This window comes from Streptomyces sp. NPDC047515 (assembly GCF_040643055.1).
Lineage (GTDB): Bacteria > Actinomycetota > Actinomycetes > Streptomycetales > Streptomycetaceae > Streptomyces.
Genome location: NZ_JBEYTM010000007.1, coordinates 115,344 through 230,370, shown reverse-complemented (window position 1 = coordinate 230,370; position 115,027 = coordinate 115,344). Strand labels below are relative to the sequence as shown.

General features: G+C 71.0%; 101 protein-coding genes and 8 pseudogenes (2 of these 109 only partly in view). 77 read left to right on the top strand and 32 right to left on the bottom strand.

Annotation, left to right across the window (positions count from 1 at the left end; translation table 11 throughout):
• The 6 genes and pseudogenes from arc to prcA all read left to right on the top strand — a co-directional run.
• A protein-coding gene (gene arc / locus ABZ826_RS08845; protein ID WP_361444355.1) for a proteasome ATPase crosses the window boundary here: on the top strand, positions 1-1,398 show its 3' portion. Its footprint begins 369 nt before the window's first position; the window shows 1,398 of its 1,767 coding nt (coding positions 370-1,767); the start codon falls outside the window, past its left edge; its stop codon occupies positions 1,396-1,398.
• A 236-nt stretch (positions 1,399-1,634) separates the two neighbouring features.
• Positions 1,635-3,146 (top strand): depupylase/deamidase Dop, encoded by a 1,512-nt coding sequence (dop, locus tag ABZ826_RS08840; RefSeq protein ID WP_361444352.1) that lies wholly within the window; start codon positions 1,635-1,637, stop codon positions 3,144-3,146.
• Positions 3,147-3,266: 120 nt separating this feature from the next.
• Entirely contained in the window at positions 3,267-3,485 is a 219-nt protein-coding gene (locus ABZ826_RS08835; protein ID WP_108011740.1) for a ubiquitin-like protein Pup, read from the top strand.
• Positions 3,486-3,585: 100 nt separating this feature from the next.
• A pseudogene (locus ABZ826_RS08830) lies at positions 3,586-3,776 on the top strand (endonuclease domain-containing protein); the annotation flags it as partial.
• The gene (prcB, locus tag ABZ826_RS08825) at positions 3,728-4,573 is read left to right on the top strand and encodes a proteasome subunit beta (RefSeq protein WP_361444348.1); all 846 of its coding nucleotides are present in this window, start codon (positions 3,728-3,730) and stop codon (positions 4,571-4,573) included. The pseudogene ABZ826_RS08830 and the gene prcB, both read left to right, overlap by 49 nt.
• Before the next feature lie 58 nt (positions 4,574-4,631).
• Positions 4,632-5,474: a proteasome subunit alpha gene (prcA, locus tag ABZ826_RS08820; RefSeq protein ID WP_361444345.1), complete on the top strand. Its 843-nt coding sequence runs from the start codon at positions 4,632-4,634 to the stop codon at positions 5,472-5,474.
• A 53-nt stretch (positions 5,475-5,527) separates the two neighbouring features.
• On the opposite strand, the gene ABZ826_RS08815 is transcribed toward prcA, so the two are convergent.
• The gene (locus ABZ826_RS08815; protein WP_361444342.1) at positions 5,528-6,568 is read right to left on the bottom strand and encodes a LacI family DNA-binding transcriptional regulator; all 1,041 of its coding nucleotides are present in this window, start codon (positions 6,566-6,568) and stop codon (positions 5,528-5,530) included.
• Positions 6,569-6,700: 132 nt separating this feature from the next.
• On the opposite strand from ABZ826_RS08815, the gene ABZ826_RS08810 reads away from it, so the two are divergent.
• The 12 genes from ABZ826_RS08810 to ABZ826_RS08755 all read left to right on the top strand — a co-directional run bounded on the left by ABZ826_RS08810 (position 6,701) and on the right by ABZ826_RS08755 (position 18,952).
• Positions 6,701-7,960, top strand: a complete 1,260-nt coding sequence (locus ABZ826_RS08810; RefSeq protein WP_361444339.1) for an MFS transporter — start codon at positions 6,701-6,703, stop codon at positions 7,958-7,960.
• Positions 7,961-7,969: 9 nt separating this feature from the next.
• On the top strand, positions 7,970-9,331 hold the full coding sequence (pafA, locus tag ABZ826_RS08805; RefSeq protein WP_093894153.1) for a Pup--protein ligase: 1,362 nt from the start codon (positions 7,970-7,972) through the stop codon (positions 9,329-9,331).
• 127 nt (positions 9,332-9,458) lie between these two features.
• The gene (locus tag ABZ826_RS08800; protein ID WP_361444336.1) at positions 9,459-10,412 is read left to right on the top strand and encodes an FKBP-type peptidyl-prolyl cis-trans isomerase; all 954 of its coding nucleotides are present in this window, start codon (positions 9,459-9,461) and stop codon (positions 10,410-10,412) included.
• 43 nt (positions 10,413-10,455) lie between these two features.
• Entirely contained in the window at positions 10,456-10,830 is a 375-nt protein-coding gene (locus ABZ826_RS08795) for an FKBP-type peptidyl-prolyl cis-trans isomerase (protein WP_351079199.1), read from the top strand.
• Positions 10,831-10,943: 113 nt separating this feature from the next.
• Complete coding sequence (locus ABZ826_RS08790) at positions 10,944-11,897, top strand: WYL domain-containing protein (protein WP_361444333.1); 954 nt, start codon at positions 10,944-10,946, stop codon at positions 11,895-11,897.
• 12 nt (positions 11,898-11,909) lie between these two features.
• Positions 11,910-12,866, top strand: a complete 957-nt coding sequence (locus ABZ826_RS08785; RefSeq protein WP_351079204.1) for a WYL domain-containing protein — start codon at positions 11,910-11,912, stop codon at positions 12,864-12,866.
• Between the two features lie 19 nt (positions 12,867-12,885).
• Complete coding sequence (locus tag ABZ826_RS08780; RefSeq protein ID WP_361444330.1) at positions 12,886-13,155, top strand: hypothetical protein; 270 nt, start codon at positions 12,886-12,888, stop codon at positions 13,153-13,155.
• A gap of 62 nt (positions 13,156-13,217) precedes the next feature.
• Positions 13,218-13,415: a hypothetical protein gene (locus ABZ826_RS08775; RefSeq protein WP_361444327.1), complete on the top strand. Its 198-nt coding sequence runs from the start codon at positions 13,218-13,220 to the stop codon at positions 13,413-13,415.
• Between the two features lie 426 nt (positions 13,416-13,841).
• On the top strand, positions 13,842-14,132 hold the full coding sequence (gene tatA, locus ABZ826_RS08770; protein WP_361444324.1) for a Sec-independent protein translocase subunit TatA: 291 nt from the start codon (positions 13,842-13,844) through the stop codon (positions 14,130-14,132).
• 64 nt (positions 14,133-14,196) lie between these two features.
• Positions 14,197-15,147 (top strand): twin-arginine translocase subunit TatC, encoded by a 951-nt coding sequence (tatC, locus tag ABZ826_RS08765; RefSeq protein WP_361444321.1) that lies wholly within the window; start codon positions 14,197-14,199, stop codon positions 15,145-15,147.
• A gap of 17 nt (positions 15,148-15,164) precedes the next feature.
• Positions 15,165-16,073: a diacylglycerol kinase gene (locus ABZ826_RS08760; protein WP_361444318.1), complete on the top strand. Its 909-nt coding sequence runs from the start codon at positions 15,165-15,167 to the stop codon at positions 16,071-16,073.
• A 44-nt stretch (positions 16,074-16,117) separates the two neighbouring features.
• Entirely contained in the window at positions 16,118-18,952 is a 2,835-nt protein-coding gene (locus tag ABZ826_RS08755) for a DEAD/DEAH box helicase (RefSeq protein WP_361444315.1), read from the top strand.
• Positions 18,953-19,124: 172 nt separating this feature from the next.
• Here the strand turns inward: ABZ826_RS08755 and ABZ826_RS08750 are convergent, their stop codons facing one another.
• Together ABZ826_RS08750 and ABZ826_RS08745 are read right to left on the bottom strand one after the other, a co-directional pair.
• On the bottom strand, positions 19,125-20,225 hold the full coding sequence (locus ABZ826_RS08750) for an LLM class flavin-dependent oxidoreductase (RefSeq protein ID WP_361444312.1): 1,101 nt from the start codon (positions 20,223-20,225) through the stop codon (positions 19,125-19,127).
• Between the two features lie 231 nt (positions 20,226-20,456).
• A complete protein-coding gene (locus tag ABZ826_RS08745; protein WP_361444309.1) occupies positions 20,457-21,983 on the bottom strand; it encodes a helix-turn-helix domain-containing protein in 1,527 nt (508 codons plus the stop codon).
• 88 nt (positions 21,984-22,071) lie between these two features.
• Between ABZ826_RS08745 and ABZ826_RS08740 the strand changes: the two genes are divergently transcribed.
• From ABZ826_RS08740 to ABZ826_RS08720, 5 genes are all read left to right on the top strand, one after another.
• A complete protein-coding gene (locus tag ABZ826_RS08740; RefSeq protein ID WP_361444306.1) occupies positions 22,072-23,184 on the top strand; it encodes a DUF917 domain-containing protein in 1,113 nt (370 codons plus the stop codon).
• A complete protein-coding gene (locus ABZ826_RS08735; protein WP_361444303.1) occupies positions 23,181-24,521 on the top strand; it encodes a hydantoinase/oxoprolinase N-terminal domain-containing protein in 1,341 nt (446 codons plus the stop codon). The genes ABZ826_RS08740 and ABZ826_RS08735 overlap by 4 nt, the downstream gene beginning before the upstream one ends.
• 97 nt (positions 24,522-24,618) lie before the next feature.
• Positions 24,619-26,055, top strand: a complete 1,437-nt coding sequence (locus tag ABZ826_RS08730; RefSeq protein ID WP_361444300.1) for a cytosine permease — start codon at positions 24,619-24,621, stop codon at positions 26,053-26,055.
• A gap of 49 nt (positions 26,056-26,104) precedes the next feature.
• Positions 26,105-27,700, top strand: coding sequence for a hydantoinase/oxoprolinase family protein (locus ABZ826_RS08725; protein WP_361444297.1), 1,596 nt, complete (start codon positions 26,105-26,107; stop codon positions 27,698-27,700).
• Positions 27,693-28,766 carry a DUF917 domain-containing protein gene (locus ABZ826_RS08720; RefSeq protein ID WP_361444294.1) on the top strand — a complete coding sequence of 358 codons (1,074 nt, stop codon included), beginning with the start codon at positions 27,693-27,695 and terminating at the stop codon, positions 28,764-28,766. Before ABZ826_RS08725 ends, ABZ826_RS08720 begins: the two co-directional genes overlap by 8 nt.
• Positions 28,767-28,857: 91 nt before the next feature.
• Here ABZ826_RS08720 and ABZ826_RS08715 read toward each other — a convergent pair whose 3' ends face one another.
• The 6 genes and pseudogenes from ABZ826_RS08715 to ABZ826_RS08690 all read right to left on the bottom strand — a co-directional run bounded on the left by ABZ826_RS08715 (position 28,858) and on the right by ABZ826_RS08690 (position 34,034).
• Complete coding sequence (locus tag ABZ826_RS08715) at positions 28,858-29,301, bottom strand: SPW repeat protein (protein WP_361444291.1); 444 nt, start codon at positions 29,299-29,301, stop codon at positions 28,858-28,860.
• Positions 29,302-29,399: 98 nt separating this feature from the next.
• Positions 29,400-29,753 carry an ADP-ribosylglycohydrolase family protein gene (locus ABZ826_RS08710; RefSeq protein ID WP_361444403.1) on the bottom strand — a complete coding sequence of 118 codons (354 nt, stop codon included), beginning with the start codon at positions 29,751-29,753 and terminating at the stop codon, positions 29,400-29,402.
• Positions 29,750-31,345 carry a molybdopterin-dependent oxidoreductase gene (locus ABZ826_RS08705; RefSeq protein ID WP_361444400.1) on the bottom strand — a complete coding sequence of 532 codons (1,596 nt, stop codon included), beginning with the start codon at positions 31,343-31,345 and terminating at the stop codon, positions 29,750-29,752. The genes ABZ826_RS08710 and ABZ826_RS08705 overlap by 4 nt, the downstream gene beginning before the upstream one ends.
• A 212-nt stretch (positions 31,346-31,557) precedes the next feature.
• A pseudogene (locus ABZ826_RS08700) lies at positions 31,558-32,661 on the bottom strand (deoxyribodipyrimidine photo-lyase).
• A gap of 28 nt (positions 32,662-32,689) precedes the next feature.
• Positions 32,690-33,453 (bottom strand): annotated as a pseudogene (locus ABZ826_RS08695) (anti-sigma factor).
• Complete coding sequence (locus ABZ826_RS08690) at positions 33,450-34,034, bottom strand: sigma-70 family RNA polymerase sigma factor (protein ID WP_361444288.1); 585 nt, start codon at positions 34,032-34,034, stop codon at positions 33,450-33,452. The pseudogene ABZ826_RS08695 and the gene ABZ826_RS08690 overlap by 4 nt, the downstream one beginning before the upstream one ends.
• Positions 34,035-34,223: 189 nt before the next feature.
• Here ABZ826_RS08690 and ABZ826_RS08685 point away from each other — a divergent pair, with 189 nt between their 5' ends.
• The 3 genes from ABZ826_RS08685 (at position 34,224) to ABZ826_RS08675 (ending at position 36,890) form a co-directional block, all read left to right on the top strand.
• The gene (locus ABZ826_RS08685) at positions 34,224-34,886 is read left to right on the top strand and encodes a PadR family transcriptional regulator (protein ID WP_361444285.1); all 663 of its coding nucleotides are present in this window, start codon (positions 34,224-34,226) and stop codon (positions 34,884-34,886) included.
• Positions 34,887-35,100: 214 nt separating this feature from the next.
• Positions 35,101-36,114, top strand: a complete 1,014-nt coding sequence (locus ABZ826_RS08680) for an ATP-binding cassette domain-containing protein (protein WP_361444282.1) — start codon at positions 35,101-35,103, stop codon at positions 36,112-36,114.
• Positions 36,111-36,890, top strand: a complete 780-nt coding sequence (locus ABZ826_RS08675; protein WP_361444279.1) for an ABC transporter permease — start codon at positions 36,111-36,113, stop codon at positions 36,888-36,890. Before ABZ826_RS08680 ends, ABZ826_RS08675 begins: the two co-directional genes overlap by 4 nt.
• A 76-nt stretch (positions 36,891-36,966) precedes the next feature.
• Here the strand turns inward: ABZ826_RS08675 and ABZ826_RS08670 are convergent.
• Positions 36,967-37,368: pseudogene (locus tag ABZ826_RS08670) on the bottom strand (ABA4-like family protein); the annotation flags it as partial.
• Positions 37,365-37,931, bottom strand: a pseudogene (locus ABZ826_RS08665) (hypothetical protein); the annotation flags it as partial. The pseudogenes ABZ826_RS08670 and ABZ826_RS08665, both read right to left, overlap by 4 nt.
• Before the next feature lie 91 nt (positions 37,932-38,022).
• Between ABZ826_RS08665 and ABZ826_RS08660 the strand changes: the two are divergent.
• Positions 38,023-38,697, top strand: a complete 675-nt coding sequence (locus tag ABZ826_RS08660; RefSeq protein ID WP_361444276.1) for a MerR family transcriptional regulator — start codon at positions 38,023-38,025, stop codon at positions 38,695-38,697.
• A 63-nt stretch (positions 38,698-38,760) separates the two neighbouring features.
• Here ABZ826_RS08660 and ABZ826_RS08655 read toward each other — a convergent pair whose 3' ends face one another.
• Both ABZ826_RS08655 and ABZ826_RS08650 read right to left on the bottom strand, forming a co-directional pair.
• The gene (locus ABZ826_RS08655; protein ID WP_361444273.1) at positions 38,761-39,603 is read right to left on the bottom strand and encodes a siderophore-interacting protein; all 843 of its coding nucleotides are present in this window, start codon (positions 39,601-39,603) and stop codon (positions 38,761-38,763) included.
• A gap of 46 nt (positions 39,604-39,649) precedes the next feature.
• On the bottom strand, positions 39,650-40,558 hold the full coding sequence (locus ABZ826_RS08650) for a 5'-3' exonuclease (protein WP_361444397.1): 909 nt from the start codon (positions 40,556-40,558) through the stop codon (positions 39,650-39,652).
• 344 nt (positions 40,559-40,902) lie between these two features.
• Here ABZ826_RS08650 and ABZ826_RS08645 point away from each other — a divergent pair, with 344 nt between their 5' ends.
• From ABZ826_RS08645 to ABZ826_RS08630, 4 genes are all read left to right on the top strand, one after another.
• A complete protein-coding gene (locus tag ABZ826_RS08645; RefSeq protein WP_361444270.1) occupies positions 40,903-41,967 on the top strand; it encodes a glycine betaine/L-proline ABC transporter ATP-binding protein in 1,065 nt (354 codons plus the stop codon).
• Complete coding sequence (locus ABZ826_RS08640; RefSeq protein ID WP_361444267.1) at positions 41,960-44,593, top strand: ABC transporter permease/substrate binding protein; 2,634 nt, start codon at positions 41,960-41,962, stop codon at positions 44,591-44,593. Before ABZ826_RS08645 ends, ABZ826_RS08640 begins: the two co-directional genes overlap by 8 nt.
• Positions 44,594-44,742: 149 nt before the next feature.
• Complete coding sequence (locus tag ABZ826_RS08635) at positions 44,743-45,288, top strand: XRE family transcriptional regulator (RefSeq protein WP_361444264.1); 546 nt, start codon at positions 44,743-44,745, stop codon at positions 45,286-45,288.
• A 16-nt stretch (positions 45,289-45,304) separates the two neighbouring features.
• A complete protein-coding gene (locus ABZ826_RS08630) occupies positions 45,305-46,012 on the top strand; it encodes a helical backbone metal receptor (RefSeq protein WP_361444261.1) in 708 nt (235 codons plus the stop codon).
• Here the strand turns inward: ABZ826_RS08630 and ABZ826_RS08625 are convergent.
• The gene (locus ABZ826_RS08625) at positions 45,951-47,108 is read right to left on the bottom strand and encodes a TDT family transporter (RefSeq protein WP_361444258.1); all 1,158 of its coding nucleotides are present in this window, start codon (positions 47,106-47,108) and stop codon (positions 45,951-45,953) included. The two genes, ABZ826_RS08630 and ABZ826_RS08625, sit on opposite strands and share 62 nt — an antisense overlap.
• 70 nt (positions 47,109-47,178) lie before the next feature.
• Here ABZ826_RS08625 and ABZ826_RS08620 point away from each other — a divergent pair, with 70 nt between their 5' ends.
• Entirely contained in the window at positions 47,179-48,102 is a 924-nt protein-coding gene (locus ABZ826_RS08620; protein ID WP_361444255.1) for a LysR family transcriptional regulator, read from the top strand.
• A gap of 45 nt (positions 48,103-48,147) precedes the next feature.
• Here ABZ826_RS08620 and ABZ826_RS08615 read toward each other — a convergent pair whose 3' ends face one another.
• Both ABZ826_RS08615 and ABZ826_RS08610 read right to left on the bottom strand, forming a co-directional pair.
• Positions 48,148-48,900 carry a gamma-glutamyl-gamma-aminobutyrate hydrolase family protein gene (locus tag ABZ826_RS08615; RefSeq protein ID WP_361444252.1) on the bottom strand — a complete coding sequence of 251 codons (753 nt, stop codon included), beginning with the start codon at positions 48,898-48,900 and terminating at the stop codon, positions 48,148-48,150.
• A 137-nt stretch (positions 48,901-49,037) separates the two neighbouring features.
• Positions 49,038-49,775 carry an FCD domain-containing protein gene (locus tag ABZ826_RS08610; protein ID WP_361444249.1) on the bottom strand — a complete coding sequence of 246 codons (738 nt, stop codon included), beginning with the start codon at positions 49,773-49,775 and terminating at the stop codon, positions 49,038-49,040.
• Positions 49,776-49,842: 67 nt separating this feature from the next.
• Here ABZ826_RS08610 and ABZ826_RS08605 point away from each other — a divergent pair, with 67 nt between their 5' ends.
• Genes ABZ826_RS08605 through ABZ826_RS08595 form a run of 3 tightly spaced genes read left to right on the top strand, consistent with a single transcriptional unit; the run spans position 49,843 to position 53,396 of the window.
• Positions 49,843-51,210 carry a glutamine synthetase family protein gene (locus ABZ826_RS08605; RefSeq protein ID WP_361444246.1) on the top strand — a complete coding sequence of 456 codons (1,368 nt, stop codon included), beginning with the start codon at positions 49,843-49,845 and terminating at the stop codon, positions 51,208-51,210.
• A gap of 8 nt (positions 51,211-51,218) precedes the next feature.
• The gene (locus ABZ826_RS08600) at positions 51,219-52,598 is read left to right on the top strand and encodes an aldehyde dehydrogenase family protein (RefSeq protein WP_361444243.1); all 1,380 of its coding nucleotides are present in this window, start codon (positions 51,219-51,221) and stop codon (positions 52,596-52,598) included.
• A gap of 6 nt (positions 52,599-52,604) precedes the next feature.
• A complete protein-coding gene (locus tag ABZ826_RS08595; protein WP_361444240.1) occupies positions 52,605-53,396 on the top strand; it encodes a 3-oxoacyl-ACP reductase in 792 nt (263 codons plus the stop codon).
• A gap of 347 nt (positions 53,397-53,743) precedes the next feature.
• Here the strand turns inward: ABZ826_RS08595 and ABZ826_RS08590 are convergent, their stop codons facing one another.
• On the bottom strand, positions 53,744-54,946 hold the full coding sequence (locus ABZ826_RS08590) for an amino acid deaminase/aldolase (RefSeq protein ID WP_361444237.1): 1,203 nt from the start codon (positions 54,944-54,946) through the stop codon (positions 53,744-53,746).
• Positions 54,947-55,554: 608 nt separating this feature from the next.
• Here ABZ826_RS08590 and ABZ826_RS08585 point away from each other — a divergent pair.
• On the top strand, positions 55,555-56,463 hold the full coding sequence (locus ABZ826_RS08585) for a hypothetical protein (protein ID WP_361444394.1): 909 nt from the start codon (positions 55,555-55,557) through the stop codon (positions 56,461-56,463).
• The gene (gene mycP / locus ABZ826_RS08580; protein WP_361444234.1) at positions 56,460-57,653 is read left to right on the top strand and encodes a type VII secretion-associated serine protease mycosin; all 1,194 of its coding nucleotides are present in this window, start codon (positions 56,460-56,462) and stop codon (positions 57,651-57,653) included. Before ABZ826_RS08585 ends, mycP begins: the two co-directional genes overlap by 4 nt.
• A gap of 24 nt (positions 57,654-57,677) precedes the next feature.
• Here the strand turns inward: mycP and ABZ826_RS08575 are convergent, their stop codons facing one another.
• A complete protein-coding gene (locus ABZ826_RS08575) occupies positions 57,678-58,391 on the bottom strand; it encodes a serine hydrolase (protein WP_361444231.1) in 714 nt (237 codons plus the stop codon).
• Positions 58,392-58,674: 283 nt separating this feature from the next.
• Between ABZ826_RS08575 and ABZ826_RS08570 the strand changes: the two genes are divergently transcribed.
• Positions 58,675-59,403, top strand: coding sequence for an SseB family protein (locus ABZ826_RS08570; protein WP_361444228.1), 729 nt, complete (start codon positions 58,675-58,677; stop codon positions 59,401-59,403).
• Between the two features lie 432 nt (positions 59,404-59,835).
• Here the strand turns inward: ABZ826_RS08570 and ABZ826_RS08565 are convergent, their stop codons facing one another.
• Positions 59,836-60,198, bottom strand: coding sequence for a DUF1844 domain-containing protein (locus ABZ826_RS08565; protein ID WP_361444225.1), 363 nt, complete (start codon positions 60,196-60,198; stop codon positions 59,836-59,838).
• A gap of 344 nt (positions 60,199-60,542) precedes the next feature.
• On the opposite strand from ABZ826_RS08565, the gene infC reads away from it, so the two are divergent.
• From infC to ABZ826_RS08520, 9 genes are all read left to right on the top strand, one after another.
• The gene (gene infC, locus ABZ826_RS08560) at positions 60,543-61,238 is read left to right on the top strand and encodes a translation initiation factor IF-3 (RefSeq protein WP_361444222.1); all 696 of its coding nucleotides are present in this window, start codon (positions 60,543-60,545) and stop codon (positions 61,236-61,238) included.
• A gap of 121 nt (positions 61,239-61,359) precedes the next feature.
• Positions 61,360-61,554: a 50S ribosomal protein L35 gene (gene rpmI, locus ABZ826_RS08555; protein WP_114243588.1), complete on the top strand. Its 195-nt coding sequence runs from the start codon at positions 61,360-61,362 to the stop codon at positions 61,552-61,554.
• 108 nt (positions 61,555-61,662) lie between these two features.
• The gene (rplT, locus tag ABZ826_RS08550) at positions 61,663-62,046 is read left to right on the top strand and encodes a 50S ribosomal protein L20 (RefSeq protein WP_018103794.1); all 384 of its coding nucleotides are present in this window, start codon (positions 61,663-61,665) and stop codon (positions 62,044-62,046) included.
• Positions 62,047-62,189: 143 nt separating this feature from the next.
• Positions 62,190-63,023 (top strand): RNA methyltransferase, encoded by an 834-nt coding sequence (locus ABZ826_RS08545; RefSeq protein ID WP_361444219.1) that lies wholly within the window; start codon positions 62,190-62,192, stop codon positions 63,021-63,023.
• A gap of 327 nt (positions 63,024-63,350) precedes the next feature.
• A complete protein-coding gene (locus ABZ826_RS08540; protein WP_361444216.1) occupies positions 63,351-64,514 on the top strand; it encodes an ATP-binding protein in 1,164 nt (387 codons plus the stop codon).
• A 146-nt stretch (positions 64,515-64,660) separates the two neighbouring features.
• The gene (pheS, locus tag ABZ826_RS08535) at positions 64,661-65,788 is read left to right on the top strand and encodes a phenylalanine--tRNA ligase subunit alpha (protein WP_361444213.1); all 1,128 of its coding nucleotides are present in this window, start codon (positions 64,661-64,663) and stop codon (positions 65,786-65,788) included.
• On the top strand, positions 65,788-68,301 hold the full coding sequence (gene pheT, locus ABZ826_RS08530; protein ID WP_361444210.1) for a phenylalanine--tRNA ligase subunit beta: 2,514 nt from the start codon (positions 65,788-65,790) through the stop codon (positions 68,299-68,301). Before pheS ends, pheT begins: the two co-directional genes overlap by 1 nt.
• A gap of 349 nt (positions 68,302-68,650) precedes the next feature.
• The gene (locus ABZ826_RS08525) at positions 68,651-70,000 is read left to right on the top strand and encodes a transcriptional regulator (RefSeq protein WP_361444207.1); all 1,350 of its coding nucleotides are present in this window, start codon (positions 68,651-68,653) and stop codon (positions 69,998-70,000) included.
• A gap of 97 nt (positions 70,001-70,097) precedes the next feature.
• A complete protein-coding gene (locus ABZ826_RS08520; protein ID WP_361444204.1) occupies positions 70,098-70,628 on the top strand; it encodes an NUDIX domain-containing protein in 531 nt (176 codons plus the stop codon).
• A gap of 72 nt (positions 70,629-70,700) precedes the next feature.
• Here the strand turns inward: ABZ826_RS08520 and ABZ826_RS08515 are convergent, their stop codons facing one another.
• Complete coding sequence (locus ABZ826_RS08515; RefSeq protein ID WP_361444201.1) at positions 70,701-71,561, bottom strand: 3-hydroxybutyryl-CoA dehydrogenase; 861 nt, start codon at positions 71,559-71,561, stop codon at positions 70,701-70,703.
• Positions 71,562-71,759: 198 nt separating this feature from the next.
• Between ABZ826_RS08515 and ABZ826_RS08510 the strand changes: the two genes are divergently transcribed.
• The gene (locus ABZ826_RS08510) at positions 71,760-73,052 is read left to right on the top strand and encodes a family 10 glycosylhydrolase (protein WP_361444198.1); all 1,293 of its coding nucleotides are present in this window, start codon (positions 71,760-71,762) and stop codon (positions 73,050-73,052) included.
• A gap of 131 nt (positions 73,053-73,183) precedes the next feature.
• On the opposite strand, the gene ABZ826_RS08505 is transcribed toward ABZ826_RS08510, so the two are convergent.
• Together ABZ826_RS08505 and ABZ826_RS08500 are read right to left on the bottom strand one after the other, a co-directional pair.
• Positions 73,184-73,396, bottom strand: coding sequence for a DUF1918 domain-containing protein (locus ABZ826_RS08505; protein ID WP_361444195.1), 213 nt, complete (start codon positions 73,394-73,396; stop codon positions 73,184-73,186).
• 86 nt (positions 73,397-73,482) lie between these two features.
• Positions 73,483-74,436, bottom strand: coding sequence for a DMT family transporter (locus tag ABZ826_RS08500; protein ID WP_361444192.1), 954 nt, complete (start codon positions 74,434-74,436; stop codon positions 73,483-73,485).
• Here ABZ826_RS08500 and ABZ826_RS08495 point away from each other — a divergent pair.
• The 3 genes and pseudogenes from ABZ826_RS08495 to ABZ826_RS08485 form a co-directional block, all read left to right on the top strand.
• The gene (locus tag ABZ826_RS08495; RefSeq protein ID WP_361444189.1) at positions 74,435-75,892 is read left to right on the top strand and encodes a PLP-dependent aminotransferase family protein; all 1,458 of its coding nucleotides are present in this window, start codon (positions 74,435-74,437) and stop codon (positions 75,890-75,892) included. The two genes, ABZ826_RS08500 and ABZ826_RS08495, sit on opposite strands and share 2 nt — an antisense overlap.
• A gap of 187 nt (positions 75,893-76,079) precedes the next feature.
• Complete coding sequence (locus ABZ826_RS08490) at positions 76,080-76,655, top strand: histidine phosphatase family protein (protein WP_361444186.1); 576 nt, start codon at positions 76,080-76,082, stop codon at positions 76,653-76,655.
• Between the two features lie 155 nt (positions 76,656-76,810).
• Positions 76,811-77,178: pseudogene (locus ABZ826_RS08485) on the top strand (serine hydrolase domain-containing protein); the annotation flags it as partial.
• A 343-nt stretch (positions 77,179-77,521) separates the two neighbouring features.
• Here ABZ826_RS08485 and ABZ826_RS08480 read toward each other — a convergent pair.
• The 3 genes from ABZ826_RS08480 to ABZ826_RS08470 all read right to left on the bottom strand — a co-directional run bounded on the left by ABZ826_RS08480 (position 77,522) and on the right by ABZ826_RS08470 (position 79,520).
• On the bottom strand, positions 77,522-78,265 hold the full coding sequence (locus ABZ826_RS08480; protein ID WP_361444183.1) for a Clp protease N-terminal domain-containing protein: 744 nt from the start codon (positions 78,263-78,265) through the stop codon (positions 77,522-77,524).
• A 79-nt stretch (positions 78,266-78,344) separates the two neighbouring features.
• Complete coding sequence (locus tag ABZ826_RS08475) at positions 78,345-78,845, bottom strand: hypothetical protein (protein WP_361444180.1); 501 nt, start codon at positions 78,843-78,845, stop codon at positions 78,345-78,347.
• A 177-nt stretch (positions 78,846-79,022) separates the two neighbouring features.
• Complete coding sequence (locus tag ABZ826_RS08470; RefSeq protein ID WP_361444177.1) at positions 79,023-79,520, bottom strand: peptidylprolyl isomerase; 498 nt, start codon at positions 79,518-79,520, stop codon at positions 79,023-79,025.
• Positions 79,521-79,760: 240 nt separating this feature from the next.
• On the opposite strand from ABZ826_RS08470, the gene ABZ826_RS08465 reads away from it, so the two are divergent.
• From ABZ826_RS08465 to ABZ826_RS08440, 6 genes are all read left to right on the top strand, one after another.
• A complete protein-coding gene (locus tag ABZ826_RS08465; protein WP_361444391.1) occupies positions 79,761-81,548 on the top strand; it encodes a glycoside hydrolase family 15 protein in 1,788 nt (595 codons plus the stop codon).
• A 64-nt stretch (positions 81,549-81,612) separates the two neighbouring features.
• Positions 81,613-82,641 (top strand): N-acetyl-gamma-glutamyl-phosphate reductase, encoded by a 1,029-nt coding sequence (gene argC, locus ABZ826_RS08460; protein WP_361444174.1) that lies wholly within the window; start codon positions 81,613-81,615, stop codon positions 82,639-82,641.
• Positions 82,638-83,792: a bifunctional glutamate N-acetyltransferase/amino-acid acetyltransferase ArgJ gene (argJ, locus tag ABZ826_RS08455; RefSeq protein WP_361444171.1), complete on the top strand. Its 1,155-nt coding sequence runs from the start codon at positions 82,638-82,640 to the stop codon at positions 83,790-83,792. The genes argC and argJ overlap by 4 nt, the downstream gene beginning before the upstream one ends.
• A complete protein-coding gene (argB, locus tag ABZ826_RS08450) occupies positions 83,789-84,691 on the top strand; it encodes an acetylglutamate kinase (RefSeq protein ID WP_361444168.1) in 903 nt (300 codons plus the stop codon). Before argJ ends, argB begins: the two co-directional genes overlap by 4 nt.
• Positions 84,688-85,884, top strand: coding sequence for an acetylornithine transaminase (locus ABZ826_RS08445; RefSeq protein WP_361444165.1), 1,197 nt, complete (start codon positions 84,688-84,690; stop codon positions 85,882-85,884). Before argB ends, ABZ826_RS08445 begins: the two co-directional genes overlap by 4 nt.
• 10 nt (positions 85,885-85,894) lie before the next feature.
• The gene (locus ABZ826_RS08440) at positions 85,895-86,431 is read left to right on the top strand and encodes an arginine repressor (protein WP_093541137.1); all 537 of its coding nucleotides are present in this window, start codon (positions 85,895-85,897) and stop codon (positions 86,429-86,431) included.
• Between the two features lie 23 nt (positions 86,432-86,454).
• Here ABZ826_RS08440 and ABZ826_RS08435 read toward each other — a convergent pair.
• Both ABZ826_RS08435 and ABZ826_RS08430 read right to left on the bottom strand, forming a co-directional pair.
• Positions 86,455-86,919, bottom strand: a pseudogene (locus ABZ826_RS08435) (L,D-transpeptidase family protein); the annotation flags it as partial.
• Positions 86,920-87,021: 102 nt separating this feature from the next.
• The gene (locus tag ABZ826_RS08430; RefSeq protein WP_361444161.1) at positions 87,022-87,621 is read right to left on the bottom strand and encodes a pyridoxamine 5'-phosphate oxidase family protein; all 600 of its coding nucleotides are present in this window, start codon (positions 87,619-87,621) and stop codon (positions 87,022-87,024) included.
• Positions 87,622-87,852: 231 nt separating this feature from the next.
• Here ABZ826_RS08430 and ABZ826_RS08425 point away from each other — a divergent pair, with 231 nt between their 5' ends.
• The 3 genes from ABZ826_RS08425 to ABZ826_RS08415 all read left to right on the top strand — a co-directional run bounded on the left by ABZ826_RS08425 (position 87,853) and on the right by ABZ826_RS08415 (position 91,659).
• Positions 87,853-89,046, top strand: a complete 1,194-nt coding sequence (locus ABZ826_RS08425; protein WP_361444158.1) for an argininosuccinate synthase — start codon at positions 87,853-87,855, stop codon at positions 89,044-89,046.
• An 88-nt stretch (positions 89,047-89,134) separates the two neighbouring features.
• On the top strand, positions 89,135-90,574 hold the full coding sequence (gene argH, locus ABZ826_RS08420; protein ID WP_361444155.1) for an argininosuccinate lyase: 1,440 nt from the start codon (positions 89,135-89,137) through the stop codon (positions 90,572-90,574).
• A 113-nt stretch (positions 90,575-90,687) separates the two neighbouring features.
• On the top strand, positions 90,688-91,659 hold the full coding sequence (locus ABZ826_RS08415; protein ID WP_361444152.1) for an aldo/keto reductase: 972 nt from the start codon (positions 90,688-90,690) through the stop codon (positions 91,657-91,659).
• Between the two features lie 430 nt (positions 91,660-92,089).
• Here ABZ826_RS08415 and ABZ826_RS08410 read toward each other — a convergent pair whose 3' ends face one another.
• A complete protein-coding gene (locus ABZ826_RS08410) occupies positions 92,090-92,617 on the bottom strand; it encodes a hypothetical protein (protein ID WP_361444149.1) in 528 nt (175 codons plus the stop codon).
• A gap of 84 nt (positions 92,618-92,701) precedes the next feature.
• On the opposite strand from ABZ826_RS08410, the gene ABZ826_RS08405 reads away from it, so the two are divergent.
• Positions 92,702-93,253: a helix-turn-helix domain-containing protein gene (locus ABZ826_RS08405; RefSeq protein WP_361444146.1), complete on the top strand. Its 552-nt coding sequence runs from the start codon at positions 92,702-92,704 to the stop codon at positions 93,251-93,253.
• Complete coding sequence (locus ABZ826_RS08400; RefSeq protein ID WP_361444143.1) at positions 93,250-94,794, top strand: MFS transporter; 1,545 nt, start codon at positions 93,250-93,252, stop codon at positions 94,792-94,794. Before ABZ826_RS08405 ends, ABZ826_RS08400 begins: the two co-directional genes overlap by 4 nt.
• Before the next feature lie 93 nt (positions 94,795-94,887).
• Here the strand turns inward: ABZ826_RS08400 and ABZ826_RS08395 are convergent, their stop codons facing one another.
• Complete coding sequence (locus tag ABZ826_RS08395) at positions 94,888-95,559, bottom strand: lysophospholipid acyltransferase family protein (protein WP_361444140.1); 672 nt, start codon at positions 95,557-95,559, stop codon at positions 94,888-94,890.
• A gap of 231 nt (positions 95,560-95,790) precedes the next feature.
• Here ABZ826_RS08395 and ABZ826_RS08390 point away from each other — a divergent pair, with 231 nt between their 5' ends.
• From ABZ826_RS08390 to ABZ826_RS08380, 3 genes are all read left to right on the top strand, one after another.
• Positions 95,791-96,969 (top strand): glycerophosphodiester phosphodiesterase, encoded by a 1,179-nt coding sequence (locus tag ABZ826_RS08390; protein WP_361444137.1) that lies wholly within the window; start codon positions 95,791-95,793, stop codon positions 96,967-96,969.
• A 94-nt stretch (positions 96,970-97,063) separates the two neighbouring features.
• The gene (locus ABZ826_RS08385; RefSeq protein ID WP_361444134.1) at positions 97,064-97,624 is read left to right on the top strand and encodes a sigma-70 family RNA polymerase sigma factor; all 561 of its coding nucleotides are present in this window, start codon (positions 97,064-97,066) and stop codon (positions 97,622-97,624) included.
• Positions 97,625-97,660: 36 nt separating this feature from the next.
• Positions 97,661-98,164 carry a GNAT family N-acetyltransferase gene (locus ABZ826_RS08380; protein ID WP_361444131.1) on the top strand — a complete coding sequence of 168 codons (504 nt, stop codon included), beginning with the start codon at positions 97,661-97,663 and terminating at the stop codon, positions 98,162-98,164.
• 91 nt (positions 98,165-98,255) lie between these two features.
• Here ABZ826_RS08380 and ABZ826_RS08375 read toward each other — a convergent pair whose 3' ends face one another.
• Positions 98,256-98,693, bottom strand: a complete 438-nt coding sequence (locus ABZ826_RS08375; RefSeq protein WP_361444128.1) for a hypothetical protein — start codon at positions 98,691-98,693, stop codon at positions 98,256-98,258.
• Positions 98,694-98,695: 2 nt separating this feature from the next.
• Complete coding sequence (locus tag ABZ826_RS08370; protein ID WP_361444125.1) at positions 98,696-99,055, bottom strand: hypothetical protein; 360 nt, start codon at positions 99,053-99,055, stop codon at positions 98,696-98,698.
• Between the two features lie 146 nt (positions 99,056-99,201).
• Between ABZ826_RS08370 and ABZ826_RS08365 the strand changes: the two genes are divergently transcribed.
• The 9 genes from ABZ826_RS08365 (at position 99,202) to ABZ826_RS08325 (ending at position 111,195) form a co-directional block, all read left to right on the top strand.
• Positions 99,202-99,849 carry an HAD family hydrolase gene (locus ABZ826_RS08365; protein WP_361444122.1) on the top strand — a complete coding sequence of 216 codons (648 nt, stop codon included), beginning with the start codon at positions 99,202-99,204 and terminating at the stop codon, positions 99,847-99,849.
• A gap of 393 nt (positions 99,850-100,242) precedes the next feature.
• Positions 100,243-101,304, top strand: a complete 1,062-nt coding sequence (locus ABZ826_RS08360; protein ID WP_361444119.1) for an ATP-binding cassette domain-containing protein — start codon at positions 100,243-100,245, stop codon at positions 101,302-101,304.
• Positions 101,301-101,972 (top strand): methionine ABC transporter permease, encoded by a 672-nt coding sequence (locus ABZ826_RS08355; RefSeq protein ID WP_361444116.1) that lies wholly within the window; start codon positions 101,301-101,303, stop codon positions 101,970-101,972. Before ABZ826_RS08360 ends, ABZ826_RS08355 begins: the two co-directional genes overlap by 4 nt.
• Before the next feature lie 72 nt (positions 101,973-102,044).
• On the top strand, positions 102,045-102,908 hold the full coding sequence (locus tag ABZ826_RS08350) for a MetQ/NlpA family ABC transporter substrate-binding protein (RefSeq protein ID WP_361444113.1): 864 nt from the start codon (positions 102,045-102,047) through the stop codon (positions 102,906-102,908).
• A 101-nt stretch (positions 102,909-103,009) separates the two neighbouring features.
• Positions 103,010-103,687 carry a GNAT family N-acetyltransferase gene (locus ABZ826_RS08345; RefSeq protein WP_361444110.1) on the top strand — a complete coding sequence of 226 codons (678 nt, stop codon included), beginning with the start codon at positions 103,010-103,012 and terminating at the stop codon, positions 103,685-103,687.
• 109 nt (positions 103,688-103,796) lie between these two features.
• Positions 103,797-105,035 (top strand): precorrin-6y C5,15-methyltransferase (decarboxylating) subunit CbiE, encoded by a 1,239-nt coding sequence (cbiE, locus tag ABZ826_RS08340; RefSeq protein WP_361444107.1) that lies wholly within the window; start codon positions 103,797-103,799, stop codon positions 105,033-105,035.
• Between the two features lie 333 nt (positions 105,036-105,368).
• Positions 105,369-108,719 (top strand): nicotinate-nucleotide--dimethylbenzimidazole phosphoribosyltransferase, encoded by a 3,351-nt coding sequence (cobT, locus tag ABZ826_RS08335; protein ID WP_361444104.1) that lies wholly within the window; start codon positions 105,369-105,371, stop codon positions 108,717-108,719.
• A 234-nt stretch (positions 108,720-108,953) separates the two neighbouring features.
• The gene (gene cobA / locus ABZ826_RS08330; RefSeq protein ID WP_361444101.1) at positions 108,954-110,243 is read left to right on the top strand and encodes a uroporphyrinogen-III C-methyltransferase; all 1,290 of its coding nucleotides are present in this window, start codon (positions 108,954-108,956) and stop codon (positions 110,241-110,243) included.
• A gap of 55 nt (positions 110,244-110,298) precedes the next feature.
• On the top strand, positions 110,299-111,195 hold the full coding sequence (locus ABZ826_RS08325) for an RNA methyltransferase (protein ID WP_361444098.1): 897 nt from the start codon (positions 110,299-110,301) through the stop codon (positions 111,193-111,195).
• 158 nt (positions 111,196-111,353) lie between these two features.
• Here the strand turns inward: ABZ826_RS08325 and ABZ826_RS08320 are convergent.
• A pseudogene (locus tag ABZ826_RS08320) lies at positions 111,354-111,563 on the bottom strand (transposase); the annotation flags it as partial.
• Positions 111,564-111,756: 193 nt separating this feature from the next.
• Here ABZ826_RS08320 and ABZ826_RS08315 point away from each other — a divergent pair.
• The 3 genes in view from ABZ826_RS08315 to ABZ826_RS08305 are tightly spaced (each overlapping or abutting the next) and all read left to right on the top strand, a layout consistent with a single transcriptional unit that may run on beyond the window.
• A complete protein-coding gene (locus tag ABZ826_RS08315) occupies positions 111,757-113,295 on the top strand; it encodes a TIGR02677 family protein (RefSeq protein ID WP_361444095.1) in 1,539 nt (512 codons plus the stop codon).
• Positions 113,292-114,722, top strand: a complete 1,431-nt coding sequence (locus ABZ826_RS08310; protein WP_361444092.1) for a TIGR02678 family protein — start codon at positions 113,292-113,294, stop codon at positions 114,720-114,722. Before ABZ826_RS08315 ends, ABZ826_RS08310 begins: the two co-directional genes overlap by 4 nt.
• Positions 114,723-115,027 carry the 5' end (the start) of a TIGR02680 family protein gene (locus ABZ826_RS08305; RefSeq protein ID WP_361444089.1) on the top strand. Its footprint extends 3,787 nt past the window's final position, so the window shows 305 of its 4,092 coding nt (coding positions 1-305); its start codon is at positions 114,723-114,725; the stop codon falls past the right edge of the window.

Sequence of the window (115,027 nt, the reverse complement as noted above, 5' to 3'; positions counted from 1 at the left end):
AGCCCCAGTGTCGAGCTCGACGACCTCCGGCGCGGCCAGGAAGTCATGCTCAATGAAGCGCTCAATGTGGTCGACGCCATGGAATTCGAGCGGGCCGGGGACATCGTCACCCTCAAGGAAATCCTCGAGGACGGCGAGCGGGCCCTGGTCATCGGGCACACCGACGAGGAACGGGTGGTGCGGCTCGCAGAGCCGCTGCTGGACATCACCATCCGCCCCGGCGACGCCCTGCTGCTCGAACCCAGGTCCGGCTACGTCTACGAAGTGGTCCCCAAGAGCGAGGTCGAAGAGCTCGTCCTCGAAGAGGTACCGGACATCGACTACGACAAGATCGGCGGTCTGGGCGACCAGATCGAGCTGATCCGGGACGCGGTCGAGCTCCCCTACCTCCACCCCGATCTCTTCAAGGAACACGAACTGCGGCCGCCGAAGGGCATCCTGCTCTACGGCCCGCCCGGCTGCGGCAAGACGCTCATCGCCAAGGCGGTGGCCAACTCCCTTGCCAAGAAGGTCGCCGAGGTCACCGGTCAGCCGGCGGGCAAGAGCTACTTCCTCAACATCAAGGGCCCGGAACTCCTCAACAAGTACGTCGGCGAGACCGAGCGGCACATCCGCCTGGTCTTCCAGCGTGCCCGTGAGAAGGCGAGCGAGGGCACGCCCGTCATCGTCTTCTTCGACGAGATGGAGTCCCTCTTCCGCACCCGGGGATCCGGCGTCAGCTCGGACGTGGAGAACACCATCGTTCCCCAGCTGCTCGCCGAGATCGACGGTGTCGAGGGCCTGGAGAACGTGATCGTCATCGGCGCCTCCAACCGCGAGGACATGATCGACCCCGCGATCCTGCGCCCCGGCCGCCTCGATGTGAAGATCAAGATCGAGCGCCCCGACGCGGAGGCCGCGAAGGACATCTTCGGGAAGTACCTCACGCCCTCGCTGCCCCTGCACGCCGACGACCTCGCGGAGCACACCGGCTCCAAGGAGGCCGCCGCGCACGCCATGATCCAGTCCGTCGTCGAGCGGATGTACACCGAGTCCGAGGAGAACCGCTTCCTCGAGGTCACGTACGCCAACGGTGACAAGGAAGTCCTCTACTTCAAGGACTTCAACTCCGGCGCGATGATCCAGAACATCGTCGACCGGGCCAAGAAGATGGCCATCAAGGCCTTCCTCGACCAGGGCCAGAAGGGCCTTCGCGTCTCCCATCTCCTCCAGGCATGCGTGGACGAGTTCAAGGAGAACGAGGACCTGCCGAACACCACGAACCCGGACGACTGGGCCAGGATCTCCGGCAAGAAGGGCGAGCGGATCGTCTTCATCCGTACGCTCGTCACCGGAAAGCAGGGCGCGGACACCGGTCGCTCCATCGACACGGTGGCGAATACCGGGCAGTACCTGTAGAACGCCGACCGGCTGCGGATGCCCGGCCGGGCATCCGCAGCCGGTCGCTTTCCGGACAGCTCGCGCGACACCGCAGCAATGACGTAATTGATCTCCCCACCACCGCAGAGTCGCTCTAGGCTCTTGCGTACCGCCCGGTCGCGCAGTGCGGGGACGGGCACCGCACACGCACCGGACAAGCAGCGGTACTTGAGCGCCGCTCCCTCAAGGGAGCGCCGCCGGGCAAGGAGGGCCGCATGACCGTACGGCGAGTAATGGGCATCGAGACGGAGTACGGGATCTCCGTCCCCGGCCACCCCAACGCCAATGCCATGCTCACCTCGTCCCAGATCGTCAACGCCTACGCAGCGGCGATGCACCGGGCGCGCCGCGCCCGCTGGGACTTCGAGGAGGAGAACCCGCTGCGGGACGCGCGAGGTTTCGACCTCGCCCGCGAGACCGCGGACTCCAGCCAGCTCACCGACGAGGACATCGGCCTCGCCAATGTCATCCTCACCAATGGGGCCCGCCTCTACGTCGACCACGCGCACCCCGAGTACAGCTCCCCGGAGGTCACCAATCCGCGGGACGCGGTCCTCTGGGACAAGGCCGGCGAGCGGATCATGGCCGAAGCGGCCGACCGCGCCGCCCAGCTTCCCGGCGCCCAGCCGATCCATCTCTACAAGAACAACACCGACAACAAGGGCGCCTCGTACGGCACGCACGAGAACTACCTGATGAAGCGGGAGACCCCCTTCTCCGACATCGTGCGCCATCTGACCCCGTTCTTCGTCTCCCGCCAGGTGGTCACCGGAGCCGGACGCGTGGGAATCGGCCAGGACGGCCATGAGCACGGCTTTCAGATCAGTCAGCGCGCCGACTACTTCGAGGTCGAGGTCGGCCTGGAGACCACCCTCAAGCGCCCCATCATCAACACCCGTGACGAACCGCACTCCGACGCCGAGAAGTACCGCCGGCTCCATGTGATCATCGGCGACGCGAACCTCTCGGAGATCTCCACCTATCTCAAGCTCGGCACCACGGCCCTGGTCCTGTCCATGATCGAGGACGGTTTCATCAACGTCGATCTCGCGGTCGACCAGCCGGTGCGCACCCTGCACCACGTCTCCCACGACCCGACACTGAAGCACCTGATCACGCTGCGCAGCGGCCGTACCCTCACCGCGGTGCAGCTCCAGATGGAGTACTTCGAGCTGGGCCGTAAATACGTCGAGGAACGGTACGGGGCGGACGCCGACGAGCAGACCAAGGACGTCCTGATCCGCTGGGAGGACACCCTCAACCGGCTGGAGAACGATCCGATGAGCCTGTCCGGCGAGCTCGACTGGATCGCCAAGCGAGAGCTCATGGAGGGCTACCGCCGCCGGGACAGCCTGGACTGGGACGCCGCGCGTCTGCACCTGGTGGACCTCCAGTACGCCGACGTGAGGGCCGAGAAGGGCCTGTACAACCGTCTGGCGGCCCGCGGGAAGATGAAGCGCCTGCTGGACGCGGGCGACGTCGAGAAGGCCCGTACGGCCCCTCCGGAGGACACCAGGGCCTATTTCCGTGGCCGCTGCCTGGAGCAGTACGCCGACGACGTGGCCGCGGCCTCCTGGGACTCGGTCATCTTCGATCTGCCGGGCCATGACTCGCTGCAACGGGTGCCCACCCTGGAACCGCTCCGCGGCACCCGCAATCACGTCAAGGACCTCCTCGACCGTTGCCGCACGGCGGAAGAGCTGGTCCAGGTGTTGTCGGGCGGCTGAAACGGCCGTGATCGGGGAATCATCGGGATGACCCCCGGACGTCTGGACAAGTACCGGGCCAATGTCGGACCCCGTGGGTAGGGTCTGATCAAGTGCTTCGAACCGAGCGGGGTGAGCTAGATGGCGACCAAGGACACCGGCGGCGGACAGCAGAAGGCGACGCGCTCCACCGAGGAGGTCGAGGAGCAGGCGCAGGACGCGCAGGCGTCCGACGACCTCAAGGAGCGCCAGGAGAAGCTGAGCGACGATGTCGACTCGGTTCTGGACGAGATCGACGACGTACTCGAAGAGAACGCGGAGGACTTCGTGCGTTCCTTCGTTCAAAAGGGTGGACAGTAGTTCACGAATGTGATCGCGGGGGAGTGGAACGTGCGCGCGGTACGGGCGAGGTCGGCCCGTACCGCGCGGGCACACGCGGGGCCGCAGGCCGTGCGGAGCCGCCCCCGCAGTTCATGTGGATCGCCGCCACGGGACGGGTAGGGTCCGTGGCGTAACCGCATCGACTGCAATTCGGCCATCGGCACGTTGGGAGACGCTCCTGACACCTTGCGCAGGGCCGTCGCTTACCTGGAGGGAAACGCGTGGAAGCCAACACTCGTAGCACCGGGCGTCTACCAGCTGCCTTCCTGACGCCGGGATCCTCTTCGTTCATGGATTTCCTGTCCGGCCATTCTCCCGAGATGCTCCCGGGCAATCGCACCCTGCCGCCCCTGCAGGGGACCATCGAGGCGCCGCACGGGACGACCATCGTCGCGGCGACGTTCCCCGGCGGAGTGGTCCTCGCCGGTGACCGGCGAGCGACCATGGGCAATGTGATCGCGCAACGTGACATCGAGAAGGTCTTCCCGGCCGACGAGTATTCGGCGGTGGGCATCGCCGGCACGGCCGGACTGGCCGTGGAGATGGTCAAGCTCTTCCAGCTGGAGCTGGAGCACTTCGAGAAGGTCGAGGGCGCGCAGCTCTCCCTGGAGGGCAAGGCGAACCGGCTCTCCACGATGATCCGCAGCAATCTGGCGATGGCCATGCAGGGCCTCGCCGTCGTGCCGCTCTTCGCCGGTTTCGACGTCGACCGCGAGAAGGGCCGGATCTTCTCGTACGACGTCACCGGCGGCCGTTCCGAGGAGCTCGGATACGCGGCCACCGGCTCCGGGTCGGTGTTCGCCCGCGGATCGATGAAGAAGCTCTACCGCGGGGACCTGACGGAGCAGCAGGCGCTCACCCTGGTCGTGCAGGCGCTGTACGACGCCGCGGACGACGACTCGGCGACCGGCGGCCCCGATGTGGCCCGGCGGATCTACCCGATCGTCACGGTCATCACCGACGAAGGCTTCCGGAAGCTGGACGAGGTGGAATCCTCCCAGATCGCCCGCTCGATCCTGGAACACCGGATGGAACAGCCCGACGGCCCGCGCGCCGCGCTGCTCTGACCGCCGTTGTGCTGCTTCTTGGATGCTCCAGTCACTGACAGAAAGGGACGGATAACCGGTGTCGACGCCGTTCTATGTCTCACCTCAGCAGGCCATGGCCGACCGGGCGGAATACGCCCGGAAGGGCATCGCCCGTGGTCGCAGCCTGGTCGTGCTGCAGTACGCCGACGGCATTGTGTTCGTCGGCGAGAACCCGTCCCGCGCGCTGCACAAGTTCAGCGAGATCTATGACCGGATCGGTTTCGCCGCCGCCGGCAAGTACAACGAGTACGAGAATCTCCGCATCGGCGGTGTGCGCTACGCCGATCTGCGTGGATACACCTACGACCGTGACGATGTGACGGCCCGTGGGCTGGCCAACGTCTACGCGCAGACGCTGGGCACCATCTTCTCCAGCGCGGCCGAGAAGCCGTACGAGGTGGAGCTGGTGGTCGCCGAGGTGGGGGTCGAACCCGAGGGCGACCAGATCTACCGGCTGCCGCACGACGGCTCCATCGTCGACGAGCACGGCTCGGTCGCGGTCGGCGGGAACGCCGAGCAGATCAGCACCTTCCTGGACCAGCGGCACCGGGACGGGATGACGCTCGCCGAGGCGCTCAAGCTGGCGGTGCAGGCCCTGTCCCGCGATCCCAACGGCAGCGAGCGGGAGATCCCCGCGGAGCGGCTGGAGGTCGCGGTCCTGGACCGTACGAGGCCGCAGAAGCGCAAGTTCAAGCGGATCGTCGGACGCCAGCTGGCGCGGTTGCTGGAGGCGGACGGCGGCTCCGCACCGACGGACGCGCCCTCCGACGTCGAGGGCGGCGAGGGAGCCGAGTCCTCCGGGACGGAGTCCCCTGCGGGCACGACGGATGTCCCCAAGTCCACCGATTCCGGTGGGGACGTGGAGTCGTCCGAGGAGTAGTCGAGCACTGCGCCGGTGCCCCGGTCCGCCCTTCCCGGCGGGCCGGGGCACCGTCATGAGCGCGGGACGTCCGTCGGCGGGGGCGCGGAGGAGCCGCGGGCCACCAGGCGCACCGGCAGGCTGCCGGGCTCGGCGGGGCGGCCGTCCAGGACCGCCAGCAGGGCTGCCATGCCGCGTTCGCCGACCTGCTCGGCGGGCAGCCGCACGGTGGTGAGCTCCGGTTCGACGGCCGTGGCCAGGGCCAGATCGTCGAAGCCGGTGACGGAGAGGTCGTCGGGGACGCGGAGTCCGAGTCTGCGGGCGGCCTTGCAGGCGCCCGCGGCGAGGATGTCGTCGTCGCAGACGATGGCCGTGGGCCGGGGACCGGGGGCGGCGAGTGCCCGCTCCGTCGCCTCCCGGCCCGCGTGCACGTCGAGTGCCGCCGCGACGGTCCGCACACAGGTGCCCGGGGCTGCAGCCAGGGTGTCGCGGAGCGCTCGGCCCCGAACGGCGAAGGTCCAGGAATCGATCGCCGACGCGAGGTGGACGAAGCGGCGGTGGCCGAGCGCGAGCAGATGGTCCGCCATCTGCCGCATGCCGTCGGCGATGTCGAGGTTGACCCGGGCCGCGACCCCGGTGTCGGCCGGGTCGCTGTCGAGCATGACCAGTGGCAGGCCGGCGCCGCGCAGCGCGTCGAGCGCGCCCGCGGCCATGGACGAGGCGATCACCCCGTCGAGGGAGGCGCGCGCTGAGGCGAAGGGGTCCCTGGCCGGCCCGGTGCCCTCGGGGGACGGGTAGAGGACGACCCCGAAGCCGTGCTCGGCGGCGACCGCGGCGGCGCCCGTGTAGACACGCGCGAAGAACTCGTTGGTGAGCGCAGGGACGACCAGGAGTGCGGTCCTGGTGCGGCCGAGCCGGAGATTGCGGGCGGCGAGGTTGGGCTGGTAGCCGAGGCCGCGGGCGGCGTCCCGTACGCGTTCAGCGGTGGCCTCGGAGACTCTTCCACGCCATTTGTCGCCGAGCACGAGGGAGACGGTGGCCTGCGAGACGCCTGCGGCCCGCGCGACATCGCGGCTGGTGGGCCGGGCCGGGGCGGGCTGTGGTGCGCTGGTCACTCGGGCCTCCCGGCCGGTCGGGGGCAGGCGCCGTGCGGTGGACCTGCGGACTGGGCACATGGTACGTATGGACCTCGACGTTATACGTAAAACCTCAGGGTGCTGGAGAGCAGCCGAAGGAGAGGGCGGGACATGGCCGCGGGATATCTGGACATCCTCCGGGCGCGGCATGCCGCCCGGCTGCTGGCGGGGACCCTGGTGGGGCGGCTGCCGAACGCCACCGCGCCGATCGCGATCGTGCTGTTCACCCGCGCCGAGGGCGGCACCTACACCCTCGCCGGCGCGCTCGCGGCCGTGTACGGGCTCGCCACCGCGGTCGGGCAGCCACTGCTGGGCCGCGCGGTGGACCTGTACGGCCAGCCGCGCGTCCAGCTGCCGGCCTCCCTGGCGTCGGCGCTGGGCATGGCCCTGCTGGCCCTGGTGGGCCTGGGGTCGCTGCCGCTGGCCTACGGGGCGGTGATGGTGGCCGGCGTGTTCACCCCGCCGCTGGAGGGCGGCCTGCGGGCCCTGTGGCCGTCCGTCCTCGGCAGCGAGGACCGGGTGCACCGGGCGTACGCGATGGACGCCGTCGCCCAGGAGGTCATGTTCACCGTGGGCCCGCTGCTGGTGACGCTGCTCGTCTCCCTCTGGTCTCCCGCCGCCGCGCTGCTCGTCATCAACGTGATCGGGGTCCTGGGGGCGCTCTCGGTCGTCCTCTGCGAACCCTCACGCGCCTGGCGTTCCGCGCCCCGCGAGGCGCACTGGCTGGGCGCGCTGCGCTCGCCGGGCCTGCTGGCACTGCTCGGCTCGTTCTTCTTCGTCGGGCTCGCGCTCGGTTCGATCACGGTGGCCGGGGTGGCGTACGCCGACGACCACGGCCGGGAGTCGGTGTACGGCTGGCTGATGGCCGCGCTCGGGCTGGGTGCGCTGATCGGCGGTGCGGTGTACGGGGCGCGCCGGTGGGCCGGGGCGCCGGAACGCCGGCTGCGGGCCATCGTCGCACTGCTGGCACTGGGCTATCTGCCGCTGATGCTGACCCCCGGAGTGGTCGCCATGACCGCTCTGGCGGCAGTGTCCGGCGTCTTTCTGGCGCCCGCGATCGCCTGCTCGTTCATCGTGGTCGACCGGCACGCTCCGCGGGGCACGGTGACCGAGGCCTTCTCCTGGCTGGTGACGACGTTCGGGGTGGGCGCGGCGGCGGGAACGGCCGTGGCGGGCCCGGCCGTCGAACTGGGCGGCACGACGTGGAGTTTCGCCGTCGCGGGGGCCGGTGGGGTGGCGGCACTGCTGGTTCTTCTGGCCACGGGAAGGGTCCTCGCAGTTCCCGGACACACGGCTGTTGCCGCACAGATATCGGAAAATGATCGAAACGGTGCTGTCGAACCCGGTTTCAGCTCAGGCCATCAGGCGTAATGTTCAGTCATGGACCGCCGCATTTTCGGGCTGGAGAACGAGTACGGCGTCACGTGCACGTTCAGGGGACAGCGCCGACTGTCCCCTGATGAAGTGGCGCGCTACCTCTTCCGCCGTGTTGTGTCATGGGGCCGCAGCAGCAACGTCTTTCTGCGGAACGGTGCCCGCCTCTACCTCGACGTGGGATCGCATCCGGAATATGCAACCCCCGAATGCGACAACTTGACCGAACTGGTCACCCACGACAAGGCCGGCGAGCGCATTCTCGAAGGCCTGCTCGTCGACGCCGAACGCCGCCTGCACGAGGAGGGAATCGCGGGCGACGTCTACCTCTTCAAGAACAACACCGACTCGGCGGGAAACTCCTACGGCTGTCATGAGAACTATCTCGTGGCCCGGCACGGGGAATTCTCCCGGCTCGCGGACATTCTCATTCCCTTCCTCGTCACGAGGCAGCTGATCTGCGGCGCCGGCAAGGTGCTGCAGACACCTCGGGGCGCCGTCTACTGCGTCAGCCAGCGTGCCGAGCACATCTGGGAGGGCGTCAGCTCCGCGACGACGCGTTCCCGCCCGATCATCAACACACGTGACGAACCGCACGCGGATGCGGAGCGGTACCGCCGCCTCCACGTCATCGTCGGTGACTCCAACATGTCCGAGACGACCATGCTGCTCAAGGTCGGCGCGACGGACCTGGTGCTCCGGATGATCGAGGCGGGCACCGTGATGCGGGATCTGACGCTGGAGAACCCGATCCGGGCGATCCGGGAGGTCAGCCACGACACCACGGGGCAGCGCAAGGTGCGTCTGGCCAGCGGCCGTGAGGCGTCCGCCATCGAGGTGCAGCGCGAGTACTACGAGAAGGCCGTCGACTTCGTCGACCGGCGCGGCATCCGCACCGGCACGGTCGCGCAGGTCCTGGAGCTGTGGGGCCGTACGCTCGACGCGGTCGAGGCCGAGGACCTCGACCGGATCGAGACCGAGATCGACTGGGTCATGAAGTACAAGCTCATCGAGCGGTACCGGGCCAAGCACAACATGACCATGTCGCATCCGCGGGTCGCCCAGATAGACCTCGCGTACCACGACATCCACCGCCGTCGCGGGCTGTACTACCTGCTGGAGCGCAAGGGGCAGGCGGCCCGTGTCTGCAACGACCTGAAGATCTTCGAGGGGAAGTCCGTGCCCCCGCAGACGACCAGGGCGCGGCTGCGCGGGGACTTCATCCGCCGGGCCCAGGAGCAGCGGCGGGACTTCACCGTCGACTGGGTCCATCTCAAGCTCAACGACCAGGCGCAACGCACGGTGTTGTGCAAGGACCCGTTCCGTTCGGTGGACGACCGGGTGGAGAAGCTGATCGCGGGTATGTGAGCCGACGACAGGACGACCTCGGCCTCCGACGCGACGCGGGCCCCGTACGTTCCTCGTACGGGGCCCTGCGTACGCCCTAGAGTGTCGGGGACTCAACCAACTGTGCCGTCTGAGATCTGAGGAACAAGTGCGCCGACTTGCCGGCCTTCTCGTCGTCCCCCTGTTGCTGCTGACAGCGGCTTGTGGGAATGAGAAGGGCTCCGCTTCAGCTTCCGCTTCGGCTTCCGCCGAGTCCGAGAACGGGTTCCCCGCCATTACCGCGGGGGCCAAATTCGGCGAGAAGCCCACGCTGTCCAAGGGGACCGGAAACCCGCCCAAGGAGCTGAAGACCAGAGTCGTCAGCCAGGGGGACGGGGCCACACTCAAGAACGGCGACGCGATCCAGGTCAACTACCTCGGGCAGGCCTGGGACTCCGACAAGCCCTTCGACAACAGTTTCGACCGCAAGCAGCCGTTCGATCTGACCCTCGGCGCCGGCATGGTCATCCAGGGCTGGGACAAGGGTCTCGTCGGCCAGAAGGTCGGCAGCCGGGTCGAGCTGGTCATTCCGCCGGACCTCGGTTACGGGGCGCAGGGCCAGGGCGACATCAAGCCGAACGCCACGCTCGTGTTCGTCGTCGACGTTCTGAAGGCGACGCAGATCCCGGCGTCCGCCAAGGGCTCCGAGGTCGCCCAGGACAATGCCGATCTGCCGAAGGTCGGCACCAACACGGACGGCAAGGCCCCGAAGGTCACCATCCCCACCAAGACCGCCCCGCCGACGAAGCTCGTCTCCAATTACATCCTGGAGTCCAAGGGCGATGTCGTGAAGGACACCGACAGCGTCGTCGTGAACTATGTGGGTCTGCTGTGGAAGGACGGCAAGACGTTCGACAGCACCTACTCCGCCGGCAAGACACAGACCTTCCCGCTCGCCCAGGTCACCCTCAAGGGGCTCAAGAACGGTCTCGTCGGCAAGAAGATCGGCAGCCGGGTGCTCCTCGTCATTCCGCCGGACCAGGGTTTCGGCGACAAGGCGCAGCAGACCATTCCGGCGAAGTCCACCCTGGTCTTCGCCGTGGACATCCTGGCGAAGATGTAAGACTGTCCCGGTTGCCCAGTTCATCATTAAGAGGAGCAAGTCAGTGAGCATCGAGAAGCCCGAGATCGACTTCCCGGGTGGCGAGCCGCCGGCCGACCTGGAGATCAAGGACATCTGGGAAGGCGACGGCGCGGTGGCCGAGGCGGGCGCCACCGTCTCCGTCCACTACGTGGGCGTGGCCTTCTCCACCGGCGAGGAGTTCGACGCCTCCTGGAACCGCGGCGCCCCGCTGCAGTTCCAGCTCGGTGCCGGCCAGGTCATCTCCGGCTGGGACAAGGGCGTGCAGGGCATGAAGGTCGGCGGCCGTCGCCAGCTGACCATCCCCGCGCACCTCGCGTACGGCGACCGCGGCGCCGGTGGCGGCCGTATCGCCCCCGGCGAGACGCTGATCTTCGTCTGCGACCTGGTCGCTGTCTGATCCGCGTCCATACGCCGCCAGGGCCCGTGCCGCAAGGCACGGGCCCTCGCTTTTGCCCGGACCCCGCGTAGCGGTACGGTCGACGGTCGTAGAGCAAAACAGAAAGGGCGTCGATGGCGATTGCCAAGGCCGAGCGGCTGATGAACCTGGCCCTGTGTCTGCTGGGGACCCGGCGCCCGCTGAGCAAGCGCGAACTGCGCGGCTCCATCGAGGCCTATCTGGAAGCGGGCTCCGACGACGCCTTCAACCGGATGTTCGAGCGCGACAAGGACGATCTGCGCGAGCTCGGTCTGGTCATCGAGACCGTGGAGAGCCTGGACGGCGACACGGGCTATCTCGCCCGCCGCGACAGCAATCGGCTGCCCCCGATCACGCTGGACGCCGAGGAGGCCGCCGCGCTGGGACTGGCCGCCAAGGTCTGGCAGCAGGCTCGGCTGGCCGGCGCCGCCAGCGGTGCGCTGCAGAAGCTGCGGGCCGCGGGCATGCCGGAGGCCGAGGACGCCTACGAGGTGCACAGCGCCCTCGAACCCCGTATCCCCGTCCACGAGGCCGCGTTCGAGCCGCTGATGCTGGCCTGCCGGGACCGCCGCCCGGTGACCTTCGACTACCGCAAGGCCAACGCCGCCCGGCCCGAGCAGCGCCAGGTCGAGCCGTGGACGCTGGAGTGCTGGCGCGGCCACTGGTATCTGGCCGGCTGGGACCGGGACCGCGGCGCCGAGCGGGTCTTCCGCCTCTCCCGGATCACCGGCCGGGTCCGCTCCCGGGCCGGCACCTTCACCGCCGAGGTGCCCGACGTCGTGACCGTCCGCGAGACCGTGGAGAGCTGGGCGGGGGAGACGGCGACCCGGACCGCGCTGATCAGGCTGCGGACCGGTGCCGGATACCCGCTGCGCTCGCGCGCCATATCGGTCCGGGAACTCGGAGACGGGTGGGATGAGTTGGAGATTCCGTACGGACACGGTCTGGACGCCTGGCTCGTCGAGTTCGGTCCGGACGTCGTCGTTCGGGAACCCGCCGATCTGCGGGCCGATGTGGTGGACCGGCTGCGCGCCGTGGCCCAGGACTGAGAGGACCCATTCATGGCCACGAACGCGATCGACCAGACCCGCCGGATGCTCTCCCTGGTGACGTATCTGCGCGAGCGCCCCGGTGCCCACGTCCAGGACGTGGCCCGCGCCTTCGGGATCAGCGAGGACGAACTGATCTCGGACCTCGACGTGCTGCCCATGTGCGGTACGAGCTTCCGTGGCGGGGACCTGCTGGACATCGACACCGACGGCGACCGGATCTGGTGGCACAACCCGGACGATGTCGCGGAGCCGCTGCGGCTGGCGGCCGACGAGGCGACGGCGCTCCTGGTCGCCGCACGCGCCGTGGCCACGCTGCCGGGGCTGCGCGAGAGCGACCGGCAGGCGCTGCTGCGGGCCACCGCGAAGCTGGAGACCGCGGCCGGCGAGGTGGGGGCGGCGAGCTCGCGGCTCTCGGTCACCTTCGAGTCCGAGGGCGGTGTCTTCGCCGACGTCGACCGGGCGATCTCGGAGCGGCGTCGGCTCTGGCTGCGCTACTACTCGCCCGCGCGTGATGAACTCACCGAGCGCGAGGTGGACCCGATCCGGCTGTTCGCCGTGGGGCACACGTACATGGAGGCCTGGTGCAGGTCCTCCGAGGACCGGCGGACGTTCCGGCTCGACCGGGTGGCCGAGATCCGGCTGCTGGACGAACCGGCCGCACCGCCCGAGCTCGAACTACGGGATCTGTCCGAAGGGCTCGTCCAGCCGGCGGCCGAGGACCCGGAGGTCGTGGTGGAGGTGGGGCCCGGCGGACGGTGGGTCGCCGAGTACTATCCGCACGACAGCGCCCAGGAACTGCCCGACGGCGGGCTGCGGATCACCCTGCGTACCCCCGACCCGGCCTCGCTGCGCAGACTCGCGCTGCGGCTCGGCGGAGAAGGCCGCATCGTCTCCCCGCCGGAACTGGCACAGAGCGCGCGGAGAGCGGCCCGTGCGGCGCTCGCCGCCTACGACGACCCGGCCTGAGCGGATACCCGAGGGAGATATGAGCAACATGCCTGTGGTGTCGGGCGTTCCGACCGTGGTGGTGCCAGAATCCGTACGGTTCAAGGCCGCATGCCCGGACTGTCGCGAACGGTTCGAACTGGCCGCCGGTGCCATCCGTCTCGCCGTGGGCGCCAGCCGCCGGACGACGTTCTACTCGTTCACCTGCCCGGCGTGCGGCGCGGCCGTCCGCAAGCCCGCCGGGGAACGGATAGTCGAGCTCCTCACCGTCGGTGGGGTGCGGACGCTGCGTCTCCACACCAGCCTTTAGGTCGACCGGCGTGCCGGTCGACCTTGGAACTTCGGACACCTAGACACATTGAGGCTCTGCGCATGTTCTGGCCCATGCTCGCCATCGCCCTGGGGTTCTTCGGGATCGCCGTCCTCGGGGTGCTGGCCGTCAAGGTCTTCGTCGAGGCCCAGCGCCTGGGCAGTCAGGTGACCCGGACCACCCAGCGCATCAACCGGGCGGCCGAGGATCTCGAACGGGCTGCGACGGATTTTGCCGCCACGGGTGAAGCGCTTCGCTAAGGGCTGTCCCGCAATCCGTGGTGGATCAGCGTGCGACGTCAGGTGCGGTGCGTCGCAGACGGAGGATCGCCCTCGTGCCGGGCGCACGCGGGTGATGCGACAACGCGGCGAGGTGTCGTGCCGGGCGTCGCGAGCCCGGTGAACCTTCCCGGTCACAGCACTGGGGCCCATCGGTCTCACGTTCGTACGAGTCTGTGAGCTGGGCCGATGGATCGGCGCGGGCGCGACCTCCAGTTTCCCGGGTTCGGGGGGTACTCTGCTGAACGCGGCCCTGAGAGCGAGGCATGGGCCGTAATCGCAAGGATGCATGGGTATTGCCCTGCGTTTACTCCTGCGGGATACGATCGCTGACAGTACGACGATCGGACGCCGGTCCGACGTTCGGTCCGCCCCACCCCTGCTGCCTCGGTGAGAAGGTACACGCATATGTTCGGAAGGCTCGGCGCTCCCGAGATCATCCTGATCCTCGTCGTCATTGTTCTGCTGTTCGGCGCGAAGAAGCTTCCTGACATGGCTCGCTCGCTCGGAAAGTCGGCCCGCATCCTCAAGAGCGAGGCCAAGGCCATGAAGTCCGAGGGCAGCCCGTCGGCCACCCCGGCCGAGCCGGCGACCGACACCACCCAGGACCAGGCCGCCCCGCGCACCATCAAGGCGGCGCCGGGTGACGTGACCAGTTCGCGTCCGGTCGCAGAGCCGACCGACTCCACCAAGCGCTGACCAACGGGCCGACGCAGGCATCCCCTGATCGGTGACGGCCTGCTGCACGAGATGAGGACGTGGGTTGCTCAAGTCTGCCCGCAAGCAGGAGACGGACCCAGAGGGCCGCATGCCCCTGGTGGAGCACCTGCGTGAACTGCGTAACCGGCTGGCGAAGGGTCTGCTGGGGATCGTCGTAGTCACCATCGTGGCCGCGTTCTTCTACAGGGGGATCATCGAGCTCTTCACCGACCCGGTACTGAAATCGGTCGGTTGCGAGTCGAGCTTCGCCGAACTCGCCAAGAGGGAGGACGGTACGTGTGCGCGTATCGTCCTGAACGGTCTGCTCACCCCGTTCACCCTCGCACTCAAGGTCTCCTTGATGGCAGGCATCGTCCTTGCCTCGCCGGTCTGGCTCTACCAGCTGTGGGCCTTCGTCGCGCCGGGACTGCACAAGCACGAGAAGAAGTACTCGCTCGCCTTCGTCGGCGCCGGCTTCCCGCTCTTCCTCGCCGGCGGATTCTTCGCGTACAAGACCCTGCCCACGATGGCGCGGGTGCTCCTGGACTTCTCGCCGGGCGGCGTCGACAACCAGTTGCCGCTGGATGAACTGCTCGATCTGATCACGCGCATGGTGGTGGTCTTCGGGCTCTCCTTCGAGCTGCCGCTGCTGCTCGTCATGCTGAACTTCGGCGGGATCATCACCGGCAAGCGGATGCTCGGCTGGTGGCGGGGCATGATCATGGGCATCACGGTCTTCGCCGCGGTGGCCACCCCCAGCACCGACCCGATGACCATGCTGATGCTCGCCGGACCGATCTGGGTGCTCTACTTCGTGGCCACGGTGATCTCGCTCCTCAACGACCGCCGCAAGGCAGAGCTCGCGGCGGCGGGGCCCGCCGACGACGAGGCGTCGGAGCTGGACCTCACCCCCGAGGACATCGGTGAGATCGAACCGGTCCCGTCCAGCCGTTCGTTGCCCAACCAGGCGAACTCGGACCATGACCGGGTCAACGGTTACGACGACATCACCTGACCTTGTAGGGTCCCCGGGTGACCAGCGAGATCACCCTCTTCGTCAATCCCACCGCAGGCAGCGGCCGGGGCGCGCGCGCCGCGCAGCCGGCCGCTTCCGCGTTGCGGGACGCCGGATTCTCCGTACGCACGGTTCTCGGCGAGGACGCCGACGACGCGCTGCGACGGGCCCGCGAGGCCGTCGCCGGAGGGACCGGCGCGCTGATAGCGGTGGGCGGGGACGGCATGATGTCCCTCGCCCTGCAGGCCGTTGCCGGGACGACGACCCCGCTCGGAGTCGTCGCTGTGGGGACGGGTAACGACTTCGCCCGCGCGCTCGGGATGCCGATACGGGATCCCGCCGCTGCCGGACGGCTGGCCGCCCAGGCGCTCAAGGGCGGTGCCGTCCGCGAGGTCGACCTCGGCAGGGTCGGTGAGCGGTGGTTCGGCTCCGTGCTCGCCTCCGGCTTCGACTCCCGGGTCAACGACCGGGGCAACCGGATGCGCTGGGTCGGCGGACGGTTCAAGTACGACCTCGCGATCCTCGCCGAACTCGCCGCGTTCAAGCCCATCCCGTACGGCGTCAGGCTGGACGGCGGACCGGTCCGGGAGATCGAGGCCACGCTCATCGCCGTCGGCAACGGATCGACCTACGGCGGAGGCATGCGGATCTGTGCGGACGCCGCCATGGACGACGGCCTCTTCGACGTGACCGTCGTCGGGGACTGCAGCCGCACCACACTCCTCAAGGTCTTCCCCCGCGTCTACAAGGGGACGCACCTCGATCACCCCCAGGTCACCGTGCACCGGGTCACCTCGATCGAGCTCGCCGCGGCCGGTGTCACCGCGTACGCGGACGGTGAGCAACTCGGGGCGCTGCCGCTCACCGCGACCTGTGTACCGGGTGCGGTGAGAGTGCTGGCCCCGGGTTCTCCCGGCGGGATTTAAAGATCGCGTCACTGTCGGTGGTGGCGGGTAGGCTCGTAGGCAAGATGACAGAGGACCTCTCACCAGCTGAGCGATACCAGGCTTCTCGGATCCGCGCCGCCGAGCTGGCCACCGCACTCGCGCCCTTCCGCGAGCTGTACGAGTTCGATCTGGACCCCTACCAGATCGAGGCATGTGAGGCGCTGGAGGCCGGCAAGGGGGTGCTCGTCGCCGCCCCCACCGGCTCGGGCAAGACGATCGTCGGCGAATTCGCGGTGCATCTCGCCCTCGAACAGGGCCGCAAGTGTTTCTACACCACCCCCATCAAGGCTCTGTCCAACCAGAAGTTCACCGATCTGGTCAAGCGCTACGGACCGGACAAGGTCGGTCTGCTGACCGGGGACAACAGTGTCAACGGCGACGCCCCCGTGGTTGTGATGACCACCGAGGTGCTGCGGAACATGCTGTACGCGGGCTCGCAGGCGTTGCGTGGCCTGGGTTACGTGGTGATGGACGAGGTGCACTACCTCTCCGACCGCTTCCGGGGCGCCGTGTGGGAGGAAGTGATCATTCACCTCCCGGACTCCGTGACCCTGGTGTCACTGTCGGCGACCGTGTCCAATGCCGAGGAGTTCGGCGACTGGCTCGACACGGTCCGCGGTGACACCGAGGTCATCGTCTCCGAGCACCGCCCCGTGCCGCTCTGGCAGCACGTGCTCGCGGGCCGCCGGATGTACGACCTCTTCGAGGAGGAGACCGATCACGGCGGCCGGGGCACGGGGCGCCGTGAGGTCAACCCCGACCTCGTGCGGCTCGCCCGGATGGAGAACCAGCGGGGATACAACCCGCGGGAACGCCGGCGCGGCAAGATGGTCCGTGAGGCGGACCGTGAGCGCGAGCGGCGCCAGCGCAGCCGGATCTGGACCCCGGCCAGGCCCGAGGTCATCGACCGGCTGGACGCCGAGGGGCTGCTCCCCGCCATCACCTTCATCTTCAGCCGGGCCGGCTGCGAGGCCGCCGTGCAGCAGTGTCTGCACGCCGGACTGCGGCTCAACGACGAGGACAAGCGCCGCCTGGTCCGCGAGATAGTCGAGGAGCGGACCGCGTCCATCCCCGGCGAGGACCTCCACGTCCTGGGCTACTACGAATGGCTCGAGGGGCTGGAGCGGGGCATCGCCGCGCACCACGCGGGCATGCTGCCCACCTTCAAGGAAGTCGTCGAGGAACTGTTCGTACGAGGCCTCGTCAAGGCCGTCTTCGCGACGGAGACCCTCGCCCTCGGCATCAACATGCCCGCGCGCTCGGTCGTCCTGGAGAAGCTCGTCAAGTGGAACGGCGAGCAGCACGCCGACATCACTCCCGGCGAGTACACGCAGCTGACCGGCCGGGCCGGGCGGCGCGGCATCGACGTCGAAGGTCATGCGGTGGTGCTGTGGCAGCGCGGCATGGACCCGGGGGCGCTGGCCGGACTCGCGGGCACGCGCACGTACCCGCTGCGCTCCAGCTTCCGGCCTTCGTACAACATGGCCGTCAACCTGGTGCATCAGTTCGGGCGGCACCGTTCGCGCGAGCTGCTGGAGACCTCCTTCGCGCAGTTCCAGGCCGACCGGTCCGTGGTCGGGATCTCCCGGCAGGTCCAGCGGAACGAAGAGGGGCTGGAGGGGTACCGGGAGGGCATGACCTGCCACCTGGGTGACTTCGAGGAGTACGCGCGACTGCGTCGCGATCTCAAGGAGCGGGAGAACGAGCTCGCCAAGCAGGGCGCCTCGCAGCGGCGGGCCGCCGCCGCGGCGTCCCTGGAGAAGCTCAAGCCCGGCGATGTCATCCATGTGCCCACCGGAAAGTTCGCCGGACTGGCACTGGTCCTGGACCCGGGGCTGTCCGCGGGCCGCACCAACGGGCACGGGCACCGCGGGCTTGAATACCACGACGGACCACGGCCGTTGGTGCTGACCTCGGAGCGTCAGGTCAAGCGGCTCGCCTCCATCGACTTCCCCGTTCCGGTGGCGGCCCTGGAACGGATGCGGGTGCCGAAGTCGTTCAATCCGCGCTCACCGCAGTCACGTCGCGATCTGGCCTCCGCGCTGCGAACCAAGGCCGGGCACATCGTGCCCGAGCGGCACCGCAAGGAGCGCTCCGCCGCGGCCGACGACCGTGAGATCGCCCGCTACCGGGCGGAGTTGCGCGCACACCCCTGTCACGGCTGCGACGAGCGTGAGGACCACGCGCGCTGGGCCGAGCGCTACCACCGGCTGCAGCGCGACACCAGGCAGCTGGAGCGGCGGATCGAAGGGCGGACGAACACCATCGCCCGCACCTTCGACCGGATCGTCGCGCTGCTCACCGAGCTCGACTACCTGCGCGGCAATGAGGTCACCGAGCACGGGCGGCGGCTCGCGCGGCTCTACGGCGAGCTGGATCTGCTGGCGAGCGAGTGCCTGCGGGCCGGGGTGTGGGAGGGCCTGAACCCCGCCGAACTCGCTGCGTGCGTCTCGGCGTTGGTGTACGAGGCACGGCAGGCCGACGACGCGGTCGCGCCCAAGCTGCCGTCCGGGCCCGCGAAGACGGCGTTGGGCGAGATGGTCCGGATCTGGGGTCGGCTCGATGCCCTGGAGGAGGAATTCAAGATCAACCAGGCGGAGGGGGTCGGGCAACGCGAACCCGATCTGGGGTTCGCCTGGGCCGTCTACATGTGGGCGTCGGGACGGACGCTGGACGAGGTGTTGGGCGAGGCTGACATGCCCGCCGGGGACTTCGTGCGGTGGTGCAAGCAAGTGATCGACGTGCTGGGGCAGATCGCGGCCGCGGCCCCGCGCGAGGGGAGTTCCGTGGGGCGGAGCGCGCGCAAGGCGGTGGATGAGGTGTTGCGGGGGGTCGTGGCCTACAGCTCCGTGGGGTGAGGCCCCACAGGGCTGCGGCGTTGCGGGGCGTGGCCGCCCGGTCAGAGGCCGCCCGACAGGCTCTCAGCCGTGGGTGAGCCTGCGGCGGGCCGGCCCGTCCCCGCCGGGCGAGAGAGGGCCGAAAGGCGCCGGGCGGGGACGGGCTTCGCCGGGCCGCCCGGCACCACCGGTACTACGCTGCTGTACGGGCCGCGTCCCGCTTCGCCACTTCCTCGCGGACGATCGGGATGACATGCCGCCCGAAGTCGATGGCGTCGTCCAGCAGGTCGTAGCCGCGGGCGGACAGGATCTCCACGCCCAGGTCGTAGTAGTCGAGCAGCGCCTGCGCGACCGTCTCCGGGGTGCCCACCAAGGCCGTCGAATTGCCGGCCCCACCGGTTTCCGCCGCGGTCGGCGTCCACAGCGCCCGGTCGTGGCGCTCCCCCTCGGCGGCCACCGCCAGAAGCCGTCGGGAGCCGGCGTTCTCCGGGCTGTTCAACGGGTGGCGGCGGCTCAACGGCGCGCCGGCCTTGCGGGCCTTGATCCGTGCCAGCGTTCGGTGGGCCTTCTCCCAGGCCAGTTCCTCGGTCGGGGCGATGATCGGCCGGAAGGCGACCTGGATCTTCGGTACGTTCGTGCGGCCCGCCGCCTGTGCCGCCGCCTTCACCGACGCGATCTGCTCCGCGGTCCGGGCCAGCGGCTCGCCCCACAGGCAGTAGATGCCGGCTTCCGCGCCCCCGGCCGCGTACGCCGCCGGTGAGGAACCCCCGAACGAGACACGCGGATGCGGCTGCTGCACGGGGAAGGTGTCGCTCACGAAGTCGTTGAAGCGGTAGTGCGCGCCCTCATGGTCGAAGGGTTCGTGCGAGGTCCATGCCTTCTTGATGATCTGGATGGCCTCACGGGTGCGCGCGTACCGCTCGTCCTTGGTGAGGAAGTCGCCCTCGCGCTGCTGCTCGTGGTCGTTGCCACCGGTGATGAAGTGCACGGCGAGACGACCGTCGCTGATCCGGTCCAGGGTCGCGAAGGTCTTGGCCGCGAACGTCGGGTACGAGACGTTGGGACGGTGCGCGACCAGGATCTGGAGCTTCTCGGTGCGCGCCGCGACGTAGGCCGCGGCCGGGGATGGATCGGGGGAGCCGGACCCGTAGGCGAACAGCACCCGGTCCCAGCCGTGGTCCTCGTGCGCGCGGGCCAGTTCGAGCGTGTACTCCTTGTCGAAGGACGCCCCGGAGCGGGCTGTCACCTCGGAACCTTCGTTGGTTGCTGCGATGCCGAGAAACTCGACGGGCATGGCGAAGCCTCATCTCGTGCTGCGGGAAACCGGTCGTGTGAAGTGCTGACGTCGGAGCCGTCAGGAACAACACGAGGCGGACCACACTCGACCGAAGTCGATGTGGTCACGGGTGACCAGCCGCAGCTGAGGGCGCATCTGCCCAGTGGAACAGGCGTGTTGGTGCCACGTCAACCGATTCCGGTGTCCACGACCCGGGCACGCCCGCCGGAGCTCGGGGGATCGCGGGTGTCAGGGCCCGGCGGCCGGTGGCGCGGACGGCTCGACGGGGTGCGTGGACAGGCCCGCGCGACAGGCCAGTTGGAGCGCGAGGCGGACATCCGGCTCGTTCAGATCGGCGCCCGTGAGCTGGACGATCTTGCGGATGCGGGCGCCCACCGCGTTCCGGTGCAGATGCAGGGCCTGTGCCGCACGGGCGGGCGAGTTGTTGTGGTCCAGGTACCCCTGGAGCGTGCGCAGCAGTGGCTCGGCCCGCTCCGGACCCAACGCCAGGACCGGGGCGAGGAGTTCGGCCACCGCCTCGCGCGCCGTGTCCGAGGCGTACCACTCCAGCAGCATGCGGTCGAGGCCCACCGCGTCATGGGCGGCCACCGCGGGCCCCGCGTCACGCGGTACGACCGCGCGGGCCTCACGGGCGGAGGTGCGGATGCCCAGCGGGCCCCGGTGCGGTGAGCCCACACCGCATCTCAACCCGGCCTCCGGACGCAGTCCGGCCAGCCGGTCCACCACACGCCGGGCACGGGCCAAAGTGGCGTGCCGCCCGTCCGCCCCCGGATCGGCGGGCCAGGTGCTCAGCAGGACGAGGGCGTCGTCGACCAGGGCGGCGTTCCACTGAACGGTGTCCGGGGGCGGGGAAGCGGGCGTGCCGGGAGGCGTCCCAGGCTGGTCCCAGGTCCGCAGCAGGGTCAGCGCCTGGGACATCACCGCGTCCAGGGCCTTCGGCCGGTCCGTCGCGTCGAGGCCGCCCGCCTCCACCCGCAGCGCGATGTGCCAGCCGTCCACGGGCAGCGCGAGCGCCCGCCCCCGCGCGGCCAAACGGGCGGCCTGGTCCTGCGGCGCCACGAGCAGCTCGGCCAGCAGCCGGCCGCGGGAGCGCACGGGGACGTCGCCGTGGCCGCCGCCCGCCGCAGCGAGGGCCGCCAGCGCGAGGACGGAGCGCACCGCCGCTCCCGCGTGACCGGGGCGGGCCGGGGCCGCGAGCCGGATCTCGCCGTCCGGGCCCGCAGCGGCGGCACCCTCCTCGCCCGGACCCGCCGTCCGCAGCTCCACCGGTACGCCGAGGGCGCGGGCCGCCGCCGCGGCCACCCGGTCCGGGTCACCCGCGACGGTCGTCACCTCCCGCGCCGCTGCGGCGACCCGGGCCAGCGCGTCGGCCGCGGACCCGGCCACCGCCCGCTCCACGGCCACCACGAGCGCGGCGAGATCCCCGTCCGTGTACAGCACCGCGACGCGGCCCCGCTCGGCGAGCGCCCGCGCCGTGGCCGTCACCTCGGCGGGCAGCCCGTGGGGTGCCTGCGTCACGCCGGTCAGGACCAGCGCGGCGGCCCCGGCCGCCGCAGCGTCCCGCACCGCCACATCCAGCAGATGCCCCGGCACCGGCGTCAGCAGCACGGCGATCGTCCCGGTGGGCATGGCGGCGAGCCGGTCCGGGCGCGGCTCCAGACGTACCCCTGTGACGTCCACCGCGTCGAGCGGGCCCACCAGCGGGCGGACCTCGTCCAGTCCGGGGGAGGAGAGGAGTTCCAGGATGCTCGGCATGCGTCCAGTGTGCCCGAAGCACATCGACCCGCTCAATCATGGGTCAATGGCCCATTCGGGGCGCGTTCCGTCTCCCTAGGCTGGATTCATGAACGTGGACGCCGGAGCACTCGCCGACTTCGCGCGGGGCTGTGCCGTCCTGGGATCAGGGGGCGGCGGACCCGCCGATGTGACCCTTCCCGTCGCCGGACAGGCGATCGAGGAGTGCGGTCCGGTGTCCGTCGTCGACCCGGCCACACTGCCCGCGGACGCGCTCGTCATGCCCGTCGGGCTCGTGGGTTCGCCCGCGGTCGCCGCCGAGCGGCTCGGCGGCCGGGACGAGCCGGCACGCCTGCGTGCCCGCTTCGAGGCGCTGCACGGTGCGCCGGTGACCGCGGTGATGAGCAGCGAGATCGGCGGCCTCAACGGCTGTGTGGCCGTCGCCTGGGCGGCCCGGCTGGGCCTGCCGCTGCTCGACGCCGACTCGATGGGGCGCGCCTTTCCCCGCATGGACCAGAACGTCCTGGAACTCGCCGGGCTGCGCCCGGGACCGGCCGTCCTCGCCGACGAACACGGCCACACCGTCGTCGTCGACGAGGTGGACGGCGCGCACCTCGAACAGTTCGCCCGCGCCGCCGTCGTCGCCTTCGGCGGGCGTGCCGCCTCCACCGACTATCCCCTCACAGCCGGGCAGGCGGCCCGGTACGCCGTCGCCGGATCGGTCACGCGCGCACTCGCCCTCGGCCGCGGTGAGGGGCCCGCACCGCTGCTCACCGGCAAGGTCTCCTCGGTCCGCAGATACGCCACCGAGGACGCCGACGGTGACGACGCGACGGGCGTCCTGCTGGAGGGCGCGGGCCCGGACGCGGGACGGCTGGTGCTCGTCGAGGCCCGCAGTGAATTCGTCGCGGCCCTGGAGGACGGCACGCCGCTCGCCATCGTGCCGGACGTGATCGCGCTGGTCGACGTAACGACGGGCTGGGCCGTCCCGGTCGAGGAGGTCCGCTACGGTCTGCGCGTCCATCTCGTCACGATGTCCTCCGCCCCGGCCTGGTACACGCCGAACGGCCTGCGCCTGGCAGGTCCGTCCGCCTTCGGCCTCGCAGGCCTCGCAGGCCTCGGAGCCGACGGCGGGTCCGGCGGTTCTCCAGGACCCCGTGGACGTGTGCGGGACGGCTCTTCGAGCACCGACGGCCGCCCCTCGCGGGGAGGTACCCCGTGATCCTCGGAGTGGATGTCGGACCCACCAACACCGATGCCGTCCTCCTCGACGGCGACCGGGCGGTACGGGCCGTCAAGGTGCCCTCGATCCCCGGTGACGCCGTCGGGTCGCTCGCCGCCGCCGTCGGTGCGCTGCCCGCCGAACCGCGCCGCCGGGCCACCCAGCTCGCGGTGGGTCTGCGGGTCGCCGCCCGTGCGGTGCGGGAGCAGGACGGACTGGCCCGGGTCGGAGTGCTGCGCGTCGGGGGCTCTGCGGCCGACGCCGTGCGGCCGTTGTTCGGCTGGCCCGAGGCGCTGCGCGACGCCGTGTGCGCCGGCACCGCGAACGTCGCGGGCGGCGGGGGCCTCGCACCGCGTGACACCACACCGCTCGACCGGGACGCCGTCGCCCGGTTCGGCGCCGCACTCGCGGGCCGCGCCCAGGCCTTCGCCGTCACCGCCGTGTTCTCGCCCGTCGACGGCAGTCAGGAGCGGGAAGCCGCAGAGATCCTGCGTGCCGAGACGGGCCCGGACACGACCGTTCTGCTCTCCAGCGACGTCGGCACCCTCGACCTGCTGGCCCGCGAGAACGCCACGGTCCTCGACGCGGCGCTGTCCGTGCTCGTGGCGCGGGTCGCCGACGAACTGACCGCCACCCTCCCGGGCCTCGGCCTCGCCCCCGGTGCCGCTGTCCTCGTCACCCGCAGCGACGGCACGCTGATGAGCCTGGAGTATCTGCGCCGCCAGCCCGGACTCAGCCTGGGCAGCGGTCCGGCCTGCACCATCCGCGGCGCCGGACTCCTGGCCGGACTCCGCGACGCCGTGGTCGCCGACATCGGTGAACTCCGCGCCCGGGTCGGCGCCCTGACCGGCGGCTACCCGCAGGAAGCCGGTCCCGGCGAGCGCATCGGCGGCGTCCCGGTCACTCTGCGCTTCCCCGACCTGATCACCGTGGGCGCCGACGCACACCGCGAACTGGCCGAGGCGGCCGACCGGATGCGCCCCTCGGCCGGCCTCCTCCCGCTGATCCTGGTCGGTGGCGGGGCGGGCGGCGTGCCAGGCCGCGTCCTCACCGGATTCGACGTCGTACGCCCCGAACACGGCGGCGTCGCCGGGGCGTTCGGCGCGGCGGCCAGCCCGGTCGGCGGGCAGTACGACCGGATCGTCCGCCGGGGACCCGGCCGCCGCCTCGACGCCGTGCGCGACGAGGTGCGGGACCTGGCCCGCGCCGGTGCCGTACGGGCCGGGGCCGATCCCCGGCGCGTGCACACCCACGCGGAGCCGGACCTGCCGGTGCCCTATCTGCCGGGTGCGGTGCTCCTTCGCGCACGAGCCGCAGGACCGCCACTCCCGCTCTGAACCCCGCTCCCCACTCCCCGCTTTCTCCCGCTCGGAGCAGCCCGGTGCCGTGCTGCTGCGCCCTCCTGCCCGCCCCGCCCACCCAAGGACTGTCCCCATGACCCAGCAGTTCGATGTGCATCCACAGCCATCCGCGCACCAGCAGCCGGAGCGACAGGAGTCGCAGGCGGACGACGACTACCCGCTGGAGCGGGTGCCGCGCGCGGCCCGCTACTCCTGGTTCAACGTCGCCGTGCAGCGTTTCGGCCAGCTCTCCGACCTGACCCAGTTCCTGCTGGGCGCCGCGCTCGGCGCCGGGCTCTCCTTCTGGGGCGCGTTCTGGGCGTTCACGCTCGGCTCGGTGATCCTGGAGATCGTCTGCATCTTCGTCGGCATCGCCGGTATGCGGGAGGGCCTGTCCACCTCGATGCTGGTCCGCTGGACCGGCTTCGGACGTTACGGCTCCACCCTCATCGGACTCGTCATCGCGGTCAGCCTCTTCGGCTGGTTCGGTGTGCAGACGGCCGTGTTCGCGGCCGGACTGCACTCCATCGTCCCCGCGCTGCCCGTCTGGGCGTGGTGCCTGATCTGCGGACTCGGGGTCACCGCGCTCGTGCTGCGCGGCTTCCGCGCCATGGGCTGGACCGCGTTCGTCACCGTCCCCGCCTTCCTGGGCCTGGCGGGCTGGGCGATGATGGTCGAGTTCTCCCGGCACAACATCGGCGATCTGGTGGCGTCCGCGCCGTTCGGCGCCCACATGTCCATCGCCACCGGCGCGACGATAGTCGCCGGCTCGTACATCGTCGGTGCCGTCACCACCCCCGACATGACCCGCTTCAACCGCAACACCGGCGATGTCGTCAAGCAGACCGTCGTGGGCATCAGCCTCGGCGAGTACGTCCTGGGCCTCGGCGGTGTGCTGCTCGCCTACGCGGTGAAGTCCTCCGACCTGATCGCCATCATCACGTCCTCCTCCGGCGTCATCGGCGTCATCGTCCTGGTCTCCGCCACCGTGAAGATCAACAACTGGAATCTGTACTCGTCCTCGCTCGGTCTGATCGGCGCCGTCGAGGCGCTCTTCAAGGTCCGGCTGAACCGGGTCGGTACGACCGTCATGATCGGTGTGCTCGGCAGCCTCGCCGCCGCGGCCGGAATCCTGGATCGCTTCACCGACTTCCTGACGGTGCTCGGCGTCCTCACCCCGCCGGTCGCCGGGATCATGGTCGCCGAGTACTTCGTGGTGAAGAAGTGGCGCCCGCAACTCGACGCGTCCCGCTCCCTCGGACGGCTGCCCGAGACGGAACCCGGCTGGGTTCCGGCCACGATCGTCCTGTGGGCCGCCGCGTCCCTGTTCGGCTGGCTCGGGGACCACTACCAGTGGTGGGGGATCCCGGCGCTCAACTCCCTGCTGCTGGCCGGGCTCGGCTATGTCGTCCTCGGCAAGCTCGGCCTGGTGCGTGGCGCCCGGGAACTGCCGTTCGACCAGCCCGCACGCCCTGCCGCGGCGATCGAGGCGGAGGCGGGCACGGCCTGGTCGTCGAAGGCCACCGCCTGACCCGTACGCCCCACTCGAAACCCCACCCCCTACGAAAGACGGACACACCATGCGCATCGGAATCGACGTCGGAGGCACCAACACCGACGCCGCCCTCCTGGGGGACGACGACCGGATCATCGCGACCGCGAAGACCCCCACCACCTCCGACATCACCTCCGGTGTCACCGCGGCGATCCGGGCGCTCGACCCGCCGATGGACTCCGTCGACGCCGTCATGATCGGCACCACCCACTTCCTCAACGCCCTGATCGAGGGCGCCCGCCTCGCACCCGTCGCCGCCGTACGCCTCGGCCTGCCCGCGACGGCCGCTCTGCCGCCGATGACCGACTGGCCCGAGCGCCAGCGGGCGGCCGTCGGCGGACACGGCTATCTCTGCCACGGCGGACGGGAGTTCGACGGACGGCCGCTGTCGCCGCTCGACCCGGAGGAACTGAAGCGCACCGCCGCCGACATCGCCGCTCGCGGACTGACCTCGGTGGCCGTCTCGTCGGTGTTCTCCCCGGTCGCCGAGGACGACGAGCGCCGCGCCGCCGAGATCCTCGGCGCGGAGCTGGGACCCGGCGTCCACTTCTCGCTCTCGCACGAACTGGGCAGGGTCGGGCTGCTGGCCCGCGAGAACGCCACGATCATCAACGCTGCCCTGCGGGACCTGGCGACCGCGATCGTGGAGTCCTTCGCCAAGTCGCTCGCCGAGGTCTCGCTGACCGCCCCGTTCTTCCTGTCGCAGAACGACGGCACCCTGATGGACGTGGACTTCGCCCGCGCCTACCCGGTGGCGACCTTCGCCTCCGGGCCCACCAACTCGATGCGCGGCGCCGCGTTCCTCTCCGGTCTCGGCGACTGCGCGGTCGTGGACGTCGGCGGCACGACCGCGGACGTCGGCATACTGGCCGGCGGCTTCCCGCGCGAGGCGGCGGGCGAGAGCGAGGCCGCGGGCATCCGCACCAACTTCCGTATCCCCGACGTCCTCTCGCTCGGTATCGGCGGCGGATCCCTGGTGGCGGCCGACGGCGAGACGGGCCCCCGCTCGGTCGGCTTCCGGCTCACCGAGGAGGCGCTCGTCTTCGGCGGCAGCACCCTGACGGCGACCGATCTCGCGGTCGCGGCGGGCCGCGCCGACATCGGCGACCGCTCGCGAGTCGCCCATCTGGACCGCGAGTTCACCGCCCGCGCCCTCGACCGGATCGCGGAGCGGCTGGCCGAGACCGTCGACCGGATGCGCACCTCGGCGGGCCCGCTGCCGGTCGTCGCGGTGGGCGGCGGCAGCGTGCTGGTGCCCTCGGCGCTGCCCGGCTTCGACGATGTGCGCCGCCCCCGCCACTTCGACGTCGCCAACGCGGTGGGCGCCGCCATCGCCCAGGTCGGCGGAGAGGTGGACCGGGTCTTCCAGGTCCCCGAGGGGCGTCGCGACTCCGTACTCGCCGAGGCCCGCGAGGAGGCCGTGGCGCGGGCCGAGAGCGCGGGCGCCAGGCCCGGCACGGTCCGCATCGTCGACGTGGAGGAGGTGCCGCTCGCCTATCTGCCGGGCGGCGCGACCCGCATCCGGGTCAAGGCGGTCGGGGACCTCGACCTGAACGGCATCGGCAGCACCCGCGCCCCGGCCGGGGCGCGCGACACCCATGGAGCAGCGTCACATGCGTGAGATCAACCTCGACAACCTGGACGACATCGCGCGCGGCGCGGGCATCCTCGGCACCGGCGGGGGCGGCGACCCGTACATCGGCAAGCTGCTGGCCCGGGAGGCCATCCGCGCGTACGGCCCGGTCCGGCTCGTCGCCTTCGACGAGGTGCCGGCCGACGCGACCGTCGTACCCGTCTCGGGCATGGGCGCGCCGACGGTGCTGCTGGAACGCGTCCCGGCCGGCGGCGAGGAAGTCGCGGCGCTGCGTGCCCTGGAGAAGCACATCGGCCGCCCCGCCACCCACATCGCACCGATCGAGGTCGGCGGCGTCAACTCCATGCTGCCCATCGCCTGCGCCGCGCAGGCGGGGCTGCCGCTGGTCGACGGCGATGCCATGGGCCGCGCGTTTCCCGAGGCGCAGATGGTGCTGCCCGGCCTGATCGGAGTGGCCAACACGCCGATGGCGCTCGCCGACGACAAGGGCAACAGCATCATCGTCGACGCCGTCTCCAACCACGCCGCCGAGCGCATCGCCCGAGCCGTCTGCGTGGAGCTCGGCTGTCAGATCTCCAGCGCCGACACCGTGATGCGGGGGGATCAGCTCGCCGACGGTCTCGTCCCGGCCACGATGACGCTCGCCGAACGTCTCGGCGCGGCCGTCCGTGAGGCGCGCGCGGCGCACACCGACCCGGTGGACGCGGCCCGTGCCATGCTGTCCGGCACCCATCTGCTGACCGGCAAGGTCGTCGACGTCAGCCGCCGCACCCAGGGCGGTTTCGCCCGCGGCGGCGCTCGCATCGAGGGCATCGGCGACGACGCGGGCCGGGTCCTGGAACTCGGTTTCCAGAACGAGCACCTGCTCGCCACCCGCGACGGCGAGACGGTCGCCACCACGCCCGACCTCATCTGTGTGCTGGACACCGACACCGGTGACCCGGTGACGACGGAGGGCCTGCGCTACGGCCTGCGTGTCAGTGTCCTCGCGGCCCCCTGTGACCCGCGCTGGACCACCCCGGGCGGTCTGGCCCTCGCCGGGCCGAGGTACTTCGGGTACGACGTGGACTACCTCCCGTTCCGGCAGGCCTGACCACCCACGGACCCGGGCGTCGGACCGGTGCCGCCGCTCCCGTCCGCCGACGGCCGGTCCGCTTCACGCGGACCGGCCGGGGCGCCTTGTCTCAGACCGTCTTCCTGCCGGTCTTCATCGACGCGCCCACGCAGACCAGACCCAGCAGCACGGTCAGTCCGCCGATGATGACGTTGTTGAGGATGACGCTGAGGCCCGGGCCGCTGCCGACGACCCACGTCGAGGCGATGATCCAGGCACCGATCGCGCAGATGGCCCAGCTCAGGCCGTACATCCGCTCCGGCATGACGGTGAACCCGAGGCCCAGCGCCGCGATCGCGATGCCCATGATCAGGTTGTGCGCCACGAGTGTGGGCTGAGTTGTCGTGAAGTGGAGCACCCAGGGCGAGATGGCGCAGTACAGACCGATGAGGAACACCGGTGCGTCCACGAGGGCCACGTCACGGCCACCGAGCATTCGGGCGTAGCGGTCGCGCATTTCGGAAACATCGGGGTGACTGGCCATGTCACGGCCGGTGTGCGAGAGGTTCGACATGGGGTTCGTCTCCTTCGCTCGTGCAGACCCGGCTTCCGTTCTGTGCGCTGAGCGGCCTGCATGTCCATTCTGCGCTTATCTCACCCTTATGTGTAGATTCAAGGCGTGCGGATGTCCGTCGAATCCGCAACGGGCGGGCCCGCGTCCAGCCGTCGGGCGAGGGTCGCCAGATCGGCGGTCCGCAGCACGCGGTCCCCGTGTCCCGGCAGCGGTACATGCAGGGGCCCGGTCCAGCACTGCGGAATCGCGGCGAAGCCGCACACCGCCCCCGCCAGGCCACCGGTCACCGCCGCGACCGTGTCCGTGTCACCACCGACGTCGACCGCCACGGCCAGGGCGTTCTCGAATGAGGCGGCCGTCGCGACCGGGTCCTCGGCCAAGTGACAGTTCTGGGGCGTGGTGAGCCGTGCTCCGAGGAGCGGTCCATGCGATCGGCGTGTGCCCCGGCTCAGGGCACGTCGACCACCACCGAGTGCCAGCCGGTCGCACCATTGGGTACGGTGCCGACGCGGTCGCCGGTCTGGGTGGCGCCGGTCCCGTCGGTGGCGCGGACCTCCAGGGTGTGCCGGCCGGAGGTGGCGGGCCACTCCCACACCCACTGACGCCAGGTGTCACGGCTGTCCGCGGCGGCCAGCCGGGCCGTGTGCCAGTCCCCGCCGTCCACCCGGACCTCGACCCGGGAGATGCCCCGGTGCTGGGCCCAGGCGACCCCGGCCACCGGCACGATGCCGGCCTTCGGGGAGGCGAACGGGCGGGGGGTGTCGATCCGTGACTCGGTCTTGATCGGTGCCTGCTGCGACCAGGACTGTTCGACCCAGTAGGCGTCGTAGGCGGCGAACGTGGTGAGCTCGATGTCCTTGATCCACTTGCAGGCCGACACGTATCCGTAGAGGCCGGGAACGATCATCCGGACCGGAAAGCCGTGCTCGAAGGGCAACGGCTCGCCGTTCATGCCGAGAGCGAGCATCGCGTCGCGCCCGTCCATCACCGTCTCGACCGGTGTGCCGATCGTCATGCCGTCGACGGAACGCGCCACGATCTGGTCGGCCGGACCGCCCTTCGACGGGGGGCGCACGCCGGCCTCGCGCAACAGATCGGCCAGCCGTACACCGATCCACCGGGCGTTGCCGACCAAGGGTCCGCCGACTTCGTTGGACACACACGCGAGCGTGACGTCCCGCTCGATGATCTCGCGGCGCAGCACATCCTGGAAACCGATCTCCACCGGCCGCGCGACACCCTTTCCGTGGATCCTCAGACGCCATTCGCCGGCGTCGACCTGGGGTACGACCAGAGCGGTGTCCACCCGGTAGAAGTCCTTGTTGGGGGTGATGAAGGAGCTCAGCCCCCGGATCCTGAGATCGGCGCCCGGCGGGATGGCCGGTGCGGCGGAATCGGGTACCGGGAGGACCAGGTTGTGACGTGAGGCGGCGGCCCCGGCCTGGACGGATGACGTGAGCCGCCGTCCCAGGAGTCCCGCGCCCGCCGAGGCCGCCGCCGCCGCGGTCGCCGCGACCACGAAGCCGCGCCGGTCGAAGGTGCCTTGCGGTTCCGCGTCCCTCTCCCCAGCCGCGGGAGAGGGACGCGGAACCGGGGCGAGCCGTCCGACCAGGAGATACAGCACGCCTGCGGCCACCAGGGCACCCACCACCGAGGGCAGGGCGTCGGCCGGTGCGCCTTCCGGACGTCCCACCGCCGACACCGCCCCGACCAGACCGAAGACCAGGACGGCGGCGGAACCGAGCCGAGCGTGCCGCAGCGCCAGCATTCCGATTCCTGCGGCGAACAACGCCAGGAGGACCAGAATGCCGAGCTGGAGCACCAGCTTGTCGTCGGTGCCGAAGTTCCTCACGGCGAAGTCCTTCACGGCCGGGGGAGTGCGGTCGATCACCGCACCGCCCACCGCCGTGACCGGTCCTGCCTCGGGACGTACGACAGCCGCGACCAGTTCGGCGACGGCCAGGGCGCAGAACCCGGCGATCAGGCCGCTGAGCGCGGCGAGAGCTGCGCGTGCCCGGCGGGACCGCCCGGACCGTGCGGCCACGGCCTGCTGCGAATCGTCTCGGTCTTCACTCACGACCGGGATTCGTCGCCGGAAGCCGGACGGATTGGTTCATCACCCGAATGGGTGTGAGTTCCTTGGACCACGGAATGCTCACGATCGGCGGACCCCTGGCGTGGCGGACCGTCACCGGGGACGACACCACCGAGCCGTTCGGAACGGGCGTCATCCGGGTTCGTTCCCCTGCCGCCCTGTCAGTCCAGGCCCCGCGCCCGTTCGAACCGGGCGCGTGCCTCCGCGAGGTCGATGAGCGGATCCGGGTAGTCGATCGCGGACCGGCGCGGACCGGTCAGTTTCCACGGCTCATGGATCTCGCCGTCCGCCACCTCGGCGAGCTCCGGCACCCAGCGGCGCACTTAGGCCCCGCTCGGATCGAACCGCTTGCCCTGGACCACCGGGTTCAGGATCCGGTTGGGGCGGGTGTCGGTGCCGGTACCGGCCATCCACTGCCAGTTGAGCTGGTTGTTTGCCGGGTCCCCGTCGACCAGCAGGTCCAGGAAGTGCCGGGCACCGACCCGCCAGTCCACGTACAGCGTCTTGGTGAGGAAGCTCGCCACCAGCATGCGCCCCCGGTTGTGCATCCAGCCCTGGTGCGCCAGCTGCCGCATCGCCGCGTCGACCACCGGGTAGCCGGTGCGTCCCGTGCGCCAGGCCTCGATCTCGTCCACGTCGGACCGCCAACGGTCGTGCCGTGGACGGTAGTCGTCCCAGGCGGCGTCCGGCCGGGCGGCGAGCACCTGGTGATGGAAGTCCCGCCACGCCAGCTGCCGCACGAACGCGTCGGCGCCCGGCCCGCCCCGCTGTCGCGCCCGGTCGATCACTTCCACCGCCGAGAGAGTGCCGAAGTGGAGATGGGGGGAGAGCCTGGAGGTCGCGTCGCCGGCCAGATCGTCGTGGCCGCTCTCGTAGTCGGCCACGGGGCCGTTCAGCCAGGACGACAGCAGCCGACGTCCGGCCCTCTCGCCGCCCCTGGCGAGCCCGGGGGAGACCCCGGCCACCCCGCCAGCGATGTGCAGGTTGCGCGCGCCGGTCTCCATGACCACGGCGAGGACGCCGGCCACGGCCTCCGCGTCGCGGACGATCAGCCGGCCACCGCGCCGGCGCAGCTCCGCGTCGAGATCGGCCAGACAGTCGGCGAGGAACGCCCGCCGGTTCGGTGCGTCGAAGCCGGTCCGGCGAATGCAGGCGTCCCGTACGAAGAGGGGGACGACACGATCCGCGTCGCGCAGCGCGGCGTGCAGTACGGGGTTGTCGTGCAGCCGTAGATCCGAGGTGAACAGTGCCACCGAGACGTTCATGGTCGAGCACCTCTCAGCGAAGGGTGGGTCAGGCGGCCGGGAAGGTCAGCAGGGCCACCGGCGCAGATGTCGGTCGGGCGGACCCGCCGGCCGGTTCCACGGTGATGCCTATGCCGGAGGCCAGGTCGACAGGGCCGTCCAGCAGCGTCGCGTACTGCGTCGTCGAGGTGTTCGCCGCGTTCATGAGGCCCGCGGAACGCATGGTGCCCGCGTCGTCGAACCACAGCTGGTACACCTTGCCGACGGGTGGTTCCCGCATGCCCGACGCCAGGAAGACGGCGCGGTTCTCCTTCTCCGAAACGATCACGGTGCCCCTCGCCCCGCCCGCGAGCGTGCGGGACCCGGCACGGGCGTCCGGTGCTGCCAGGACTTGGGTCAGCTGCTCGTTCTGCCGTTGTGCGGCGCGGGCGTCCTGCCGGGCGCTGCGGGTCTCCTGATGCTGCCACACGGCGATCCCGCCGAATCCGGCGGCGGCCGCCAGACAGGCGGCGAGGGTGAACCTCGGCCACCGGCCCGTCCGGTTCGCGCTGCCCCGGTGTGCGACCGCCGGACGTCCGACGGTGACTCCTGCCGTACGGTCGCGATCTCCCGCAGCACCCGTTCGCGCAGGTCGCGAGGCGGGATTCCGGCCGCCGCGAGCCCGAGCCGGGTGGCGGTCCCGGACAGCTCCCGTACCTCGACGGCGCAGGCCCGGCAGTCGCCGAGATGCCGTTCGAACTCGTCGCGCTCGGCGTCCGGCAGCGCGTGCAGGGCATACGCCCCCGTCAGCGTGTGCAGTTCGGCGTTGCTCATGTGCTCACCCCGAGGCAGTCGCGCAGCCGGATCAGTCCGTCGCGCAGGCGTGTCTTGATCGTCCCGAGCGGTACGGAGAGCAACTCCGACACCTCGCGATACGTCAGCCCCCGGTAGTACGCGAGGGTCACGGACTGTCGTTGCAGTTCGGAGAGGGTCCGCATGCAGCGGCGGACCTGCTCGCGCTCCAGCCGGCTCTCGACCTGCTCGGTGACCTCGTCGAAGGCGGGCGTGCGGTCCAGCAGTGCGGCCCTGTGCTCGCGGGCCGCCGACGCCTCGGCCGAGCGCACCCGGTCCACGGCCCGGCGATGGGCCAGGGTCAGCACCCAGCTCATCGCGCTGCCGCGGGCGGCCCGGAACCGAGGGGCTGTGCGCCACACCTCGACCAGCACCTCCTGCGCGACCTCCTCCGACTGGGCGGGATCGCGCAGCACGCTCCGCACCAGTCCGAGGACCGGCCCGCTGACCTCGTCGTACACCTCGGCGAAGGCGTCCTGGTCCCCTCGGGCGACCATCCCCAGAAGCTCCTGGAGATCGGGCCCCGCCGAGGGCGCGGCGCCGATGTACACGGCTTCTTTCACGCGGGTTTCCTCCCTGATCGCGCGTCTGCTCTCCGGGTGATCCGGAGCCGACGGCGGCGCGGATTGGTTTGCGCGAAATCCTTCCACGCCGGGCTCATTTCGCGATACATCGTGGTTGACGCGTCCGGGTGAACGCGATATGTTCGCTCACGAGTATTCGACGACGAGGTCAAGGGCGGTGAGGGGCGGGTGGCCAGGCGGCGCAAGCTCAGCAATCCACTGGCGCTCACGGTCATGGTGCTGCTCGCCGAGCGCTCCATGCACCCGTACGAGATCGCCCAGACGCTGCGCCGACGCGGCAAGGAACACAGCGTCAAGATCAATTTCGGCTCGCTGTACACCGTCGTCCAGAACCTGGAGAAGCACGGTTACGTCGAGGTCGCGGGCGTCCAACGGCAGGGCAACCGCCCCGAGCGCACGCTCTACGGGATCACCGAGGCCGGGCGGGCGGAGATGCTCGACTGGCTCTCCGATCTGCTCGCCGTACCGGCCGCCGAGTATCCGGTCTTCGAGACGGCGCTCTCACTTCTTCCGGTGCTGCCGCCCAAGGACGTGGCGGAGTTGATGGAGACCAGACAGGCGGCGCTGGCGGTCCATGCCGCGGCGCTCCGGGGAGTGCTGGGTCAACTGGGGGAGGAGCTGCCCCGCGTCTTCGTCGTCGAGACCGAGTACCAGCTCCACATGATCGACGCCCAGCTGGAGTGGATCAAGAACTTCCACACGGAACTCACCGAGTGCACGATCGGTGGCATCGATGAGTGGAAGTCCTTCCACGAAACCGGTGAAGTCCCGCAGAACTGGCAGGACCTGGACGAGCAGGAAATCGTCCTGGACCCGGAGCGGAAGGCCTGACACAGGACCGAAGAAAGAGAAAGACCCCGGTGGAAGCTGTTGGAGCAGCGACCGCCGGGGTCTCGAACCCCGGACCGGCCACGCCGTGAAGGCGAGCCGGGCGATCGAGGTGCGGCACACCCAGGATAGCCCGGCGCTCTTCACGCGGATCGGCTCGGCATGCCCGAGTGCTCGGTGCTCCCGAGCACCCCGCTGACCACAGGAGAGCTCTGTCATGAGCACCCGTGCGCCCGCAGTGGCGGCGCGACACCTGATCAAAACCTATCCGGGCGAGGTCACCGCACTGGCCGGCATGGACCTCGACGTCGATGCCGGTACGATCTTCGGACTCCTCGGCCCCAACGGTGCCGGGAAGTCCACCACCGTCAAGATCCTCACCACCCTGGCCCGTCCCGACTCGGGCACCGCGAGCGTCGCCGGACATGACGTGCTGCGCCAACCCGACCGGGTCCGCCGCGCGATCGGAGTCGTCGCCCAGAAGTCCGGCGCCGACCCGGTCGCCACCGGCCGCGAGAACCTCCTGCTCCAGGGCAGGCTCTACGGAATGCGGGGCGCCGCCGTCCAGCGCCGCGCTGACGAACTGCTGGACCGCTTCGTTCTCGCCGACTCCGCGAACCGCCAGGTCAAGGGGTACTCCGGCGGTATGCAGCGACGCCTCGACGTGGCGCTCGGCCTGGTCCACCGCCCCGAGGTGCTCTTCCTCGACGAACCCACCACCGGACTCGACCCCGAGGCCCGCACGGCCATGTGGGACGAGATCTCCCGGCTGGCCGGCGACGAGGGGCTGACCATCGTCCTCACGACGCACTATCTGGAGGAGGCCGACCGGCTCGCCGAACGCATCGCGATCGTCGACCGCGGCCGGGTCGTCGTCCAGGGGACCCCCGACGGCCTCAAGGGTGAACTCCGGGGCGACGCCGTCCACCTGGAGCTGCGCGCGGACGGCGACACGAGGGCGGTCGACGCCGCGCTCACCGGACTGCCCGGGGTGTACGAGGTGCTGGTCGACGGCCGACGCGTGAGCGTCCGTGCCGAGGACGGTGCCGCGGCGGTCCCCGTCCTGCTCGCCGCCCTGGAGCGGGCCGGGGCGGCGGTCGCCGCCGCCACCGTGGCCCGCCCCTCCCTCGACGACGTCTATCTGCGCTACGCCGGACGCCGTTTCTCCGAGGCCGAAGCAGCAGACGCCCGGCAGGTCCCTGCCCTCACCCCCGCAGGAGGCACCCGATGAACAGCCAAGTTCTCGCCCAGACCTGGTACATGACTCAGCGTCAGCTCATGGCGATCATCCGGCAGCCGGTCTTCCTGGCGATCTCCCTGGTCCAGCCGGTGATCTGGCTGTTCCTGTTCGGCAACCTCTTCAGGAAGGTCGTCGAACTGGGCGGCTTCGGCACCACGTCCTATCTGGACTACCTGATCCCGGGCATCGTGGTGATGAGCGCTCTCGGATCCAGCATGTGGGCCGGCATGGGCACCCTGGAGGAGATCGAGCGGGGCACGCTCAACCGCTTCCTGACCACCCCGGTCAGCCGCAACGCGCTGATGAACGCCAATGTCGTGCAGAACGGCATCAGCACCGCCGTGCAGTCCGTCGTCATCGTGCTGCTCGGCCGGGCCGCCGGGGCCACCTACCCGGGCGGCGCGGGCGGGCTGCTGATCCTGGTCGTGGCGTCGATCCTGCTCGGTACGGTCTTCGGCGCGCTCTCCAACGCCCTGGGCATGCTGGTCCGCGAGCGTGAGTCGATCATCGGCATCAACACCTTTCTGCTGCTGCCGCTGACCTTCCTCTCCTCCTCCTTCATGGCCCCGAGCCAGATGCCGTCCTGGATGCGGCACATCGCCGACTTCAATCCGGTCAACTGGGCGATGGTCGCGGGCCGTTCGGCGCTGACCGCCGAGCCCGAATGGGGTGTGGTGCTCAGCCGCGGGGGAGCCCTCCTGGCGCTCGCCGTGGTGGCGGTCCGGCTGTCGACCCGCACCTTCCGCTCGTACCAGAAGTCCGTCTGACCCAAGCCCTATCGCGGCGACAGACGCCGGCCCGGTCCGGGATTCCGTTCCCGGACCGGGTCTTCGGCCGCAGCGCCGCCCGCAGCACGAGAAAGACCAGCAGCCCGAACGGCGACAGCAGGATCGTCAGCACCAGCAGTGGCCCCATCACCAGCGGAGAGATCCCCAGGCGGCGTCCTTCCAGGAACATCCACTGGCCCAGCAGTAGATCCCAGGCGATGACCTGCGCCCAGATCGCCCCCGCCCCGTTCGCCAGGGCCGTCAGATCGCGGAAGCTGTCGATGTCGGGGCTGCGCACCGCATCCCAGAGCTCGGGTAAGACGGGTACGGCCATGACCAGATAGAGGGCAAGCACCGGCAGGACGGTGAGCGGGGATGCGGCGATACGCGCTGTCGGGCGCCAGTCCGGCGCGAGGATCATGAGCAGCCAGAACGGGGCTGCCAGGAAGAACGCGATCTCGAAGAGTGCACCGGTCATGCCGCGAGCTCCTTGTCGGCGGAATCGGAGGCTGAATCTGAATCGGCCTTCTGTGGTACGGAAGTTGACCTCAGCGCCCCATAGCCGCAGACGGCGGTCGCCGCCACGATCAGGGCCGCGGCGACAAGCGTCGCACCGTCCGGGTGGATCAGCGGCTGACCGCGCAGCGCCTGCCAGGTGACCAGCGCGACGCCCGCCGTGTACGCGCCGGAGGCGACCAGCATCAACCGCAGCCGGACCCGCGGGTCGCGCAGCAGGGGGAAGCGCCGGGCCAGGGCGACCAGTGCGAGCAGGAAGAGCGGCAGCAGTTGGAGCGCGTGCATGCCGACGAAGTGCGGTATGCGCAGATCCCCGCCGGTCGTCGACCAGCCGGTGAGGGGCATCGACGGGCCGCCGTCCGGTACGCCGACGGAATGCGCGCCGATCACATCCGCGGTATCCAGGTTCCCGGCCGCCCGCTGCTCGGGCGTGGGCCGCGTCATCAGGAAGCCGAAGCCGGCACCCACCAGGGCGAGCAGCACGCCCGAGCGGATCGCCCAGGCGGCGGCACGGTCGGCGATGCGGGCATTATGAATAGTGGCACTTCCTGCTATCCGATAGTGGAACTATCTATGATGGGTCGGGGGTTGGCAAGCGCGAAAGGAAGAACACGCGGTGCGCATCGGCGAGTTGAGTCGCAGGTCCGGGGTTCCGGTACCGACGATCAAGTTCTATGTACGTGAAGGGCTGTTGCCCGCCGGGCAGTTGACCAGCCCGAACCAGGCGAGTTACGACTCCGGCCATGAGCGCAGACTGCGACTGATCCGTGCCCTGCTGGATGTCGGCGGGCTCTCGCTCGCGGCCATCGGCGATGTGCTCCGGGCGGTCGAGGACCCGGAACAGCCGGTGCACAAGGTGCTGGGCGTCGCGGCGAAGCGACTCACCCCGCTGCAGGGGGCCGAGCCGGGGCCCGAGCTGGACGACGCCCGCGAAGAGGTGGCGGAACTGCTGGAGCGGCGCGGCTGGCGGGCCGAGGCGCACGGTCCGGCCGGCGAGTGCCTGGCCGGGGTGATCGTCGCGCTGCGGCGGGCCGGGCACGGCGGGTTCGTCGAGCTGCTCGACGACTACGCGGCCGCCGCCGAACCGGTCGCACGGGCCGGCCTCGACTACGTGGGGCGCCGGGTGGCGCGCGAGGATCTGGTGGAGAGCGTGGTCGTCGGCACGGTGCTGGGGGAGGCGATGTTCAGCGCGCTGCGACGGCTCGCGCACGTGGACGCGTCCTCGCGCGCGTACGACGGCGAGGGGGGTCCGGGCGGCGACGGAGCGGCGGTGCGTGCCGCCGGTGGATGAGTCGGCGCCCAGGGAACACGTACGCCCCGGTCGGGGGCCGGGGCGTACGCGAGTGAGCGGGTGTTACGCCGCGTTCTCCTGCTCGCGCTCCACCTGTGCGTTCCACTCGCGCTTGACCGAGCGCCAGGCGTCGTCGTTCTGGCCGAGCCGCCAGTAGCCGGAGATCGACAGCTGGGGGAGCGGGATCCGGCGGTCCACGCGCAGATGGCGGCGGATCTCCTTCACGAAGCCCGCCTCGCCGTGGACGAACGCCTGGACCTCGCCCGCCGGGAACTCCAGCTCCTTCACCGCGGCCGTCAGCGCCTCGCCGACCGGGCGCTCCCCGCGGTGCAGCCAGGTCACCGCGACCCCGTCGGGCGTCACGATCTTCTGCTCCTCGGTCGCGTCCGACACCTCGACGAACGCGTGCACCACCGTGCCCGCCGGCATCTGCTCCAGGGCCGCGGCGATGGCCGGCAGGGCGCTCTCGTCGCCCGCCAGGAGGTGCCAGTCCGCCGACGCGTCCGGACCGTAGCCCCCGCCGGGGCCCAGGAAGGTCACCTGATCGCCCGGGGCCGCCCGCATCGCCCAGGGCCCGGCGAGACCCACGTCGCCGTGGACCACGAAGTCGATCGCCAGCTCCCGGGCGACCGGGTCCCAGGAGCGCACGGTGTAGGTGCGGGTGGTCGGCCACAGCTCGCGCGGCTGCTCCTCGCGGATGCGGGCCATGTCGAACGGGTGCGCGTAGTCCGCGCCCTCGGGCGCGAAGCAGAGCTTGACGTAATGGTCGGTGAACCCGGACAGCCCGAAGTCGGCGAGGCCGTCACCGCCGAGCACGACACGCACCATGTGCGGGGTGATCCGCTCGGTGCGCAGAACGCGGGCTCCCTGCGCCTTGGGTGCCTGCCGTGCCGGTCGTTCTGCCACGAGGATCTCCCTGTTCCGATTGCTTAGGCTTACCTAAGCTAGCACCTCATTCGCGCAGTGTGGAGCGAAGGCGTTCCAGCGCACCGCCCAGTCCCCACCGCTTCGCGAGGGCTTCGAGGGCGACGGGATCGCGTGGCTCGGTGGGAAGCGCGGGGTCGAACTCGGGCAGGGGTACGTCACCGGCGACGCGGACCACCTTCGGCGCGACGGACACGTAGTCCCGGGCCCCGTCGAGCCGCTTGCGCTGCGAGGGTGTCAGCTTGGCGGCCGGGTCGTCGACCGCCGCCATGATCCCGGCCAGGTCCCCGAACGCGTCCAGCAGCTTCGCCGCCGTCTTCTCGCCGATGCCCGGGACGCCCGGCAGGCCGTCGCTCGGATCGCCGCGCAGCAGGGCCAGTTCGGCGTAGCCGGAACCGTCCACCCTGTACTTCTCGCGCAGCCAGGCCTCGTCGGTCAGCTGGAGCGAGCCGACGCCCTTCAGCGGGTAGAGGACCCGCACCCCGCGGGCGTCGTCGACCAGCTGATAGAGGTCCCGGTCGCCGGTGACGATGTCCACGGGGCCCGTGGCCAGGCCGGCGAGTGTGCCGATCACATCGTCCGCCTCGTAGCCGGCGACGCCGACGCGGGCGATGCCGAGCGCGTCGAGCACCGCCTCGATGACCGGGACCTGCGGGGCCAGGGTGTCGGGGGTCTCCTCCTCGTCGGGCTGTCCCTCGGCCGTCTCCACCGCCACCCGGTGCGCCTTGTACGAGGGGATCAGCTCGACCCGCCAGTGCGGCCGCCAGTCCGCGTCCATGCAGGCGACCAGTTCGTCCGGCCGGTGGTCCTGCACCAGGCGCCCGATGAAGTCGAGCAGCCCGCGCACGGCGTTGACCGGAGTCCCGTCCGGAGCGCGTACCGAATCGGGAACCCCGAAGTAGGCGCGGTAGTAGAGGGAGGCGGTGTCGAGGAGCATCAGGCGTCGCGTCACACACCGATGATGCCGCACCCCACCGACAGCGGCCGTCCCGCACACCGGCGGGCGTCGAGGTCAAGAGGGGCGCGGCCCGATGGGAGCCATTTGTGTGTGACTCGGGTCACTCTTGTGTTTGGCTCGTGTAAGTGGGGGCAGGCGCGCAATCGGAGCGGATCACGTAGCAATTTCAACTAATGCACGTGCCATGCGGACCGAATCCGTGCCGCTCCACGGTCTGCCGGAGGGGGTGGCGGACCGTTTTCGGTTCAACGCGCGAGGTGTATGTGTCAAGGCTGCAAGCTGAGCACTTGTACAAAGTGTTCGGCAGACGACCCGATCAAGCCGTGCAGAAGCTCGAAAGCGGCGCCGACCGCGACGAGCTGCGCGCCGACGGAACGACCGCAGCGGTGATCGACGCCTCGTTCACCGTCGACCCGGGACAGATCTTCGTCGTGATGGGTCTGTCCGGGTCCGGGAAGTCCACGTTGCTGCGCATGCTCAACGGACTTCTGGATCCCACAGCCGGACGCGTGCTGTTCGACGGCCAGGACCTGACCGCCCTGAGCCCCGCCGAACTGCGCCACGTCCGGTCCTCCAAGATCAGCATGGTGTTCCAGCACTTCGCGCTCTTCCCCCACCGGAGCGTGCTGGAGAACGCCGCGTACGGACTCGAAGTGCAGGGCGTGCCGCGCGCCGAGCGCGAGAAGCGCGCCGCCGAGGCGCTGGAGCTGACCGGTCTGGCCGGCTGGGAGAAGTCCTGGCCGGACGAGCTGTCCGGCGGCATGCAGCAGCGCGTCGGCCTGGCCCGCGCCCTGGCCACCGACGCCGACCTGCTGCTGATGGACGAGTCCTTCAGCGCGCTCGACCCGCTGATCCGCCGTGACATGCAGGACCAGCTGCTCGAACTCCAGAAGCGCCTGAAGAAGACCATCGTCTTCATCACCCACGACCTCAACGAGGCCATGCGCCTCGGCGACCGGATCGCCGTGATGCGCGACGGGCGGATCGTCCAGCTCGGCACCGCCGAGGACATCCTCGTCACCCCGGCCAACGACTACGTCGCCTCCTTCACCCAGGACGTCGACCGCACCCGGGTGCTGACCGCGGGCGCCATCATGGCGGAGCCGCACACCGTCATGGGCACCGGCACGGACGACGGCGAGGAGATGCGGACCGCCGACGACGTCCTCAGGGCGGCCCCGGCCACCGTCACCGAGTCCACGCCGATCATCGAGCTCTTCACGCCCTGCTCGCAGAGCGGAGTCGCGGTCGCCGTGACCGATGCCGAGGGCAAGCTCGTCGGCGTCGTACCGCGGGCCCGGCTGCTCGCCGTCCTCGGCGAGCCGATGACCCCCACGGAGGTCCCCGAGGACGTCACGACCGCCGCGAAGAAGGTGGCCAGTGTTTAGGCTCCACCTGGGTGACTGGGTCGACTCCGCGGTCAACTGGCTGCAGACCCACCTGTCCTGGCTGTTCGACGCGATCAGCTCCGTCGTCAGCGGCATGTTCGACGGCATAGCCGCCGTGCTCTCCGCCCCCGCACCGCTGCTCTTCGCGGGCATCGTCGCCGTCATCGCCTGGTGGCTGCGCGGCCTGCTCGCGGGCGTGCTCGCCTTCGTCGGCTTCGCCGTCATCGACTCCGTCGAGCTGTGGGACGAAGCGATGGACACGCTCACGCTGGTCCTCGTCGCCACCATCATCGCGCTGGTGCTGGCCGTGCCGCTGGGCATCTGGGCGTCCCGCTCCAAGACCGTCAGCGCGGTGATCCGGCCGGTCCTGGACTTCATGCAGACCATGCCCGCCATGGTCTATCTGATCCCCGGCGTCATCTTCTTCGGGGTGGGCGTGGTGCCCGGCATCATCGCCACCATCATCTTCTCGCTGCCCCCGGGCGTCCGGATGACCGAGCTCGGCATCCGCCAGGTCGACGCAGATCTCGTCGAGGCGGCCGAGGCGTTCGGCACCACCCGGCGCAACACCCTGCTGCGGGTGCAGCTGCCGCTGGCCCTGCCCACGCTCATGGCGGGCATCAACCAGGTGATCATGCTGGGCCTGTCCATGGTGGTCATCGCCGGCATGGTCGGCGGCGGCGGCCTCGGCGGCGCCGTCTACCGCGCCATCGGCAATGTCGACGTCGGCCTCGGCTTCGAGGCGGGCATCTCCATCGTCATCGTGGCGATGTACCTGGACCGGATGACCAGTGCGCTCGGCCGCGAGGTCTCCCCGCTCGCCCGGCGCGCGCTCGCCAGGGCGCAGGCGATGGCCGGCGGGCTGAAGATCTGGAACCACCGCCCGCAGCCCGTCGTCGCGGTCGTCGGCATCGTCGTCCTCGCACTCGTCGCGGGCGGCATGGGCCTCTTCGGCTCCTCCCGCTCGGACAAGGCCACCGCCGCCGGTGCCTCGGACATCGGCGCGGGCAAGAAGATCAGCATGGGCTACATCCCGTGGGACGAGGGCATCGCCTCCACCTTCCTGTGGAAGGAGATGCTGGAGCGGCGCGGCTTCCAGGTCGACGTCAAGCAGTACGAGGCCGGTGCGCTCTACACCGGAATGGCCAACGGTCAGATCGACTTCGAGACCGACTCGTGGCTCCCGGTCACCCACGCCAGCTACTGGAAGAAGTACCACGACCGCCTGGAGGACATGGGCTCCTGGTACGGCCCCACCTCGCTGGAGCTGGCTGTCCCCTCGTACATGAAGGACGTCCGGTCGCTGGACGACCTCAAGGGCAAGGCCTCGCAGTTCAAGGGCCGGATCGTGGGCATCGAGCCGAGCGCCGGTGAGATGGGCCTGCTGAAGGACAAGATCCTGCCGGGTTACGGGCTGGACAAGGAGTACAAGGTCGTCGACGGCTCCACGCCGTCGATGCTGGCCGAGCTGAAGCGCGCCTACGCCAAGAAGGAACCGATCGTCGTCCCGCTCTGGTCGCCGCACTGGGCGTACAACCAGTTCGAACTGACGAAGCTCAAGGACCCCAAGAATCTCTGGGGCAAGGGCGACGGCATCCACACCCTGGCCCGCAAGGGCTTCTCGGCCGACAACCCCGAGGTCGGCACCTGGCTCAAGAACTTCAAGATGAGCGAGGACCAGCTCACCAGCCTGGAAGCGGAGATCCAGAAGGCCGGCTCCGGCAAGGAGCAGGAGGCCGTCCGCACCTGGCTGAAGGCCAACCCGGGCGTCGCCGACAAGTGGACCCCCGTCGCCAAGGCCGGTACGTCCAAGAGCGCGAACGGCAAGGACGAGCGCGACCGTGCCGTCGAGATGGCATGGTTCCCCTGGGAGGAGGACATCGCCGCCACGTATCTGTGGAAGGCGGTCCTGGAGGAGCGCGGCTACAAGATCAACCTCAAGCAGTTCGAGGTCGGCCCGATGTACACCGCGATGTCCCGCGGCCAGATCGATGTGCAGTTCGACGGCTGGCTCCCGTACACCCAGAAGAACTACTGGGAGAAGTACGGCTCCCGGCTGACCGACATCGGTTCCTGGTACGGCCCGACGTCGATCGAGATCGCGGTGCCCGACTACGTCAAGGACGTCACGTCGCTCGCCGACCTCAAGGGCAAGTCCTCGCAGTTCACGGGTCGGATCGTCGGCATCGAGCCGGGCACCGCCACGATGGAGAACCTCAAGAAGAACGTCCTGCCGGCCTACGGCCTGGACAAGGAGTACAAGGTCGTCGACTCCTCGACGCCCGGCATGCTCGCCGAGCTGAAGCGCGCGTACGCCAAGAAGGAGCCCATCGCGGTGCTGCTCTGGACGCCGCACTGGGCGTACAACGAGTTCGGCATGACCAAGCTGAAGGACCCGAAGAAGGCCTTCGGTGACGGGGACCGGCTGCACACCATCGCCAGCGAGAACTTCCCGAAGCAGTACCCACAGCTGACGAAGTGGTTCAAGAACTTCAAGCTGAGCGAGGACCAGCTCGCCGGCCTGGAGAACGAGATCCAGAAGCGCGGCACGGGCCATGAGGAGGAAGCCGTGAAGGCCTGGATGGGGAAGAACCCGGGCATCGCGGACAAGATGGCTCCGCAGTAGGGCCTGGAGCACCGGAAAGGGGTGGGCGCCGCCGTCGGCGGGCCCACCCCTTCGGGCTGTCCGGACGCTCGTGAACCGGCCGACCTTGCGCAACCGTGTGCGTAATGTGCCCGCAGCCGGAAGGATGACGAGTCGGGAGGGAGCCGGACATGGACGACAAGGAAGCACTCCGCGTGGGCGCCGCGGTCCGCCGACGGCGCAGATCCCTGGGGCTCACCCTGGCCGCGGTCGCCGGACGCAGCGGTCTGTCCGTGCCGTTCCTCAGCCAGATCGAGAACGAGCGGGCCAGGCCCAGCGCCCGGTCCCTGGACCGGGTCGCCGAAGCCCTGGAGACCACCACGGCACGACTGCGCGCCGCCGCGGACTCGGCGCGCGCCGTCGACGTCGTACGGGCGGGCGAGGGCGACGGGGTACGCAGGGTGGTGCGCGGACGCCATCAGCTCAGCGCCCTGGAGTTCACCGGCGAACTCGACCTCGGGCGCGAGTTCCAGCACCGCAACGACGAGGTGATGTACGTGGTGCGGGGTGCGGCGGAGGTGGAGGCGGAGGGGCAGGCGCACCGGCTGGAGGAGGGCGACACGCTGTTCCTGTCCGGCGGGGTGCGGCACCGCTGGCGGGCCACGATGCCCGGTACGCGGCTGCTGGTCGTCGCGGTCGCCGAGCACATCGACGCCACTTTCGAGCCACGTCGCTGAGAGAGGAGCAGTCGCCGTGCGAGTCGTCTCCCTGGTCCCCTCACTCACCGAGGCCGTCGCCGTCTCCGCCCCCGGCCTGCTGGTCGGCGTCACCGACTGGTGCACCCACCCGCCGGGCCTGACCGCCGCCCGGATCGGTGGCACCAAGAACCCCGACGTGCCCGCCGTCGTGGCGCTCCGGCCCGATCTCGTCGTCGCCAATGAGGAGGAGAACCGCGCGTCCGATCTCGCGGCGCTCGGGGACGCCGGTATCGAGGTGCTCGTCACCGGCGTCCGCACCCTGGACCAGGCCTTCGAGGAACTGGAAAGGGTCCTGGTCACCGCCTGCGGACAGGCCAGGCCGCGCTGGCTGGACGAGGCCGAGGCCGCCTGGGCCGCGCTCCCGACGCCCCGTGCCCCGCGCCGTGCGGTCGTGCCCGTCTGGCGCAGGCCCTGGATGGTGCTGGGCCGTGACACCTTCGCCGGGGACCTGCTGGCCAGGCTCGGTGTCGAGAACGTCTATGCGGACCACGCCGAGCGCTATCCCCGCATCCCGCTCGACGCGCTCAACACGGCGGGTGCCGATCTGGTCGTCCTGCCCGACGAGCCGTACCGCTTCACCGCGGAGGACGGGCCCGAGGCGTTTCCCGCACTGCCCGCCGTACTCGTCGACGGGCGATTCCTCACGTGGTACGGGCCGTCGCTGGTGCAGGCGCCTTCGGCGCTGCGAGCAGCGCTCCGCTGAACAGTCCGCGCAACGTCCGGAGCCCGGCCACCGCCCATGCCGTCACCAGCAGCACGTACAGGGCGACGGCCAGCCAGGTGTACGCCGTGAGTCCGGTGTGCCGGGCCAGCCCCGCGGCGCCGGTGACACACGTACCGACCGGAAAGGTGAAGCCCCACCACGTCATGCTGAAGGTCATGCCGTTCCGTGCGGCCCGCACCACCAGCGCGACGGCCAGTGCCAGCCACAGCAGCGCGAAACCCATCACCGGAACCCCGTACAGCACGGCGAACACCCCGAGGCCCGAGGCGTAGGGCGCCCCGATCGCCCCCGGCGCCACGTCGGCGAGCTGATTGACCGCGGTCGTCGACTGCCCCAGCGGACCGAGGACCAGGAACAGCGTGGGCGTCAGCGCGAGGGGCAGCGGGCCCTGGTGGACGAGGCGGGCGAAGACGAGCGGCAGCATCACCAGCGTGGCCAGCAGGCTCAGCCCGAACATCGCGTAGCAGGCCAGCAGCATCGCCTCCCGCCACTGCCCGGCGGGCAGCTCCGGCACCAGCAGCGGGCCGAGTGCCGCGGAGACCATCGGCGCGACCACCGGCAGCAGCCACACCGGTGACGCGGTGCCGGGCTCGACCCGGTGGCGCACGACCATCAGATACGGAATCGCGACAGCGGAGGCCAGCCCGACGATCGTGCCCGCCGTGTACAGCACGACATCGAGCGCCAGGGCCGCCGGATGCCCGATGACGTCCCGGCCGACCACCATCGTCGAGCCGCCGACCGCCAGCAGCGCCATCGCGAGACAGCCGTAGAACGGGGCGACGGCCGGGTCGAGCAGATGGGTGCGGGCCTGGTCGCGATGGGCGATCCAGTGGCCGGTACGGGCCGTGAGCACGGCGACGAGCATGACCGTCGCGAGCGCCCACACCACCGTGCAGACACCCCGGAGCCCCGGGACGTGCACGGGCAAGGTGGCACCCGCGCTCGCGACGATGGCGGTGCCCATGACGGTCGCGTACCAGTTGGGGCCGATGTGCCGCAGGTGCGGGAGCCGTGGAGCGGGCGAGGGCGCATACGTGGCTGGGGACTGCTGAGTCTGCGGAAAGATGGCCATGCCACGATTTTCGGCGCGCGGGCCCGGCCCCGCCAGGGACCCCGTCTCTATGAGGTCATAAGCTGGCTTTATGTCCGGTGAACAACACATTCCGCTGGCGCACCGGGTCCCCGACCTCGGCGCGCTGGAGCTGCTCCTCGCCGTCGCCCGGCACGGGAGCCTGGGGCGCGCGGCACGGGACGTCGGCGTCACCCAGCCCGCGGCCAGCAGCCGCATCCGGTCGATGGAGCGGCAGCTCGGCCTGGCGTTGCTGGACCGTTCACCGCGCGGCTCCCGGCTCACCGACGCCGGCGCGCTGGTCACCGACTGGGCGCGCAGGATCGTCGAGGCGGCCGAGGCGTTCGACGCGGGAGCGCAGGCGCTGCGCGACCGGCGGGATTCCCGGCTGCGGGTCGCCGCCTCGATGACCATCGCCGAATACCTGCTGCCGGGCTGGCTGATAGCGCTGCGTGCCGAACGGCCGGACACCGCGGTCTCGCTGCTGGCCGGAAATTCGGCGGCGGTCGCGGGGCGGCTTCTCGTCGGTGAGGCCGACCTCGGTTTCGTGGAGGGCCTCTCCGTGCCGGAAGGGCTCGACGGCACGGTCATCGCCCACGACCGTCTCGTCGTGGTGGTGGCCCCGTCGCACCCGTGGGCCCGCCGTCGCACCGCCCTGACCCCGCAGGAACTGGCCGCGACCCCGCTGATCCTGCGCGAGCACGGCTCCGGCACCCGTCAGGTCCTCGACGCGGCCCTGGCCGTGCACGGCGGCCTCGCCCAGCCCCTGCTCGAACTCTCCTCGACCACCGCGGTGAAGGGGGCGGCGGAGAGCGGCGCGGGACCGTGCGTGCTGAGCGAACTGGCGCTGGGCGAGGAGCTGTCCGCCAGGCGGCTGGTCAAGATCCCGATCGCCGGAGTACGGCTCCGCCGCCAGCTCCGCGCGGTGTGGCCCTCGGGCCACCGCCCGACCGGCCCGGCCCGGGATCTGCTGTCGCTCACGGGCCGCGACCTGTAGCGGTCCGGACGAGGGGCTGACGACGGGCCCTGCGGCCGCGCGTTCTCAGGCCCCCGCCGTCCGCGGTGACGTGAGGTCCGCGAACGGCGTACGGGCCTGGACCGGCCGGGTCGTGGAGGCCGTCACCAGCGCCTGCGTCAGCCGTGGGTCGTCGCCCATCTCCGGATGCCACTGCACCCCGAGCACCCACTGCGCTCCCGGCAGTTCGACCGCCTCGATCGTGCCGTCCGTCGCGTGCGCGGAAGCCACCAGCCCCGGCGCGAGCCGCTCCACACACTGGTGGTGATAGGTGGGGACGTCGGTCTCCTCGGGCGCGATCGACGCGTAGCGGGTGTCCGGTACGGGGGTCACGGGGTGGGTGCCGAGGACCCCGGTCGCGCCCAGTGGGCCGGCGTGGCCGTCGAGGTGCTGGGTCAGGGTGCCGCCGAGCGCCACATTGAGCAGCTGCATACCGCGGCAGATGCCGAGCACCGGTGTGCCGGACTCCAGCGCGGCCCTGATCAGGGCCAGCTCCCAGACGTCGCGCTCCCGCGCCGGCGGGCCGGTCCGGAAGTCGCGCTCCGCGCCGTACCGTTCCGGTTCCACGTCGGCGCCGCCCGCGATCACGAGACCGTCCAGCCGGGCCACCGCGGCCGCCGCCCGGCCGGGGGCGTCCGGGGGGAGCAGCGCGGCGAGGCCGCCGGACCGCTGGACCATGCGCGGGTAGGCGGCCGGGAGGAGGGCGGCGGGCAGCTCCCAGACACCCCAGCGGGCCACCGGCTCCAGATAGGTGGAGACGCCGATGAGAGGTTCGGACACGGGATGTCCCTCCGGTCGGCCGCCTGTGCGGGCGGACTCGGTTCCATGATGTCAATGGTGGCAGAGAATACCTTTACGTTTCCGGGGGGCTGTACGGAATCGGCGGCGGTGGAATCGGTGTAGTACCGTGCCGCGGCTCAGGTCAGGAATCCGCGCAGCAACGCGGCCGTGCCCGCGCAGTGCTCGCGCATCACCGCACGTGCCGCCTCCGCGTCCCCGTCGAGAACCGCCTCGACCAGACTCGTGTGCTGATGCTGTGAATGCTCCAGGTTCCGCACGAGCAGCGGTATGCAGTCCAGCAGGTCGTTGAGCGTGGCCCGGACGGCCGCGTACTGCGCCGTCAGCGTCCCGGAACCGGAGAGTTCGGCCAGGGTGAGATGGAACAGGGTGTCGAGCCTGCGGTACTCGGGCAGAGGTGCTTCGTGAGTCGCCGTCAGAGCCGTACGCAGCCGGTCCGCGCCCTCGTCCGTCAGCCCCTGTGCGGCGCACAGCCCGGCGGCCCCGGCGTCCAGCACCTCGCGGAAGCGCAGCACGTCCTCGATGTCGACGGACTCCACCTTCCGGCGCAGCTCGTCCTCGCCCGGACTGCCGGTGCGGGGCAGCACGAACGTCCCGCCGTACCGCCCCCGCCTGCTCTCCACCAGGCCCTGGTCCTGCAGGACCTTCAGCACCTCGCGCAGCGTGACCCGGCTGATCCCCAGCAGCTCGGCCAGCTCGCGCTCGGCCGGCAGCCGCCCGCCGCCGGGCACCAGCCCGAGCCTGACCACCTGGAGGATCTGCTCCAGCGCCTCCTCGAAGCCGTTCCCCGCCCGGACGGGCCGCAGGACGGGCATCGGGCGGTCGGTGAACTCGCTTTCCTCGGCCACGTCCCGCATTCCCTTCACAATTAATGGTTCTCTCGCATACCTTAAGCGTTCCGGCTGACCGAAGGAGGAGTATCCCGTGGCAGACCGAACCCCACCGCTCGGGATCGAGGAGCTGCGCGCCCTCGTCGCAAGCGGTGAGATCGACACCGTCGTCCTGGCCTTCCCCGACATGCAGGGACGGCTGCAGGGCAAGCGGTTCGCCGCCCGCTTCTTCCTCGACGAGGTCGTGGAGCACGGCACCGAGGGATGCAACTACCTGCTCGCCGTCGACACGGACATGAACACCGTCGACGGATTCGCGATGTCCTCCTGGGACCGCGGCTACGGAGACTTCGCCATGCACGCCGACCTCTCCACCCTGCGCCCGGCGCCCTGGAACGAGGGCACGGCCATGGTCATGGCCGACCTCACCCAGGAGGACGGCGCCCCCGTCGCCGCCGCGCCCCGGCGGATCCTGCGCCGCCAGCTGGAACGGCTGGCGGAGCTCGGCTACACGGCCCATGTCGGCACCGAACTCGAATTCATCGTCTTCAAGGACACCTACGAGCAGGCCTGGGACCGCAACTACCGCGACCTGACCCCGGCCAACCAGTACAACATCGACTACTCCGTCCTCGGCACCGGCCGCGTCGAGCCGCTGCTGCGCCGCATCCGCAATGACATGACCACCGCGGGTCTCACCGTCGAGTCCGCCAAGGGCGAGTGCAACCCCGGCCAGCACGAGATCGTGTTCCGTTACGACGAGGCCCTGGTCACCTGCGACCAGCACGCCGTCTACAAGACCGGCGCCAAGGAGATCGCCGCCCAGGAGGGCGTCGCGCTCACCTTCATGGCCAAGTTCAACGAGCGCGAGGGCAACTCCTGCCACATCCACCTCTCGCTCCAGCCCGTCGACGAGGCCGGGCACAACGCCATGGCGGGCGAGGACGGCGGCATGTCCCCGGTGATGCGGCACTTCCTCGCCGGACAACTGGCCGCCCTGCGCGACTTCTCCCTCCTGTACGCACCCAACATCAACTCCTACAAACGCTTCCAGCCGGGCTCCTTCGCCCCCACCGCCGTCGCCTGGGGCCACGACAACCGCACCTGCGCACTGCGCGTCGTCGGCCACGGCCGCTCGATGCGCTTCGAGAACCGGCTGCCCGGCGGCGACGTCAACCCGTACCTCGCCGTCGCCGGCATGGTCGCGGCGGGCATCCACGGCATCGAGAAGGGACTCGAACTCCCCGAGCCGTGCGGGAGCAACGCCTACACCACCGCATACGACCACGTCCCCACCACGCTGCGCGAGGCCGCCGAACTCTGGGAGAGGAGCGAGATCGCCGCGGCAGCCTTCGGCGACGACGTCGTCGCGCACTACCGCAACATGGCCCGCGTCGAACTCGAAGCCTTCGACGCCGCAGTGACCGACTGGGAGCTCCGCCGCTCCTTCGAACGCCTGTGAGGCACTGAGTGACCACACCCGACCACCTGGTGGAACACCACGTACTCAACCCGGCGACGGAAGAACTCCTCGCCACCGTCGCGTCCACCACCGTCGCCGAGGTCGACGCGGCGGTCGTACGGGCCGCGGGCGCCCAGCGCACCTGGGCCGCCCTCGCCCCCGCCGACCGCGCCCGGCTGCTGCGCCGTTTCGCCCTGGCCGTCGACGGCGAAGCCGAGGCACTGGCCCGACTGGAGGTCCAGGAGGCCGGCCACACCGTCGGCAACGCCCGCTGGGAAGCGGCCAACGTCCGTGATCTGCTCGACTACGCGGCCGGGGGAGTGGAACGGCTCACCGGCCGGCAGATCCCGGTGCCCGGCGGCCTCGACATCACGCTCCTCGAACCCCTCGGCGTCATCGGCGTCATCGCCCCGTGGAACTTCCCCCTGCCGATCGCCGCCTGGGGCGTCGCCCCCGCTCTCGCCGCGGGCAACGCGGTACTTCTCAAACCCGCCGAGACCACCCCGCTCACCGCCCTGCGACTGGCCGGGATCGCCCTGGACGCAGGGCTTCCGGAACACCTGCTCCAAGTGCTGCCGGGCGCGGGCGAGGTGACGGGCAACGCCATGGTCGAGCATCCCGGCATCGCCAAGATCGTCTTCACCGGTTCCACCCGGGTCGGCAAGCGGATCATGGCCGAGTGCGCCACCCGGGTGAAGCGGCTCACCCTCGAACTCGGCGGCAAGAGCCCCAACATCGTCTTCGCCGACGCCGACATCGAGGCCGCCGCGGCCGCCGCCCCCATGGCGTTCCTGGACAACGCGGGCCAGGACTGCTGCGCCCGCACCCGCATCCTGGTCCAGCGATCCGTGTACGACCGCTTCCTGGAACTCCTCGCCCCCGCGATCGAATCGGTCGTCGTGGGCGACCCGTTCGACGAGAACACCCAGATGGGCCCGCTGATCTCCCGGGCGCAACTGGAACGGGTCCGCAGCTACGTCCCCGAGGACGCGGCAGCCCTCAGCGGCAAGGCGCCCGAAGGCCCCGGGTTCTGGTTCCCGCCGACCGTCCTCACCGACGCCCGCCCCGACTCGCCCGTCGCCACCGAAGAGGTCTTCGGACCGGTCGCCGTCGTCCTGCCCTTCGACGACGAGGCCGACGCCGTCCGGCTCGCCAACGCGACGGAGTACGGTCTGGCCGGCTCGGTCTGGACCCGTGACGTGGGCCGCGCGCTGCGCGTCTCGCAGGCGGTCCGGGCCGGAAACCTCTCCGTCAACTCCCACTCCAGCGTCCGCTACTGGACCCCGTTCGGCGGCTACGGGCAATCCGGACTGGGCCGCGAACTCGGCCCCGACGCGCTCGCCGCATTCACCGAGACCAAGAACGTCTTCTTCAGCACGGAGGCCTGAGCCCGCATGACCACCAACGACAGCGAGATCATCTGCCGCCGCCTGGTCGGCCGCACCGCGGTCATCACCGGAGCCGCCAGTGGCATCGGCCTGGCCACCGCACGCCGCCTGGCGTCGGAGGGCGCGAGCGTCGTCTGCGCGGACATCGACGAGAACGCGGGCAAGGCCGCGGCCGAGGAGGTCGGCGGCACCTTCGTACGCGTGGACGTCACCGACCCGGAACAGGTCGAGGCGCTCTTCGAGGCCGCGTTCGACACCTACGGCTCCGTCGACATCGCCTTCAACAACGCGGGCATCTCCCCGCCGGACGACGACTCCATCCTCACCACCGGCCTGGAGGCGTGGAAGCGCGTCCAGGACGTCAACCTCACCTCCGTCTACCTCTGCTGCAAGGCCGCCCTGCCCTACATGCGCCGCCAGGGCCGCGGCTCGATCATCAACACCGCGTCCTTCGTCGCGATCATGGGAGCGGCCACCAGCCAGATCTCGTACACCGCGTCCAAGGGCGGCGTCCTCGCCATGTCCCGCGAACTCGGCGTGCAGTTCGCCCGCGAGGGCATCCGGGTCAACGCGCTGTGCCCGGGGCCGGTCAACACCCCGCTGCTCCAGGAACTGTTCGCCAAGGATCCGGAACGCGCCGCCCGCAGGCTGGTGCACATCCCGGTCGGCCGCTTCGCCGAGGCCACGGAGATCGCGGCGGCGGTCGCCTTCCTCGCGAGCGACGACTCCTCGTTCGTCAACGCCACCGACTTCCTCGTCGACGGGGGTATCTCCGGGGCGTACGTCACGCCCCTATAGGGCCTCTCGTCCGGATCGGGCCGGGCCCGCGTGCCCCGGTGCCACCGTCCCCGGACCGTTCGGGCCGCCCGAGGCGGCCGGGGACGCGTACGGGAACATCGGCCGCCGCCGGCACGCGAGCCCGGCACGATCCGAACGAGAGGAACCGACTGCGGTCGCTCGTCCTTGCCTCGACGGCCGGTGGCGAAGCACCGGTCATCGTGCGCCATGCCTTCGACGCGGGGCCCGACGGCCCGCCGCTCTCCCTCATGGACACCGTCACCCAGGCGATCCGGCCGATCGACGACGGCCGGACGAGCGGCGGCGTGGGCAGCTCCATGGCACCCCGGCCCCGGCGGGGCCCCGGCTCAGAGGAACGTACGGCCCTCGCCCCGGTACGTCGGCACGGCAGCCGTCACCCGGTCGCCCTCGATCAGCTGCAACTCGTCGAAGCGCTCGCACAGTTCACCGGCCTTCGCGTGCCGGAACCACACCTTGTCACCGATCAGCAGATCGTCGGCCGGGGCACCGAGCAGCGGGGTCTGCACCTCGCCCGGCCCCTCCTGCGGGTCGTAGCGCAGCCCCTCCGGCAGATACGGGACGGGCAGCCGGTCCGCCCCCGCGGGTCCGGACGCCGGATAGCCGCCCCCGAGGACCGTCACCACGCCCACACCCGGCCGACGCACCACCGGCTGGGCGAACAGCGCCGCCGGACGCGCCGTGAACGACGTGTAGTTGTCGAACAGCCGCGGTACGTAGAGCCCGGACCCGGCCGCGATCTCGGTCACCGCGCGCTCCGCCGCCGTGTGCTGGACGCTGCCGGTGCCACCGCCGTTCACGAACTCCAGATCCGGTGCCACCGCCCGCACCGCCCGCACCACCTCGGCCCGGCGGACAGCCAGCTCCCGGCGGCCCGTGGCCTGCATCAGCCGGATCGCCCGGGAGCGCAGCGGCCGGCCCGCGACCGCGTCGCCGACCCCGGCGATGTGCCCCTCGTACGCCATCAGACCCACCAGCCGGAAGCCGGGCCTGCGCGCCACCGAGCGTGCCAGCTCGGCCAGTTGGGCGGGGGAGCGCAGCGGCGAGCGCAGGGCGCCGATCCTGACCCGGCCGCCGAGCAACTGCAACGAGGTGTCCAGCTCCAGACAGACCCGGATCTCCTCGCGGCCACCGGCCCGTGCGGCGTCGATCAGCTCCAGCTGCGCGTGGTCGTCCACCATCACCGTCACGGCGGCGGCCAGCTTCGGGTCGGCGGCCAGCTCCGCGAAGGCGGCCCGGTCGGCCGACGGATAGGCCAGCAGCACGTCCTCGAAACCGGCCCGCGCCAGCCACAGCGACTCGGCCGGCGTGAACGACATGATCCCCGCGAAACCCGGCCGCGCGAGCACCCGCTCCAGCAGGGCCCGGCAGCGCACCGACTTGCTTGCCACCCGGATCGGCTTCCCGGCGGCCCGGCGCACGAGATCGTCGGCATTGGCATCGAACGCGTCCAGATCGACGATGGCGATCGGGGCGTCCAGATGGGCGGTGGCCCGGTCGTAGCGGGTCCGGTCAGCGGCGCGGGCAGTCATGGCCGCAGCTTGCCAGACGTCCGTACCGCTGGGTAGGGGGACGATCTGCGCAGATCGTCCAGGGGCGCGGCGTCCCGCTCCCGCAGGGGCCGTCCCACCCCGTAGAGTGACGGGCACGCGGCACCAACGGGCCTGCCTGTGACGTCGATCCGCGCACGGTACGGAACAGGACCAGGGGGGGGCGGATGAGTACCGAGGCGCAACGTGCTCCTGTCCCGCCCCGCCCCACGACCCCGCCGCCACCGACGACCGCACACCCCGCGCGGCCCCCCGGCGACACCTCGGCCGCCGCGCCCGTTCCGCCGCGTCCCGGAACCCCGTCGCCCGGAGGGCCGACGCAGCCCGGTCCGGCGGTACCCATGGTCCCGACCGCCCCGGCACCGCACTCCGCGCCTCGGCCACCACAGCCGGAGCAGCGGCCGGCGCGGCCTCAGGGGCCGCAGCCGGTGGTGACGCCTCAGGCGCCGTTCGCGGCCGAAGCGCCGCCCGTGGAGACGACGGCCCGGCTCCGGCCCGTGCCCCCGGCCCCCTCGTCCGCCGTTCCCGCCGCCGCTCCGCCCCGCCCCCAGCAGCCGCCCGCCCCGACCCGCCGACGGCCCGTCGGTTCCGTGGACCTCACCCCGCACCCGGGTGCGGGGTCGCCACCGGCCGGACCGGCGTACCTCCCGCACGCGTACCAGCAGCCTCGGCCGCATTCGTACGGCCACCCGCCGCCCGAGACCCCCGTCGAGACCACGACCCGGCTACGCCCCATCCGTACCCGCCACCCGCTCAGGGCCGCGGCCGCCGCCGCCTGTGTGGTGCTCGGGCTCGGACTGATCGGCGGCGCGGCCACCGGCGCCTGGCTGATCAGCGACTCCTCGGCCGACCCCGCCGCCCACAGCGCCTACACCGTGGGCCGCTCGGCCTGGCACAGCGTCCCTGTGGACACCCTCTTCCCGCGCACGCTGGCCGGTGACGGGGCGGGGCCCGGCGGTGCCGACCGGGTCTGGACCCGGGTCGCCGTCGCCCCGGACGGCGGCTGCGCTTCGGCCCTGGACCCACTGTTGGCCAGGACCCTCGCCCCCGTCGGGTGCGAGCGCATGGTCCGGGCCACCTACACCGACGCCACCGGCACCGGCGTCACCACGGTCGGGGTGATCTTCACCGAGGGCGACACGGAGGCCATGAGGGCGCTGAGCACCCGCTTCACCGACCAGCACCTCGACCGGCGCTCCGACCTGATGCCCCGTGCGTACCCCGTCGAGGACACGGTCGCCGCCGGATTCGGCGACCGGCAGCGCGCCAGCTGGACCATCCACGTACTCACCGAGGTCCCCGTCGTCGTGTTCGCCGTCTCCGGATTCGCCGACGGCCGCACGGTCCCCGATCCGCAACCCGCCGCCAGGGCCATGGCCGCGAACGCCACCACGGCCGCCGCCCAGGCCGGGCTCGGCCACGAGGCCAAGGGAATTGCCGACCGGATCGAGCGCGGCCTGCGCCGGACCGTCACCGACCTCACGGAGAAGCCGGAATGAGCCGCCGCACGCGCCGCCACGCCCTGGGCGCCGTCTGCGCCGCCACCGCGTTCGCGCTCCTGCCCGCGGTGCCGGCCAGGGCCGATGCCATCCGGGACCAGCAGTGGGGCCTCCAGGCTCTCCACACCGATCAGGCCTGGCGGACCACCAAGGGCCGGGGAATCACCGTCGCCGTCGTCGACACCGGGGTCGACGGCAGCCTCCCCGACCTGGCGGGCCAGGTGCTGCCCGGCAAGGACATGATCGGCTTCGGCGCCGGCCGGGGTGACCGCTCCTGGGCCCGGCACGGCACCGCGATGGCCGGGATCATCGCAGGTCACGGCCATGGTGACGGACGCGGCGACGGCGTCCTGGGTATCGCGCCCGAGGCACGGATCCTTCCGGTCCGGGTGATTCTCGAAGCCTCCGACCCGTCCCGCGCCAAGGCCCGGGAGTCCCGGGGCACGGCCCTCGCCGACGGCATCCGCTGGGCCGCCGACCACGGCGCCGACGTCATCAACCTCTCGCTCGGCGACGACAGCGAGTCGGCCCACCCCGAACCGGGCGAGGACGCCGCCATCCAGTACGCGCTGAAGAAGGGCGCCGTCGTCGTCGCCTCGTCGGGCAACGGGGGCGAGAAGGGCGACCACATCTCGTACCCCGCCGCCTATCCCGGCGTGATAGCGGTTGCCGCCGTCGACCGGTACGGCACCCACGCCGCGTTCTCCACCCGCCGCTGGTACGCGACCGTCAGCGCCCCCGGGGTCGACATCGTCGTCGCCGCCCCCGACCATCAGTACTACGTGGAGTGGGGCACCTCCGCCGCCGCAGCGTTCGTCTCGGGCGCGGTCGCGCTGGTCCGCGCCGCGCACCCGGGACTGACCCCCGCCCAGATCAAGCGCCTGCTCACGGACACGGCACGCAGCGCCCCGGCGTCCGGCCGGGACGACGCCCGGGGATACGGCATCGTCGACCCCGCCGCGGCGATCAGGGCCGGGGCCGCGCTCCGTCCCGCCGGCCTGCGTGCCGAGTCCGCCGAGGCCGGATACCGGAAGCGGTACTTCGGCCCCGGTCCCACCCCCGAGCGCCATGACAGCGGCCCCGCGGGCTGGCTCGCCCCCGCCGCGGGCGGTCTCGGAGCGGTCCTGCTGGCACTGGCCGTGGTGCTGTGGCGCGGCAGGGGCGGCAGACCGGCCACCGTACGGCGCTGAACGCGGCCCCCGCCCGTCGCGTACTCACCGGGCGGCGTCGAGCACACCCACCGCCGCTTTCGCCACCGACTCGACGAGCGCGATCCCCGTCTCCTTCGTCCGCTGCCCGCCCGAGAGCACCGCCACCAGACAGGTGCGGCCGTCCGCCCGCACCTGTCCGATGCTGTTGATGTCCCACAGCCCGGTCGTCGTCCGGGGCATCCAGCCGTTCTTCAGGGCCCAGTCGCTGCCCGCCGCCGACACGCCCCACTGCTGGCCGGCCTCGACCTGCCCCATCAGCCGCCGCAGATAGCTGCGGGAGGCCGCGCTCAGTTCCGATCCGGTACCGAACACCGCCTTCAGCAGGGTCAGTTGATCCGCCGCAGTGGTACGGGTCAGACCCCATGCGTGCGCGGCCGTCGTCCCGGTCAGGCCCAGGCGGGCGTTGGCCGCGTCGAGTGCCTTTGAACCGCCGATCGCCCGCAGCAGCGCGGTGGCGGCGGCGTTGTCGCTCCGCTCGATCATGGCGGCCGCGCGGTCGCGCTCGTCGGAGGTGAGCACGCGCCTCTCGTCCTGGGCCCTGAGCAGCAGCGCCGCGAGTATGTCGACCTTGACGATGCCGGCGGTGTCGAACGTTCCGTCCCCGTAGACGGCCTGCGCCCCGCTCCCGGTGTCCGGCACCGCGACGGACACCTTCGCCTCCCCCGCGTCGGCCAGCAGCGGCTCCACCGCCGCGGCCGGCGCCGTGTCGAGATCCACCGCCGGCTCCTCACTCGTCGATGCCGGGACCGGAGTGGTCCCGGCGGCGGGTACGGACGATACGGAGGCCGCGGCGCGGGGCGCGTCTCCGACGACCGGCCGACCGGCCGGATGCCCCCCACGACCACACCCGCGATCAGGATCGTGGCCGTCACGGACGAGGACAGGGCGACACAGCGAAATCCGATGCGGAACACGGTCCGGACGTGAGGAACGGCACCTGGGAACCGGCTGGGTCCGACCTGTCGACAGGGTAGGAAACCCCAGGCACTACGCTCACCCTGTGGCGCTGAAGAACATTCCGGACCCCGGTTACTCCGACGACGACGGCACGGCTGATCCGGCCCTGAGCGCGGCGCTGGCCGTGTGGGCCGAGGACCGGAAGGCCGTCGGCCCGGTCCTCGAAGCACTCAAGGGCACCCGGCTCCTGGTCCCCGTCGTCGCCGTGCTCGGGGAGGTGGAGGAGGACGAGCGGGGGCTGCGCCGCGAGAAGACCAGCGACATGGCCGTCCCCACCCTTCAGGCGGGAGACCGCCGGGCCCTGCCCGCCTTCACCTCGACCGACTCGCTGGCCCGCTGGGATCCGCAGGCCCGCCCCGTCGCCGTGCCCCTGCACCAGGCACTGCAGGCCGCCGCGCACGAGAAGGCGGACACGGTCGTCCTCGATCTCGCCGGCCCGGTGGCGTTCGAGCTGACCGGTCCCGCCCTGCTCGCCCTCGCCGAGGGCCGCACCAGCGCCGATCCGCTGGACGACCCCGCGGTCACCTCGGCGGTACGGCACGCGGTCGCCGCGGAATCCGCGGTGCTCCGCGCCCATCTCGGTCCCGGGCGGGCGGACGGCACCCTCGCACTCGTGCTGGCCCCCGAAGCGGACCCCGTCGACGCCGCCCGGCGGGTCGCGGAGCGGCTGGCGGCCGATGAGGTCCTGCGCGCGCGCCTGGTGCGCGGCCTGGACCTGGCGCTGCTCCCGGCCGACGCGACCGCTCCCGGTGAGGCCCTGTTCACGCGCTGATCGCCCGGCCGGTCCCGCGCGCACGGCCGCACGCGTCGGCCGTCGGACCGTCGTACGGACGGTGGTCCCGTACCGGAGGGCTCGTCGGCTCCGGCACGCCGGGGCCGGAGATGACGACGGCCGTGGACCCGGGCCCGGGACGGGCGGGGGCCCACGGCCGTGGAAGGTCGTGGTGTGGTACCGGCGAGCGGGTGGGCTCAGAGCCTGTCGGGCGGCCTTCGATCGGACAGCGGGCGCGGTCTGGTGCGTGCGATTCCAAGGCGCCGGGATGTCCTCGGACGGGGTCTCCCCTGCTCGAACGAAGCTGAGAGCTCGGGGATGGAGCTACCAGGACATTTCGGCAACGCGGGAGGGGGTCCCCCTGGCCCTCGATGCCTTGGGGGAGTGCGTGCCAGGGAGTGGCCGCCCGATCAGAGGCCGCCCGACAGGCTCTCAGCCGAAGACGGGACCCGTGTACTTCTCCCCGGGACCCTTGCCGGGCTCGTCCGGAACGAGCGACGCCTCGCGGAACGCGAGCTGCAGGGACTTCAGGCCGTCGCGCAGCGGAGCCGCGTGGAACGAGCTGATCTCGGTGGTGCTGGCGTCCAGCAGGCCGGCCAGCGCTTGCACCAGCTTGCGGGCCTCGTCGAGGTCCTTGTGCTCGTCGCCGTCCTCGGTCAGTCCGAGCTTCACGGCTGCGGCGCTCATCAGATTGACCGCGACCGTCACGATCACCTCGACCGCGGGGACCTCCGCGATGTCGCGGGCCATGTCGTCGAAGCCGGGGGAATCGGTGGTGGGTGTCGCGTCACTCATGAGCCATACGATAGGCCCCCCGCGCCGCCTCCCGGTCTGCGGGAGTCGCGGGCGGCAGCCGGTTAGCGCCCGCCCGGGGGAGCTGCTAACCTTGTGTAACGACCGGCTGGACAGCTATGTGTCCGGCCCACAAGTGGAGGCTCCGATCTCCCACCTGGCTGTCCTCATCGGACAGCGGGTCACCGGTCAGGTGGCGTCCATCGTTCCGTACGGACGATGGAGCCGCCCGATGCGCCCCGCGGTTGACCGCGGCGGTGTTCCGGTTGTTCCAGGAGCCCCGCCTGTGTCCCGTCCGGGGCATTTTTCTTGACCTGGTGCGGTTGGTCTCACGAAACAGACGTTACGTGGCTGTCCGCCAGACGGCCGCGTGGTGCTACCGAGGAGGATCCATCAGCGCCGAGCCCCGCATCAACGACCGGATTCGCGTGCCCGAGGTGCGACTTGTCGGTCCCAGCGGCGAGCAGGTCGGGATTGTTCCGCTTGCCAAGGCCCTGGAACTCGCACAGGAGTACGACCTCGACCTGGTCGAGGTGGCGGCGACCGCCCGTCCGCCCGTGTGCAAGCTCATGGACTACGGGAAGTTCAAGTACGAGTCGGCCATGAAGGCCCGTGAGGCGCGCAAGAACCAGGCGCACACGGTCATCAAGGAGATGAAGCTCCGGCCGAAGATCGACCCGCACGACTATGACACCAAGAAGGGTCACGTCGTCCGGTTCCTCAAGCAGGGCGACAAGGTCAAGATCACGATCATGTTCCGTGGTCGTGAGCAGTCCCGCCCTGAGCTGGGCTTCCGACTGCTCCAGCGTCTCGCTTCGGACGTGGAGGAACTCGGCTTCATCGAGTCCAACCCGAAGCAGGACGGCCGGAACATGATCATGGTTCTGGGCCCGCACAAGAAGAAGACCGAAGCCATGGCCGAGGCCCGCGAGGCCCAGGCCGCCCGCAAGGCGGGGCGTCAGGGATCCACCCCCGACGCCGAAGTCGCGGGGGAGGCTGCCCCGCAGCCCGAGGCTTCGGCCGAGACACCTTCCGAGGCGTGACCTCAGGGGGCCGCCATCCAGGCGGCCCCGGGTCCCCCCGGAATCCCCACCAAGATCTGACGCCCCTGCTGTCCGGTGCCCGCACCGAGAGGGGCGCCACTGACGAGGAGAGAACGGCGCGATGCCGAAGAACAAGACGCACAGCGGTGCCAGCAAGCGCTTCAAGATCACCGGCTCCGGCAAGGTGCTCCGTGAGCGCGCCGGCAAGCGCCACCTTCTTGAGCACAAGTCGTCCAAGAAGACCCGCTCGCTGACCGGCACGGTCGAGCTGGCCCCGGCCGACGCCAAGAAGGTCAAGAAGCTTCTCGGCAAGTGAGGCCGAAGCCCCCGGTGAATCCGGGGGCGGCGACCTCGACCAGACCGGGACCAATTCGTTTCCGGGCCGTGTGAGTCCAACCACGGCCCCGCTACAAGGAGTCAAAAAGTGGCACGCGTCAAGCGGGCAGTAAACGCTCACAAGAAGCGCCGGGCGATCCTCGAGCAGGCCAGCGGTTACCGGGGCCAGCGCTCCCGCCTGTACCGCAAGGCGAAGGAGCAGGTCACCCACTCCCTCGTCTACAACTACAACGACCGCAAGAAGCGCAAGGGCGACTTCCGTCAGCTGTGGATCCAGCGCATCAACGCCGCTGCCCGCCAGAACGGCATGACGTACAACCGCCTCATCCAGGGTCTGAAGGCCGCCAACATCGAGGTGGACCGCAAGATCCTGGCCGAGCTCGCGGTCAACGACGCCAACGCGTTCGCCGCCCTCGTCGAGGTCGCCCAGAAGGCCCTCCCGAGCGACGTCAACGCCCCGAAGGCAGCCTGACCCAGGTCGCACTTCTTGGCTTTTGAGCCGGACCCGCAGGCGCTCGTCGCCTGCGGGTCCGGTGCGTTGCACGACGTGTTCCGTACGTCCGTCACCTCCGTACCCGTCACCACCCCCGTACGCAGAGAGGCTCGCCGCCGACCATGGGCACCCCCGAACTGATCTCCCCGCGATCGCCGCGCGTCACCGCCGCCCGGCGGCTGGCCAAGCGCAATTTCCGCGGCAAGGAGCGCAGGTTCATCGCCGAGGGGCCGCAGGCCGTGCGCGAGGCCGCCGAGCACCGCGGCAACGACGGCGAAGCGACGCTGATCGAACTGTTCGCCACCGTCGAGGCGGCCGAGCGGTACGCCGACATCGTCGAAGCCGCCCACGCGGCCGGCGCCCGGGTGCACCTCGCGGACGGAGACGTGCTCGCCGATGTGTCGCAGACCGTCACCCCGCAGGGCCTGATCGGTGTCTGCCGCTTCCTCGACTCGCCGTTCGAGGCCATCCTCGCTGCGAAGCCGAAACTGGTCGCCGTCCTCGCCCACGTACGCGATCCCGGGAACGCCGGTACGGTGCTGCGCTGCGCCGACGCCGCGGGTGCCGACGCCGTCGTGCTCACGGACGCCTCGGTGGATCTCTACAACCCCAAGTCCGTCCGGGCCTCGGTCGGCTCGCTCTTCCATCTGCCGGTCGCCGTCGGTGTCCCGGTCGAGCGGGCCGTCCAGGGACTGAGGGAGGCGGGCGTACGGATTCTCGCCGCCGACGGCGCCGGTGACGACGACCTCGACGACGAGCTCGACGCGGGGACCATGGGCGGGCCGACCGCCTGGGTCTTCGGCAACGAGGCCTGGGGCCTGCCGGAGGAGACCCGGGCGCTGGCCGACGCCGTGGTGCGGGTGCCGATCCACGGCAAGGCGGAGAGCCTCAATCTGGCGACGGCAGCGGCCGTCTGCCTGTACGCCTCCGCACGCGCGCAGCGCCCGCGCGGTTGAGAGGAGCTCACACATGCGAGCCGGGCGCGCACGCTTCCCGCGTTGCCGAAATGCCCTGGTAGCTCCATCCCCGAGCTCTCAGCTTCGTTCGAGCAGGGGAGACCCCATCCGAGGACATCCCGGCGTCTTGGAATCGCACGCACCAGACCGCGTCCGCTGTCCGATCGAAGGCCGCCTGACAGGCTCTGACCGAGGCCGTGCCTCGTACCCCGCCCGACGGCGGACCGCGGCAGTGCGCCCCCACAGGGTGTCGCTCCGTCACCGACGACTAGTAGGGTGACGGGCTCGGGGGCCCACTGCACCGGTTCGAGAGGTGGGGTACGGGATATGGCTGTCGGCATGAGCAGGCCGCGGGACACACACACGGCCGTCGTGCGCCCCCGTGAGGGCCCCGGCCCGGCGGACGGACCGGGTGACGGTACGGACCCGGGACCCTACGACGCGGCCGTCGACCCCGACGACCTCCCCGACGGTCTGGTCGTCGCCGACGAGACCGGCCGGGTCATCTGTTTCAACGCCGCCGCCACCCGGATCACCGCCGTGCCCCGGGCCGCCGCTCTCGGCCGCCCCCTGGAGCACGCGCTGCCCCTGGAGGACCTCAAGGGCCGCCGCTGGTGGGCTCTGACCGACCCGTACGGCGGCCTCGCCACCCGCGTCGGCCAGCCCGAGCGCAATCTGCTGCTGCCGGGCGGCCGGGAGGTCCTGGTCTCCGCACGCTACGTGCGCGAGCATCCGACCGGTCCGGTACGCCGGCTGGTGGTCTCGCTGCGCGGCACCGAGGCCCGTCGCCGCAACGAACGCAGCCACGCCGAACTGATCGCCACGGTCGCCCACGAACTTCGCTCGCCGCTGACCTCCGTCAAAGGCTTCACGGCGACCCTCCTCGCCAAGTGGGAGCGGTTCACCGACGACCAGAAGCGCCTGATGCTGGAGACCGTCGACGCCGACGCGGGCCGTGTCACCCGGCTCATCGCGGAACTGCTCGACATCTCCCGGATCGACTCCGGGAGGCTGGAGCTGCGACGCCAGCCGGTGGACCTCTCCGCGGCCGTCGAACGCCACGTCCAGACCCTCACCGCGAACGGCCAGACCCCGGATCGCTTCCTCGTCCGCACCTGTCAGCCGCTGCCCGTGGTCTGGGCAGATCCGGACAAGGTCGACCAGGTGCTCGGCAACCTGCTGGAAAACGCGGTGCGCCACGGCGAGGGAACCGTCACCATCGAAGTCGCACCCGCACCCGCGAAGAGCGACGAGAAGGGAACGGCCGTCACCGTGAGCGACGAAGGCCCCGGCATCCCCGAGGAGTCGATGGGCCGTGTCTTCACCCGCTTCTGGCGGGGGAGCAAGCGCGGTGGCACGGGCCTGGGCCTCTACATCGTCAAGGGCATCGTCGAGGCGCACGGCGGTACGATCACGGTCGGCCGCGGCCCCGGCGGCGGCGCGGAATTCCGATTTATCCTGCCCGTGAGCACGCCGGCCTACCTGGTCTGAGCAGCCCACGGGCCTCCCACACATTCTCCGGCCCTTAGACTCGACCTTTGGCACCTTTGCATCCTCCAGCCGTCGAGCGGGGCCATGGGGGTCCGGGGTATCCCCCGGTAAGCGCAGTAATCAGCCAATCGGAAGCACGGGAAGAGATGTCGGCACCGAACAAGTCGTACGACCCAGTCGAGGTCGAGGCACTGAAACCGGAAGAGATCGAGCGCATGCGGGACGAGGCGTTCGCCGCCTTCGCCGCCGCCGGTGACCTCGACGCGCTCGCCCAGGCGAAGACCGCGCACACCGGTGGCGCCTCGCCCCTCTCGCTCGCCAACCGGGAGATCGGCGCACTGCCGCCGCAGGCCAAGGCGGAGGCGGGCAAGCGCGTGGGCCAGGCCCGCGGCGCCGTGGGCAAGGCCCTCGCCGCCCGGCAGGCGGAGCTGGAGGCCGAGCGGGACGCCCGCGTGCTGGTCGAGGAGGCAGTGGACGTCACGCTGCCCTACGACCGCACCCCGGCCGGCGCCCGCCACCCGCTGACGACCTTCATGGAGCGCGTCGCGGACGTCTTCGTGGCCATGGGTTACGAGGTCGCCGAGGGCCCCGAGGTCGAGGCGGAGTGGTTCAACTTCGACGCCCTGAACTTCGTGCCCGACCACCCGGCCCGGCAGATGCAGGACACCTTCTTCGTCCGCGGCGCCGACGGCGCGGACAACGACGAGTCCGGTGTCGTGCTGCGTACGCACACCTCGCCGGTCCAGGCCCGTACGCTGCTCGACCGCGAGCCCCCCGTCTACGTCGTCTGCCCCGGCCGCGTCTACCGCACCGACGAGCTCGACGCGACGCACACCCCGGTCTTCCACCAGATCGAGCTGCTGGCGGTCGACGAGGGCCTCACCATGGCCGACCTCAAGGGCACCCTCGACCACATGGTCCAGGCGCTCTTCGGCTCGGACATGAAGACCCGGCTCCGGCCGAACTTCTTCCCGTTCACCGAGCCGTCCGCCGAGATGGACATGGTCTGCTACGTCTGCCGCGGCGCGTCCGTCGGCAACCCGGACCGCCCCTGCCGCACCTGCGGCAGCGAGGGCTGGATCGAGCTCGGCGGCTGCGGCATGGTCAACCCCAAGGTGCTCATCGCCTGCGGCGTCGACCCCCAGAAGTACAGCGGATTCGCCTTCGGCTTCGGCATCGAACGCATGCTGATGTTCCGCCACAACGTAGAAGACATGCGAGACATGGTCGAGGGTGACGTCCGGTTCACCCGGCCGTTCGGGATGGAGATCTGATGCGCGTCCCGCTTTCCTGGCTGCGGGAGTACGTCGACCTGCCGACGACGGAGACCGGCCGAGACGTACAGGCCAAGCTCGTCGCCGTGGGTCTGGAGGTCGAGACCGTCGAGCGGATCGGCGCCGGCCTCAAGGGCCCCCTGGTCGTCGGACAGGTACTGACCATCGAGGAGCTGGATGGCTTCAAGAAGCCCATCCGCTTCTGCACGGTCGACGTCGGCGGTGCCAACGGCACCGGCGAGCCGCAGGAGATCGTCTGCGGAGCCCGTAACTTCTCCGTCGGCGACAAGGTCGTCGTGGTCCTCCCGGGCGCCGTCCTGCCCGGCGACTTCGCGATCGCCGCACGCAAGACGTACGGCAAGACCTCGCACGGCATGATCTGCTCCACCGACGAGCTCGGCATGGGCGACGACGGCACGCACGGCATCATCGTGCTGCCGCCGGAGCACGAGGTCGGCACCGACGCCATCGAGCTGCTCCAGCTCGTCGACGAGGTCCTCGACATCGCCGTCACGCCGGACCGCGGCTACTGCCTCTCCATGCGCGGTGTCGCCCGCGAGACCGCCATCGCGTACGGGTTGCCGCTGCGCGACCCGGCGCTGCTCGACGTGCCCGCGCCGAACGCGTTCGGCTACCCGGTCAAGATCGCCGACCCGATCGGCTGCGACAGGTTCACCGCGCGCACCGTCGTCGGCCTCCAGCCCGAGGCCCGCTCCCCGATCTGGCTGCAGCGCAGGCTGCAGAAGGCCGGGATGCGTCCGATCTCGCTCGCCGTCGACATCACCAACTACGTGATGCTGGAGCTCGGCCAGCCGCTGCACGCCTACGACCGCTCCCGTCTCGACGGGCCGATCGGGGTGCGCCGCGCCCAGCAGGGCGAGAAGCTCACCACTCTCGACGGCACCGTCCGCGTCCTGGACGCCCAGGACCTGGTCATCACCGACGACCGCGGACCGATCGGCCTCGCGGGCGTCATGGGCGGCGCCCACACCGAGATCGCGGACGTCCAGGACGGTGCGCACAGCACCACCGAGGTCGTCATCGAGGCCGCGCACTTCGACCCGATCTCGATCGCCCGGACCGCGCGCCGTCACAAGCTGTCCTCCGAGGCGTCCAAGCGCTTCGAGCGCGGTGCGGATCCGCAGGCCGCGGCCGCCGCCGCGCAGCGCACCGTCGACCTCCTGGTGCTGCTCGCCGGGGGTACCGCCGAGGCCGGGGTCACCGAGGTCAGCGCCCCGTCCGCGCCCTGCACCATCGCGATGCCCGCCGACCACCCCGACCGGGTGGCCGGTGTCACCTACGGCCGCGAGACCGTCGTACGGCGTCTCCAGGAGGTCGGCTGCGATGTCTACGGTCAGGACGAGCTGCTCGTCACCGTGCCGTCCTGGCGTCCCGACCTCGGCGAGCCCAACGACCTCGCCGAAGAGGTCATCCGGCTCGAAGGCTACGAGAACCTCCCGTCCACCCTCCCGACGCCGCCGTCCGGCCGCGGGCTCACCGACCGCCAGCGGCTGCACCGCAGGGTCGGCCGGGCGCTCGCCGGGGCCGGGTACGTCGAGGCGCTGAACTACCCGTTCATCGGTGACGCGGTCCTCGACCAGCTCGGGATCGACGCCGACGACGCCCGGCGTCGTACGGTCGAGCTCGTCAACCCGCTCTCCGACGAGGAGCCGGCGCTGCGCACCACGCTGCTGCCGGGCCTGCTCGGCGCACTGCGGCGCAACGACGGCCGCGGCAGCCACGACCTCGCGCTCTTCGAGACCGGCCTGGTCTTCAGGCCCACCGGCAGCGAGACGAAGGCCGTGCGGCTGCCGGTCGACCGGCGTCCCACCGACGAGGAGATCGCTGGGCTCGACGCCACGCTGCCGCGCCAGCCGCGCCGCGCCGCGGTCGTCCTCGCGGGCGCCCGCGAGCAGGCCGGCTGGTGGGGCAAGGGCCGCCCGGCCGACTGGGCGGACTCCATCGAGGCCGCCCGCACCATCGCCCGCGAGGCCGGTGTCGAGGTGATCATCCGGAGCGACCAGCACGCACCGTGGCACCCGGGCCGCTGCGCCGCGCTGTATGTGACGGTGAACGGCGAGGAGACCCTCTTCGGGCACGCCGGCGAGCTGCACCCACGCGTCATCAAGGAGCTCCACCTGCCGGAGCGCACCTGCGCCATGGAGGTCGAGCTCGACGTCCTGGAGCAGGCTGTCGACGGCGCGCTGCGGGCGCCCCGGATCTCCGCCTTCCCGGTGGCGACCCAGGACGTCGCGCTGATCGTCGCCGAGAGCGTCCCCGCCGCCGAGGTGGAGCAGGCGCTGCGCGCGGGCGCGGGTGAACTCCTCGAATCGCTGCGGCTGTTCGACGTCTTCACCGGCGAGCAGATCGGTGCGGGCCGCAAGTCCCTGGCGTACGCGCTGCGCTTCCGCGCCGCGGACCGCACGCTGACCGTCGACGAGGCCACGGCCGCCCGTGACGCCGCGGTGGCGCTGGCCGCCGAGCGGACGGGCGCCGTGCTGCGGGGCGCGTAGCACCGCGCGTCACACGGCGTGAATGAAGGGGCGTATCCGGCGACCGGATACGCCCCTTCCGTGCTCGCCGAGCGGCACAGAACCGCTCGCGGGCGTTGCCCGCGCCGTCCTCGCCGCCACGGAGTATCGGGCAGGACGGCGGAGAAGGACGGCGCGGGTGCGGGTCGTCGACTGTACGAGGGGGAGCAGACGACCCGGCCGCCTCTTGCGAGACGACTGATTCAACCGATCCGCGCTTCGGTGCAACAGCGTGCGCAGCGGGACGGTTGGGGCATTCCGTTCACACCTCGTGTGAATCGTGCTCCACTGGTGCGACACGCCTCGGCGTGCCGAACCACCGGAGGGGCGCATGGGGGCGACGGAGCCGAACATTCTGCTGGAGACCCTGATCGAGGAGGCGGGGGTGTCCCGGGCGGGCCTCGCCGCGCACATCAACCGGGCCGGCCGCTCCCGCGGACTGTGCCTGCGGTACGAACACACCGCGGTGGCCCGCTGGTTGAAGGGGCAGCGCCCGCGCGGCCAGGTGCCGGACCTGATCTGCGAAGTGCTCGGGAACCGGCTGAACAGGCCTCTTTCGCTGGACGACATCGGTATGGCGACCCCGGGCGCCGGCGCGGCCGTGCCCGCGTCCACGCTCACCGGATTCGTCGAGCGGGCCACCGCGCTGTGGCGCACCGACGAACAGCAGCGCCCGCACACACTCGCCTCGGCCGCCGTCACGGGCACCATGGCGGTGATGCCCGTCTGGGAGTGGGAGAACCCGCCCGAGGACGCCGACGTCTCCCGCGGCGGCGCCACCCGCGTCGGCATGGCCGACATAGTGATGCTGCGTGCGGCTCGTGCCCACTACGAACTGATGTACCGCAGGGCCGGTGGAATCGCGACCCGGTCCCGCATCGTCGGCTTCCTCAACGCCGAGACCGCGCCGCTGCTGCGCGGCGGCTACAGCGACGCGACGGGGCGCCAACTGCACCGGGCGACGGGCGGGCTGGTGGCGGTCGCGGGCATCTGCGCCTACGACTCCGACGCGCACGGGCTCGCCCAGCGCTACTTCCACCAGGCGCTGCGGCTGGCCAAGGCGAGCGGGGACCGGGCGCTGGGCGGATATGTCATCGCCCTGCTGGTCAACCAGTCGCTGTTCCTCGCCGACTACCGGCAGTCGGTGGCCTTCGCGCAGGCGGCGCTGCGGGCCGCGGGCGGGCACATCACTCCGGCGCTGGCCGCCGATCTGTACGCGATGCAGGCCAAGGCGTACGCCCGCATCGGGGACGCGGGCAGCGCCCTGGAGTGCATCCGGCGTGCCGAGTCGGAGGCCGAACGCATCCGGCCGGGCCATGAACCGGACGAGACCGGGTACGTTCAGCCGGGCCTGGTCGACGTGCAGGTGGCCGAGGCCCTGCTCAGCCTCGGCGATCTGCCGGGGGCCCGGGAGCACGCGGCGACGGCCGTGCGGACCCCGGCGCACGACCGGGGCCGGGTGCACCGGCTGGCCATGCTGACCCATGTCGAGCTGCGTCAGGGCGAGGCGGACCGGGCCGCGGCCACGGCCGTGGAGATGGCGGAACGGGCCAGGGGCATGGAGTCGCAGCGGCTGCGCGACCGGCTGCGCGCGGTGCGCGAGGAACTGATCGCGAGCGGCTGTGCCGAGGCGGGGCGGGCCGCCGAACTGATCGACGGGGCGCTGCGCGTACCGCTGTGAGTACCGCCGCGCGTGGACCCGCGGGTACCGGTATGTTCCCCTCCGGTGCCGATCCTGCTGCGATGTTGCCACCTACTTGTCGGAAGGTGGCAAAACTGTGCAATGGGCGAATCTGAACGAACGAACTGTGTATGAGAATCGCTGGTTCCGGGTCAACCTGGCCGATGTGGTCATCCCCGACGGCCGTCATCTCGACCACTACCTCATCCGGCTCCGGCCCGTCGCGGCGGCCACCGCCGTCAACGAGGCCGACGAGGTGCTGCTGCTCTGGCGCCACCGGTTCATCACCGACAGCTGGGGGTGGGAACTGGCCGCGGGGGTGGTCGAGGACGGCGAGGACATCGCGGCCGCCGCCGCCCGGGAGATGGAGGAGGAGACCGGCTGGCGCCCCGGCCCGCTGCGCCCGCTGCTGACCGTGGAGCCGTCGAACGGCCTCACCGACGCCCGGCACCACTTCTACTGGTCCGAGGAGGCCGGCTGGACCGGTCATCCCAGCGACGACTTCGAGTCCTCGCGCCGTGAGTGGATACCGCTCAGGCTGGTGCCCGAGCTGATCGCCCGCGGCGAGGTCCCGGCCGCCGGCATGGCGGCCGGGCTGATGATGCTCCATCACTTGCGGCTGGGGTGAGGCGCCCTGAACCACGGACGGGGCCGGACGGGGGATCGCCCCGGCCGGCCCCGTACGGGCACGAGTCAGGAGTCAGGAGTACGGGTAGAAGCCCGAGCCCGTCTTGCGGCCGAGCCGGCCCGCGTCCACCATCCGCTGGAGCAGCGGGGGAGCGGCGTACAACGGCTCCTTGAACTCCGCGTACATGGAGTCGGCGACGGAGGCCACCGTGTCGAGACCGATCAGGTCGGAGAGCTTGAGCGGGCCCATCGGGTGGGCGCAGCCGAGTTCCATTCCGTTGTCGATGTCCTCACGGCTGGCGATCCCCGACTCGAACATCCGGATCGCGGAGAGCAGATACGGAATCAGCAGCGCGTTGACGACGAAGCCGGAGCGGTCCTGGGCGCGGATCGGGTGCTTGCCGAGGACGTCCTGCACCAGGGCCTCGGCGCGCTTCACCGTTTCGTCGGACGTCGTCAGCGCGGGGATCAGCTCGACGAGCTTCTGCACCGGGGCCGGGTTGAAGAAGTGGATGCCGATGACCTGGTCCGGACGGGAGGTCGCCACGGCCAGCTTCACCAGCGGGATGGAGGAGGTGTTCGAGGCGAGGATCGCGTCCTGCCGGGTCACCACCTGGTCGAGCACCTGGAAGATCTCGATCTTGACCTGCTCGTTCTCCACGACCGCCTCGATGACGAGATCGCGGTCGGCGAACTCTCCGAGGTCGGTGGTGAAGCTCAGCCGGGCCAGTGTCTCGTCGCGCTCCTCCGGAGTGATCTTGCCTCGTTCGGCGGCCTTCGAGAGGGAGTTGTGCAGCCGGGTGCGGCCGATCTCCAGCGCCTCGCCGGTGGTCTCGGCCACCATGACCTCAAGACCGCTGCGGGCGCACACCTCCGCGATGCCCGCGCCCATCTGGCCACAGCCCACCACTCCGACGCGTGCAATGTCGGCCATAGAGTCCGTCACCTCGTGCCTTTCGCTGTTCTCCGTGTCGCAGGTTCCCGTCTGATTCCGGTGCCCGCCCCGACCCCACGACGTTACTCCGCGGCCTACGGGTCATCACGGGCCGGGGCGGGCATGCTCTGCGTTACGCCTGAATACAGGGGCGACGGATGTTGACGACGAGGACAGAGAAACGGCAGGTGCAGGGATATGCGGCAAATGGCCCGAAGAGGCTTTGTGGCGGGTGCGGCCGGTGTGGTCGCGGCTGTGGTGAGCACGGTCGCCACGGCGGGTGCGGCCGTCGCGGTTCCGTCCCGGCAGGGCGGTTCCGGGCGGACGGGCGCGCCGCCGCGCCGGGGCGGTCACCACGTCGACCGGCGTGAACTGCGCGGCATGTGGGTCGCCACCGTGGCCAACCTCGACTGGCCGTCGAAGCCCGGACTGACGGCGGCCGCGCAACGGGCCGAGCTGATCGCCTATCTCGACGAGGCCGTCGACCGACGGATGAACGCCGTGATCCTCCAGGTCCGGCCGACCGCCGACGCGCTGTGGCCTTCCCCCTACGAGCCGTGGGCCGAGTACCTCACCGGAGCGCAGGGCAAGGACCCCGGCTGGGATCCGCTGGGCACCGCCGTTCGCGAGGCCCACCACCGCGGCCTGGAACTGCACGCCTGGTTCAATCCGTACCGCGTCGCCAACCACACCGACCCGTCCCGGCTGGTCGCCACGCACCCCGCCCGGCTGCACCCCGACTGGGTCCTGCCGTACGGCGGGAAGCTCTACTACAACCCCGGAATCCCCGAGGTACGCCGCTTCGTCCAGGACGCGATGCTCGACGCGGTCCGCCGCTACGACATCGACGCCGTGCACTGGGACGACTACTTCTACCCGTACCCGGTGGCCGGGCAGGTCTTCGGCGACGACGCCACGTACGCGAAATACGGCGCCGGCTTCCCGGACAAGGCCGCCTGGCGGCGCGACAACACCGACAAGCTGGTGCGCGAGACGGCCGAGCGGATCAAGAAGATCAAGAAGGACGTCCAGTTCGGAATCAGCCCGTTCGGGGTGTGGCGCAACGCCGCGACCGACCCGCTCGGCTCCGACACGAAGGCGGGGGTGCAGACCTACGACGATCTGCACGCCGACACCCGCGGCTGGATCAAGAAGGGCTGGATCGACTACATCTGCCCGCAGATCTACTGGAACATCGGCTTCGCCGCCGCCGACTACGCCAAGCTGCTGCCCTGGTGGAGCGAGGTCGTACGGGGCACGGGCGTCGATCTCTTCGTGGGCGAGGCCCTCTACAAGGCCGGTGACCCCGCGCAGCCCGCCGCCTGGCAGGACCCGGCCGAACTCTCCCGCCACCTCGACTTCGCCGCCGACCACGACCAGGTGCGCGGCCATGTCTACTTCTCCGGCAAGGACGTGGTGACCGACCGGAACGGAGCCATGGCCCGGGTGGTCGCCGATCACTACCGCAACAGGGTGCGTCCACCCCGCTGACAGAAGAATGCGTCCACCCCGCCGACAGGAGAAGCGGAGGGGACGCACCGAGCGCTGTGGGCGGGCCGTCGGGAACCCGTCGGCCCGCCCAGGTCCCGGGGGGCGAGGAGCAGCGCGTCCGCCGAAGGCCGCTACGAGGTCTTCGGCGCCTGCTTCCGGACGGCGGCGTGCTGCACGACGCTGTCGGGACCGGGTGAAATGAGGTGTTCGTGCCCGTCCTCGGAGCGGACGCGGTACGGGGGAGTACCCCCGGCACCGAGCACTTCGACGATTTCTGCGACATGGTCGTGCTGCCCCACGGTCCTGCCGTGCGTCAGCAGCCGGTCGCCCGCGTGTGCCTCCATCGGGAGTGACCTCCTCACGGGGTGGCGGTCCTTGTCGACAAGTCTATGACCGAACGGCGACTTCGCCCGGTGGAGGAGCGAGACTCTCATCCGGCGCGGCGGGCACGTCCCGCCCGCTGGGTGGCCGCGATGCAGACCAGTACCGCGACCGCCGCCACCGGAGCGGCGGCCGAGACCTTCTCGCCGAGCAGGAAGAACGACCACACCAGGGTCAGCAAGGGCTGCGCGAGCTGAAGCTGGCTGGCCCGCGGCACTCCGATCTCCGCCATCCCGCGGTACCAGATGTACAGGCCGAGGAAGGTGGACCCGGCGGCCACCCAGACCAGGCCGAGCACTCCGTGTGCGGTCAGCCGTACCGGCTCCGACGGCAGCGCGACCGCCGCTCCCGCGACCGCCAGAGGCAGGCAGAGGATCAGCGCCCAGCCGACCACCTGCCAGCCCGGGATGACCCCGGCCAGCCTGCCGCCCTCGGTGTACCCCGCCGCGCACACCAGCAGCGCACCGAACAGATACGGATCACCGCCGGACAACGAGCCACCGCTCTGCTGCACGGTGAACGCGATCACCACACCGGCCCCGGCGAGCGCCGCGATCCAGAAGGCGCGCGGCGGCCGCGCGCCGGTCCGCAGTGAGGAGAACACCGCGGTGGTCAGCGGGAGCAGCCCCACCACCACGGCCGCGTGCGAGGTCGTCGAGGTCTGCAGCGCCAGCGTGGTCAGCAGCGGGAAGCCCACCACCACGCCCGCTGCGACCACGACGAGCCCGGCCCAGTGCCGGCGGTCCGGCACCGGGACCCGCCCCGCGAGCAGCGCACCGCCCGCGATCACGGCGGCGAGCAGGGTGCGCAGCGACACCAGCGACCAGGGGCCGAAGCTCTCCAGACCCCAGGCGGTGGACGGGAAGGTCAGTGAGAAGGCGACCACGCCGAGTCCGGCGAGAGCCACACCCCCACGGTTCGCCGTACCGGCGGCCGTCGTTGGGGCTGCCGATGAAGCAACCGCTATCGTGCTCTTGCGAGTAGCGCTATCTTTGACTCTCATGCAAGAGCGTAGCAGTGTCGCTGAACTGGTGGAATCTCTTCGTAGTGAATTGAACCGCTACTCACCTGGTGGAAAGCTGCCGTCCAGCCGGGCCCTGGTGGAGCGGTTCCGGGTCAGCCCGGTCACCGTCTCCCGGGCCATCGCCCAGCTCGCCGCCGAGGGCCTCGTCGTCACCCGGCCCGGCTCCGGTGCCTTCCGGGCGCGGCCCCGCACCGAGGTGCCCCCGCCGGGCGACACCTCCTGGCAGGAGGTCTCGCTCAGTGGCGACGGCGGTCCCGAAGCGGTGCCGCGTACCGTCGACGCCTCGGGCGTCCTGGTCACGCTCGCCGCGCCGCCGCCCGGTGTCATCGAGCTCAACGGCGGCTACCTCCACTCCTCGCTCCAGCCGGAGCGGGCGCTCGCCGCCGCCCTCGCCAGGGCCGGTCGCCGTCCCGGCGCCTGGGCCCGCCCGCCCACCGACGGGCTGACGGAGCTGCGGGCCTGGTTCGCCCGGGAGATCGGGCCCGCCGTCACCGCGGCCGACGTGCTGATCACCGCGGGTGGCCAGAGCGCCCTGGCCGTCGCCCTGCGCGCGCTCGCCCCGCCCGGCGCCCCGGTCCTGGTCGAATCACCCACCTACCCGGGCATGCTGGCCGCCGCCCGCGCCACCGGCCTGCGGCCCGTACCGGTGCCCGTGGACGCCGACGGCGTACGGCCGGATTTGCTCGCCGCCGCGTTCCGGGCCACCGGCGCCCGGGTCTTCGTCTGTCAGCCGCTCTTCCAGAACCCGACCGGAGCGGTCCTCGCTCCCGAGCGGCGCGGGGACGTCGTCCGGATCGCACGTGCGGCGGGGGCCTTCGTCGTCGAGGACGACTTCGCCCGCCGCCTGGTCCACGACGACGCCGGGCCGCTGCCCGCACCTCTGGCAGCGGAGGACCCCGACGGTGTGGTCGTCCATGTCTGCTCCCTCACCAAGGTCACCTCGCCCAGCCTGCGCGTGGGTGCGCTCGCCGCGCGCGGCCCGGTGCTGGGGCGGCTGCGGGCCATTCAGATCGTCGACAGCTTCTTCGTCCCCCGGCCGCTTCAGGAGGCCGCGCTCGAACTGGTCGGCTCCCCGGCGTGGGGTCACCACCTGCGTGCCGTATCGGCCGAGCTGAGGAACCGGCGCACCGCCATGACCACGGCTCTGCGGCTGGAGCTCCCCACACTCACGCTCCCCCTCGTTCCCGCGGGCGGCGGCAGCCTGTGGCTGCGCCTGCCCGAGGCGGAAGCCGGCACGGACGAGTCCGCGGTGGTCTCGGCCGCACTGCGCGCGGGCGTGGCCATCGCACCCGGCCGCCCGTACTTCTGCGCCGAACCCCCGTCCTCGCACATCCGGTTGAGCTATGCCACGGTCGCCGGGGCGGCCGAGATCGCCGACGGGGTGCACCGTCTGCGTACCGCCTGCGACGAGGTCCTGACCGGCTTCGGGGTATGAACCCCGGCCGGACGTGACGTCATGCCCCCACCGGCACCCGCCGAGGGTGTCCACGGCGTCCACGGCAAGGGCGGCTTCAAGCCACGGAAGCACTTCAACCGGTGGGTGCGCTTCCGGCTCGGCCGAGCCGGAAGCGCCGGCGAAGACACTCTTGACCCGCGTGGCGTTCGGCTCCACGATCGCCGCCATGACTGTTCGAGTCTCGCTCGTCGCCGCGGCGCGCAGCTCCGCCCTGCTCGCCGAGCGCTTCGACGACGACCGGCCGCTCGACCACGCCGGCTGGCACGAGGTGCAGCTCGTCGCGCACGCCCTCGTGCCCCTGGGCGCCGCCGAACTGCGCTACTGCTCACCGACCCCGCGCGCCCGCGCCACCGGCGAGGCCCTCGGCTACGCGCCGCTCGTCCAGCCGGCCCTGCGCGACTGCGACATGGGCCGCTGGCGCGGCTGCACCCTCGCCGAGGTCGCGGCCTGCGAACCCGCGGCCGTCGACGCCTGGCTCGCCGACCCGCGCTCCGCCCCGCACGGTGGCGAACCGCTGCTCGCCTTCATCTCGCGCATAGGGGGCTGGCTGGACACCCGCCCCGCGTGCGACGGGGCCATCGTCGCCGTCGCCGAACCGGCGGTCGTCCGGGCCGCCCTCGTCTACGCGCTCAAGGCCCCGCCGTCGGCGTACTGGAACGTCGATGTCCGACCTCTGTCCACGGTCACGCTCACCGGCATGCCGGGCCGCTGGAGCCTCAGGCTCGAAGCAGGAGCTTGCTGACCGCCCCGCTGTCGCGGGCTCGGGTTCGAAGCGGGAGCCCGCCGACCGCCCCGCTTGCTCGGGTGCGCGGAGTCTTCCCGCCGGTCCGACGGGTCGGCACGTTGCGTGTCCGTCGAGTCCACCGGCATGCCCGGGGTGAGGAGGCCGAGGCCACCGTGCCGCAGATCCACGGCCACTGCGACGACCGGTTCTCCGCGGTTCGCGGCGCGTTCGAAGCGAATTTCCGGGAGCGGGGGAACTGGGCGCGGCCGTGACCGTGCTGGTCGACGGAGAGCCCGTGGGCGACCCCCGGGGCGGCTGGGCCGACGGCGCGCGCACCCGCCCCTGGGAGCGGGAGGCCCTGGTCAACGTCCGGTCCACTGCCAAGGGGCCGACCGCCCTGTGTGCCCACATCCTCGTCGACCGGGGCCTGCTCGACCTCGATGCCCCGGTCGCCGCGTACTGGCCGGAATTCGCCGCAGCGGGCAAGGAGGCCGCGCTCGTGCGCCATCTGCTCTCGCTCCGCGCCGGGCCGGCCGGGCTCTCTCCGAGGGGGTCGTCGAGCGTGTCCACCGGCGCCGCGATTCACGCCGCGCCGCCGCGTCGGCGTCGGGGGACCTCCTCGGACCCCGCCGACCCTCTCGTCGCGCGGCGGCATCCGCCATCGTCCCCGAGCCCCGGCATCGGCCTTCGCGACCACGCCCGGGTCGTGAAGGCCGACCCCGTTGCCCGTGACCCGACCAACGGGGTCGGCCGGGTCGCGGGCAGCGGCCCGTGGGCGAGGGATGTCCGACAGTGGTCCCAAGGGCAACGGTCGCCCGGCAGGGGGCCCTGCCCCGTCGCACGTGCCCCGGACGGTCCGGTGCCGGTCAGGCATCCTTGGCCGGTCAGGCCTCCTTGTTCGAGGCGCCGGCGACGAGTGTGACAGCCTCGGCGAGCGCCGTCTCGGCGGTCGCCTTGTCGAGGCCGAGACCCGTCAGCACGCCCGCGCCGTCCTCCTGCTCCAGCAGGGCCAGGAGGATGTGCTCGGTGCCGACGTAGTTGTGGCCCATCCGCAGGGCTTCCCGGAACGTCAGCTCCAGCGCCTTACGGGCCCCGGCGTCGTACGGGATGATCTCCGGCACCGCGTCGGCCGCGGCCGGCAGTGCCTCCGCCGCGGCCCGGCGGACGTCGTCCGGCGCGACGCCCTGGGCCCTGATGAACGCCGGGCCGAGCCCCTCCGGCTCGCTGAGCAGCCCCAGGACCAGGTGCGCGGTGCGTACCTGGTCGTTGCCCGCCGCACGGGCCTCGTTCTGCGCCGCCATCACGACGTTCCTGGCCCGCTCGGTGAAGCGGCTGAACCCCTGGCTGGGGTCGAGGTCCGACGGCTCGCCGGGGTTCTTGGCGACGAACCGCTTCTGGGCCGCCTGCCTGGTCACCCCCATGCTCTTCCCGATGTCCGTCCAGGAAGCGCCGGACCGCCGGGCCTGGTCCACGAAGTGCCCGATCAGATGGTCGGCGACATCGCCGAGGTGGTCCGCGGCGATGACCGCGTCGGAGAGCTGGTCGAGGGCGTCGGTGTGGACCTTCTTGATGGCCTCGATCAGTTCGTCGAGGCGCACGGGATTGGTCATGCGTACGGGATTCACCATGCGTCAACCGTAGGTTGACAGACCCCCGCTGTCAACCGGTGGTTGACGGTGGGCGGCGAACGTCGTGCGGCGGCGGGGTTCAGAGCAGTGCCGTGCAGAAGACGCAGCCCTCCTGATGGTCCGGCGCGCACAGGACGCGGTGCCGCACGCACGAGGCCATGGCGGCCTCCTCCGGGCCGGGGAAGGGGGAACGGCAGCGCCGCCGCTCGGCACCGGCCGGATCGAACGTCTCGACCATGTCCCGGTACCGCCGCAGGCAGTCCTCGGCGAACGGCGGTTCGTAGTCCAGCTCGTCCCACCGGTGCCTGCGCAACGCGAGATCGAGCACCCGCAGGACGAAGTCCTTCGCCGCGGCCCGCTCGTGCGGCGAGCGGCCCCAATCGATGTCCTCCAGATCGAACCCGACCGTCCCGCGCCCCATGATGTTCTGGTCCTGCCAGGCCAACAGGGTGGCGAAGCGGTGGTCCCAGGAGCTCTCGGCAAGATCGGACACGGCCAGCATGAGCACATCGACGAAGACGTCCGTGCCCCCGTTGGACATGGACAGACTGCGGCCCCCGCCATGAAATACGTTCCCCATCCCGACACCGTATCGAGCGAAGGCGCGCGTTCGGCCTGTCAGCCGAAATCGGCCGGTCCGTCGGCCGAGGCCGGCCGGTGCGGCGCGGGCGCACCATCGCCCGCCCGGTACGACGGAGCGCGCCGTCCGACGGGGTCCGTCGGACGGCGCGCTCGTGTCGGTGATCCCGCGTACGGGTCAGAGGGTTCCGCTGTCGGCGATGGTGATCTTCGCCGAGGGCCGGCCGCTCTGCGAACCGAGGGCCTCGATCTTCTTGACCAGGTCCATGCTCTCCTGGTTGTCGACCTCGCCGAACACCACGTGCTTGCCGTCCAGCCACGACGTCACGATGGTCGTGATGAAGAACTGGGAGCCGTTGGAGTGGGGGCCGCTGTTGGCCATGGACAGCAGGCCCGGCTTGGTGTGCGCGAGCTTGAAGTTCTCGTCCGCGAACTTGGCCCCGTAGATGCTCTGGCCGCCGGTGCCGTCGCCCCGGGTGAAGTCGCCGCCCTGCAGCATGAAGTCGGGGATGATCCGGTGGAAGGACGACCCCTTGTAGCCGAAGCCCTTCTCGCCGGTGGCCAGCTGGCGGAAGTTCTCCGCGGTCTTGGGCACGACGTCGTCGAACAGCTTGAACGTGATCCGCCCGGCGGGCTCGTCGTTGATGGTGATGTCGAAGTAAACCTTGCTCGTCATGGAAACCATCCTGACATCGACGCGCCCGGAGCCGACGGGCGGGCAGGGTATCGGGCCCGTTGGCACGGCAGGGGTGGACACCGCGGCCCTGGCGCCCGCTGTCCTGCACGTCGACTACTGGTTAGCCTGAACAGGGGGTGCGCAGGCTCAGGGAGGTCCGTTGTGACTGTGGAGGCCAATGCGAGCACCGGGACGTTCAGCGCTTTCGGTGCATCCCCGGGTGTCGGCGCGCCCCGCTATCTGCCGGTTGCCGAGCACGGCCTGATCGGCGATCTGCGCAGCGCGGCGCTGGTGGGCAGCAACGGCACCATCGACTGGTACTGCTGCCCGCGCTTCGACGCACCCAGCGTCTTCGCCTCGATCCTCGACGCCGACCGCGGCGGGTACTTCGAGCTCGCGGCGGACGCCCCGACGCGTACCAAGCAGTTCTACTTCCCCGACACCAATGTGCTGATCACCCGCTTCTTCTCGGAGGACGGGGTCGGCGAGGTCCAGGACTTCATGCCGGTACTCGACGATTCGCGCGAGGCCGACCGGCACCGTCTGATCCGCCGCGTGGTGTGCGTCCGCGGATCGCTGCCGTTCCGCGCCCGTGTGGCCCCCCGTTTCGAGTACGGGGCGCAGCCGCACACTGTGCACGTACAGCATGGCCAGGCGGTCTTCGAATCGCCCTCACTCACTCTCGCGCTGACGTCGAGTGTGCCGTTGGAGGTCTCCGGCCCGGACGTATGGTCGCTGTTCAAGCTGCACGAGGGCGAGTCCGCGGTTTTCGCCCTCGACCGGGTCGGCGGCGACGTGGTACCCCGCTTCTGCCCGCTGGCCGAGGCGGAGCAGCAGTTCAACGCCACTGTCGGGTACTGGCGGCGGTGGCTGTCCCGGTCGCGGTACCGCGGTCGCTGGCGGGAGATGGTGCACCGCTCCGCCCTTACTCTGAAGCTGCTCACCTACGCCCCGACCGGCGCCATCATCGCCGCGCCGACCACCAGCCTGCCCGAACGCATCGGGGGCGAGCGCAACTGGGACTACCGTTACGTATGGATCCGTGACGCGGCGTTCTGCGTGTATGCGCTGCTCAGGCTCGGCTTCACCGAGGAGGCCGAGGCCTTCATGGGTTTCCTTTCCGAGCATGTCCCCCTCGAAGTGACCGGGGCGACCGGCCCGCTGCAGATCATGTACGGCATCGACGGGCGCCGTGAGCTGCCCGAGCGCGAGCTGACCCATCTCGAGGGGTACCGGGGCTCGGCCCCCGTACGCGTCGGCAATGATGCCGTCGGCCAGTTGCAGCTGGACATCTACGGGGCGCTCACCGACGCCCTCTACCTCTACAACAAGTGGGGGCAGCCCATCTCCAGTGCGCACTGGGACAGCATCAGCGAGGTGGTCGACTGGGTGTGCGACCACTGGGACCAGCCCGACGAGGGGATCTGGGAGACGCGTAGCGGGCGCAAGAACTTTCTCTACTCGCGATTGATGTGCTGGGTGGCCATCGAGCGCGCCATGCGGCTGGCCCAGCATCGCGGCCTGCCCGCCGACATCGTGCGGTGGGGGCGGGCCCGGGATGCGATCTATCGCCGGATCATGCGCCATGGCTGGTCCGACGAGCGGCACGCCTTCGTCCAGTACGAGGACGGCCATGTCCTGGACGCGTCCCTCCTGATGATGCCGCTGGCGAAGTTCGTCTCCCCGACCGACCCGAAGTGGCTCGCCACGCTGGACGCGCTGGGCGAGGACCTGGTGTCCGACTCGCTGGTCTACCGCTACGACCCGGAGGCCAGCCCGGACGGACTGCGGGGCGACGAGGGCACGTTCTCGATCTGCTCGTTCTGGTACGTCGAGGCGCTGGCCCGCGCCGGCCGCCTGGACGAGGCCCGACTCGCATTCGAGAAGATGCTCACGTACGCCAACCACCTCGGTCTGTATGCGGAGGAGATCGGCCACACCGGGGAGCAGCGCGGGAACTTCCCCCAGGCCTTCACCCACCTGGCGCTGATCAGCGCGGCCTTCGATCTCGACCGTGCGCTCGGCTAGGGCAGAGTCTTTGCATAAAAGTGCATAGCTGCGTATAGTCATGCCATCGACGAGGAGGATTTCGATGGTGGTACGTGCAGCGGTGGCAGGGGCGAGCGGATACGCCGGTGGGGAGCTGCTCCGTCTCCTGCTGGTCCACCCCGAGGTCGAGATCGGGGCCCTCACCGCCAACTCCAACGCGGGACAGAAGCTCGGTGCGCTGCAGCCGCACCTGCGGCCGCTCGCCGACCGGGTGCTCCAGCCGACCACGCCCGAGGTCCTCGCCGGCCACGACGTCGTCTTCCTCGCCCTTCCGCACGGGCAGTCCGCCGCCGTCGCCGAGCAACTCGGCGACCAGGTGCTCGTCGTCGACATGGGAGCCGACTTCCGGCTCAAGGACGCCACGGACTGGGAGAAGTTCTACGGTTCGCCGCACGCCGGGACCTGGCCCTACGGCCTGCCCGAACTGCCGGGCGGGCGCGCGGTGCTGGCCGGGTCCAGGCGCATCGCGGTGCCCGGCTGCTATCCGACCGCCGTCTCGCTCGCGCTCTTCCCGGCGTACGCGGCCCAGCTGGCCGAGCCCGAGGCCGTGATCGTCGCCGCTTCGGGCACCTCGGGGGCGGGCAAGGCGGCCAAGCCGCATCTGCTCGGCTCCGAGGTGATGGGCAACATGACCCCGTACGGCGTCGGCGGGGCCCACCGGCACACCCCCGAGATGATCCAGAACCTCAGCGCCGCCGCCGGCGAACCGGTCACGGTGTCCTTCACGCCGACCCTGGCGCCGATGCCCCGCGGCATCCTCGCCACGTGCAGCGCGAAGGCGAAGCCGGGCGTCAGCGCCGAGTCCGTCCGTAACGCGTACGAGAAGGCGTTCGCCGACGAGCCGTTCGTCGACCTGCTTCCGCAGGGGCAGTGGCCCGCCACCGCCGCCGTCGTCGGTTCCAACGCCGTGCAGATCCAGGTCGCGTACGACGAGGCGGCGGGCCGGATCGTCGTCGTCAGCGCCATCGACAACCTCGCCAAGGGCACCGCCGGCGGTGCCCTGCAGAGCATGAACATCGCCCTCGGACTTCCCGAGGACACAGGTCTTTCCACGATCGGAGTCGCACCGTGAGTGTCACGGCAGCACAGGGGTTCTCGGCGGCGGGCATCGCCGCGGGAATCAAGGAGAGCGGTAACCCGGACCTCGCCCTCGTGGTCAACCGCGGTCCGCGCCGCGCCGCCGCGGGTGTCTTCACCTCCAACCGCGTCAAGGCCGCCCCCGTCCTCTGGTCGGAGCAGGTCCTCAAGGGCGGCGAGGTCAGCGCCGTCGTCCTCAACTCCGGCGGTGCCAACGCCTGTACGGGACCTCAGGGCTTCCAGGACACCCACGCCACCGCCGAGAAGGCAGCCGAGGTCCTCACCGGTCACAGCGTCGGCGAGATCGCGATCGCCTCGACCGGGCTGATCGGAACCCTGCTCCCGATGGACAAGCTGCTGCCCGGCATCGAGACCGCTGCCGCCGCGCTGAGCGAGCACGGCGGCGAGAAGGCCGCCATCGCGATCAAGACCACCGACACCGTCCACAAGACCGCCGTCGCGGGCGGCGAGGGCTGGACCGTCGGCGGCATGGCCAAGGGCGCGGGCATGCTCGCCCCGGGCCTCGCCACCATGCTCGTCGTCCTCACCACCGACGCCGACGTGGACGCCCCGGCACTGGACACGGCGCTGCGCGCCGCCACCCGCACCACCTTCGACCGGGTCGACTCCGACGGCTGCATGTCGACCAACGACACCGTGCTGCTGCTGGCCTCCGGCGCGAGCGGGATCACCCCGGAGCAGGGCGAGTTCGCCGAGGCCGTACGGACCGTCTGCGCCGACCTCGCCCGGCAGCTGATCGGTGACGCCGAGGGCGCCTCCAAGGACATCCGGATCGAGGTGATCAACGCCGCGACCGAGGACGACGCCGTCGAGGTGGGCCGCTCCATCGCCCGCAACAACCTCCTCAAGTGCGCCATTCACGGCGAGGACCCGAACTGGGGCCGAGTCCTGTCCGCGATCGGTACGACGAAGGCCGCCTTCGAGCCCGACCAGCTGAACGTCGCCATCAACGGCGTGTGGGTCTGCAAGAACGGCAGCGTCGGCGAGGACCGCGACCTCGTCGACATGCGCTACCGGGAAGTGGAGATCACCGCCGACCTGGCCGCCGGCACCGAGTCGGCCGTCATCTGGGCCAACGACCTCACCGCGGACTATGTCCACGAGAACAGCGCGTACAGCTCATGACCGCGGCGCGGAAGCACACCGCACTCCCGAAGGCGCAGATCCTCATCGAGGCGCTGCCCTGGCTGACCCGGCACAACGGCAAGACCGTCGTCATCAAATTCGGCGGCAACGCCATGGTTGACGAGGAGCTGAAGGCGGCCTTCGCCCAGGACGTGGTCTTCCTGCGGCAGGCCGGCCTCAAGCCGGTCGTCGTGCACGGCGGCGGCCCGCAGATCAGTGCCCAGCTCGACAAGCAGGGCCTGGTCAGCGAGTTCAAGGCCGGTCTGCGCGTCACCACGCCCGAGGCGATGGACGTCGTACGGATGGTGCTGGCCGGACAGGTCCAGCGCGAGCTCGTCGGCCTGCTCAACCAGCACGGCCCGCTCGCCGTCGGCCTGACCGGCGAGGACGCCCACACGATCACCGCCACCCAGCACCGGCCGACCATCGACGGTGAACGCGTCGACATCGGCCGGGTCGGCGAGATCACCGCCATCGACACCGGAGCCATCCAGGCGCTGCTGGACGACGGCCGGATCCCGGTCGTCTCCTCCATCGCACGCTCCGCCGACGACCACCACGTCTACAACGTCAACGCCGACACCGCGGCCGCCGCGCTCGCCGCCGCGCTCGGCGCCGAGACACTGATGGTCCTCACCGACGTGGAGGGTCTCTACGAGGACTGGCCCCACAGCGACGACGTGATCAGCCGTCTCACCGCCGGCGAGCTGGAGAAGCTTCTTCCGGAGCTGTCCAGCGGCATGGTGCCGAAGATGCAGGGCTGCCTGCACGCCGTGCGCAACGGCGTCGAGACCGCGCGGGTCATCGACGGCCGGGTCCAGCACTCGATCCTGCTGGAGATCTTCACCGACGAAGGAATCGGCACGATGGTCGTGCCCGACGCACAGGGGGAGTCATGAGCAACCAGGAGCTCTCGCAGCGCTGGCAGCACGCGCTGATGGACAACTACGGCACTCCTCAGCTGTCCCTCGTCCGCGGCGAGGGGGCCCACGTGTGGGACGCCGACGGCACCGAGTACCTCGACTTCGTCGGCGGCATCGCGGTGAACGCGCTGGGCCACGCCCACCCCGCCGTCATCAAGGCCGTCTCCACCCAGATCGCCTCCCTCGGCCATGTCTCCAACCTCTACATCGCGCCGCCGCCCGTCGCGCTCGCCGAACGGCTGCTCCAGCTCTTCGGCCGAGAGGGCCGGGTGTACTTCGCCAACTCGGGAGCCGAGGCCAACGAGGCCGCCTTCAAGATCGGCCGGCTGACCGGGCGGACCCACATGGTCGCCACCGACGGCGGCTTCCACGGCCGGACCATGGGCGCGCTCGCCCTGACCGGCCAGCCCACGAAGCGCGAGCCGTTCCTCCCGCTGCCCGGCGACGTCACGCACGTCCCGTACGGCGACGCGGAAGCGCTGCGGGCCGCCGTGACCACCGACACCGCGCTGGTGATCATCGAGCCCATCCAGGGCGAGAACGGCGTGGTCGTGCCACCCGCGGGATACCTGGAGGCCGCCCGGGAGATCACCCGGGCCACCGGCGCCCTGCTCGTCCTCGACGAGGTGCAGACCGGCATCGGCCGCTGCGGTCACTGGTTCGAGCACCAGGCCCACCAGGGCGTGGAGCCCGACGTCGTCACCCTCGCCAAGGGGCTCGGCGGCGGTCTGCCGCTCGGCGCGACCGTCGCGTTCGGCCCGGCGGCCGAGCTGCTGAAGCCGGGCCAGCACGGCACGACGTTCGGCGGGAACCCGATCGCCTGCGCCGCCGGTCTCGCCGTCCTGGACACCCTGGCGGCCGATGGCGCCCTGGACCAGGTGAAGCGGCTGGGCGAGAAGATCCGGGACGCAGTGGAGGGGCTGGGGCACCCTCTGGTCTCCCACGTCAGAGGCTCCGGGCTGCTGCTGGGTATCGTGCTCACCGAGCCCCTCGCGCCACAGGTGCAACAGGCGGCTCAGGGAGCCGGAATCCTGGTGAACGCGCCCGCCCCCGATGTCCTGCGGCTCATGCCGCCGCTGGTCATCGGCGACACCGAGGTGGACGCGCTCCTCCAGGCTCTGCCCGGCGCCCTCGACGCGGCAAAAGGGGACGGACGATCCGGAGAATGAGGCGACGACGATGACCGAGGCGCAGGAAACCGAGCACGGCGGGCCGTCCGTGCCGCAGACCCGCACCGCACGCCACCGCCGGATCGTGGACATCCTGAACCGGCAGCCGGTGCGCTCGCAGAGCCAGCTGGCCAAGCTCCTGGCCGACGACGGGCTGAGCGTCACGCAGGCGACGCTCTCCCGTGACCTGGACGAGCTGGGTGCGGTGAAGATCCGCAACACCGGCGGCGAGCTGATCTACGCGGTGCCGAGCGAGGGCGGTTTCCGTACCCCGCAGGCACCGTTGGGCGGGTCCGCGAAGGAGGAGCGCATGCGGCGCCTCTCCGCCGAGCTGCTCATCTCGGCGGAGGCCTCGGCCAACCTCGTGGTGCTGCGTACGCCTCCGGGCGCGGCCCAGTTCCTCGCCTCGGCCATCGACCAGGCCGAACTGCACGACATCCTCGGCACCATCGCGGGCGACGACACACTGATGCTGATCAGCCGTGACCCGGCGGGCGGACAGGCGCTCGCCGACCATCTGCTGCGACTGGCCCAGAACGAGCGCTGAGCTGGCCGGGCCGGCCGGCGCCGTCAGTAGCGGGTGATCGCGGTCGGGCCCGAACGGGTCCCGATCGCGATGTGCGGACGGCGGGCGGGGTCCACCCAGTCGAGGATCCGGTCCATCGCGGCCGCCGGTACGGAGACACAGCCGGCGGTCGCACCACGTCCGTTGACGTGGAGGAAGATCCCGGCGCCGCGCCCCCGCACCGGCCGCTCGTAGTTGAAGCCGATGACGAGCGCGCGGGTGTACTGCGTGGGATACGCGATCAGATGCTCCGCCTCGGCGGCCCGGCAGTCGGTGGGACGCGGCTCCACCCAGCGGTTGTAGGACCGCGCCTCGTTGTCCTCGCACCACCAGGACCGGCTGGTGACCCGGCGGTACGGGTGGACGGTGCCGGCCGGCGCGGCCTTGACCCCGAAGGCGTACGGCAGGTCGTACAGGCCGGTGGGCGTGGTGTCGGTGCCCTGCTTGCGCGACGCCCCCTCGGCGAGGCCCTTCGCGGGGCCCGCGAGTGCGAGAAGCACCGAACCCGCCACCAGAAGTCTGCGCATGCACCGGACGCTAGACCGTCCACCCCCGGACCTGCGCCGTACGGCTCAATCCCCTGCCGCGCGCGGCAGGACCGGCAGCGGGAGCGGCAGACCGGGCAGCCCGTCGATACTCGTCCCGACGTGCTCCTTCTTCTCGGAGTAGGCACTGAGCGACGCGTCGTCCTCGCGGGCGAAGCGCTGGGCGTGCAGTGGCCGGTCCTCGTCGTAGGACATGAAGGGCACGGCGTATCCGCAGGTGTCCCGGATCAGCTCGGCCTCGACCACGATGACGGCGCGCAGCCCGTGCGGGGTGGGGTCCACCCCGGGGAAGTGGGTGAGCAGCGGGGCGAAGCGTGGATCGTCACGGAAGACCGGCTCACCCCGGCCGTGCACCCGCACGATGTTGGGCGGTCCCTGGAAGGCGCACCACATCAGCGTGATGCGGCCGTTCTCGCGGAGGTGGGCGACGGTCTCGGCATTGCTGCCCGCGAAGTCCAGATAGGCCACGGTCCGCTCGTCGATGACGGCGAAGGAGCCGCTGACCCCCTTGGGGGAGAGGTTGACCGTGCCCTCTCCGTCCAGGGGTGCGGTCGCCGTGAAGAAGATGTGCTGCTCTTCGATGAAGGTCCTGATCCGCCCGTCGATACGCTCGTACGTTTTTCCCATGACGGTCATTGTCGCCGCCAACTTCCTTGACAGCGGGTCCGTCTCGGCTGAAGAGACGCCCGCGGGGACTCGCCGCCCGCAGCGATCGCCGGTTCGCGACGCGTACCGCTCGCGCCAGGTCCCCACCGCTTCCGGCCGGTGCGCGCGGTACGCCGACCTCGCGCGGCTTTGACAAAACATACGGAGTACTGCATAGTTATACCTAGTTCACCGCACCGTGAGGAGGAAGCCGTGACTGAGCGCGTCGTACTCGCCTACTCGGGCGGCTTGGACACCTCCGTCGCCATCGGCTGGATCGCCGAGCAGACGGGTGCCGAAGTCATCGCCGTCGCCGTGGACGTCGGCCAGGGCGGCGAGGACCTGGAGGTCATCCGCGAGCGCGCGCTCGCCTGCGGTGCCGTCGAGGCCGAGGTCGTGGACGCCAAGTACGAGTTCGCCGAGGAGTACTGCCTCCCCGCGATCAAGGCCAATGCCCTCTACATGGACCGGTACCCGCTGGTGTCCGCCCTCTCCCGGCCGGCCATCGTCAAGCACCTCGTCGCCGCCGCCGACAAGCACCACGCCGGTGTCGTGGCCCACGGCTGCACCGGCAAGGGCAATGACCAGGTCCGCTTCGAGGCCGGCATCTCCGCGCTCGGCCCCGGCCTGAAGTGCATCGCCCCGGTCCGCGACTACGCGATGACCCGTGACAAGGCGATCGCCTTCTGCGAGGAGAAGAACCTCCCGATCGCGACCACCAAGAAGTCCCCGTACTCCATCGACCAGAACGTCTTCGGGCGCGCCGTCGAGACGGGCTTCCTGGAGAACATCTGGAACGCGCCGGTCGAGGACATCTACGCGTACACCGAGAACCCCGCCACCCCGCGCGAGGCCGACGAGGTCGTCATCTCCTTCAAGGAGGGCGTCCCCGTGGCCCTCGACGGTGAGCCCGTCACCGTCCTCCAGGCGATCCAGCGGCTCAACCGGCGGGCCGGTGCCCAGGGCATCGGCCGGATCGACATGGTCGAGGACCGGCTCGTCGGCATCAAGTCCCGCGAGGTGTACGAGGCCCCGAGCGCGATCGCGCTGATCACCGCCCATCAGGAGCTGGAGAACGTCACCGTCGAGCGCGAACTGGCCCGCTACAAGCGGCAGGTCGAGCAGCGCTGGGGCGAGCTGGTCTACGACGGCCTGTGGTTCTCGCCGCTCAAGCGTGCCCTGGACGGCTTCATCGACGAGGCCGATCAGCACGTCACCGGTGACATCCGCATGACCCTGCACGCGGGCCGCGCGGTCGTCACCGGCCGGAGGTCCGAGCAGTCGCTCTACGACTTCAACCTCGCCACCTACGACTCGGGCGACACGTTCGACCAGTCCAAGGCGCAGGGCTTCATCGAGATCTTCGGCCTCTCGTCGAAGATCGCCGCGAAACGTGACCTGTCCTGACCCCCACCCGTTACGTCACCGCCTCTCCGGCCCTCCGGGCGGGGCGGCGGCCGCACATCCACCCCCTTGTTCTTCCGAGGAGCACGCAGTGAGCAACGGCAACGGCAACGGCAACAGCGACGTACGCCTCTGGGGCGCCCGCTTCGCCGACGGTCCGGCCGAGGCGTTGGCCAGGCTTTCCGCCTCCGTCCACTTCGACTGGCGGCTCGCGCCCTACGACATCGCCGGCTCCCGCGCTCACGCGCGCGTCCTGCACAAGGCGGGCCTGCTCACCGAGGACGAGCTGAACCGGATGACCGCCGGTCTCGACCAGCTCGAAGCCGATGTCGCCGACGGCTCGTTCACCGGCACGGTCGCCGACGAGGACGTGCACACCGCGCTGGAGCGCGGCCTGCTGGAGCGTCTCGGTCCGGACCTCGGCGGCAAGCTGCGGGCCGGCCGGTCCCGCAACGACCAGATCGCCACCCTCTTCCGGATGTACCTGCGCGACCACGCCCGCGTCATCGGCGGGCTGATCGCCGAACTCCAGGGCGCCCTGGTCGGCCTCGCCGAGACGCACCCGGACGTCGCGATGCCCGGCCGTACACATCTGCAGCACGCCCAGCCGGTGCTCTTCGCCCACCACGTCCTGGCCCATGCGCAGTCCCTCTCCCGGGACGCCGAGCGGCTGCGCCAGTGGGACGAGCGGACCGCCGTCTCCCCGTACGGCTCCGGCGCGCTGGCCGGATCGTCCCTCGGGCTGGACCCGCAGGCGGTCGCTGCCGATCTCGGCTTCGAGCGCGGCTCCGTCGCCAACTCGATCGACGGCACCGCCTCCCGCGACTTCGTCGCCGAGTTCGCCTTCATCACCGCGATGATCGGGGTGAACCTCTCCCGGATCGCGGAAGAGGTCATCATCTGGAACACGAAGGAGTTCTCCTTCGTCACCCTGCACGACGCCTTCTCGACCGGTTCCTCGATCATGCCGCAGAAGAAGAACCCGGACATCGCCGAACTGGCCCGCGGCAAGTCCGGCCGACTGATCGGCAATCTGACCGGCCTGATGGCCACGCTGAAGGCCCTCCCGCTCGCGTACAACCGCGACCTGCAGGAGGACAAGGAGCCGGTCTTCGACTCCTGCGACCAGCTCGAAGTCCTGCTGCCCGCCTTCACCGGAATGATGGCCACACTCACCGTCAACCGCGAGCGCATGGAGGAGCTGGCCCCGGCCGGCTTCTCGCTCGCCACCGACGTCGCCGAGTGGCTGGTCAAGCAGGGCGTCCCGTTCCGGGTCGCGCACGAGGTCGCGGGCGAGTGCGTCAAGGAGTGCGAGCAGCAGGGCATCGAGCTCGACGAGCTGACCGACGAGCAGTTCGCGAAGATCTCCGTGCACCTCACCCCCGAGGTCCGCTCGGTCCTCAATGTGGCCGGTGCGCTCGCGTCCCGCAGCGGCCGCGGCGGTACGGCCCCGTCGGCCGTCGCCGTCCAGCTCGCCGAGGTGAAGGCCGACCTCGCCGTCCAGCAGGCGTGGGCGACCGCGAAGAACTGACGGCGGCGAGGGCGGGATCAGGGCGGGGAGCGACGGTACGCTCCCCGCCCTACGGTTTTCCCGAGCCGGGTTACGTTGTCGGGGGAGCGCACCCGACCCACGAGGAGCCCACGATGCCTTTCGCTCGGCTGGCCACAGCGACGACTCCGACCGCCCACATCGGGCTCGGCCTGGCGGCGGTCGGCAGACCCGGCTACATCAACCTCCACCGTGACAGCGATCTGCCCGCGGACCGCAGTGTCGAAGCGCTGCGCAAGCGCACCCACGAGCTGCTGGACGCCGCCTACGCGCAGGGTGTCCGCTACTTCGACGCGGCCCGTTCCTACGGCCGTTCGGAGGAATTCCTGGCCGACTGGCTGAGGGCGCGTCCGGAGGTGGACGACGTCGTCATCGGCAGCAAGTGGGGCTACACCTACACCGCCGGCTGGAGCGTCGAGGCCGAGGCGCACGAGGTCAAGGACCACGGCCTCGCCACGTTTCTGCGTCAGCGCGCCGAGACCGACGCGCTGCTCGGCGACCGCCTCGACCTCTACCAGATCCACTCGGTCACCGCCGACAGCCCGGCCCTCACCGACAAGGAACTGCACGCGCGGCTCGCCGGACTTGCCGCGGAAGGGGTCAGCGTGGGCCTGTCCACCAGCGGACCCGCCCAGGCCGACGCCATCCGGGCCGCCCTCGCCGTCACGGTCGACGGCGAGCCGCTCTTCCGTACGGTCCAGGCCACCTTCAACGCCCTGGAGACCTCGGCCGACGGCGCGCTCGCCGAGGCCCATGACGCCGGGCTCACCGTGATCGTCAAGGAAGCCATGGCCAACGGCCGCCTCGCCGGAACGGATGCACCGGCCGTGATCCGGGAGATCGCCGCCGAGGACGGCGTCGGCAGCGACGCGGTCGCGCTGGCGTTCGTACTGCACCAACCGTGGGCCGGTGTGGTGCTCTCCGGCGCGGCGACCGTCGAGCAGCTCGCCGACAACCTGCACGCGGCCGTCGTCGACCTCGACGAGGAGCGGCGAGCCCGGCTCGACGCGCTGGTGGAGGAGCCGGAGGCGTACTGGCGGCACCGCGCCGCGCTGCCCTGGAGCTGAGCGGGCCCGCCCCCGGCCGGTGCGCCGCGCCGACGGCGGCGAAGCGGCGCCGAACCCACTGACGCCTTCCTGGCCGCCGCCCACGGCGGCGACTTCGAGGCGCTCGTCGCCGTGCTCGACCCGGATGTCGTGGTGCGGTCCGACGTCGGCGCCGGTGGCGTCGGCGCGCCGTCCCTGGTGCGGGGCGCCGAGGCGGTGGCCCGTCAGGCGATCATGTTCGGTCGTTCGCCCGGTCGGCGCACCAGGCCCTGGTCGACGGAGTACCGGCCGTCATCTCGACGCGGGAGGACCGACGGTTCTCGGTCATGGTCTTCACGATCGTGGGGGGGAAGGTCGTCGAGATGTCCGTGATCAACGACCCGGCCCGCCTTCCCGGCCTCGATCTCGTCGTCCTCGACGACTGACCCGGGGCGGCGGCGAAACGGCGGGCTCAGTGCCCGTCGCCGCCCCGGCGGCCCTCCGCCCACGTGGCGAGCGCCTCGAAATCGGCCGGCAGCAGTCCGATCCGCGGATCGATCCACAGCAGCAGCGACTCGCCCGCCCCCTGCCCCGAGACCCACTCCCGGTCCTGCTCGGCGATCTCGTCGTCGACCCAGGCGAACGGCCGGCCGGCCGCGTACTCCACGACGTACTGCGTCTTCCAGTACGTCCCGTCCGGCGCGCTGCCGTGCATCGACGGCCAGTCGATGTACGGCAGCGGGGGCAGCCCGAGATGCGGCCCGATCCACTGGTTGGCCTCGTCCTTCCAGGTCGTCGCCCAGACCAGTTCGTAACGGTCGGCGAGGGTCAGCAGCGCCCGCCCGTGGTCCGGGTTGAGCAGGACGGGCAGCGGCGGTCCGTAGTCCCATCCCGTCGGCCGCATCAGATGCCGCGCGTAACCGTCCGGGACCCGGCGGCGCAGGAATGCCGCGTACGGATTGAGCGGACCGTCGATGTCGATCAGCAGCAGCGGCTTCATGACGACATGGTCCTCCCTCCCTTCCCCGGGAGGCGATGCCTTTCCAGTGAGACGTTTGTGTCTCATATGGTTTATGGTTGTCTCATGAGTCTCGACCGTGAGCAGGTGCTGCGCAGCGCCGCCGCCCTGCTGACCCGCAAATCGACCGCCACCATGGACGAGGTCGCCAGAGCCGCAGGCATCGGACGCGCCACCCTGCACCGGCACTTTGCCGGTCGGGATGCCCTGGTCAAGGCGTTGGAGGACCTGGGCATCCGGGAGTTCGAAGCGGCCTTGGACGCCGCCGCGCTCGACGAGGACACCTGCGAGGAGGCCTTGCGCCGACTGGTCGCGGCCATCGAGCCGAGCGCCGGACTCCTCTCCTTCCTCGTCACCGAGAACCAGCTCTTCGAGGGCGACGAGGTGCACGAGGGCTGGGACCGCCTGGATGCCCGGGTCTCCGCCTTCTTCCGGCGGGGCCAGGAGCGCGGCGAGCTCCGCATCGATCTCACCCCCGCCTGGCTGACCGAGGCCCTCTACGGGCTGATCTCCACCGGAGCCTGGGCCGTCCAGGTGGGCCGGGTGGCCGGGCAGGACTTCCCGTACATGATCGTCGAGTTGCTGCTCGGCGGCGCACGCCGGAGCGTAGAGCAATGAGTCGTCTCGAACAGCACGCGGAATCCACCCATGAGCTGCGTCGTCCCGGGCGGTGGATCGCCCTGGCCGTCCTCGTCCTCGCGGTGCTGCTCGTGGCGGTGGACGCCACGGTCCTCGGCCTCGCCACCCCCTTTCTCACCGAGGACCTCAAACCGTCCGGTACGCAGCTGCTCTGGATCGGCGACGTCTACTCCTTCGTGATCGCCGGGCTCCTGGTCTCCATGGGCAGCCTGGGCGACCGCATCGGCCGCAAGAAACTGCTGCTGACCGGTGCCATGGCCTTTGGCGCGGTGTCGGTGCTCAACGCGTACGCGAGCAGCCCCGAGATGATGATCCTGGCGCGGGCGCTGCTCGGTGTCGCGGGCGCCACCCTGATGCCGTCCACGCTCGCCCTGATCCGCAATCTCTTCCACGATCCGCGCGAGCGCAGCCTCGCCATCGGCATCTGGGGAGCCATGGCCTCCGCGGGCGCGGCCGTCGGCCCCGTCGTCGGCGGCTTCCTCCTGGAGCACTTCTGGTGGGGCTCGGTGTTCCTGATCAACCTGCCGGTCATGGCCGTGCTGGTGGTCGTCGGCGTCAAGATGATCCCCGAGTCGAAGAATCCGGCACCGGGCCCCTGGGACCTGGTCAGTGTGGCGCTCTCCTTCATCGGCATGATCGGTGTCGTCTACGCCATCAAGGAGCTGGCCGCACACGGTACGAGCTGGGGGGTCGCCGTCACGGGTCTCGGTGGCCTGGCCGCGCTCTGCTGGTTCGTACGCAGACAACTCACGCTTCCCGCACCCCTGCTGGACATGCGGCTCTTCCATCACCGGGGCTTCTCGGGCGCGGTCCTCGCCGATCTGCTGACCATCCTCGGCCTGTCCGGGCTGGTCTTCTTCCTCTCCCAGTTCCTGCAACTGGTACAGGGACGAGGACCGCTGGAGGCCGGGCTCGCCGAACTGCCCGCGGCCGTCGGCGCGGTCACCGCGGGTCTGATCGCAGGTGTGGCGGCCCGCCGCTACTCGGTGCGGTCGGTGGTATCCGGCGGACTCGGGGCGATCGGCCTGGCGCTCGCCGTGGTCACCTTGTTCCACCGCGAGACCGCCTATCCGCTGATCGGCGTGGTACTGCTGGTCGTCGGGGTCGGCGCGGGCTTCGCCTTCACCGTCACCTCCGACGTGATCCTCTCCAGCGTTCCGAAGGAGCAGGCGGGTTCCGCGGGCGCGGTCTCCGAGACGGCGTACGAACTCGGCGCGGCCCTCGGCATCGCCCTGCTCGGTTCCATCGTCACCGGCGTCTACCAGGACTTCGTCACCCCGCAGGGCGTTCCGTCCGCCAACGCCTCGGCGGCCCATGAATCGCTGGGCGGCGCCGTCGAAGCGGCACACGGCCTTCCGGTGCAACAGGCGGGCGCGCTGATCTCCGCGGCGCAGGAGTCGTTCGTCGACGGGCTGCGGCTGGCCGCGGGGGTCGGCGCGGCGGTCCTGCTGGCAACGGCCGTCGCGGCCTGGTTCCTGTTGCGCGGTCAGAAGCTGGAGGACGGCATCGTCCACCAGTAGCCCCGGACCGCACGCATACCGAGGGCATGCGGAAGGGCCCGTACCGCCGATCGGCGGTACGGGCCCTTCCGTACGTCCTGCTCCCGCGTCAGCTCACGCGGCTTTGGCCTTCGTCGCATACATGTCGACGTACTCCTGGCCCGACAGCCGCATCACCTCGGCCATCACGGAGTCGGTCACCGCCCGCAGCACATAGCGGTCGCGGTCCATGCCTTCGTAGCGGGAGAACTCCATCGGCTCACCGAAACGCACCGTCACCTTGCCGGGACGGGGCAGACCGGAACCACCGGGCTGCAGCTTGTCCGTACCGATCATCGCGAACGGCACCACCGGCGCACCCGTCATCAGGGTCAGCCGGGCGATCCCCGTGCGGCCCCGGTAGAGCCGGCCGTCGGGGGAGCGGGTGCCCTCCGGGTAGATGGCGAACGCCTTGCCCTCCTCCAGCACCCGACGGCCCGTCATCAGCGCCGCGACACCGCCGCGACCGCCGTCCCGGTCCACCGGGATCATGCCGCAGCCCGTGAAGAACCAGGCCATCGCCCGGCCCTTGAGCCCCTTGCCCGTCACATACTCGTCCTTGCCGATGTAGTAGACGGGCCGGTCGCAGCAGATCGGCATGATCATCGAGTCGATGAACGTCAGATGGTTGCCCGCGAGGATCACCGGACCGTCCCCGGGGATGTTCTCCACACCCTCCACCTGGGGGCGGAACATCAGGCGCAAGATCGGTCCGAGCACTGCCTTGATGAGTGCGTGTCGGGACAACGGTTCCTCCGGTGTAGTGGCCGGGCCGGCGGGGCGCGGGATCGTGACTCTATGCAGGTGAGGACGATACTCGCGGGTACTCGCCATTCGCACATCGGGTTCATCGATCGGATACGCGGTGTTGACGTGTGTTTCCGCCAAGTTCGTCCAGGAGCTGCTCTTACGACAGTACGACTCCTTACGCTCGGGCCTCGCCCGACAGGTGCGAGACATCACACGTGAGGAGCATTCATGACTGAGCGCGCGCAGGCAGGTCCCGGTCGCAGAACCCTGCTGGGGGCGGGGGCGGCCGTACTCGGCTCCGCCGCCCTCGGGCTGGCCGGCGGCCCGGCCGAAGCCGCGGACGGCACCGTTCAAAGCTCCTCGGAACGGTCGGGCGGACACGGCTTCCGCCTCGACCTGCCGGTGCCCACCGTCATCGGGCACCGCGGCACCAGCGGCTACCGGCCCGAGCACACCCTCGGCTCGTACCAGCTGGCCCTCGACATGGGCGCGCACATCGTCGAGCAGGACCTGGTGCCCACCAAGGACGGCCATCTCGTCTGCCGTCACGAGAACGACATCACCGCCACCACCGATGTCTCCGCCCACCCCGAGTTCGCCGGCCGCAGGACCACGAAGAAGGTCGACGGTGTCTCCCTCACCGGCTGGTTCACCGAGGACTTCACCCTCGCCGAACTGAAGACACTGCGGGCCACGGAGCGCATCCCCGGCACCCGTCAGAAGAACACGCTCTACGACGGCCGCTGGGAGGTCCCCACCTTCGAGGAGGTGCTGCGCTGGGCCGACCGCGAGGGTCGCAGGCGCGGGAAGCCGGTCTGGCTGTACGTCGAGACCAAGCACCCCACCTACTTCCGGGGACTCGGCCTCGGGCTCGAAGAGCCCCTCGCCAAGCTGCTGCGCCGCTACAACCGCCACCGCAAGCAGTCGCCGCTCATCCTTCAGTCCTTCGAGCCCGGCAGCATCCAGCGGCTGGCCGGACTCGTCGCCACCCCGCGCGTCGTACTGCTCTCCGGCGCGGGCGAGCGCCCCTGGGACTTCGTGACGTCCGGCGATCCGCGCACCGTCGCCGACCTGGTGAAGCCCGAGGGCCTGAAGTGGATGGCGTCCTTTGCCCAGGGCATCGGACCCACCCTGGACCTGATCATTCCCAAGGACGCCTCGGGGCGGCTCACCGCACCGACCACCCTGGTGAGGGACGCGCACGCGCAGGGCCTGGTGCTGCACCCGTACACCATGCGCAACGAGAACACCTTCCTGCCCGCCGACTTCCGACGGGGCACGGACCCCACCGCGTACGGTGACGCCTTCGGCGCGTTCCGGACGTACTTCGCGACCGGAATCGACGGGATCTTCTCCGACAACCCGGACACCGCCCTGCTTGCCGCGGCGGACTTCGCCGCCCGGTGAGACCGGCGTCAGCACCCGGCCGGGGCGTGCCCCGGTCGGGTGGTGGCCGCCCTGGACGGCAACCGCCCGTCGGCGCGGGTGCGTCGGCCGGGGCATGACGCTTCTCGATCGTGCCGCCGCCGACACCGCCTCGGCGGCCATCGTCCGTACCCTGTACCCGCTGGTGAGCGCCGAGGCCACGGCCGAGGCGGCCGCCTCGGTGACGGGTGCGGCGATCGAACCCGCCGATCTCGAACAGGCCGTCTGGCTGCGGCTGATGGAGCGGCTCGCGCGGGGCGGGCCGCCGGTGGACGCGGCGCGCTGGGTACGGAACGCCGTGCGGGCGGAGGCCCGACGGGCCCGCCGTACCACCCGGCACGAACGCCCCTACCGTGACGAGACCTCCGCGGACCCGGCCGGCTGCCCCGAGCGGATCGCCGTGGGCGCCGACGAACGCCGGGCGCTGCGTGCCGCGGTGGACCGGCTGCCCGGCCGGTGTGCCCCGCTGCTGTCGGCGATGCTCGCCCCCGGTGATCCCACTTACCGGGAAATCGCAGGGAAGTTGGGTATGTCACAGGGCAGTTTGGGTCCGATCCGTTCCCGATGCCTTGGATGTCTGCGCAGAATGCTCGCGGCGGAGGTTGTCGCTCCTGAACTGCGGGGAAAGGAGCGTTAGACAACCGGTGGATCAGGTGGGTGGAGGCATGCGCAGATGGGCATGAGCGTGATCATCTCGGCGGCGACGGCACAGGACGCCGAACAGGTCTTGAAACTTGAGTACCTCTGCTTCCAGCGTGAGGCCGAGCTGTACGGGAACTACCGCATCGACCCGCTGGTCCAGAGCCTCGATTCGCTGCACGCCGAGATCGCCACGCAGTTGGTGTTCGTGGCACGACTGGGCGACGAAGTGGTCGGTTCGGTCCGTGGCTCCACCGATGCGGACGGCACCGGGCAGATCGGCAGGCTCTGCGTCCACCCGCGGCTCCAGGGGCACGGCCTCGGTGCCCGGCTGCTGCGGGCCGCCGAGTCGGGACTCGCCGACGAGCGGTCGGCCACCCGCTTCCGGCTGCAGACCGGGCATCGCAGCGAGAGCAATCTGCGGCTCTACCGACGGGCGGGTTACGCCCAGGTGGGCAATGAGACCGGTCGGGACGGCGTCCGGATGATCCTGCTGGAGAAGGACGCGACGGCGCCCGCCTACGTGGCCAGCGCGTGAACCGGGCCCGCCCGGCGGAACGGGGGCACGGCCCGGCCGGGGGCGGTTACCGGCCGACGGTCGGTCCCACCGAAGGCCCGTCGGGCGGGAGTTACGCCTTCTTCGCGCTGCGCAGCCACATCATCCCGGTGATCGGAAGGATCACCGGGATGAACAGGTAACCCATGCCGAAGTCGGACCAGACGGTGGCATCCGCGAAGGCCGACGGCTCCACCATCGTCCAGGTCCCCACGACCAGCACGCCCAGGAGCTCGGCGGCGCAGCACACCAGTGCCGATTTGCGCGCCTTCTCGCCGCCGCGCACGAGCGAATACGTGATGAACCCGTACACGAGAGCGGCGACGGCCGACAGCACGTAGGCAAGCGGCGCCCTGCCGAAGTCCAGGATGATCTGGACGATCGAGCGGGAGGCCGCGGCGACGGTGAACACCCCGTAGAACCAGACCAGTACCCGGCCGGGGCCGGTCCCGAGGTCGAAGGGCCGCTTCTCGCCGGTGGCCGCCGCAGGGGCGCGATCGGTGTCGGTCACGGTCAGTTTCCCCAGATGTCGTAGAGCCGTACTTCGAGGACGGCCAGCACGACCGCGCCCGCCGCCACCGTCACCGAACCCCACCGGGTCCGCTCGGTGAGCGACAGGAAACCGGCCGCGGGCACGGCGAGGAAGGCCCCGATCAGATACGCGATGAAGATCGTCATGCCCTGGTCGGGCCGCGCGCCCCCGGACAGCCGCACGATGCCCACCACCAGCTGGGCCAGCGCCAGCAGCGAGACCACGGCCATGGCGATGAAGTGCCAGTCCTTGGTCGGCTGGTCCCGGTACGCGGCGAATCCGCACCACGCGGCGAGGGCGAGCGCGGTCACGGCGACCGCGACCGTCAGGGCGTCAAGCATGAGGCGAGGGTATTACGGACCGAAGCGTCCTCTGCGTGCGCCCCCGTCCCGGGGGACACGGCGCGCGGGCGGGGCCTCGGGGCCGCGACCGCGAAGGTCCACCGGCCCGGCAGACCTCCGCGGCCGCGGCAGTAGTGTCGGTGGACATGAAGATCCACGCCGAAGCCCTGCTGTTCGACAACGATGGAACACTGCTCTCCTCGATCGAGTCGGTGTACCGCTGCTGGACCCAGTGGGCCCAGGAGTACGGGATCACGGCGGAGGACTTCGAGGGTGTCGAGCTGCACGGCCGGACGGCCGGCGAGATCGTCGCCGGGCTGCTGCCGGCGGCCCGGGTCGAGGAAGCCCTGGCCCGTATCGAACAGCTGGAGGTCGAGGACGCCCCCGGCGGAGTCGTGATCCTGCCCGGTACCAAGGAACTGCTCGGTGCGCTGCCCGCGCACCGCTGGGCCGTCGTCACCTCCGCCACCCGGCCGCTCGGTTGGGCACGGCTGAGCGAAGTGGGCATCGACGTCCCCCTGATGATCGCCGCCGAGGACGTCACCCGGGGCAAGCCGGATCCCGAGCCCTACCTGCTGGCCGCCGAGCGCCTCGGCGTCGATCCGGCCCGTTGCGTGGTCTTCGAGGACGCCCCGGCCGGACTGCGGGCGGGACGGGCGGCAGGCATGAGGACCGTGGCCTTGGCCACAACGCACGACCGCTCCGAACTGGTCGCGGATCTGGTCGTCGATGACCTCTCCGCCATATCGGTGCAGGTCACAGCCCAGGAAGTGGAAATCGCGGCGATCGGCTGAGCCGGCTCGCGCCACCATCCACGCCTGTCCGCTATGCGGACAGGCGGATCGGGCGGAACGTTACGTCTGTTTTACTTGGGGCATGACCACGACGAGCAACCGCACCCTTGCGACCGAGGCGATCACGACGCCCGGTGCTCGTTGTATGTGTCGAATGCGCACCTTCTGAGGGCCCCCGCCCGATCCTCGCGCCCCGAAGCGAGACCGAGCCCGAGCCGTCCGCACCCAGCGGAACGAGCCTGCCCGAGCGCCGCTGCCCGGCCAACCGCCGCGGCCGGCCGTGCCGGGACCCCGCTCGGAACGTCCGATCGGAACGCCCAGAGCACTCTCATCGGCCGAATGCCCCGTGCCCGGCGGACATTGCGCCACGCACTCGACAGTGACGGAAACCCTGTGATCACCACTACGGGCCTCACGAAGGTCTACCAGTCGCACGGCCGTGAGGTCACCGCCCTCGACGGCGTCGACCTGCACGTCCGCGAGGGCGAGGTGTACGGCGTCATCGGACAGAGCGGCGCCGGAAAATCCTCCCTCATCCGCTGCGTCAACCTCCTGGAACGCCCCACCTCGGGCACTGTGACCGTGGCCGGCCGGGACCTCACCGCCCTCGCCGGACGAGGCCGCCGGGCCGGCAAGGAACTGCGCGAGGCGCGCAGCCGCATCGGCATGGTGTTCCAGCACTTCAACCTGCTGGACTCCCGCAGCGTCCAGCACAACATCGAACTCCCGCTGGAGATCCTCGGCGTCTCCGGCAAGGACCGCTCCCGCAAGGCCCTCGAACTCCTCGACCTGGTCGGACTCGCCGACAAGGCCAAGTCCTACCCCGGCCAGCTCTCCGGCGGTCAGAAGCAGCGCGTCGGCATCGCCCGCGCCCTGGCCGGAGACCCCAAGGTGCTGCTCTCCGACGAGGCGACCTCCGCCCTCGACCCCGAGACCACCCGCTCCATCCTCCAACTGCTGCGCGACCTCAACCGGCAGCTCGGCCTGACCGTCCTGCTCATCACGCACGAGATGGACGTCGTCAAGACGATCTGCGACTCCGCCGCGCTGATGCGGAAGGGACGCGTCATCGAGTCGGGCACCGTCGGCGAACTGCTCGCCACCCCGGGCTCCGAACTGGCCCACGAGCTGTTCCCCGTCGGCGGTACGCCCTCCGGCCCCGACCGCACGGTCGTCGACGTCACCTTCCACGGCGAGGCCGCCACCCAGCCGGTGATCTCGCAGCTCTCCCGCACGTACAACATCGACATCTCGATCCTGGGCGCCGCGATGGACACCGTCGGCGGCAAGCAGATCGGCCGGATGCGCATCGAACTGCCCGGCCGCTTCGAGGAGAACGTCGTCCCCATCGGCTTCCTGCGCGAGCAGGGCCTGCAGGCCGAGGTCGTGGAGCACGACGCCGCCGGCATCCCCGTACAGACCCCCGTCCCGCTCACCGAGGAGGTGGCGAAGTGACCTGGTCCGACATGCAGCCGCTGCTCACCCAGGGGACCATCGACACCCTCTACATGGTGCTCTGGTCCGCCGTCGTCACCGTCCTCGTGGGGCTGCCGCTCGGCGTTCTGCTGGTCCTCACCGACAAGGGCGGACTGCTCCGGAACGCCCCGGTGAACAAGGTCATCGGCGTGATCGTGAACGTCGGCCGCTCGCTGCCGTTCATCATCCTGCTGATCGCCCTGATCCCCTTCACCACGTGGGTCGTCGGCACCTTCATCGGTCCCACGGCGATGATCGTGCCGCTTGCCGTCGGCGCCATCCCGTTCTTCGCGCGGCTCGTCGAGACCGCCGTGCGCGAGGTGGACCACGGACTCGTCGAGGCCGTCCAGTCGATGGGCGGATCCATCCCGACGATCGTCCGCAAGGTACTGCTGCCGCAGGCGCTGCCCTCGCTCGTCTCCGGCGTCACCACGACCGTCATCGTGCTCATCGGCTACTCCGCGATGGCCGGCGCGGTCGGCGGCGAGGGGCTCGGCTCCAAGGCCGTCACCTATGGATACCAGCGCTTCGACAACCGGTTCATGCTCGTCACCGTCGTACTGCTGATCGTCATCGTGACCGTGATCCAGCTGATCGGCGACGCGGCCGTACGGCTGCTGGCCCGTCGGGGCCGCACCACCACCTGAGACCTTCGTTCCGCCCAAGCCCGCACTCCTTGTCCGGGCGCACCACCCTCACCACCGAAAGAGGCACTTTTCGTGCGTAAGAACATCAAGATCACCGCTGCTGCCGCCGCCACCGCCGCCCTGGCCTTCGGCCTCACCGCCTGCGGCACGTCGTCCGACCCGGCCTCCAAGAGCGACACCGGCGCCAAGGCCGACACCTCCAAGGCGCTCGTCGTCGCGGCGTCCCCGACGCCGCACGCCGACATCCTGAACTTCGTCAAGAAGAACCTCGCGGCGAAGGCGGGCCTCAAGCTGGAGATCAAGGAGTTCACGGACTACGTCCTGCCGAACACGGCCACCGAGACCGGCCAGGTCGACGCCAACTTCTTCCAGCACCAGCCCTACCTCGACGACTTCAACAAGAAGAACAACACCCACCTCGTCTCCGTCGGCACGGTCCACCTGGAGCCCCTCGGCCTCTACTCCAAGAAGCTCAAGGCCCTCGGCGACATCAAGTCCGGCCAGACCATCGCGGTGCCCAACGACACCACCAACGAGGGCCGCGCCCTCCAGCTGCTCGCCGAGAAGGGGCTGATCACCCTCAAGGCCGGCGTCGGCACCGACGCCAAGCTCAGCGACATCACCGACAAGAAGGGCCTGCAGTTCAAGGAGCTGGAGGCCGCGACCGTGCCCCGCGCCCTGAACGACGTGGACGCCGCCGTCATCAACGGCAACTACGCCATCGAGGCCAAGCTCAAGCCCTCCAAGGACGCCCTGGCACTGGAGAAGGCCGACGGCAACCCGTACGCCAACATCATCGCCGTGAAGAAGGGCAACGAGAAGGACGCCCGTGTCGAGAAGCTCATGAAGCTCCTCCACTCCGACGAGGTCAAGAAGTTCATCGAGGACACGTACCAGGGCGCCGTCATCCCGGCCTTCGGCACCGCCAAGTCCTGACACCCGCACGGCACTTGTCCGAAGGGCCCCGCGCACCCCACCCGGGGGCGCGGGGCTCCGCCGTACGGACCCGCCCATGCACAGCACGGGCCCCATGTTGCATGCTGTGCCTTTACACGGTCTTCGGCATGGAGCTGCGCATGACTTCCACCTTTCCGGACATCTCCATCAGCACGGATCGGTTGGTGCTGCGCCCCTTCGATATGACGGACGTTCCCGCGTACATCGAGATGATGAACGACGAGCTCGTCACCGCCTGGACCGAGGCTCCCCACCCCTACACCCAGGTCGACGCCGAACGCTGGGTCCGCAGGATCGCCCCCGCCCAGCGCACCACCGGTGACGGCATCGTCTTCGCCGTCACCGAATTCCTCACCCAGCGGCTCGTCGGCTCGGTCCGGCTGCGCAACACCGACTGGCGCACCCTGGCCACCGAGGCCGCGTACATCACCGCCCCCTGGGCACGCGGCGAGGGATACGCCACCGAGTCGCTGCTGGCGCTGGCCCAGTGGCTCTTCCGCGACCAGGGCTTCGAGCGCATCGAACTGCGCACCGCCGCCGACAACACCGCCTCCCAGCAGGTCGCCCAGAAGCTCGGCTGCATCAGCGAGGGAGTCCTGCGCAACGCCCGCATAGCGCGCACCCAGACGGAGGACGGGGGCTGGACCGACATCAGGACCGACCTGATCGTCTGGAGCCTGCTTCCCGAGGACCTGGAAGGTGTCGCCGAGCAGCTCGCCGACGCGGGCGGCTACGGCGCCTACAACGACTGGAACTGACCTCCTCCGAGGGGTCTCGGCGCCGTACGGGTACGGACCGGGTACTCTCACCCTGCCCGCTCCTCACGGGGCAGCCCCACCTGCGACAACTCCAGGAGACTGACGACAGATGGCCGATCGGGTCACCGTGATCGGCTGGGACGGCTCGCCACTGACCGGAGCGGCCACGGCCGCCCTCTCGGCCGCCACGCTCGTCGCCGGAGCCGCCCACCACCTCGCGCTCCCCGAAGTCCCGGTGCACGCCGAACGGATCCGTCTGGGCTCCATCGACCTCGCCGCCCGGCGGATCGCCCTGCACCGCGGCAGCGCCGTGGTCCTCGCCGACGGAGACCCCGGCTTCTTCGGCGTCGTACGCAACCTCCGCGCACCCGAGCACGGCCTCGAAGTCGAGGTGGTGCCCGCCGTGTCCTCCGTCGCCACCGCCTTCGCCCGTGCCGGAATGCCGTGGGAGGACGCCCAGGTCGTCGTCGCCCACCCCCGCACCCTGCGCCGCGCCGTCAACGTCTGCCGCGCCCACCACAAGGTCGCCGTCCTCACCTCGCCCGGTGCGGGCCCCGCCGAACTGGCCCTGCTCCTCGAAGGCGTCCACCGCACCTTCGTCATCTGCGAGGAACTCGGCACCGCACGCGAGCAGGTCACCGTCGTCACCTCCGACAAGGCCGCCGACCACGTCTGGCGCGACCCGAACGTGGTCATCGTCATCGGCGGCGGCCCCGAACCGCAGGCCGGCGGAGCCTGGATCGCCGGCCGCCACCCCGCCCGCCCCCGTGGCATACGCGGCTGGGCACTGCCCTCCCAGGCCTACCCGGGCAGCACCACGGTCGCCGGGGACGAGAGCGGCGAGGGCGAGTCCCCGGGGCTGCGCGCCGCCCAACTGGCCCGCCTCGGCCCCCGAACCGGCGACCTCGTGTGGGACATCGGCTCCGGCAGCGGGGCCCTGGCCGTGGAGGCCGCCCGCTTCGGGGCAGCGGTGCTGGCGGTCGACAGCGATCCGGCGGCGTGCGCCCGCACCGCGGCGGCGGCCCGCTCCTTCGGAGTCCAGCTCCAGGTCGTCGAGGGCCGGGCACCGCATGTGCTGGAGCGGCTGCCGGAGCCCGACATCGTACGGATCGGGGGCGGGGGAGTCCCCGTCGTCACCGCCGTCACCGAACGCCGGCCGGAGCGCATCGTGACCCATGCGTCGACGCGCGACGAGGCCGAGGCCCTCGGCGCGGCACTTTCCGGGAACGGCTACACCGTCCGGTGCTCGCTCCTCCAGTCCGTCGAACTCGACACGGCCGCATGGTCGGAGCGGGAACGCTCGGTCGTCTTCCTGCTCTCCGCGCTCCGTTCCGACCTCGCCCCGTGACCTGGTCGGAGTACAGCGCGAGGTAGGCTGGCCGATCGTTGCACCGCGGCTGGACGTTCGTCGCTTCGTTCGTCAATGTCCGGAAAAGGGGACTGTTTTGGCCCCCGTTGTGGTACGGCAGAACCGGGGGACGCGCGACGTGGCGCAGTCCACAACGGGCGGTGGCGAAATGAGCTGCCGCGGCGGCGAACGGCCGCGAGAATGCAGTACGTCCGCGACCGTTTCGTGCCGAGCGGCGCGCCCGCTCGTTCTTGTTGACGAGCGCCGGCGTGCCGTGGTCGGGCGTCCCGGGCGAAGGGCCGAAGGAGCACTGACGATGGGCGAGGGGTACGCATGAGTGACACCGGCCAGATCCCGGGTGAGGGACTGCCGGGGAACGCAGGCACGGTGGAGCAGCCGGGCATCGCCGCCCCGGATGCCTACACCTACCTCGCTCCCTCCGAGCACGTGTCCGAGGACGACGACCTGCTGCTGATGCCGAGCCCCCAGGGTGCCTGGAGCGACCCGCAGGCGGTACCGGCCCCCGGCCAGTACCCCGAGGGCGTTCCCGCCCAGGCACCGCTCCCCGAACAGGGCGCCCACCAGGCCCGGCAGCCGGCACAGGCTGCCCACTTCCAGCCGGTCGGCGAGGCTCCCGCGCAGCCCCAGGGGCCCGTCCAGGTCCAGGTTCAGGAACCGGTTCAGGTGCAGGGCGCGTACGCCGCGCAGCAGGCGGTGGCCGAGCCCCTGCCCGGGACAGGTCAGGGAACGCACGAGTCCGGCGGCCGCGACTCCGGTTCGGTCGACCTGAGGGGCGTACGCATCCCGTCGCCCACCCCGGCTCCCGCCCCGGCGGCGCAGACCCAGGCCCCCGCGCGTCGACCGCTGCACCGCGGTCCGGTCATGGCCGACGGCGGGCCGTCCTACGGCGGAACGCCGACCGGCGGTGTCGTCCGTTCGCTCGCCGACCGAGGACCCGCGGGCGCACCTCAGGCGCAGGCTCAGCCCCAGGCCCCCGCGCGGCATGCCGGCCCGGCCACGACCGGACCGGAGTACTTCGGGACGCCGGGCGACGAGGCGGCCGCACTGCCCGGCCCGCAGCTCGGTGAGATCCTGCCGCAGGGCGGGAGCCCCTGGGGGGCCCAGGCGCCGGAGCCGGTTGCCGCCTCGGCCGAGGCGGAGCCGATCGCGCCGGAACCGGTCGTGCCGGAGCCGGTCGCCGAGCCGGCCCTCGTGGCGCAGCCCGCTCCCGTCGTGGCGCCGGAGGCCGTGAGCGCTCCGCCGTCGGCCGGTGTGGTACCGGCTGCCGCGGAGACCCCGGCCGAGAGCCCGGTCGACGTTCCGGCAGGGGATTCCGCTGGAGCGGCGGCCGAGGCGCCCGTGGAGGCGGTGGCACCGGCGGGCGAGGCACCCGTGGAGGCGGTGGCACCGGCGGCGGCTGTCGAGGCCGAGGCCGTGACCGGGACGCCCGTCGAAGCCGCTGCCGCCACGTTGACGGACGACGCGCCGCAGGAAGCCGCGGAAGCCGCTCCCATGGGCCGGTTCGAGCCCGTGGAGGGTTCGGTACCGACGGCCCCGCACCTGGCCCCGACGCCCGTCGTGGAGCAGGCCGTGGAAGCAGAGCCCGAGCCCGAGCGCGTGCCGATCGTCATGGAGCCCGTTCAGCCCGCCGCACCCGAGGCCTTCGAGGTCGTCGCGCCCGCCGAAGCCTCCGAGTCGATTCCCGCGCCCGTCCCCGTCCCTGTGCCCGTCCCCGAGGCCGAGCTTGCGGCAGTCGTCGAGCCGGAAGCAGAACCCGGCCCCGAGGTCATCGAGACGCCGGACGTCACGGCCCCCGCAGACGACGTGGAATCCACACAGGCCGCGTCGGTGGACTCCGCGCGGCCCGAGGCACACCCCGAGCCCCGGCCCCGTGCCGAGGAGACGGAGGCCCCCGAAGCGGCCGAGTCCGATGAGACCACGGCCCCCGCCTCGCCGCCCGCCCCCGGCTACGACGACGCCGAGCGCGAGGCGGTGCTGCGGGTCATGCGCGAGCGCCGCGACATCCGCAACGGCTTCCGCAGCGACCCGATCCCGCACGAGGTGCTGCTCCGCGTCCTCGAAGCCGCCCACACGGCACCCAGCGTCGGCCACTCGCAGCCCTGGGACTTCGTCGTCATCCGCTCGGCGGAGACCCGCCGTTCCATGCACGAACTGGCGCAGCGTCAACGCGACGCCTACGCCAAGTCGCTGCCCAAGGGCCGGGCCAAGCAGTTCAAGGAACTGAAGATCGAGGCCATCCTCGACACTCCGGTCAACATCGTCGTCACCGCCGACCCCACCCGCGGCGGCCGCCACACCCTCGGCCGGCACACCCAGCCGCAGATGGCCCCGTACTCCTCGGCGCTCGCCGTCGAGAACCTCTGGCTGGCCGCCCGCGCGGAAGGGCTCGGCGTCGGCTGGGTCAGCTTCTTCGACGAGCGCGAGATGGTCCGCGCCCTCGGCCTGCCCGAGCACCTCGAAGTCGTCGCGTACCTGTGTGTCGGCTACGTCGACGAGTTCCCCGAGGAGCCGGAGCTGATGCAGGCGGGATGGTCCAAGCGCCGTCCGCTGTCCTGGGTCGTCCACGAGGAGACGTACGGTCGCCGCGCCCTGCCCGGGGAGGACCCGCACGACCTGCTGCAGGAGACCATCTCCAACATCCGTCCGCTGGACGCCAAGGCACTCGGCGAGGCGTGGGAGCGCCAGAAGCGGATGACCAAGCCCGCCGGCGCGCTCGGCATGCTGGAGATCATCTCGGCGCAGCTGTCGGGTCTGTCCCGGCTGTGTCCGCCGCCGATCCCGGAGCCCGCGGCCGTCGCGATCTTCGCGGGCGACCACGGCGTGCACGCCCAGGGCGTCACCGCCTGGCCGCAGGAGGTCACCGGCCAGATGGTCGCCAACTTCCTCGGTGGCGGCGCGGTCTGCAACGCGTTCGCGGCCCAGGTGGGTGCCGAGGTGTGCGTGGTGGACGTCGGCGTGGCGATGGAACTGCCCGCGACACCCGGCCTCCTTCCCCGCAAGGTGCGCGCCGGGACGGCCGATTTCACGACGGGTCCGGCCCTCACCCGCGAAGAGGTCCTCGCGGCCATCGAGGTCGGGATCGAGACCGCCCGCGATCTGGTCGCGGCAGGCAACAAGGGCCTGCTCACCGGTGAGATGGGCATCGCCAACACCACCGCGTCGGCCGCGCTGATCTGCGTGTACACGGGCATGGACCCGGCCGAGGTGACCGGTCGCGGTACCGGCATCAACGACGAGATGCACGCCCGCAAGGTCGATGTGGTCCGCCGGGCCCTCGAACTCCACCAACCCGACCCGGCCGATCCGATCGGGGTTCTGGCAACGGTCGGCGGCCTCGAACACGCGGCGATGGCCGGCTTCCTGCTGGGCGGTGCCTCGCTGCGCACCCCCGTCATCCTCGACGGTGTGAGCGCGGGTGCCGCGGCCCTGGTCGCGCGGGCCATCGCCCCCGAGGCCCTCGCCGCCTGCATCGCGGGCCACCGCAGCGCCGAGCCCGGCCATGTCGCCGCGCTCAACAAGCTGGGTCTGCGCCCGCTGGTCGACCTCGACCTCCGGCTCGGCGAAGGCACGGGAGCGCTGCTGGCACTGCCGATCGTGCAGAGCGCGGCGCGGGCGATGCACGAGGTGGCGACGTTCGACTCGGCGGGCGTCACGGAGAAGTAGCGGGGCCGCGAACCAGCCCCCGACGGCGTTCGAGACGCGGGGTAGGAGCAAGGTCCCGGTCGGGGCCGGTGGCGGTCGGGGCAACAGGCCCGCCACTGCCCCCGACCTCGCCCGTACCACCCCCGCACGCCACCCCGTATCGTGGACTCCACCCCACGAACCCGCACGTCGAAGCCGCTCCACCGCCGCAGCGGCCGCCGCACTCCGTCCCCTGCACGAGGAGCCCGCACCGCCATGGCCGATCACCCCGCGTACCCCGTCGGACTGCGTCTCGGTGGCCGCCGCGTCGTCGTGGTCGGCGGCGGCCAGGTCGCCCAGCGCCGCCTCCCGGCGCTGATCGCGGCGGGCGCCGACGTCGTCCTCGTATCGCCGACCGCGACCCCGTCCGTCGAGGCGATGGCCGACGCCGGAGAGATCCGCTGGGAACGCCGCCCGTACGCCGACGGCGACCTGGCCGACACGTGGTACGCGCTCATCGCGTCCGACGACACCGCGGCGAACGACGCCGCCTCCGCCGAGGCCGAGCGCACCCGCACCTGGTGCGTCCGCAGCGACAACGCCGATGCCGCCACCGCCCTCACCCCGGCCACCGGCCGCAGCGAGGGCATGACCGTCGCCGTCCTCACCACCGACACCCACGGCCGCGACCCGCGCCACAGCGCCGCCGTCCGCGACGCCATCGTCGAGGGCCTGCGCGACGGCAGCCTCGCCGCACCCCACCACCGCACCCGGACCCCCGGCGTCGCCCTGGTCGGCGGTGGGCCCGGTGACCCCGACCTGATCACGGTGCGCGGACGCCGCCTCCTCGCCGAGGCCGACGTCGTCATCGCCGACCGTCTCGGCCCGCGCGACCTGCTCGACGAACTCCCGCCGCACGTCGAGGTGATCGACGCGGCGAAGATCCCGTACGGCCGCTACATGGCCCAGGAGGCGATCAACCAGGCGCTCATCGAGCACGCCAAGGCGGGCAAGGCCGTCGTGCGGCTCAAGGGCGGCGACCCGTTCGTCTTCGGCCGCGGCATGGAGGAGGCCCAGGCGCTCGCCGCCGAGGGCATCGCCTGCACCGTCGTCCCCGGCATCTCCAGCTCGATCTCCGTGCCGGGCGCGGCCGGAATCCCCGTCACCCACCGCGGTGTGGCCCATGAGTTCACGGTGGTGAGCGGCCATGTCGCCCCCGACGACGAACGCTCACTGGTCGACTGGCCCTCCCTCGCCAAGCTGCGCGGCACCCTCGTGCTCCTGATGGCCGTCGACAAGATCGGCGCCATCGCCCGCACCCTCATCGCCCACGGCAAGGCCCCGGGGACCCCGGTCGCCCTGGTCCAGGAGGGCACCACGGCGGCCCAGCGCAAGGTCGACGCCACGCTCGCGACCGTCGCCGAACGGGCCGCGGCCGAAGACGTGCGCCCCCCGGCCGTCATCGTCATCGGCGACGTCGTCGCGGTCGGCACCGGCGCAGCGGCGGTGCCCGCCGAACAGCCGGCGCGAGCGTCTACCCCGTCCCCGCCGAGTAACCAGCGGTAACCGATCTTTCTCCCAGCCGTTGGCACCACACATCGGACAAGGCAGTATCAAACCCGTGGCTGATCTCGTCACCGTCGACGATCCCGACGACCCCCGTCTGAGCGACTACACCGGACTGACCGACGTCGAACTCCGGCGGAGACGAGAGCCCGCCGAGGGCCTCTTCATCGCCGAGGGCGAGAAGGTGATCAGACGTGCCAGGCACGCCGGTTACGAGATGCGGTCGATGCTGCTCTCGGCGAAGTGGATCGATCTGATGCGCGATGTCATCGACGAGGTGCCGGCCCCGGTGTACGCGGTCAGCCCCGAACTCGCCGAACGCGTCACCGGCTACCACGTCCACCGCGGCGCTCTCGCCTCGATGCAGCGCAAGCCCCTGCCGACCGCCGACGAACTGCTGGCGACGACCCGCCGGGTGGTCGTCATGGAGGCCGTCAACGACCACACCAACATCGGCGCGATGTTGCCTTTGGGTCTACGAGAACGTGCAGCTCGGCGCGTGGCCGTGTTCGAGGATATCGTCGATCACGCCAATCTGGGGGCTGCTTTCAGGAACGCCGCTGCCCTCGGCGTTGACGCAGTCTTCCTCACCCCCGGCTGCGCCGATCCTCTCTACCGGAGGTCCGTGAAGGTCTCGATGGGGGGCGTCTTTCAGGTGCCATGGACTCGTTTCGAGTCCTGGCCGAGGGGAGTCGAGGTCTTGCGCTCCGAGGGTTTCACGGTCGCCGCACTCTGTTTGAGTGACCGAGCGATCACCCTCGATGAACTTGCCGCGCGAAAAGTCGAGGCACTTGCCCTGGTCTTCGGCACGGAAGGCGCCGGCCTCACCCCCGGTACGCTCGCTGCAGTTGACGAGCACGTCCGCATCCCGATGGACGCCGGTGTCGACTCTCTCAATGTGGCAGCCGCCTCGGCTGTGGCCTTCTACGCCACCCGGCCGCGAGTAGCCTGAACCCGGCGTACGGGCCGACTCGTCTGCCGCTGGGCTTCGGTGGCGTCCTTGTCGTCGGGGTCGACGAGTTCGGAGCAGTAGCCGTTGCTGAACCGAGTGACTTCGTCGACGCGGAGGTTCCACCGTTCCGCGAAGCGCCCGGCCGCACTGCGGAGGTCGGCGTCGTCGGCCGGGCCCAGCCGCAGCGCGTCCAGAAGCGCGCACCACGAGGAGCGGCCGCGCTCCAGGGCGGCGACGAAGGAGTACGGCCGGCAGGGGATGAGCTGATCCGCGCTGCGTCTGCGCCCGTACACATGGCAGAACAGACACTCGTCACTGGAGGGAGCATCGGGGCGGAGCCAATAGGAGACGTCGACCGCGAGGGGCAAGACCCGGATGGGCGCGCAGTCTACCTGCGCTGATGGGTACGTTCAGCGGGTTTTCCCAGCTCGGTGTCCAGGCGGCAGAATGGGGTTCCGGTCCGGCTCTGTCCCGCCGGCTCCGTCCCGCCGTACGAGGAAGCCGCTGACGCCCGTGAATGACGATCCCCTTGCCTCACACCCGGGTGTACCGACAGGCGTTGTGTCCCCGGGCCTGACGCCCCCGGACAACGCACGCGACGACGCTTTCGGGATCGACGCCTTCACTCTCGACGACCGGCTGACCCTATTCCACTTCGCGGCCGCCGAGAAGCGTCACGAGTACCTGTGGCTGCTGCGCGCCTTCGACCGGGGTCGGGCCAACTACCAGGTGCTGCTGCACGTTTCCGATGCGGCCACCTTGGTGGGCAGGCTGGCGGCGGACCATCCTGCGGCGGCGGCCGTCGGCAACGTACAACCGCTGCTGGACGCGCTCGCCGAGTGGCGGGTGCTCGACCGTAGTTACGACGGGACGCGGGCGGCGAACCTGGCAGAGTACCGCAACCGGCACTACGTGTACCAGTTCACCCAGGCCGGATACCGGGCCTACCGGGCGGTGGAGGACGTACTCGGCGCGGCCCTGGAGGACGCGCAGCTCTCGCGGCTCGTCTTCCCGGACATCCTCGCAGACTTGGCCGCGCTCGCCGTGGCGAATGACGCGGGCGACGCCGAGGAGGTCTACCGCAAGCTGGGCCGTCTGGACTCCGTGCTGAACGAGATGGCGCAGCGGGCTGCCCGCTTCTACCTGATGCTCGGTGACCTGGCGCGGACCAACGACACCCGCCCTGAGGTGTTCCTCGCGCACAAGGACGCGCTGCTCTCGCACATGCGGGAGTTCACCGCTGAACTGGGACGCTACGCCCCGCTGTTGGCCGAGGCCGTGGAGAAGGCGGCGGTGAGTGGGGTGGACCGCATGGTCGAGTACGCCGCGGAGGCCGACGAGCGGCTCTTCAGGACCCCGGCGGCGCGGCTGGAGGACTGGCGGCAGCGGTGGGCCGGGATCGTGCACTGGTTCGGGGAGCGGGAGCACAGTGAGGCCGAGCGGCTGCAGGATGCGACAGTCACTGCGATCCGCTCGGTGCTCGCGCTGCTGAGGCGGGTGACCGAGGCGCGGCGCGGGGGAGTCAGCCGGGAGAGTCAACTGCGGCATCTGGCCCAGTGGTTCACCTCGTGTGTCAGCGACGACGACGCACATGCCCTGTTCCAGGCGGTGTTCGGGCTGGGTTCGCCCCGGCACATCGCCGTCCCGTATCCGGATCCCGAGTTGATTCCCGGGCGTACGTCGTGGTGGGAGGCGGAGCCGGTGGAGCTGGCCCGCACCCTGGTGCAGTCGGGCCGCGCGCCCTCGCTCAAGGGGCCCGGCCGGATCGAGCGCAACGACGCCGAGCGGGCCCGGCTGCGGGCCGAGCAGGTCGAGGAGCAGGCCGAACGCAGGGGAGCTGCCGCCGCCCTGGCCCGCGATGGTGCCTACGGTCGGGTCCTGGACGAGGCCGAGACCCGTGCGCTGCTCTCCCTGATGGACGTGGCGCTGGCCGCGCGGGTGCCGGTCACCCGGGGTATCGCGGGGCAGACGGCCTCCGGCTCGGCGCACGGGGTGCGGCTCACGCTCGTCCCGACGGGGCCCGGCGAGGCGTTCACCACGGTGCGGACCGTGCGCGGGCACCTGCACCTGGACGGGCTGCGCCTGGAGGTCACCGGATGAGCACCCGCGTGGCCGAGCATGTCTCGGCCCTGGAACTGGCCGATTACCAAAAGGCCGTACGGCTCGTGCTGCGGCACCCGCTGATAACCACGGTGTACCCGGACAGCGGCGCGCTGGTGACCGTGCGGCGCTGGGCCGACCAACTGCGTACCGATCTGATGGAGGTGCTCGGCTACCGGCTGATCACCACCGCCGACACCGCCCGCCTTCAGCGCGCCCAGGACCAGCTCGACGCCACCCGGCCCGCGCTCACCCGGTCCGGTCGCCCCTTCGACCGGCGCCGCTACGCCTACCTCGCCCTCACCCTGGCCGCTCTCGGCCGGCACGGTGCCCAGGCCGCTCTCGGGGAGCTCGCCGACGCGGTGGCTGCGGATGCGGCCCGCATCGACGGACTCGGCCTGGACACCGCCCGTAAACACGACCGGGACGCCTTCGTCGACGCCGTCACCTGGCTCACCGAACGCGGCGCGCTGCGCCTGGCCGACGGCTCGGCCACCTCCTGGGCCACCGACCCGGAGCGGGCCGAGGCCCTCTACGACATCGACCGGGAGGTGCTCACTGCCGTCCACCAGCCCACCCGCGTCCTCCAGCACGTCGCCTCGGTGACCGTGCTGCTCGACTCGGCGGGTGCGCGGAGCCTGTCCGAGGGGCGCCGGGCGCAGCGGCTGTCCGCGGCCAGGCGGGCGAGGCGCCTGGTCCTGGAGCACCCGGTCGCCTACTACGCCGACTCGGACCCCGAGCTGGCCGGCCAGCTGCGTGCCCCCGCGCTCGCCGAGGACCTCACTCGCCTCACCGGCCTCACTGTGGAGCGGCGTGCGGAGGGCATCGCCCTGGTGGACACTTCGGGGCGCCTGTCCGATACGCGGTTCCCCGGCGGCGGCACCGTCGCGCAGGCCGCGCTGCTGCTCGGGGCGCGGATCAGTCAGGTCGCGGCGCGCACCGGACGGCACGCGCCCGAGCTGCTGCCCGCGCCGACCGCCGCGGAGCGCCTCGCGGACCGGGCCGGCCGTATCGACCTGGCGCTTCCCGCGCAGGGAGTGTTCGCCGATGCCGCCACGGACGGCGGCGGGGAGGAGGCGGGCGCCGGAGGGGAAAGGAGCGTCGACACCGCTGCTGCCCAGGCCCGCTACCCGTTCGTCACCATCTCCTGGCTACGCGGCCGGACCAAGGACATCACCGAGCAGTACGGCGCAGGCTTCGCCGCCGAGCTGCGCGGGGACACCGACCGGCTCCTCGAACAGGTCCTGGATCTACTGGCCGCCATGTCGCTCGTCGTGCGGGTGGAAGGCGGTGTCCTCGCACTGCCGCTGCTGGCCCGCTACCGCGGGGTGACAGCCGAGGTGAAGACGCGCACCCGTCCCCGTACCCCCGAAGCAGCGGCCCCGGCCGCCCTCTTCCCCGCCGACGATGTGAAGGACCCCGCTTAAGTGAGTACTCCGCCCACCGACCTCCAGCCCCGCTTCGTACCCACCCGCGCCGGGATCGTCAACCTGTGGGACTACCGCGACGAGGAGTTCTCCTTCGCCGGCGGCTGGCTGGTGCTGCGCGGGCCCAACGGATCAGGCAAGACCAAGGCCCTCGAAGTTCTCTTCCCGTTCGTTCTGGACGGGCGGATCGATCCCAAGCGGCTCAACCCGTTCGCTGCCGAGGATCGCACCATGAAGTCCAACCTGCTCTTCCGCGGGCAGGAGGGCGCCCTTGGCTACGTATGGATCGAGTTCACCCACCGGGC

Bases quoted from the DNA above. Each gene is read 5' to 3' on its own strand.
- ABZ826_RS08540 (WP_361444216.1), top strand. From the start codon at position 63,351: ATGGCTGTCGGCATGAGCAGGCCGCGGGACACACACACGGCCGTCGTG.
- ABZ826_RS08440 (WP_093541137.1), top strand. From the start codon at position 85,895: ATGACCGAGGCGCAGGAAACCGAGCACGGCGGGCCGTCCGTGCCGCAG.
- cobT (WP_361444104.1), top strand. From the start codon at position 105,369: ATGAGTGACACCGGCCAGATCCCGGGTGAGGGACTGCCGGGGAACGCA.
- ABZ826_RS08725 (WP_361444297.1), top strand. From the start codon at position 26,105: ATGCGCATCGGAATCGACGTCGGAGGCACCAACACCGACGCCGCCCTC.
- ABZ826_RS08505 (WP_361444195.1), bottom strand. From the start codon at position 73,396: ATGGAGGCACACGCGGGCGACCGGCTGCTGACGCACGGCAGGACCGTG.
- ABZ826_RS08780 (WP_361444330.1), top strand. From the start codon at position 12,886: ATGAGCAACATGCCTGTGGTGTCGGGCGTTCCGACCGTGGTGGTGCCA.
- ABZ826_RS08810 (WP_361444339.1), top strand. From the start codon at position 6,701: ATGGCCGCGGGATATCTGGACATCCTCCGGGCGCGGCATGCCGCCCGG.
- ABZ826_RS08745 (WP_361444309.1), bottom strand. From the start codon at position 21,983: ATGCCGAGCATCCTGGAACTCCTCTCCTCCCCCGGACTGGACGAGGTC.
- cobA (WP_361444101.1), top strand. From the start codon at position 108,954: ATGGCCGATCACCCCGCGTACCCCGTCGGACTGCGTCTCGGTGGCCGC.
- argC (WP_361444174.1), top strand. From the start codon at position 81,613: ATGGTGGTACGTGCAGCGGTGGCAGGGGCGAGCGGATACGCCGGTGGG.
- ABZ826_RS08415 (WP_361444152.1), top strand. From the start codon at position 90,688: ATGCCTTTCGCTCGGCTGGCCACAGCGACGACTCCGACCGCCCACATC.
- ABZ826_RS08515 (WP_361444201.1), bottom strand. From the start codon at position 71,561: ATGGCCGACATTGCACGCGTCGGAGTGGTGGGCTGTGGCCAGATGGGC.
- dop (WP_361444352.1), top strand. From the start codon at position 1,635: ATGACCGTACGGCGAGTAATGGGCATCGAGACGGAGTACGGGATCTCC.
- ABZ826_RS08610 (WP_361444249.1), bottom strand. From the start codon at position 49,775: ATGCGGGACGTGGCCGAGGAAAGCGAGTTCACCGACCGCCCGATGCCC.
- pheS (WP_361444213.1), top strand. From the start codon at position 64,661: ATGTCGGCACCGAACAAGTCGTACGACCCAGTCGAGGTCGAGGCACTG.
- ABZ826_RS08365 (WP_361444122.1), top strand. From the start codon at position 99,202: ATGAAGATCCACGCCGAAGCCCTGCTGTTCGACAACGATGGAACACTG.
- ABZ826_RS08750 (WP_361444312.1), bottom strand. From the start codon at position 20,225: ATGCCCGTCGAGTTTCTCGGCATCGCAGCAACCAACGAAGGTTCCGAG.
- ABZ826_RS08310 (WP_361444092.1), top strand. From the start codon at position 113,292: ATGAGCACCCGCGTGGCCGAGCATGTCTCGGCCCTGGAACTGGCCGAT.
- ABZ826_RS08620 (WP_361444255.1), top strand. From the start codon at position 47,179: ATGTCCGGTGAACAACACATTCCGCTGGCGCACCGGGTCCCCGACCTC.
- ABZ826_RS08595 (WP_361444240.1), top strand. From the start codon at position 52,605: ATGACCACCAACGACAGCGAGATCATCTGCCGCCGCCTGGTCGGCCGC.
- ABZ826_RS08385 (WP_361444134.1), top strand. From the start codon at position 97,064: ATGACGCTTCTCGATCGTGCCGCCGCCGACACCGCCTCGGCGGCCATC.
- ABZ826_RS08510 (WP_361444198.1), top strand. From the start codon at position 71,760: ATGCGGCAAATGGCCCGAAGAGGCTTTGTGGCGGGTGCGGCCGGTGTG.
- ABZ826_RS08775 (WP_361444327.1), top strand. From the start codon at position 13,218: ATGTTCTGGCCCATGCTCGCCATCGCCCTGGGGTTCTTCGGGATCGCC.
- ABZ826_RS08370 (WP_361444125.1), bottom strand. From the start codon at position 99,055: ATGCTTGACGCCCTGACGGTCGCGGTCGCCGTGACCGCGCTCGCCCTC.
- ABZ826_RS08525 (WP_361444207.1), top strand. From the start codon at position 68,651: ATGGGGGCGACGGAGCCGAACATTCTGCTGGAGACCCTGATCGAGGAG.
- ABZ826_RS08400 (WP_361444143.1), top strand. From the start codon at position 93,250: ATGAGTCGTCTCGAACAGCACGCGGAATCCACCCATGAGCTGCGTCGT.
- ABZ826_RS08490 (WP_361444186.1), top strand. From the start codon at position 76,080: ATGACTGTTCGAGTCTCGCTCGTCGCCGCGGCGCGCAGCTCCGCCCTG.
- ABZ826_RS08545 (WP_361444219.1), top strand. From the start codon at position 62,190: ATGGGCACCCCCGAACTGATCTCCCCGCGATCGCCGCGCGTCACCGCC.
- ABZ826_RS08475 (WP_361444180.1), bottom strand. From the start codon at position 78,845: ATGGGGAACGTATTTCATGGCGGGGGCCGCAGTCTGTCCATGTCCAAC.
- ABZ826_RS08430 (WP_361444161.1), bottom strand. From the start codon at position 87,621: ATGGGAAAAACGTACGAGCGTATCGACGGGCGGATCAGGACCTTCATC.
- ABZ826_RS08495 (WP_361444189.1), top strand. From the start codon at position 74,435: ATGCAAGAGCGTAGCAGTGTCGCTGAACTGGTGGAATCTCTTCGTAGT.
- ABZ826_RS08730 (WP_361444300.1), top strand. From the start codon at position 24,619: ATGACCCAGCAGTTCGATGTGCATCCACAGCCATCCGCGCACCAGCAG.
- ABZ826_RS08480 (WP_361444183.1), bottom strand. From the start codon at position 78,265: ATGGTGAATCCCGTACGCATGACCAATCCCGTGCGCCTCGACGAACTG.
- rpmI (WP_114243588.1), top strand. From the start codon at position 61,360: ATGCCGAAGAACAAGACGCACAGCGGTGCCAGCAAGCGCTTCAAGATC.
- ABZ826_RS08390 (WP_361444137.1), top strand. From the start codon at position 95,791: ATGACTGAGCGCGCGCAGGCAGGTCCCGGTCGCAGAACCCTGCTGGGG.
- ABZ826_RS08345 (WP_361444110.1), top strand. From the start codon at position 103,010: ATGCTGTGCCTTTACACGGTCTTCGGCATGGAGCTGCGCATGACTTCC.
- ABZ826_RS08410 (WP_361444149.1), bottom strand. From the start codon at position 92,617: ATGAAGCCGCTGCTGCTGATCGACATCGACGGTCCGCTCAATCCGTAC.
- ABZ826_RS08755 (WP_361444315.1), top strand. From the start codon at position 16,118: ATGACAGAGGACCTCTCACCAGCTGAGCGATACCAGGCTTCTCGGATC.
- ABZ826_RS08590 (WP_361444237.1), bottom strand. From the start codon at position 54,946: ATGACTGCCCGCGCCGCTGACCGGACCCGCTACGACCGGGCCACCGCC.
- cbiE (WP_361444107.1), top strand. From the start codon at position 103,797: ATGGCCGATCGGGTCACCGTGATCGGCTGGGACGGCTCGCCACTGACC.
- ABZ826_RS08835 (WP_108011740.1), top strand. From the start codon at position 3,267: ATGGCGACCAAGGACACCGGCGGCGGACAGCAGAAGGCGACGCGCTCC.
- ABZ826_RS08625 (WP_361444258.1), bottom strand. From the start codon at position 47,108: ATGGCCATCTTTCCGCAGACTCAGCAGTCCCCAGCCACGTATGCGCCC.
- ABZ826_RS08740 (WP_361444306.1), top strand. From the start codon at position 22,072: ATGAACGTGGACGCCGGAGCACTCGCCGACTTCGCGCGGGGCTGTGCC.
- ABZ826_RS08405 (WP_361444146.1), top strand. From the start codon at position 92,702: ATGAGTCTCGACCGTGAGCAGGTGCTGCGCAGCGCCGCCGCCCTGCTG.
- ABZ826_RS08790 (WP_361444333.1), top strand. From the start codon at position 10,944: ATGGCGATTGCCAAGGCCGAGCGGCTGATGAACCTGGCCCTGTGTCTG.
- pheT (WP_361444210.1), top strand. From the start codon at position 65,788: ATGCGCGTCCCGCTTTCCTGGCTGCGGGAGTACGTCGACCTGCCGACG.
- ABZ826_RS08680 (WP_361444282.1), top strand. From the start codon at position 35,101: ATGAGCACCCGTGCGCCCGCAGTGGCGGCGCGACACCTGATCAAAACC.
- ABZ826_RS08565 (WP_361444225.1), bottom strand. From the start codon at position 60,198: ATGAGTGACGCGACACCCACCACCGATTCCCCCGGCTTCGACGACATG.
- ABZ826_RS08650 (WP_361444397.1), bottom strand. From the start codon at position 40,558: ATGCTCCTCGACACCGCCTCCCTCTACTACCGCGCCTACTTCGGGGTT.
- tatA (WP_361444324.1), top strand. From the start codon at position 13,842: ATGTTCGGAAGGCTCGGCGCTCCCGAGATCATCCTGATCCTCGTCGTC.
- argB (WP_361444168.1), top strand. From the start codon at position 83,789: ATGACCGCGGCGCGGAAGCACACCGCACTCCCGAAGGCGCAGATCCTC.
- ABZ826_RS08635 (WP_361444264.1), top strand. From the start codon at position 44,743: ATGGACGACAAGGAAGCACTCCGCGTGGGCGCCGCGGTCCGCCGACGG.
- ABZ826_RS08785 (WP_351079204.1), top strand. From the start codon at position 11,910: ATGGCCACGAACGCGATCGACCAGACCCGCCGGATGCTCTCCCTGGTG.
- ABZ826_RS08500 (WP_361444192.1), bottom strand. From the start codon at position 74,436: ATGAGAGTCAAAGATAGCGCTACTCGCAAGAGCACGATAGCGGTTGCT.
- ABZ826_RS08675 (WP_361444279.1), top strand. From the start codon at position 36,111: ATGAACAGCCAAGTTCTCGCCCAGACCTGGTACATGACTCAGCGTCAG.
- pafA (WP_093894153.1), top strand. From the start codon at position 7,970: ATGGACCGCCGCATTTTCGGGCTGGAGAACGAGTACGGCGTCACGTGC.
- ABZ826_RS08380 (WP_361444131.1), top strand. From the start codon at position 97,661: ATGGGCATGAGCGTGATCATCTCGGCGGCGACGGCACAGGACGCCGAA.
- ABZ826_RS08715 (WP_361444291.1), bottom strand. From the start codon at position 29,301: ATGTCGAACCTCTCGCACACCGGCCGTGACATGGCCAGTCACCCCGAT.
- ABZ826_RS08720 (WP_361444294.1), top strand. From the start codon at position 27,693: ATGCGTGAGATCAACCTCGACAACCTGGACGACATCGCGCGCGGCGCG.
- ABZ826_RS08445 (WP_361444165.1), top strand. From the start codon at position 84,688: ATGAGCAACCAGGAGCTCTCGCAGCGCTGGCAGCACGCGCTGATGGAC.
- ABZ826_RS08470 (WP_361444177.1), bottom strand. From the start codon at position 79,520: ATGACGAGCAAGGTTTACTTCGACATCACCATCAACGACGAGCCCGCC.
- mycP (WP_361444234.1), top strand. From the start codon at position 56,460: ATGAGCCGCCGCACGCGCCGCCACGCCCTGGGCGCCGTCTGCGCCGCC.